The 115,343-nt window shown below is 42.0% G+C and carries 115 protein-coding genes and 1 pseudogene (2 of these 116 only partly in view); 3 read left to right on the top strand and 113 right to left on the bottom strand.

From position 1 onward, the window contains the following. The 38 genes from N0M92_RS02315 to flgB form a co-directional block, all read right to left on the bottom strand. Positions 1 to 696, bottom strand: the 5' portion of a protein-coding gene (locus tag N0M92_RS02315) for an isoprenyl transferase (protein ID WP_260284274.1). It extends 78 nt beyond the left edge of the window; 696 of the gene's 774 nt are visible here — the first part of the coding sequence; the start codon lies at positions 694 to 696; its stop codon lies off the left edge, out of view. Between the two features lie 400 nt (positions 697 to 1,096). Then, the gene (gene frr, locus N0M92_RS02310) at positions 1,097 to 1,654 is read right to left on the bottom strand and encodes a ribosome recycling factor (RefSeq protein ID WP_053534379.1); all 558 of its coding nucleotides are present in this window, start codon (positions 1,652 to 1,654) and stop codon (positions 1,097 to 1,099) included. 3 nt (positions 1,655 to 1,657) lie between these two features. Further along, positions 1,658 to 2,380: a UMP kinase gene (gene pyrH / locus N0M92_RS02305; protein ID WP_034313639.1), complete on the bottom strand. Its 723-nt coding sequence runs from the start codon at positions 2,378 to 2,380 to the stop codon at positions 1,658 to 1,660. Between the two features lie 125 nt (positions 2,381 to 2,505). Continuing rightward, positions 2,506 to 3,390, bottom strand: a complete 885-nt coding sequence (gene tsf / locus N0M92_RS02300; protein ID WP_260284273.1) for a translation elongation factor Ts — start codon at positions 3,388 to 3,390, stop codon at positions 2,506 to 2,508. Between the two features lie 309 nt (positions 3,391 to 3,699). After that, entirely contained in the window at positions 3,700 to 4,413 is a 714-nt protein-coding gene (gene rpsB, locus N0M92_RS02295; RefSeq protein ID WP_034313644.1) for a 30S ribosomal protein S2, read from the bottom strand. A gap of 153 nt (positions 4,414 to 4,566) precedes the next feature. Next, positions 4,567 to 5,199: a hypothetical protein gene (locus N0M92_RS02290; protein ID WP_260284272.1), complete on the bottom strand. Its 633-nt coding sequence runs from the start codon at positions 5,197 to 5,199 to the stop codon at positions 4,567 to 4,569. A gap of 226 nt (positions 5,200 to 5,425) precedes the next feature. Then, a complete protein-coding gene (locus tag N0M92_RS02285) occupies positions 5,426 to 6,190 on the bottom strand; it encodes a FliA/WhiG family RNA polymerase sigma factor (protein ID WP_260284271.1) in 765 nt (254 codons plus the stop codon). A gap of 126 nt (positions 6,191 to 6,316) precedes the next feature. Then, a complete protein-coding gene (locus N0M92_RS02280; RefSeq protein ID WP_260284270.1) occupies positions 6,317 to 6,820 on the bottom strand; it encodes a chemotaxis protein CheD in 504 nt (167 codons plus the stop codon). Beyond that, complete coding sequence (locus tag N0M92_RS02275) at positions 6,813 to 7,451, bottom strand: chemotaxis protein CheC (RefSeq protein ID WP_260284269.1); 639 nt, start codon at positions 7,449 to 7,451, stop codon at positions 6,813 to 6,815. Before N0M92_RS02275 ends, N0M92_RS02280 begins: the two co-directional genes overlap by 8 nt. 4 nt (positions 7,452 to 7,455) lie before the next feature. Beyond that, positions 7,456 to 7,911: a chemotaxis protein CheW gene (locus tag N0M92_RS02270; protein ID WP_260284268.1), complete on the bottom strand. Its 456-nt coding sequence runs from the start codon at positions 7,909 to 7,911 to the stop codon at positions 7,456 to 7,458. Between the two features lie 102 nt (positions 7,912 to 8,013). Next, positions 8,014 to 10,056 (bottom strand): chemotaxis protein CheA, encoded by a 2,043-nt coding sequence (locus tag N0M92_RS02265; protein WP_260284267.1) that lies wholly within the window; start codon positions 10,054 to 10,056, stop codon positions 8,014 to 8,016. A 21-nt stretch (positions 10,057 to 10,077) separates the two neighbouring features. Beyond that, positions 10,078 to 11,175 carry a protein-glutamate methylesterase/protein-glutamine glutaminase gene (locus N0M92_RS02260; RefSeq protein WP_260284266.1) on the bottom strand — a complete coding sequence of 366 codons (1,098 nt, stop codon included), beginning with the start codon at positions 11,173 to 11,175 and terminating at the stop codon, positions 10,078 to 10,080. 10 nt (positions 11,176 to 11,185) lie between these two features. Next, the gene (locus tag N0M92_RS02255; protein ID WP_260284265.1) at positions 11,186 to 12,052 is read right to left on the bottom strand and encodes a MinD/ParA family protein; all 867 of its coding nucleotides are present in this window, start codon (positions 12,050 to 12,052) and stop codon (positions 11,186 to 11,188) included. Beyond that, positions 12,036 to 13,193: a flagellar biosynthesis protein FlhF gene (gene flhF, locus N0M92_RS02250; RefSeq protein WP_260284264.1), complete on the bottom strand. Its 1,158-nt coding sequence runs from the start codon at positions 13,191 to 13,193 to the stop codon at positions 12,036 to 12,038. Before flhF ends, N0M92_RS02255 begins: the two co-directional genes overlap by 17 nt. Further along, positions 13,190 to 15,226 (bottom strand): flagellar biosynthesis protein FlhA, encoded by a 2,037-nt coding sequence (gene flhA, locus N0M92_RS02245; RefSeq protein ID WP_260284263.1) that lies wholly within the window; start codon positions 15,224 to 15,226, stop codon positions 13,190 to 13,192. Before flhA ends, flhF begins: the two co-directional genes overlap by 4 nt. Before the next feature lie 39 nt (positions 15,227 to 15,265). Beyond that, a complete protein-coding gene (flhB, locus tag N0M92_RS02240) occupies positions 15,266 to 16,348 on the bottom strand; it encodes a flagellar biosynthesis protein FlhB (RefSeq protein WP_260284262.1) in 1,083 nt (360 codons plus the stop codon). Position 16,349: 1 nt separating this feature from the next. Continuing rightward, positions 16,350 to 17,126, bottom strand: a complete 777-nt coding sequence (fliR, locus tag N0M92_RS02235; protein WP_260284261.1) for a flagellar biosynthetic protein FliR — start codon at positions 17,124 to 17,126, stop codon at positions 16,350 to 16,352. A 3-nt stretch (positions 17,127 to 17,129) separates the two neighbouring features. Beyond that, positions 17,130 to 17,399: a flagellar biosynthesis protein FliQ gene (fliQ, locus tag N0M92_RS02230; RefSeq protein ID WP_101224658.1), complete on the bottom strand. Its 270-nt coding sequence runs from the start codon at positions 17,397 to 17,399 to the stop codon at positions 17,130 to 17,132. Between the two features lie 14 nt (positions 17,400 to 17,413). Beyond that, the gene (gene fliP, locus N0M92_RS02225; RefSeq protein WP_260284260.1) at positions 17,414 to 18,079 is read right to left on the bottom strand and encodes a flagellar type III secretion system pore protein FliP; all 666 of its coding nucleotides are present in this window, start codon (positions 18,077 to 18,079) and stop codon (positions 17,414 to 17,416) included. After that, a complete protein-coding gene (locus tag N0M92_RS02220) occupies positions 18,072 to 18,731 on the bottom strand; it encodes a flagellar biosynthetic protein FliO (RefSeq protein WP_260284259.1) in 660 nt (219 codons plus the stop codon). The genes fliP and N0M92_RS02220 overlap by 8 nt, the downstream gene beginning before the upstream one ends. A gap of 15 nt (positions 18,732 to 18,746) precedes the next feature. Continuing rightward, entirely contained in the window at positions 18,747 to 19,109 is a 363-nt protein-coding gene (locus tag N0M92_RS02215) for a response regulator (protein WP_063231856.1), read from the bottom strand. 17 nt (positions 19,110 to 19,126) lie between these two features. Next, the gene (gene fliY / locus N0M92_RS02210; protein WP_260284258.1) at positions 19,127 to 20,344 is read right to left on the bottom strand and encodes a flagellar motor switch phosphatase FliY; all 1,218 of its coding nucleotides are present in this window, start codon (positions 20,342 to 20,344) and stop codon (positions 19,127 to 19,129) included. Beyond that, entirely contained in the window at positions 20,334 to 21,332 is a 999-nt protein-coding gene (gene fliM / locus N0M92_RS02205; RefSeq protein WP_260284257.1) for a flagellar motor switch protein FliM, read from the bottom strand. Before fliM ends, fliY begins: the two co-directional genes overlap by 11 nt. 52 nt (positions 21,333 to 21,384) lie before the next feature. After that, a complete protein-coding gene (gene fliL / locus N0M92_RS02200; protein WP_260284256.1) occupies positions 21,385 to 21,813 on the bottom strand; it encodes a flagellar basal body-associated protein FliL in 429 nt (142 codons plus the stop codon). Further along, a complete protein-coding gene (locus N0M92_RS02195; RefSeq protein WP_076367895.1) occupies positions 21,810 to 22,025 on the bottom strand; it encodes a flagellar FlbD family protein in 216 nt (71 codons plus the stop codon). The genes fliL and N0M92_RS02195 overlap by 4 nt, the downstream gene beginning before the upstream one ends. Before the next feature lie 48 nt (positions 22,026 to 22,073). Beyond that, positions 22,074 to 23,339: a flagellar hook protein FlgE gene (locus N0M92_RS02190; protein WP_260284255.1), complete on the bottom strand. Its 1,266-nt coding sequence runs from the start codon at positions 23,337 to 23,339 to the stop codon at positions 22,074 to 22,076. A gap of 72 nt (positions 23,340 to 23,411) precedes the next feature. Beyond that, on the bottom strand, positions 23,412 to 23,561 hold the full coding sequence (locus tag N0M92_RS02185; protein WP_260284254.1) for a hypothetical protein: 150 nt from the start codon (positions 23,559 to 23,561) through the stop codon (positions 23,412 to 23,414). A gap of 248 nt (positions 23,562 to 23,809) precedes the next feature. Next, on the bottom strand, positions 23,810 to 24,445 hold the full coding sequence (gene flgD, locus N0M92_RS02180) for a flagellar hook assembly protein FlgD (protein WP_260284253.1): 636 nt from the start codon (positions 24,443 to 24,445) through the stop codon (positions 23,810 to 23,812). A gap of 8 nt (positions 24,446 to 24,453) precedes the next feature. Beyond that, the gene (locus tag N0M92_RS02175; RefSeq protein ID WP_260284252.1) at positions 24,454 to 25,758 is read right to left on the bottom strand and encodes a flagellar hook-length control protein FliK; all 1,305 of its coding nucleotides are present in this window, start codon (positions 25,756 to 25,758) and stop codon (positions 24,454 to 24,456) included. A gap of 26 nt (positions 25,759 to 25,784) precedes the next feature. Then, positions 25,785 to 26,402, bottom strand: coding sequence for a MotE family protein (locus N0M92_RS02170; RefSeq protein ID WP_260284251.1), 618 nt, complete (start codon positions 26,400 to 26,402; stop codon positions 25,785 to 25,787). Positions 26,403 to 26,406: 4 nt separating this feature from the next. After that, positions 26,407 to 26,853, bottom strand: coding sequence for a flagellar export protein FliJ (gene fliJ / locus N0M92_RS02165; RefSeq protein ID WP_260284250.1), 447 nt, complete (start codon positions 26,851 to 26,853; stop codon positions 26,407 to 26,409). 2 nt (positions 26,854 to 26,855) lie between these two features. Continuing rightward, positions 26,856 to 28,175: a flagellar protein export ATPase FliI gene (fliI, locus tag N0M92_RS02160; RefSeq protein WP_260284249.1), complete on the bottom strand. Its 1,320-nt coding sequence runs from the start codon at positions 28,173 to 28,175 to the stop codon at positions 26,856 to 26,858. A gap of 2 nt (positions 28,176 to 28,177) precedes the next feature. Continuing rightward, a complete protein-coding gene (gene fliH / locus N0M92_RS02155) occupies positions 28,178 to 28,942 on the bottom strand; it encodes a flagellar assembly protein FliH (protein WP_260284248.1) in 765 nt (254 codons plus the stop codon). Beyond that, complete coding sequence (gene fliG, locus N0M92_RS02150) at positions 28,935 to 29,954, bottom strand: flagellar motor switch protein FliG (protein WP_260284247.1); 1,020 nt, start codon at positions 29,952 to 29,954, stop codon at positions 28,935 to 28,937. Before fliG ends, fliH begins: the two co-directional genes overlap by 8 nt. A 13-nt stretch (positions 29,955 to 29,967) precedes the next feature. After that, positions 29,968 to 31,566 (bottom strand): flagellar basal-body MS-ring/collar protein FliF, encoded by a 1,599-nt coding sequence (fliF, locus tag N0M92_RS02145; RefSeq protein WP_260284246.1) that lies wholly within the window; start codon positions 31,564 to 31,566, stop codon positions 29,968 to 29,970. A 90-nt stretch (positions 31,567 to 31,656) separates the two neighbouring features. Further along, the gene (gene fliE, locus N0M92_RS02140; protein ID WP_260284342.1) at positions 31,657 to 31,941 is read right to left on the bottom strand and encodes a flagellar hook-basal body complex protein FliE; all 285 of its coding nucleotides are present in this window, start codon (positions 31,939 to 31,941) and stop codon (positions 31,657 to 31,659) included. 47 nt (positions 31,942 to 31,988) lie between these two features. Beyond that, positions 31,989 to 32,447, bottom strand: coding sequence for a flagellar basal body rod protein FlgC (gene flgC, locus N0M92_RS02135; RefSeq protein ID WP_260284245.1), 459 nt, complete (start codon positions 32,445 to 32,447; stop codon positions 31,989 to 31,991). Next, a complete protein-coding gene (gene flgB / locus N0M92_RS02130; protein ID WP_192204018.1) occupies positions 32,447 to 32,842 on the bottom strand; it encodes a flagellar basal body rod protein FlgB in 396 nt (131 codons plus the stop codon). Before flgB ends, flgC begins: the two co-directional genes overlap by 1 nt. Positions 32,843 to 33,868: 1,026 nt before the next feature. On the opposite strand from flgB, the pseudogene N0M92_RS02125 reads away from it, so the two are divergent. Next, positions 33,869 to 34,144, top strand: a pseudogene (locus tag N0M92_RS02125) (transposase); the annotation flags it as partial. Between the two features lie 390 nt (positions 34,145 to 34,534). Here N0M92_RS02125 and codY read toward each other — a convergent pair. The 35 genes from codY to N0M92_RS01950 all read right to left on the bottom strand — a co-directional run bounded on the left by codY (position 34,535) and on the right by N0M92_RS01950 (position 70,913). Beyond that, positions 34,535 to 35,314, bottom strand: coding sequence for a GTP-sensing pleiotropic transcriptional regulator CodY (codY, locus tag N0M92_RS02120; protein ID WP_057278408.1), 780 nt, complete (start codon positions 35,312 to 35,314; stop codon positions 34,535 to 34,537). Between the two features lie 109 nt (positions 35,315 to 35,423). Continuing rightward, positions 35,424 to 36,833: an HslU--HslV peptidase ATPase subunit gene (gene hslU, locus N0M92_RS02115; protein ID WP_260284244.1), complete on the bottom strand. Its 1,410-nt coding sequence runs from the start codon at positions 36,831 to 36,833 to the stop codon at positions 35,424 to 35,426. A 12-nt stretch (positions 36,834 to 36,845) separates the two neighbouring features. After that, the gene (gene hslV, locus N0M92_RS02110) at positions 36,846 to 37,373 is read right to left on the bottom strand and encodes an HslVU peptidase proteolytic subunit (RefSeq protein ID WP_048684874.1); all 528 of its coding nucleotides are present in this window, start codon (positions 37,371 to 37,373) and stop codon (positions 36,846 to 36,848) included. A gap of 20 nt (positions 37,374 to 37,393) precedes the next feature. Next, positions 37,394 to 38,296, bottom strand: a complete 903-nt coding sequence (gene xerC / locus N0M92_RS02105) for a tyrosine recombinase XerC (RefSeq protein WP_260284242.1) — start codon at positions 38,294 to 38,296, stop codon at positions 37,394 to 37,396. Positions 38,297 to 38,355: 59 nt separating this feature from the next. After that, positions 38,356 to 39,663, bottom strand: coding sequence for an FADH(2)-oxidizing methylenetetrahydrofolate--tRNA-(uracil(54)-C(5))-methyltransferase TrmFO (gene trmFO / locus N0M92_RS02100; protein WP_063231875.1), 1,308 nt, complete (start codon positions 39,661 to 39,663; stop codon positions 38,356 to 38,358). 426 nt (positions 39,664 to 40,089) lie between these two features. After that, entirely contained in the window at positions 40,090 to 42,165 is a 2,076-nt protein-coding gene (gene topA, locus N0M92_RS02095) for a type I DNA topoisomerase (RefSeq protein WP_260284241.1), read from the bottom strand. 265 nt (positions 42,166 to 42,430) lie between these two features. After that, positions 42,431 to 43,297, bottom strand: coding sequence for a DNA-processing protein DprA (gene dprA / locus N0M92_RS02090; RefSeq protein ID WP_260284240.1), 867 nt, complete (start codon positions 43,295 to 43,297; stop codon positions 42,431 to 42,433). A 118-nt stretch (positions 43,298 to 43,415) separates the two neighbouring features. Next, positions 43,416 to 44,318 (bottom strand): succinate--CoA ligase subunit alpha, encoded by a 903-nt coding sequence (gene sucD, locus N0M92_RS02085; protein ID WP_260284239.1) that lies wholly within the window; start codon positions 44,316 to 44,318, stop codon positions 43,416 to 43,418. Positions 44,319 to 44,336: 18 nt separating this feature from the next. Further along, complete coding sequence (gene sucC / locus N0M92_RS02080; RefSeq protein WP_076366553.1) at positions 44,337 to 45,497, bottom strand: ADP-forming succinate--CoA ligase subunit beta; 1,161 nt, start codon at positions 45,495 to 45,497, stop codon at positions 44,337 to 44,339. Positions 45,498 to 45,974: 477 nt separating this feature from the next. Next, entirely contained in the window at positions 45,975 to 46,247 is a 273-nt protein-coding gene (locus N0M92_RS02075; protein ID WP_260284238.1) for an EscU/YscU/HrcU family type III secretion system export apparatus switch protein, read from the bottom strand. After that, positions 46,244 to 48,163 carry a hypothetical protein gene (locus N0M92_RS02070; RefSeq protein ID WP_260284237.1) on the bottom strand — a complete coding sequence of 640 codons (1,920 nt, stop codon included), beginning with the start codon at positions 48,161 to 48,163 and terminating at the stop codon, positions 46,244 to 46,246. The genes N0M92_RS02075 and N0M92_RS02070 overlap by 4 nt, the downstream gene beginning before the upstream one ends. 12 nt (positions 48,164 to 48,175) lie before the next feature. After that, positions 48,176 to 48,958, bottom strand: a complete 783-nt coding sequence (locus N0M92_RS02065) for a ribonuclease HII (protein ID WP_260284341.1) — start codon at positions 48,956 to 48,958, stop codon at positions 48,176 to 48,178. A gap of 138 nt (positions 48,959 to 49,096) precedes the next feature. Continuing rightward, entirely contained in the window at positions 49,097 to 49,969 is an 873-nt protein-coding gene (ylqF, locus tag N0M92_RS02060; RefSeq protein ID WP_260284236.1) for a ribosome biogenesis GTPase YlqF, read from the bottom strand. 17 nt (positions 49,970 to 49,986) lie between these two features. Next, a complete protein-coding gene (gene lepB, locus N0M92_RS02055) occupies positions 49,987 to 50,547 on the bottom strand; it encodes a signal peptidase I (RefSeq protein WP_260284235.1) in 561 nt (186 codons plus the stop codon). 218 nt (positions 50,548 to 50,765) lie between these two features. Continuing rightward, entirely contained in the window at positions 50,766 to 51,113 is a 348-nt protein-coding gene (gene rplS / locus N0M92_RS02050; protein WP_034313702.1) for a 50S ribosomal protein L19, read from the bottom strand. A 130-nt stretch (positions 51,114 to 51,243) separates the two neighbouring features. After that, positions 51,244 to 51,978 (bottom strand): tRNA (guanosine(37)-N1)-methyltransferase TrmD, encoded by a 735-nt coding sequence (trmD, locus tag N0M92_RS02045; RefSeq protein WP_192204009.1) that lies wholly within the window; start codon positions 51,976 to 51,978, stop codon positions 51,244 to 51,246. Continuing rightward, complete coding sequence (gene rimM, locus N0M92_RS02040) at positions 51,978 to 52,496, bottom strand: ribosome maturation factor RimM (protein ID WP_214750782.1); 519 nt, start codon at positions 52,494 to 52,496, stop codon at positions 51,978 to 51,980. Before rimM ends, trmD begins: the two co-directional genes overlap by 1 nt. A gap of 10 nt (positions 52,497 to 52,506) precedes the next feature. Beyond that, the gene (locus tag N0M92_RS02035; protein ID WP_034313711.1) at positions 52,507 to 52,893 is read right to left on the bottom strand and encodes a YlqD family protein; all 387 of its coding nucleotides are present in this window, start codon (positions 52,891 to 52,893) and stop codon (positions 52,507 to 52,509) included. Between the two features lie 221 nt (positions 52,894 to 53,114). Further along, positions 53,115 to 53,345 carry a KH domain-containing protein gene (locus tag N0M92_RS02030; RefSeq protein ID WP_048684915.1) on the bottom strand — a complete coding sequence of 77 codons (231 nt, stop codon included), beginning with the start codon at positions 53,343 to 53,345 and terminating at the stop codon, positions 53,115 to 53,117. A gap of 13 nt (positions 53,346 to 53,358) precedes the next feature. Further along, positions 53,359 to 53,631 carry a 30S ribosomal protein S16 gene (gene rpsP / locus N0M92_RS02025; protein ID WP_034313715.1) on the bottom strand — a complete coding sequence of 91 codons (273 nt, stop codon included), beginning with the start codon at positions 53,629 to 53,631 and terminating at the stop codon, positions 53,359 to 53,361. A gap of 153 nt (positions 53,632 to 53,784) precedes the next feature. Next, positions 53,785 to 55,125, bottom strand: a complete 1,341-nt coding sequence (ffh, locus tag N0M92_RS02020) for a signal recognition particle protein (RefSeq protein ID WP_192204007.1) — start codon at positions 55,123 to 55,125, stop codon at positions 53,785 to 53,787. An 11-nt stretch (positions 55,126 to 55,136) separates the two neighbouring features. Further along, positions 55,137 to 55,469: a putative DNA-binding protein gene (locus tag N0M92_RS02015; protein ID WP_192204006.1), complete on the bottom strand. Its 333-nt coding sequence runs from the start codon at positions 55,467 to 55,469 to the stop codon at positions 55,137 to 55,139. Positions 55,470 to 55,689: 220 nt separating this feature from the next. Next, complete coding sequence (ftsY, locus tag N0M92_RS02010) at positions 55,690 to 56,706, bottom strand: signal recognition particle-docking protein FtsY (protein WP_260284234.1); 1,017 nt, start codon at positions 56,704 to 56,706, stop codon at positions 55,690 to 55,692. A 27-nt stretch (positions 56,707 to 56,733) separates the two neighbouring features. Then, positions 56,734 to 60,297, bottom strand: coding sequence for a chromosome segregation protein SMC (gene smc / locus N0M92_RS02005; RefSeq protein WP_260284233.1), 3,564 nt, complete (start codon positions 60,295 to 60,297; stop codon positions 56,734 to 56,736). Between the two features lie 24 nt (positions 60,298 to 60,321). Further along, positions 60,322 to 61,062: a ribonuclease III gene (rnc, locus tag N0M92_RS02000; protein ID WP_192208199.1), complete on the bottom strand. Its 741-nt coding sequence runs from the start codon at positions 61,060 to 61,062 to the stop codon at positions 60,322 to 60,324. A 266-nt stretch (positions 61,063 to 61,328) separates the two neighbouring features. Then, positions 61,329 to 61,562 (bottom strand): acyl carrier protein, encoded by a 234-nt coding sequence (locus N0M92_RS01995; RefSeq protein ID WP_034313729.1) that lies wholly within the window; start codon positions 61,560 to 61,562, stop codon positions 61,329 to 61,331. Positions 61,563 to 61,619: 57 nt separating this feature from the next. After that, complete coding sequence (fabG, locus tag N0M92_RS01990; protein ID WP_260284232.1) at positions 61,620 to 62,363, bottom strand: 3-oxoacyl-[acyl-carrier-protein] reductase; 744 nt, start codon at positions 62,361 to 62,363, stop codon at positions 61,620 to 61,622. After that, positions 62,360 to 63,307 carry an ACP S-malonyltransferase gene (gene fabD / locus N0M92_RS01985; RefSeq protein WP_260284231.1) on the bottom strand — a complete coding sequence of 316 codons (948 nt, stop codon included), beginning with the start codon at positions 63,305 to 63,307 and terminating at the stop codon, positions 62,360 to 62,362. Before fabD ends, fabG begins: the two co-directional genes overlap by 4 nt. Before the next feature lie 27 nt (positions 63,308 to 63,334). Then, positions 63,335 to 64,321, bottom strand: a complete 987-nt coding sequence (gene plsX / locus N0M92_RS01980; RefSeq protein WP_260284230.1) for a phosphate acyltransferase PlsX — start codon at positions 64,319 to 64,321, stop codon at positions 63,335 to 63,337. A 24-nt stretch (positions 64,322 to 64,345) separates the two neighbouring features. After that, the gene (gene fapR, locus N0M92_RS01975; RefSeq protein ID WP_098371041.1) at positions 64,346 to 64,903 is read right to left on the bottom strand and encodes a transcription factor FapR; all 558 of its coding nucleotides are present in this window, start codon (positions 64,901 to 64,903) and stop codon (positions 64,346 to 64,348) included. A gap of 118 nt (positions 64,904 to 65,021) precedes the next feature. Beyond that, the gene (recG, locus tag N0M92_RS01970; RefSeq protein ID WP_260284229.1) at positions 65,022 to 67,073 is read right to left on the bottom strand and encodes an ATP-dependent DNA helicase RecG; all 2,052 of its coding nucleotides are present in this window, start codon (positions 67,071 to 67,073) and stop codon (positions 65,022 to 65,024) included. Beyond that, positions 67,070 to 67,954 (bottom strand): L-serine ammonia-lyase, iron-sulfur-dependent, subunit alpha, encoded by an 885-nt coding sequence (sdaAA, locus tag N0M92_RS01965; RefSeq protein WP_141992193.1) that lies wholly within the window; start codon positions 67,952 to 67,954, stop codon positions 67,070 to 67,072. The genes recG and sdaAA overlap by 4 nt, the downstream gene beginning before the upstream one ends. A 37-nt stretch (positions 67,955 to 67,991) precedes the next feature. Further along, complete coding sequence (gene sdaAB, locus N0M92_RS01960) at positions 67,992 to 68,654, bottom strand: L-serine ammonia-lyase, iron-sulfur-dependent subunit beta (RefSeq protein ID WP_192203998.1); 663 nt, start codon at positions 68,652 to 68,654, stop codon at positions 67,992 to 67,994. 206 nt (positions 68,655 to 68,860) lie between these two features. After that, positions 68,861 to 70,531, bottom strand: a complete 1,671-nt coding sequence (locus N0M92_RS01955; RefSeq protein WP_260284228.1) for a DAK2 domain-containing protein — start codon at positions 70,529 to 70,531, stop codon at positions 68,861 to 68,863. Between the two features lie 19 nt (positions 70,532 to 70,550). Then, complete coding sequence (locus N0M92_RS01950; protein WP_048684651.1) at positions 70,551 to 70,913, bottom strand: Asp23/Gls24 family envelope stress response protein; 363 nt, start codon at positions 70,911 to 70,913, stop codon at positions 70,551 to 70,553. Positions 70,914 to 71,166: 253 nt separating this feature from the next. Between N0M92_RS01950 and rpmB the strand changes: the two genes are divergently transcribed. Next, entirely contained in the window at positions 71,167 to 71,355 is a 189-nt protein-coding gene (gene rpmB, locus N0M92_RS01945) for a 50S ribosomal protein L28 (RefSeq protein WP_034313767.1), read from the top strand. A gap of 185 nt (positions 71,356 to 71,540) precedes the next feature. Here the strand turns inward: rpmB and spoVM are convergent, their stop codons facing one another. The 17 genes from spoVM to N0M92_RS01860 all read right to left on the bottom strand — a co-directional run bounded on the left by spoVM (position 71,541) and on the right by N0M92_RS01860 (position 89,559). Continuing rightward, positions 71,541 to 71,621, bottom strand: a complete 81-nt coding sequence (spoVM, locus tag N0M92_RS01940; RefSeq protein ID WP_034313769.1) for a stage V sporulation protein SpoVM — start codon at positions 71,619 to 71,621, stop codon at positions 71,541 to 71,543. A 122-nt stretch (positions 71,622 to 71,743) separates the two neighbouring features. Next, on the bottom strand, positions 71,744 to 72,397 hold the full coding sequence (locus N0M92_RS01935; RefSeq protein ID WP_260284227.1) for a thiamine diphosphokinase: 654 nt from the start codon (positions 72,395 to 72,397) through the stop codon (positions 71,744 to 71,746). Between the two features lie 102 nt (positions 72,398 to 72,499). Continuing rightward, on the bottom strand, positions 72,500 to 73,147 hold the full coding sequence (gene rpe / locus N0M92_RS01930) for a ribulose-phosphate 3-epimerase (RefSeq protein WP_260284226.1): 648 nt from the start codon (positions 73,145 to 73,147) through the stop codon (positions 72,500 to 72,502). Between the two features lies 1 nt (position 73,148). Next, complete coding sequence (gene rsgA / locus N0M92_RS01925; RefSeq protein ID WP_141992197.1) at positions 73,149 to 74,030, bottom strand: ribosome small subunit-dependent GTPase A; 882 nt, start codon at positions 74,028 to 74,030, stop codon at positions 73,149 to 73,151. 23 nt (positions 74,031 to 74,053) lie between these two features. After that, entirely contained in the window at positions 74,054 to 76,087 is a 2,034-nt protein-coding gene (gene pknB / locus N0M92_RS01920) for a Stk1 family PASTA domain-containing Ser/Thr kinase (protein WP_260284225.1), read from the bottom strand. A gap of 5 nt (positions 76,088 to 76,092) precedes the next feature. Beyond that, positions 76,093 to 76,842, bottom strand: coding sequence for a Stp1/IreP family PP2C-type Ser/Thr phosphatase (locus N0M92_RS01915; RefSeq protein WP_260284223.1), 750 nt, complete (start codon positions 76,840 to 76,842; stop codon positions 76,093 to 76,095). 4 nt (positions 76,843 to 76,846) lie between these two features. Next, positions 76,847 to 77,941 carry a 23S rRNA (adenine(2503)-C(2))-methyltransferase RlmN gene (rlmN, locus tag N0M92_RS01910; protein ID WP_260284222.1) on the bottom strand — a complete coding sequence of 365 codons (1,095 nt, stop codon included), beginning with the start codon at positions 77,939 to 77,941 and terminating at the stop codon, positions 76,847 to 76,849. Continuing rightward, positions 77,941 to 79,293 carry a 16S rRNA (cytosine(967)-C(5))-methyltransferase RsmB gene (gene rsmB, locus N0M92_RS01905; protein WP_260284221.1) on the bottom strand — a complete coding sequence of 451 codons (1,353 nt, stop codon included), beginning with the start codon at positions 79,291 to 79,293 and terminating at the stop codon, positions 77,941 to 77,943. The genes rlmN and rsmB overlap by 1 nt, the downstream gene beginning before the upstream one ends. Continuing rightward, positions 79,280 to 80,239 carry a methionyl-tRNA formyltransferase gene (fmt, locus tag N0M92_RS01900; RefSeq protein WP_260284220.1) on the bottom strand — a complete coding sequence of 320 codons (960 nt, stop codon included), beginning with the start codon at positions 80,237 to 80,239 and terminating at the stop codon, positions 79,280 to 79,282. The genes rsmB and fmt overlap by 14 nt, the downstream gene beginning before the upstream one ends. Continuing rightward, positions 80,236 to 80,721: a peptide deformylase gene (def, locus tag N0M92_RS01895; protein ID WP_260284219.1), complete on the bottom strand. Its 486-nt coding sequence runs from the start codon at positions 80,719 to 80,721 to the stop codon at positions 80,236 to 80,238. Before def ends, fmt begins: the two co-directional genes overlap by 4 nt. Positions 80,722 to 80,814: 93 nt before the next feature. Beyond that, a complete protein-coding gene (gene priA, locus N0M92_RS01890; protein WP_260284218.1) occupies positions 80,815 to 83,226 on the bottom strand; it encodes a primosomal protein N' in 2,412 nt (803 codons plus the stop codon). Positions 83,227 to 83,232: 6 nt separating this feature from the next. Beyond that, complete coding sequence (gene coaBC / locus N0M92_RS01885) at positions 83,233 to 84,441, bottom strand: bifunctional phosphopantothenoylcysteine decarboxylase/phosphopantothenate--cysteine ligase CoaBC (RefSeq protein ID WP_260284217.1); 1,209 nt, start codon at positions 84,439 to 84,441, stop codon at positions 83,233 to 83,235. 259 nt (positions 84,442 to 84,700) lie between these two features. Next, a complete protein-coding gene (gene rpoZ / locus N0M92_RS01880; RefSeq protein WP_260284216.1) occupies positions 84,701 to 84,904 on the bottom strand; it encodes a DNA-directed RNA polymerase subunit omega in 204 nt (67 codons plus the stop codon). 3 nt (positions 84,905 to 84,907) lie between these two features. Further along, on the bottom strand, positions 84,908 to 85,522 hold the full coding sequence (gene gmk / locus N0M92_RS01875) for a guanylate kinase (RefSeq protein WP_034313809.1): 615 nt from the start codon (positions 85,520 to 85,522) through the stop codon (positions 84,908 to 84,910). Positions 85,523 to 85,532: 10 nt separating this feature from the next. Then, on the bottom strand, positions 85,533 to 85,796 hold the full coding sequence (gene remA, locus N0M92_RS01870; protein ID WP_034313813.1) for an extracellular matrix/biofilm regulator RemA: 264 nt from the start codon (positions 85,794 to 85,796) through the stop codon (positions 85,533 to 85,535). A gap of 53 nt (positions 85,797 to 85,849) precedes the next feature. Continuing rightward, positions 85,850 to 86,725: a YicC/YloC family endoribonuclease gene (locus tag N0M92_RS01865; RefSeq protein WP_260284215.1), complete on the bottom strand. Its 876-nt coding sequence runs from the start codon at positions 86,723 to 86,725 to the stop codon at positions 85,850 to 85,852. Positions 86,726 to 86,880: 155 nt separating this feature from the next. Beyond that, positions 86,881 to 89,559 (bottom strand): calcium-translocating P-type ATPase, SERCA-type, encoded by a 2,679-nt coding sequence (locus N0M92_RS01860; RefSeq protein WP_260284340.1) that lies wholly within the window; start codon positions 89,557 to 89,559, stop codon positions 86,881 to 86,883. Between the two features lie 421 nt (positions 89,560 to 89,980). Here N0M92_RS01860 and N0M92_RS01855 point away from each other — a divergent pair, with 421 nt between their 5' ends. Further along, positions 89,981 to 91,702, top strand: a complete 1,722-nt coding sequence (locus N0M92_RS01855; RefSeq protein ID WP_260284214.1) for an Rqc2 family fibronectin-binding protein — start codon at positions 89,981 to 89,983, stop codon at positions 91,700 to 91,702. 53 nt (positions 91,703 to 91,755) lie between these two features. On the opposite strand, the gene pyrE is transcribed toward N0M92_RS01855, so the two are convergent. The 23 genes from pyrE to spoIIGA all read right to left on the bottom strand — a co-directional run. Continuing rightward, on the bottom strand, positions 91,756 to 92,391 hold the full coding sequence (gene pyrE / locus N0M92_RS01850) for an orotate phosphoribosyltransferase (RefSeq protein ID WP_260284213.1): 636 nt from the start codon (positions 92,389 to 92,391) through the stop codon (positions 91,756 to 91,758). Next, positions 92,385 to 93,101 carry an orotidine-5'-phosphate decarboxylase gene (pyrF, locus tag N0M92_RS01845; protein WP_260284212.1) on the bottom strand — a complete coding sequence of 239 codons (717 nt, stop codon included), beginning with the start codon at positions 93,099 to 93,101 and terminating at the stop codon, positions 92,385 to 92,387. The genes pyrE and pyrF overlap by 7 nt, the downstream gene beginning before the upstream one ends. Continuing rightward, entirely contained in the window at positions 93,073 to 94,014 is a 942-nt protein-coding gene (locus N0M92_RS01840) for a dihydroorotate dehydrogenase (RefSeq protein WP_260284211.1), read from the bottom strand. Before N0M92_RS01840 ends, pyrF begins: the two co-directional genes overlap by 29 nt. Then, a complete protein-coding gene (locus N0M92_RS01835) occupies positions 94,011 to 94,790 on the bottom strand; it encodes a dihydroorotate dehydrogenase electron transfer subunit (RefSeq protein ID WP_260284210.1) in 780 nt (259 codons plus the stop codon). Before N0M92_RS01835 ends, N0M92_RS01840 begins: the two co-directional genes overlap by 4 nt. Further along, positions 94,787 to 97,993, bottom strand: coding sequence for a carbamoyl-phosphate synthase large subunit (carB, locus tag N0M92_RS01830; RefSeq protein ID WP_260284209.1), 3,207 nt, complete (start codon positions 97,991 to 97,993; stop codon positions 94,787 to 94,789). Before carB ends, N0M92_RS01835 begins: the two co-directional genes overlap by 4 nt. After that, positions 97,972 to 99,078 (bottom strand): carbamoyl phosphate synthase small subunit, encoded by a 1,107-nt coding sequence (locus N0M92_RS01825; protein WP_192203979.1) that lies wholly within the window; start codon positions 99,076 to 99,078, stop codon positions 97,972 to 97,974. The genes carB and N0M92_RS01825 overlap by 22 nt, the downstream gene beginning before the upstream one ends. Continuing rightward, positions 99,075 to 100,361 carry a dihydroorotase gene (locus N0M92_RS01820; RefSeq protein WP_260284208.1) on the bottom strand — a complete coding sequence of 429 codons (1,287 nt, stop codon included), beginning with the start codon at positions 100,359 to 100,361 and terminating at the stop codon, positions 99,075 to 99,077. The genes N0M92_RS01825 and N0M92_RS01820 overlap by 4 nt, the downstream gene beginning before the upstream one ends. After that, complete coding sequence (locus tag N0M92_RS01815) at positions 100,324 to 101,259, bottom strand: aspartate carbamoyltransferase catalytic subunit (RefSeq protein ID WP_260284207.1); 936 nt, start codon at positions 101,257 to 101,259, stop codon at positions 100,324 to 100,326. The genes N0M92_RS01820 and N0M92_RS01815 overlap by 38 nt, the downstream gene beginning before the upstream one ends. 196 nt (positions 101,260 to 101,455) lie before the next feature. Beyond that, entirely contained in the window at positions 101,456 to 102,745 is a 1,290-nt protein-coding gene (locus N0M92_RS01810) for a solute carrier family 23 protein (protein WP_260284206.1), read from the bottom strand. A gap of 176 nt (positions 102,746 to 102,921) precedes the next feature. After that, positions 102,922 to 103,464: a bifunctional pyr operon transcriptional regulator/uracil phosphoribosyltransferase PyrR gene (gene pyrR / locus N0M92_RS01805; protein WP_192203975.1), complete on the bottom strand. Its 543-nt coding sequence runs from the start codon at positions 103,462 to 103,464 to the stop codon at positions 102,922 to 102,924. A gap of 195 nt (positions 103,465 to 103,659) precedes the next feature. Beyond that, on the bottom strand, positions 103,660 to 104,577 hold the full coding sequence (locus N0M92_RS01800) for an RluA family pseudouridine synthase (protein WP_260284205.1): 918 nt from the start codon (positions 104,575 to 104,577) through the stop codon (positions 103,660 to 103,662). Next, positions 104,570 to 105,040: a signal peptidase II gene (gene lspA, locus N0M92_RS01795; RefSeq protein WP_192203974.1), complete on the bottom strand. Its 471-nt coding sequence runs from the start codon at positions 105,038 to 105,040 to the stop codon at positions 104,570 to 104,572. Before lspA ends, N0M92_RS01800 begins: the two co-directional genes overlap by 8 nt. Before the next feature lie 207 nt (positions 105,041 to 105,247). Next, positions 105,248 to 108,016 carry an isoleucine--tRNA ligase gene (gene ileS, locus N0M92_RS01790; RefSeq protein WP_260284339.1) on the bottom strand — a complete coding sequence of 923 codons (2,769 nt, stop codon included), beginning with the start codon at positions 108,014 to 108,016 and terminating at the stop codon, positions 105,248 to 105,250. Positions 108,017 to 108,409: 393 nt separating this feature from the next. After that, entirely contained in the window at positions 108,410 to 108,925 is a 516-nt protein-coding gene (locus N0M92_RS01785; RefSeq protein ID WP_034313857.1) for a DivIVA domain-containing protein, read from the bottom strand. An 85-nt stretch (positions 108,926 to 109,010) separates the two neighbouring features. Beyond that, a complete protein-coding gene (locus N0M92_RS01780; RefSeq protein WP_192203973.1) occupies positions 109,011 to 109,784 on the bottom strand; it encodes a YlmH family RNA-binding protein in 774 nt (257 codons plus the stop codon). Between the two features lie 132 nt (positions 109,785 to 109,916). Continuing rightward, a complete protein-coding gene (locus tag N0M92_RS01775) occupies positions 109,917 to 110,183 on the bottom strand; it encodes a YggT family protein (protein WP_053345253.1) in 267 nt (88 codons plus the stop codon). A 6-nt stretch (positions 110,184 to 110,189) separates the two neighbouring features. Further along, a complete protein-coding gene (locus N0M92_RS01770) occupies positions 110,190 to 110,654 on the bottom strand; it encodes a cell division protein SepF (RefSeq protein WP_076366647.1) in 465 nt (154 codons plus the stop codon). A 21-nt stretch (positions 110,655 to 110,675) separates the two neighbouring features. Then, on the bottom strand, positions 110,676 to 111,347 hold the full coding sequence (locus N0M92_RS01765) for a YggS family pyridoxal phosphate-dependent enzyme (RefSeq protein WP_260284204.1): 672 nt from the start codon (positions 111,345 to 111,347) through the stop codon (positions 110,676 to 110,678). A 2-nt stretch (positions 111,348 to 111,349) separates the two neighbouring features. After that, positions 111,350 to 112,177, bottom strand: coding sequence for a peptidoglycan editing factor PgeF (gene pgeF / locus N0M92_RS01760; RefSeq protein WP_260284203.1), 828 nt, complete (start codon positions 112,175 to 112,177; stop codon positions 111,350 to 111,352). Positions 112,178 to 112,232: 55 nt separating this feature from the next. Continuing rightward, positions 112,233 to 112,502 carry a YlmC/YmxH family sporulation protein gene (locus N0M92_RS01755; RefSeq protein ID WP_076366653.1) on the bottom strand — a complete coding sequence of 90 codons (270 nt, stop codon included), beginning with the start codon at positions 112,500 to 112,502 and terminating at the stop codon, positions 112,233 to 112,235. 227 nt (positions 112,503 to 112,729) lie between these two features. Beyond that, a complete protein-coding gene (gene sigG, locus N0M92_RS01750) occupies positions 112,730 to 113,509 on the bottom strand; it encodes an RNA polymerase sporulation sigma factor SigG (RefSeq protein WP_034313871.1) in 780 nt (259 codons plus the stop codon). Positions 113,510 to 113,659: 150 nt separating this feature from the next. After that, the gene (gene sigE / locus N0M92_RS01745) at positions 113,660 to 114,379 is read right to left on the bottom strand and encodes an RNA polymerase sporulation sigma factor SigE (RefSeq protein ID WP_034313874.1); all 720 of its coding nucleotides are present in this window, start codon (positions 114,377 to 114,379) and stop codon (positions 113,660 to 113,662) included. A 58-nt stretch (positions 114,380 to 114,437) separates the two neighbouring features. Continuing rightward, on the bottom strand, positions 114,438 to 115,343 hold the 3' portion of the coding sequence (gene spoIIGA / locus N0M92_RS01740) for a sigma-E processing peptidase SpoIIGA (RefSeq protein WP_260284202.1). 21 nt of this gene lie beyond the right edge of the window; only the last 906 of its 927 coding nucleotides appear in the window; its start codon lies off the right edge, out of view; it ends in the stop codon at positions 114,438 to 114,440.

Raw genomic sequence — 115,343 nt, 5'->3', positions numbered from 1 at the left:
CCATAGCACTTCAGTAAACCACATTTCAGTATAAGCCGCCTGCCAAAGCATGAAATTGCTTAAACGGATTTCACCGCTTGTACGAATCAGTAGATCAGGATCCGACAAATGTTTGGTCATCAGATAACTGGATAACATTTCCTCAGTTACAGTTTCCTTTATTATACCATTCTTAGCATCATTCAAGATGCTATTCACTGCAGATACAATCTCCCCGCGGCTTCCATAATTCAGGGCAAAATTCAGAATCATCCCATCATTGCCTTTCGTGTCTTCCATTGCCCGTTTAACGGCACTTTGAGTATGTGACGGAATGAGAGACAAGTCCCCTATCATTTCAACTCTTACATTTTCGGAAATGAGCTCGGGTAAAAATGTCCCAAGAAATTCCTGTGGAAGCTTCATCAAAAAGTCTACTTCACTTTTCGGACGTTTCCAATTTTCAGTTGAAAACGCATAGACTGTCAAAGTTTTGACCCCTAATTTATTGGCAACTTTCGTAATCCTACGAACGGTTTTCATTCCTTCATGATGACCCGCCACACGTGGCAATGCACGCTTTTTGGCCCAACGGCCGTTTCCATCCATAATGATGGCTATATGCTGAGGAACATCAAACTGTTTAATATGCTGAATCCTATTTGTTACATCGGAAGAAGCATCTTTTTTAACGAAACGCTTCCAAAGTGAATACATATGTTAGTCCCCCATCAGGTTGTACTTATCTCTCTACAAAGGCAAAGTTGTCGTGCACTATGTATATCAAGCTTTCTGCCGCTTAAAAAGAATCTATATTATAATATCAAAAAAAAACCGGTTCTCATATTATTATTATGAAAATTATTTCTTCATTAGAAGCTAGAAAGGGAGAAATCATTACTTCTTTTTTTCTAAAACCGGTTTATGAATACCATGAAAAATGCAAAAAAAGGACCACCTCCAACGTTTGCATGCAACATACTAACTCAAGGAGTAATCATAATCGGAGAAACCTTATTATAACAGTTTTCTCCTTTAAGCACACCTATATGTTAGAACCAAGACATGACCCGGTATGGATTCGGCCCTCTTTATTTAATCAATTCTTCATCGGAAATTATACTTCCAAAATTTCTTTTTCTTTATCTTTTGTAATTTCATCGATTTTCGTGATATTGCCATCTGTCATCTTTTGGATGTCATCAGCATAGCCACGTAAATCATCTTCAGTGATTTCACCGCTTTTTTCAAGCTTTTTCAAATCATCATTAGCATCTCGACGCACATTACGGACAGCTATTTTCGCTTCTTCCGCTTCTTTTTTCACAACTTTCACAAGCTCTTTTCTACGCTCTTCAGTTAACGCCGGAATGGCTATCCTAATGACCGATCCATCATTAGAAGGATTTAAGCCTAAGTCTGATTTCAAAATCGCTTTTTCGATTTCACCCAAAACCGTTTTATCATATGGTTGAATGACTAATAATCTAGCTTCCGGGACAGAAATGCCAGCCACTTGATTGACTGGTGTCGGCGAACCATAATAATCAATCGAGATTCTATCAAGCAATGAGGCATTTGCCCTTCCGGCACGGATGCTTGCTAATTCACGTGTGTACGCTCCAATGGCTTTTTCCATTTTCGTTTTCGCATTCGAAATAACTTGTTTCGGCATCTTTTATTTCCCCCTTACGATAGTTCCAAGCGTTTCGCCTAAAACGGCCCGTTTAATATTACCTTTTTCCATGATCGAGAAGACGATCAATGGAATATCATTGTCCATGCATAGTGAGGACGCAGTTGAATCCATTACTTCTAACCCTTCTTTAATCACATCAAGATAGGAAAGTTTATCATACTTCACTGCATTTTTGTCCTTTACCGGATCTGCATTGTATACGCCATCCACATTATTCTTCGCCATCAAGATGACATCAGCTTCAATTTCAGCAGCACGCAGGGCGGCAGTGGTATCCGTTGAGAAGTATGGATTACCTGTACCAGCTGCAAAAATCACCACTCTCTTTTTCTCTAGGTGCCTGATTGCACGGCGTCTAATGTATGGTTCTGCGACTTGTCTCATCTCAATGGAAGTTTGCACGCGCGTTTCAATTCCAAGCTGATCAAGGCTGTCTTGTAATGCCAATGAGTTCATGACTGTAGCCAGCATACCCATATAATCGGCATTAGCACGATCCATGCCCATTTCACTGCCTATTTTTCCGCGCCAAATGTTTCCGCCGCCGACAACAACAGCCACTTCCACATCAAGCTCAGCCACTTCCTTGACTTGTTCAGCAATGGATTTAATTACTGCAGGGTTAATTCCAAATCCTTCTTCACCGGCTAATGCTTCGCCACTTAGTTTTAGAACGACACGTTTATATTTAGCGTTACTCATGAGAACCTCCAACTATGTAATCTTTTCATTCGTTCATCATGTTTTCTTGCAATAATACCAAAAATTCATGACATTTCAAAAAATAGGGAACACAAGAGTGTTCCCTATTATTAATTATCTAACAATTAGTCCTTTTTAACTTGATTCATTACTTCTTCAGCAAAGTTTTCTTGACGTTTTTCAAGACCTTCCCCTACTTCATAACGAACGAATGATTGGATTTTTCCACCTTTAGATTCAACGAATTGTCCCACTTTTTGATCAGGGTTCTTAACGAAAGCTTGTTCGTTAACACAGATTTCTTCGTAGAATTTATTGATACGTCCTTCAACCATTTTTGCAACGATTTTTTCAGGTTTTCCTTCATTAAGTGCTTGCTGAGTAAGAACTTCGCGTTCGCGTTCTAGTTCGCTTGCATCAACTTGGTCACGAGAGATATATTTAGGGTTAATTGCAGCGATATGCATTGAAACGCCTTTAGCTGCCTCTTCATCAGTTGTACCTTCAAGAACTGATAGTACGCTGATGCGTCCACCCATGTGAAGGTATGCACCAAACGCGTCGTTATCTGTTTTAGAAACGACTTGGAAACGACGAAGAGTTAATTTTTCCCCGATTTTTGCAACAGCAGCATTGATATGATCTGCAACTTTTGCTCCATTTTCCATTGTTTGCTCAAGAGCTGCTTCAACGCTTGCAGGTTTGTTAGCAAGAAGGAATGAAGCCAATTCTTTAACAAGAATTTGGAAGCCTTCATTTTTAGCAACGAAATCAGTTTCTGAGTTCACTTCAAGAATAACCGCTTGGTTTCCTTCCACAACGATTGAAGTTAAACCTTCAGCAGCAATACGGTCGCCTTTATTAGCAGCTTTTGCAATCCCTTTTTCACGTAGGAAATCGATTGCCTTTTCCATATCGCCTTCTGTTTGTACAAGTGCCTTTTTACAGTCCATCATGCCGGCACCAGTTTTTTCACGCAATTCTTTAACTAATTGTGCAGTGATTGCCATAATATATATCCTCCTCAAATTAAATGCAGTTTATTCAATCTTTACCCATTATTGCCAAAAAATACTTGTTATCATCAAAGAAAATAACGAGCCTTGACAATTTTCCTGAAAAAACATCAACTTTTCCAGCCAATTTGACGGAGCTAAACTTGTTGATGATTTTCATCCCTCAAAAATCGCCCATACCTTTAAAAAAAGACATTCCGTACAGTGATTTTATGTAAGTTCATTTAGTGCAAAAAAAAGGGATAAAAGGCATTATCCTCTTATCACCTTTTTTCTTACTGAATAAGCAACCTTTTTTACTTATTAAGCAGTAGTTGTTTCAGTTGCTGTTTCTTCGCCTTGTTTAGCTTCTAAGATAGCATCTGCCATTTTACCTGTTAATAATTTAACAGCACGGATTGCATCGTCATTCGCAGGAATAACTACATCGATTTCATCCGGATCACAGTTTGTATCAACGATACCAACAAGTGGAATGTGTAATTTGTGTGCTTCCGCAACAGCAATACGCTCTTTGCGAGGGTCGATAACGAAGATCGCATCTGGAAGAGTCTTCATATCTTTAATACCGCCTAAGAATTTTTCTAAGCGATCCCATTCTTTTTTAAGTTGGATAACTTCTTTTTTAGGAAGGACTTCGAAAGTTCCGTTTTCTTCCATTTTTTCGATATCTTTAAGACGAGCGATACGTTTTTGGATTGTTTCAAAGTTTGTTAAAGTTCCACCTAACCAACGTTGGTTTACATAGTACATACCAGAACGGATAGCTTCTTCTTTAACAGATTCTTGAGCTTGCTTTTTAGTTCCGACGAAAAGAACAGTACCACCGTTAGCAGCTAGTTCTTTCACGAAGTTATAAGCTTCTTCAACCTTTTTAACTGTTTTTTGAAGGTCGATGATGTAGATGCCGTTACGCTCAGTGAAGATATATTTCTTCATTTTCGGGTTCCAGCGACGTGTTTGGTGTCCGAAATGCACACCAGCTTCAAGCAATTGTTTCATAGAAATGACTGACATTTTAGTTCCTCCTAAATGGTTTTGTTTTTCCTCCGCACCGATCATTTTCATACAGAAACTGTCGTAACAGCACCATCTGCAAGAATCACGGGGCGTGTGTATTAACACCATTTCATAATATATCATAATGACTCTGTACAATCAAGAGATAACTTATCTATTCTCGCGAAACTTTAGTAATAGCTCTATCTCCGTTTGACCGCAACCTAACTTTTTGGCGATTTCCTCTACTGAATTCCCTTGATCTGCTAACATATCCACTTTTTCATTCAATGACCATTCATTTAACGAAGCCTGCAGCATGCCCGAAAATTCCATGCCAGCCGGCTTCCCCTCGTTTTGAGGGGAAGTGGCTGCCGATGAAAGCTCCAATTTGTCCTCGACTTTTACGGGTAGAGCATTGGCGTCATTTTCTTCAGGCACTATTTTATAAGCGTTAATCGCCTTCATTTTAGCTGCGGCACGATTTCCCTCTTCATACTTACTGTTTTGTTCTTGTTTTTCATCTTTATCTTCCTTTGTTTCCTTGTTTGAACCATGTTCTTTTTCTTTGTGTCCATGATCGTGATTCATAGCCACCGAATTGGTGAATGCCTTTACCAATGTCTCGTTGTCCTCTTTCATCTCCATTAAATAACCTGACAAAAGTTGTTCCATTTCTCCAATGATGGTTTTTTGGTCTTTTTCCAACTTACTTAAACGATTTTGGCGAAGATATAAAACGATGATGGCAAAAATGGTGAATATGTTTAATACAAACAACAGAAATATAAAAAACGCTGACATGTTGCCTCCTATTAACCGGAATAGTCAATCCTGTTTACCTTAATACGGATGGGGATCTTTTTTCACTGTTGTTTTTCCTTGATTACTTTCTCTATGCTTGAAAAAGTACAGTTCGAACATTCTGTGATTTCGAGACATTTATTGATCGGGTACCCGTAAGAATTTTTTTAAGTTGACATATAGGGGCTTTCTTCGTTCTCCAAAGCCCTCTTCAAAAAAATCATGATTAAATCTTTTGATCTTGCATCGTGTTTCTTAATTTATATATCGCTTTCGAGTGAATTTGGGATATCCGGGAAGTAGATAAGCTCATCACTTGTCCGATTTCGGTTAATGTTAGTTCTTCCTTATAAAAAAGCTGTAAAACCAACTGTTCTTTTTCATTAAGCGTTTCTATGACTTTGGCTAATTCCACATACAGTTCTTCCCTTAACACATGTTCCTCAGGTAAATCCGCCTTTTCATCTTTAATATGAAAATTCGCGCTTTCTTTATCGTCCTCTTGGGGATTTTCATCAATTGATAGTACATTGGCAAAGAAATTCTCATTTAATGCAGCATATACTTCATCTTCCGGGATATTCAATTCAGCGGCAATCTCATTTGGCGAAAGGTTCCTCATGTATTGCTGCTCCAGCCTTTCTATTGCAGATTCAATTTTCTTGGCTTTATCTCTTGCACTCCGTGGAAGCCAATCCTCTTTCCTTAATCCATCTAAAATAGCACCACGGATTCTAAAAGATGCATATGTGTCAAACTTCAGGTCGCGCTTCGTATCAAAGCGCTCCAGGGCATCGAATAACCCCATCATCCCTAAACTCCTTATATCATCCCGGCTCACATTTTTAGGAAGACTTACCGAAATACGTTGAACATGATACGATACGAGAGGTATGTATTTCTTTACCAAAATGTCCCCGGCCAGCGGATCTCTGCAATCCACCCAATTTTTCCAACATAACTGCTCTTCTTCGATAGTCAGATGAGACATTGGACATCCTCCTAACATTGTTATATGATTTGTGATCAAAACGGCCCCTAGAGCCATAAATGCATTAATGGTTCAGTAGCAAGTGCACCTGTCATATTTTTGGCTTTTCAAAAGCCAATTCCGATCCTATATGTTTTTAGTTCCTTTAGTAACGGTCCGAATTTTTAGCAAACAATCATTTAAATTGAATTCGATCGTTCTTCCGCTATTCCCGCCAACATCTTCGGCAACGACTCTAATCCGCAAGTCAGATAACTCTTTCCGGACAGCTTCCACATTCCGGGGTCCTATCCTCATTAAAGCCCCTCCTGAGGCAAATTGAAACATTTGCGCTCCGCCAGCCAACTTCGCTTTTAGGAAAGGCATTCTTGCGCCTTCTTTTACTAAGATCTGCACTAATTCCTTAATGGCCGTATCTGCAAATTTGGCAATGTTGATCTGTCCCGATTTACTGAGTGAAGAGTCAGGCAGCATGATATGGGCCAAACCTGCAATTTCTTTTTTTTCATCATAAATCACGACACCAACACACGACCCCAACCCGGAAGTACGAATCGTATCGGGAGGTTTTATTATATTCATATCCGCTATTCCAACCTTAACAACCTGGTCCTTTAACAATTCAGTCATTAGGTGACACTCCTAAAGCGGAAAAAATGATATCAAGAAATTCGGGATCAGGTAATAGAAAGAAATGACCATTAATGGAGTCATCAAAAAGTTGGTCTTTTTCAAGTACTGTATCAATGACGATGGCTGCGTCACTTACTTGAGATAATTCCAATAATCCATAACTGATCGTTGCCCCTACCATATCGATGCTCAAGGAAGGAACGGATGGATGGATATTCAATCGGGTGAAATCAGAAAGGGAAGAGAGATAGGATCCCGCTAAAATATTCCCTAACTCCTGAAGGCAAGAGAGTGCCAATTCATTATAGGGTGCTGAATCTATTAAAAAGGTCACATCATCAGTCATCTTACGAATCAAGTATTCAGCTACGGGAAGCGAAAGGATAAAAAACATACTCCCTGAAGCATCACCTTCCATTCTAAGGAAAACGCTGGCAACGACGTGATCGGCCCCGCCAGCCATTTCCATCATTTCATCAAAGGAAACGATTCGGACATTAGGAACATTCATAGCAATTTTCCTATTAAGGATGGCAGAAAGCGCGGTTGCTGCGTTCCCTGCACCTATATTACCGATTTCCTTCAAAATATCGAGTTGAAGAGGGTTGATTTTCTCAATGAATGACATATGATTATCCTTCTCTTAACATATTTTCAGTCATTTCTAGACTTAAGGCCTTCTCCAAATTAATTAGGACGAGCAGTCGCTTCTCAATTTTAGCCACTCCGCTAATATATTCTGAAGCTGAATGTCCCACAATTTCAGGCTGAGGTTCGATACTTTCCACGGGAATATCCAAAACATCATTGGCAGAGTCCACTATTAGCCCCACTTCCATATCATCCAGAATGACGACGATAATCCTTGTTGACTCATCGTATTCCACCTCTTCGAAACCAAAACGAACCCGTAAATCAATAATTGGAGTGATTACACCCCTTAAATTTATGACTCCCTTAACAAATTTTACAGCCTTTGGAACTCTGGTAATATGCAGAAGCTTTTCGATACCACTGACCTTATCCACTGGAATTGCATATTCTTTATCCATAATTTGAAATACAATTACTTTCATATCCTCCGACATCTATTCCCCTCCTTTTAAAAAAACACATGATGATTGTAAAGCTTTTACACGAATCGGCACGGTCGAACCAACGCCCCATTCCCCTGCCCATTCATCTATCATTCAATGAATCAATGTGTTGCAATCTATGATTAAAGCAACTTGCCCATCACCAAGTATCGTTGCCCCGGAAATTGCAAATGCACTAGTTAAATAATTACCTAGTGACTTCAGGACGATTTCCAGCTGCCCGATAAATGAATCAACGACTAATCCTGCTAATTTATCACCTTTTCTTACAATGACCACAGAGAGGGACTCTTCTTCTTCCTGACTGATAGGAACTTCGAATATATCTTTCAAGAACAGAAGCGGAAGAACCTTCCCCCTGTAGTCAATAACTTGTTGATTATGGGCATTCATGATATCTGCTTTTTTTATTATTGCTGTTTCAATAATGGAAGAAAGCGGTATGGCATATTTTTCGTTTTGGATTGCAACCAGCATGACAGAAATAATGGACAATGTAAGCGGAAGTTGAATAAGGAAGATGGATCCTTCATTCTCTTTGGAATCGATCGTGACAGATCCACCGAGGGACTCAATAGTATTTTTAACCACATCGAGCCCCACACCCCGTCCCGATACATCTGAAATGGTTTCCGCTGTTGAAAAACCAGAAGCGAATATCAATTCATAGATTTGCTTATCCGTTAGGGTGGCCGCAGTTTCCTTAGTTAATATCCCATTGGATAGGGCCTTGTTCAAGACTCGATCTTTATTGATGCCTGCGCCGTCATCCTCGATTTCAATGAAAACATGATTACCGCTGTGATATGCTTTTAAGAGGATTTTACCTTCTTCATTCTTTCCTTTAGCCAAACGTTCTTCAGTTGTTTCAATTCCATGATCCATGGCGTTTCTTATTAAATGGACGAGTGGATCACCGATTTCATCAATGACTGTACGATCAAGTTCCGTTTCGGCACCGTTGATTTCCAAATTGACTTTCTTGTTTAAATCCCTTGCCAATTGACGAACCATTTTAGGAAAACGATTGAATACAGTTTCCACGGGCACCATCCGCATGTTCAATACGATTGTTTGTAAATCACTTGTTATACGGGACATTCTTTCTACCGTTTCATGCAATTCTTGATTATCCAAATCACTGGAAATTTGATCAAGTCTGCCTCTATCGATTACTAGTTCCTCGAATAAATTCATTAATATATCAAGCCGCTCAATGTTCACCCGAATGGTCTTGCTTGATGCCGGCTTGACGGGAGCCTGTTTTTTCTTATCATCGTTATCAGTTGGAAGCAAGGCATCATTTGACTCTTGTTTTAGAATTTCAGTAACATTATCCTCGTTAGATTTAGCTTCATGCCGCATGCATTCTAGATCAATTGCATTTACAACAACTTGATCCACTTCGGTAACCTTCATGATTTTTTTCTTTATCTCTTCACCCGATTCTGTTGTTACCATCGTGACCGTAAATTGCTGATCGAATTGCTCTTCTTCCAAAAGTTCGACGGGTGGGTGGGACTTGATTACTTCACCTGACTTTTCAAGCACTTCGAAAACCATAAACACACGGGCAGCTTTTAAAAGACAGTCCTCACGCAACCCTATCGAAATTTCGAAGCTGTTGAAGCCTTGATCCTTTGACTGTTGAAGTACTGTCCATTCAAATTCATCGTACTCTCCCGCAATCATTTCCTGCTTTTCCAGGACGGCAGAAGCTGCTGCAATCTCTGCATTGGTGGAAGAAAAGGGCGACTCCCCTTTTTCAATCATTTCCAGCTGATGGACAACATCCTTCACATTTCTTTTTCCATCTCCACCTTCAGCAATGGACATGACCATTGCTTCTAAATCATCAACCGCTAAAAATATCACATCAAACAATTCAGGCGAAAGGGCGATTTGGCTGTTTCGAATTGCATCCAGCACATTCTCCATTTTATGAGTTAAGTTGGCTAGATCCTCATACCCCATAGTTGCCGACATCCCTTTTAAGGTATGGGCGGAACGAAAGATTTCGTTTACGATCGAGAGGTCTTCCGGGTTCTTTTCGAGTACCAGCAACTGTTCGCTGCACGTTTGAAGATGTTCTTTACTTTCCTCTATAAATACCTCTAAATATTGATTCATATCCATACAATCTCACACCTCCACGTGTTAACAATAGCTTATTATCGCTTTAGCTATTTCTTCTACATCCTCTACGCTATCTATTAACTTGGTATTGATTGCCGCTTTAGGCATACCAAAAACGATTGATGTCTCCTGTGATTCGGCTATCGCTTTTAAAGGACCCTTTTGTTTAAGGTTCGTAAGCCCTCTCGACCCGTCCTTTCCCATCCCGGTCATGATAATGGCTATTTTCGCAGAATCATTCATTTCACTTACCGATTCAAATAGCACATCAACCGACGGGCGATGTCCATGACGCACTTCGGATTGATCCAAAAGGATTGCCCAGCTCATCCCGACCTTCTTCACTTTCAAGTGAAAACCTCCAGGTGCGATGTAGGCGATACCTTTTTGTATCAGTTCTCCCTCTTCAGCTTCCTTCACTTTAATCTTGCATAATGAATTCAGGCGTGTTGCCAAGGATTTTGTGAATCCAGGGGGCATATGCTGGACAATGAGTATAGGCGCATCAATTTCTTCTGGGAGTCCTGTCAAGACTGTCTGCAGAGCTCTCGGGCCTCCTGTTGATGTGCCGATAACGATTATCTTCTTATATCCATAGGACCATTTTTTTATATTTTTTTCACTTTTAATCATTTCCGTTGAATCTATTTTGCTATGTTTTCCCCAAACGGATGGCCCTCTTTCAATATTTTTCGCATTTTTTTCTAGTTTGTGAACATTTGCCCTGCTGGCAGCCATAACTTTTTCATGGAGTTCTTTCTTGATTTTATGTAAATCCAATGAAATGGCTCCCGAAGGCTTAGCCACAAAGTCAAAGGCTCCACTGTTCATGGCGGCAAATGTATTTTCCGTTCCTTTTTTCGTGGTGCTTGATAACATGACTACAGCGGTCGGACATTCATTCATAATCCGATTTAATGCTTCCAATCCGTCCATAATCGGCATTTCCACATCCAAAGTAACGACATCGGGTTTTAAAGCCTTTATTTTGTCAATGGCATCTCTTCCATTCCTGGCAGTCCCGATGACTTCCACCCTGCTATCTTCTGCTAAAAACTCTGAAATTAACTTTCTCATAAACGCAGAATCGTCCACTATCAGCACTTTTACTTTACCCATATAAGGAGACCTACTTTCCAAAAAAATATCTCTTCATATTTTGGAGGAAATGACTTTTTTGCAAAGTCAATTCTTCCCCAAATGAATGATTTGCATATCTTGAAGCAATGTCCAAAATGGCTTTGGATACATCGGCTTCAGAATCGAAAAGGAGAAAGGGCATTTGTTTGGTAACAGATTTGGGTACGGTTCTATCATCTGGCAAGTACCCTAGAGCTACAGTTTCCAGTCCCAAAAATTTCACTAGTGCATTTTGGAGCCGCTTAATCGTTTCCTTGCCGTCCTTACTCGTGAAAACCCGATTGCAAACTAGGAACAATGGAATCTCTTTATTTACTGAATGGATATATTTCATTGCGGAGTATGCATCCATGATAGAAGTTGGTTCAGGCGTCGTGATAACGACTAATTCATCCACACATAACAGGAATTTCATGGAATCCTTAGTGATGCCTGCTCCCATATCAAATAATATATAATCGTAATTTGCCAACAATAAACTGAATTCTTCATTAAAATGGGTATACTGATCTTCATCAAGTGAAAAGAGATCCGTCAACCCTGTTCCACCTGTAATGATTGAAATATTTCCCGGTCCTGACATGATGATATCCTTCAAACTACAATCTTTTTCAAAAAAATCAATAATACTGCAGGGAGAGTGTTCACCTATCAAAATATCAATATTCCCCATACCGATATCCATATCGAACAAAAGAACCTTTTTGCCTCTTTGGGATAAGGCAATGGAAAAATTCAAAGTAAAGTTTGATTTTCCCACTCCACCTTTACCGCTTAAAACGGCAATCGTTTTGGCCATTGATTTATTTTGGCGGGCTTCCAATCTTTTTCGTAAATTCTCAGCTTGATCTTTCATATTTTTTAGCCCCGATAGCCATTTTCAATAGCTGTGATGATGTAGCTATTTCAATATCGTCTGGCACATTCTGTCCATCTGTTATATAGGCCGCTCCCAATTTATGAGTGTGTATAAAATTAAATATCGGTCCGAAAGTGGAGGTTTCGTCCGCTTTTGTAAAAATCACCTGTTTAATCGGTATGCTAGCAAACTGTCGGTAAATATCTTCCATATCCTTTTGTTTGGAAGTCAATGACAACACTAAATAGGTTTCCATCTCATCAGTAAAATGGATGATTTCATTGAGATCCTTAACATATTGCGGGTTACGGAAATTCCTTCCTGCCGTATCAATAAAAACATTATCGTAATGGGAGAAGCGTTCAGCCGCTCTTTTGAAGTCTTCCAGGTTATAAGCGACTTCAATGGGAACGTTTAGAATCTTGGCATATGTCTTAAGTTGATCTATTGCAGCGATCCTGTACGTATCCGTCGTAATGAAAGCCACCTTTTTATCATGCTTCAACATGGTTTCCGCAGCTATTTTTGCCAGGGTCGTTGTCTTTCCCACACCTGTTGGACCAACAATATTAATATACTTTTTTCGCAGCCTATTTTTTCCATTTTCGACCTTTTCCAGAATCGCGAACATGGCTTCTTCCAACCAAGCTTGAACCTCTTCATCAGTGGATTGCTGTTTAAAAACGAACCATTTTTCAAGCAGTTCATCCATGATTTGGCACCGAAGTGATATATCCACTTCCTGCTCGGTTAGGTATTCATGGATTTTCTGCAGTTTCCCCGGATATTTCCTATCAAGTGAATAGGTTTGCAAACTCTTTATCATATCTTTCAAACCTTCGATTTCTTTTACTAGGTCAGCACTTTCCCTATTGCCTTCATTAGGCTCAAGGGCATGACTTGCCACTTCCAGCTTTGATGGCAACTTCTTCGACTTTTGTTTGGTTACGGTTTGGACAGGCTGTGGCACTGGGTCTATGGCTGCAATGACTTCAATATTCCTCTTTTTGAATAATCCTAAGAAACCACCAGTATATACAGCCTTTGAACTTAAGATTACCGCATCACTGCCTAGTTCCTCCCTTATTCGCTTCATTGCCTCGTTCATTGATGGTGCCAAATATTTCTTTACCTTCAATCGAAATTCACCACCCCTACACTTTGTACTTCTACATTCGATTCAAGTTCATTGTATGAAAGAATCGGTACATTAGGAAAATATCGTTCAGTTAATTGCCGGGCATACATCCTTACTGCTGGAGAACAGAGTAAGATCGGTTGGTGATCCATTAGGGTCAGCTCTTCCAATTTCGCTGCAATTGCCTCCAATATGGATTGCGATATAGTTGGATCCAATGATAAAAAATTACCATGTTCGGTTTGCTGTACACTATCCGCGATGGTCTTTTCCACTTTCCCCGATAATGTTATGACTTTAATTCTATTTTCATCCGAAAGAAAAGAATTCGTGATTTGCCTGGCTAAATTCTGCCTTACATATTCAGTAAGCAAATCTGTATCAGTCGATAACTTGCCATAATCAGCAAGTGTTTCAAAAATGATCGGTAAGTTCCTTATTGAAACTTTTTCCTTCAATAATTTTGCCAATACCTTTTGTACATCTCCTATGGACAAGGGGTTCGGAGTGACTTCCTCAACTAGTATAGGTGCCGATTCGTGGAGATGATCGATCAATTGTTTCGTTTCTTGCCTGCCCAATAATTCATGCGCATTGGCCTTTATCACTTCCGTCAAGTGAGTGGATACAACACTTGGCGGGTCCACAACTGTATAACCCAACATCTCGGCATGTTCTTTCATATCATCCGTGATCCACTTGGCCGGTAAACCGAAAGACGGTTCTATCGTATCGATTCCTTCTATTGAATCATCCTCCATCCCTGGACTCATGGCCAAGAAATGATTTAGGAGCAATTCCCCCTTGGCCATGACGCTTCCTTTAATCTTCAGCCGATATTCATTGGGATTCAACTGAATGTTGTCACGTATTCTGACGACAGGGATCACGAGTCCCAATTCAATTGCAAGCTGCCTGCGGATCATGACGACCCTGTCCAGCAGGTCTCCCCCTTGATTGGCATCCGCAAGCGGAATCAATCCATATCCAAACTCAAATTCGATCGGGTCGACACTTAAAAGGTTAACAACGCTTTCTGGACTTTTCATTTCATCGGTTTCCAACACTTCTTCCATTTCTTGTATTTCACTTTCGTCCTGCTTTGGTATCCTTGAAATTGTATACCCTCCAACGACTAATAAAGCAGCGATCGGAATCGTGAATAGGTCGGAAATGGGAGTGAATAAACCTAAAAGGAAAATGGTTGCAGCTGTCAGGTAAAGCATTTTGGGAAATTGGAATAACTGTTCAACAATATCCGCTCCGAGGTTTCCATTCGAGGCTGCCCGGGTTACGACAATACCCGTAGCTGTAGAAATCAATAAAGCAGGTACCTGACTCACGATACCGTCACCAACCGATAACATGGAAAAGTGGACGGCTGCTTCTCCAAAGCTCATGTCCAATTGCATGACGCCTATAATCATACCGAAAATCAAGTTTATGATGACAATGATGATGCCCGCTATGGCATCCCCTTTAACAAACTTACTCGCTCCATCCATGGATCCATAAAAGTCTGCTTCGTTACTGATTTTTTCCCTTCTGCCACGTGCTTCGTTTTCGGAGATCATCCCAGCATTCAAATCTGCATCTATGGCCATCTGTTTCCCTGGCATCGCATCCAGCGTAAACCTTGCCGCTACCTCCGAGACCCGTTCGGAGCCTTTGGTGATGACGATGAAATTGATGATGACCAAAATGATGAATACAACTAATCCTACAAGCACGTTACCGCCGACTACAAACGACCCAAAGGTTTCTACAACTCCTCCAGCATCACCATAGGTCAAAATGGCACGAGTCGTCGAAACATTCAACCCCAGCCTGAACAATGTCAGTAAAAGGAGCAAGGAAGGAAAGATTGAAAATTCGAGAGGTTCTTTCATATTCATCGTAGTCAATAGAACCAGCAACGCAAGAGAGATATTTAAAAGGAGTAAAATACTTAACAACCATGTTGGCAATGGAATGACCAACATGGTAACGATCATGATGACGCTTGATATAACAACTAAATCTCTTGCTCGCATGTTTTTCTCTCCTAACTAGCGGGTTACCCTATTACTTCTTTACAGTTTACCTTTGGTTTTATATACAAAGGCCAGTATTTCAGCGACCGCCTTAAAGAACTCTTCAGGTATCGCCTGGCCTAACTCAGCCTGATCATATAATGACCTGGCCAAAGGCCGATTTTCCACCATGGCCACATCGTTTTCTTTAGCAATGAATTTAATTTTCTGAGCAACAAAATCAACGCCTTTTGCCACTACGTACGGAGCCTCAGCTTTTTCTTCATCATATTTTAAAGCAATAGCAAAATGTGTCGGGTTAGTGATGACGACATCCGCATTGGGAATTTCCTGCATCATTCTTTGCGCAGCCATCTGCCTTTGCTTTTGCTTTATCTTGGATTTGATGAGCGGGTCCCCTTCGGAATTTTTATACTCATCCTTAATATCCTGTTTGGACATCCGGATGTTTTTTTCAAAGTCATATTTTTGGTACAAATAGTCTAATAGAGCAATGAACAATAAAGCCACGGCAGCATAAAACCCTACTTTAATCGTAATATCCGCCAATGTTGCCATCGCTTCTTCCACAGAAATCTGTGATAAAATCATAATCTCGTCCATGCGCTGCCATAGTACATAAAAGGCAACAAAACCAACAAATGATATTTTAAGAATGGATTTCAATAATTCAACGATGGCCCTCATTGAAAAAATACGTTTGAATCCTTTAATGGGATCCAATTTATCCAGTTTGAACTGAATGGATTCAGTCGAAAACAAAAAACCGATTTGCATGACATTAGCCAATATCCCAGCCACTATCGCTGCTGCGAAAACGGGTCCCAGGATAAGGCCCATCTCCTTTAAAACCTCAATCATGATAATTTGCATATTCTCCTCACTGAATCCAGTCAAGGTAAAATGTTGCAGATATTCTTTCATGAGACCGAGCAGATGATGATACATGTATGGTCCCATAAGCAATAGTACAGAAAACACTGCAATTAAATTCACTGAGGTATTTACATCCTGACTCTTTGCCACCTGACCTTTTTTCTTCGAATCCTGACGTTTTTTGGGAGTCGCCTTTTCGGTCTTCTCTCCAGCGAAAAACTGTAAATCCAGCTGAAACCTCTCCATATCAAACGCCTCCAATCAACTGCATTAGTTGACGCATGGTCAAAAGCAAGAAATTGAAGAGTTGTGTTACAACTGTCATCATCATCCCCATTACCAGTATGACAACCGCTAAGCCGGCAATGATTTTCACTGGGATCCCGACCACGAACACATTTAATTGAGGGACCGTCCTGGCAAGGATCCCTAACGTGACATCCACTAAGAAAATACTTCCCACTACAGGTATGGACATTTGAAAAGCAATCATGAAAGCTTTGCTGAAAGCTTTGGCCAAATATTCTATCAGTGAATGATCTCCGAATGGTACAAATAATTGGTCAATCGGGATGAACTGGTAACTATAAAAAATTCCATCCAAAAGCAAATGGTGGCCGTTCGTACTCAATAGGAATAATAAAGCGATTGTATAAAGGTATTGTCCCATCAGCGGGCTTTGTGCCCCCGTTTGGGGATCGATGACATTCGCAATTGAAAAACCCATTTGAAAATCAATCAATCCTCCAGCGATTTGCACGGCCGATAAAATCATATAAGCGGCAAACCCGATGAAAAGCCCAACCAGCGCTTCCTTCATGATCAATAAATAAAATGTGACATCCAATACCAGAACCGGGGCATCAATGGTATAGTACATGATCCAGGCAAGGAAGATTCCAAGCCCTACCCGATGTTGTACCGGTATTGAACGGTAAGAAAAAATCGGCATGGCCACGAAAAACGTAGTGACCCGTACCACAATTAATAAAAAGGCGGGAAAGTGCGGAAATAGTTCCTCCATGTCCTACCCTACAAATCGATTCAGATTACCGAATATTTCATTTGCGTATGATAATAGGTGGCTCAGCATCCATGGAGCCAATAAAATGAGTCCCAATAAGACTGCCACGATTTTTGGTACAAATGCCAAGGTTTGTTCCTGAATCTGTGTAGTCGCCTGAAAGATGCTTACTAGTAGTCCTACTATAAGAGCGATGACCATCAATGGGCCAGCGATAATCAATACCATATAAATTCCTTTTTCTGCTATATCAATAACAAAATCTGCACTCATTTTTTCTCACCTGCTTAAAAACTCTGTAATAAAGACTTCACTACTAAATACCATCCGTCAACAAGAATGAAAAGGAGGATTTTAAATGGCAGGGAAATCATGACTGGCGGCAGCATCATCATCCCCATCGACATCAGGACACTGGCAACGACCATATCGATAACCAAGAATGGTATGAAAATCATAAAACCTATTTGAAAAGCCGTTTTGATTTCACTGATAGCAAAAGCTGGTACAAAGGCAGTCAAGGGTATGTCCTGTATCGTTTCCGGCTTTTCCACCTTGGCATACTCCAAGAATAACGCCAGATCCTTTTGCCTTGTATGGGCACTCATGAATTCCTTAAATGGTATCGAGGCCTGAACATACGCCTCTTCTAAATCTATCTCTTCATTAAATAACGGGGTTAAAGCCTTTTCATTCACTTCCTGAAAAGTCGGTGCCATTATGAAGAATGTCATGAAAAGTGCCAGGCCGACCAGTACCTGGTTCGGCGGCATCTGCTGGGTAGCTAGCGATGTTCTCACAAAGCTCAGGACAATGATGATTCTTGTAAAACAGGTCATCAAGATCAATATGCTTGGTGCCAGCGATAAGACAGTCATTAGGAGAACAAGTTTTACGGAAGTAGAGACATTAGTGGGATCACTGTTATTAAAAAACTCCATGAATTCATTCATTGTCTCTTCCTTTCCTACCAAGCTCCTTTAACAGACTTTTCCTGCTATCGGACATTTGATCAAGTTGATTTTTGAACTCTGCAGAGAAACTGGCAGTTCCGGATTCGCTTTTCTTCAACCACTTATTTTTCAACTTCATGGCAAATTCCCCAGGCTGGATCATTTGATCGATCTTATCGTTGTGATCTTTCAAAAGCTGTTCATATTCCTCGGGATCATCTATTTCTTTCAAGAGCTGAATGTTTTCGCCAACCCCGATCACCAATATTCGCCCGCCTACTTTAACAAGCTGGACTGAACGATTTGCCCCAAGGCCCGTACCGCCTAAATTCTCCACTGAATTTGCCTTTTGATACGATTTATTTTTTTTATTGATGAATTTCAATAGGATATATAGAAGGGCCACAACAAAAATAGTAGCAAATATCATCCTCAGAAACTCCCAAACGGTTATCCCCACTTTATCAGGATTAGAAGCCTGTCCGGTAGATTTCGAGTCTATTGATTCATCTTTATCCACCTTTAAATCACCTGGCTGCTCATAAACATCCTTCACTGTTTTACCAGGGTCTTCCGCATGGGCCTGTATGGCCCCAGAGAAGAATACTGCTATCAACAGTGAGACCTGAAGCCATTTTTTTATTAAAAACAATATGAAGACACCCTCTTAACTTAATGCTTTATTTATGGCTTCCAATACCCGGTCTGCCTGGAATGGCTTCACGATGAAGTCTTTTGCCCCCGCCTGGATCGCATCAATGACCATGGCTTGCTGCCCCATCGCAGAACACATAATGACCTTGGCTTGAGGGTTTACCTTTTTAATTTCCTTTAACGCCGTAATCCCGTCCATTTCAGGCATGGTAATATCCATCGTTACAAGATCCGGATGGGTTTCTTTATATTTTTCCACTGCTTGGGCGCCATCTGCTGCTTCCCCAACTATTTCAAAACCATTTTTAGAAAGGATATCCTTTATCATCATTCTCATAAATGCTGCATCGTCCACAATTAAAATTCTATTAGCCATTATTCTCGTCCCCCAAATTATCTTATATTATTTAATCGTTCACTTTGACTCATGATATCCGTAACACGTACCCCAAAGTTTTCATCAATCACCACTACCTCACCTTTTGCTATCAAGCGGCTGTTTACCAGGATATCCACTGGCTCTCCTGCTAATTTATCCAATTCAATGATCGATCCGGAGGACAGCTCCAAAATATCCTTTACGGAGCGTTTCGTTCTTCCAAGCTCCACAGTTACTTGCAAAGGGATATCCATCAGCATGCTGAGGTTTTTCGTTTCAGACTCCTGAAGCTGATAAGGCTGAAAACTAGTGAAACTGGCAGGCTGAACATTTACCGGCTGTCCTGTTGGTACGGATGAAACTCCAAAATGTTGCGGAACATTCGGCATTTGGTTCGCAGGTTGGGTTCGGTGACCGCCTTGTCCATAAATTTCGTTTGCCGATCGATCTGGCCTGGTGTCCTGGAAGGATGCAGGCTCCTGATTTGGAATGTTTATTACTGGATCACTTAGTACTTGTTGCGTTTTAATATCGGTAGGCTGGCTTTCACTCGTCCCATTTAATAATTCAGAAACTAACCCTTTAGCAAACTCTAACGGCAACAATTGCATAATACTGGAATCAATTAAGTTTCCGACACGGAGGCGGAATGAGATTTTTGCAAATAAATCCTCGTCAGGTATCGCATTTTCACCTACACCATTTAAAAAATTAAGTAAGTCTATGCTAGGTGGAGAAATATCCACTTTTTTACTGAAAATGGTCGACATGGATGTCGCAGCAGAACCCATCATTTGGTTCATTGCTTCCTGAACAGCGCTCAATTGAATTTCCCCAAGCAGGTCAGAAGGATTCTCCCCATCTCCTCCAAGCATCAAATCAGCAATGATAGCAGCATCGCTCTGCTTGATGACCAGCATATTTATACCTGAAAAACCTTCTGTATATTGCACTTGAATCGCTACATACGGATGCGGGAATTCTTCCGCGATCTGTCCCCTTTCAATTAAAGAAACCGTCGGGGTGGTGATATCCACTTTCTGATTCAATAAAGTGGATAGGGCAGTGGCCGAACTTCCGAAGGAGATATTACCAATTTCACCGAGGGCGTCGAGTTCCATCATTGATAAATAATCGTCAATCGAGAGAGGGAACACCTCATCCTCTATATCACTTGTACCTTTTAAAAGGGCATCTATCTCGTCTTGTGAAAGCATTCCATCACTTACCATCTTCGTCTCCCCCTTTCAAAATATCAAGAATCTGGATAGCATGTTTTTTTCCTACTTTTCCTGGCTGCCCACTGAATTTTGGAATCCCCCCAATTGTAATCGTCAAAGGTTCATCGATTGCCTTATTCAAATCGATGACATCGCCAACATCAAGCAGCAAAAAGTCCTGAATGGTGATATCCGTAGAACCAAGTTCGGAAATAATGGGAAGATCTGCGTTTCGGATACGCTTTTCCAAAATCATGATTTCCTCTGGGATTTTTTCCTTTTGGGAATTTTCCATCCAATAATGAGCGGATAACTTTGGTATGATCGGTTCCAATACGACGTGAGGGATGCAAACATTAATCATTCCGCTCGTTTCGCCGATTTGTGTATTCAAGGAAATGACCACAACAGTATCGTTGGGTGAAACCAGTTGCAGAAATTGCGGATTCACCTCGAACTCTGTCATTACCGGTTCGATTTCAACAATCGTTCCCCAAGCCTCCTGTAAATTTTCAAAAGCCTTCTCGAATAAATTCGACATGATTTTCGTTTCTATTTCGGTTAAACTATCTACCTTATTCACGCTTATGCCCCGCCCGCCCAAAACACGATCCATCATGGAATAGGCGATATTCGGGTTGACCTCAATAATGATTCGGCCATCCAAGGGCGGTACCTCAAAAACATTCATGATAGTCATTTTTGGAACTGATCGGATAAACTCTTCGTATGGTATTTGATCTGCCGAAGCAACGGATATTTGGACATATGTTCTAAGTTGAGCAGAAAAGTATGTGGTCAGCAGCCTCGCAAAGTTCTCGTGTATTCTGGTCAAACTGCGGATTTGGTCCTTTGAAAACCGAAGCGCCCTTTTAAAGTCGTAAACTTTCACTCTTTTTTCTACTTCTTCTTTTTTTAAATCATCTGCATCCATTTCACCTGTGGAAATGGCCGATAACAGAGCATCTATTTCATTTTGCGATAATATTTCCCCGGACATTAACACTCACCTCCAAAGCTTCCCCTTCTTATTTAATGAAGCAAGGATGTTCTTATTGCAGAATCGAGGAAGTAATATAAACCTTTTCAACTTTTCCTTCTTCCATTAATTCATTCATTCTGGTCTTCAAAGTTTCTTGAAGCTTTTCCTTGCCTTTTTTACCGGTTAACTCTTCCGCTTTCATTTCGGATAGTTCGGTTATAATTATATTTTTCACTTGAAAATTTCTTTTTTCCAACTCTTCTTTCGCTTTTTTGCTTTCTGTTTGGACCATAAAAGAGATTTTGATATAATCATTGCCGGCAAGATTCGTAGTGATTTCAGGAATCTCAACTGATGATTTGACAATTTCGTCAATGCTAGGTTTACCTTCGGCAGATGTGGGATCAGATAACTTTGTCACAACCACGACCGCTATGACACCTACAAGCGTTATAGCCACGAGTATAATCAACATAATAGTCATTAGTTTTTTTTTCATGAACTTTCCTCCACATCTTTACGAAAACCGAGAATATTGACGGTACGGTAAAATTGTATAATAGCTCCAACCAGTTCCTCTTCCTTCTCTAGCACAACGATTTTCTTACCATTTGTAAAAGTAATGGTCGTATCTGGCAATGACTCGACTGTGTCTATGTACAATGCATTGATATGAAAGCATTTTCCATTGAGCCTTGTGACTTTGATAATGATATTTAGGAGCCAGAGCAAAAGCACCTGGCTCCTCCCTCCCTTAACTTATCGTTTTAAGTTAACTAATTCCTGTAAAATTTCATCCGACGTCGTGATGATTCTGGAATTCGACTGGAAACCACGTTGTGCAACGATCATTTCAGTAAACTCTTCGGATAAATCCACATTGGACATTTCCAATGAACCTGATGCAATCACACCACGCCCCTCACCTGCGATATTGATGTTTGCCGTACCTGAATTGATTGATTCCTGAAAAGTGTTACCACCCGTTTTCGTCAAGCCTGATGCATTGGAGAACTTGGCGACGGCCAGTTGGCCTAAGGTTGTTATCAGACCGTTGGAGTAAACGCCATTTATTTCCCCTGATGCGCCAATATTGAAGCTTTCCAGTTTTCCTTCTTTATTACCATCTGGATTGACAAGAGCTGTAGTGGAGCCTTTAACTTGAGTAAGGTTCGAAAAATCAAAATCCAACTTAACTTTTTGTACGCTTTCATCAACTGTTGTATCCGGGTCATCCTCATTGCCGCTTGAAATGTTAATGGTTTGACCTGCCTGGGTTTTATCGGCTGCCACTATCTGACCATTTGCATCGAATTTCACCGAAGTGAACGGTTTTGGTTTAGTTGTTGATGTCCCCCCCAAAGCAGAAGGTTCTTCATCAAAAAGCTCCCATTTATCATCACCGCTTTTTTGAAAATAGATAGTAGCCGTTTGTTCTTTTCCGTTTTCATCCACAACTTTCATTTGCTGGCTAAATACGGTACCGTCAATTGCGTCAGCAGCTAGATTTCCACTTACTGAAATTTTAGTAGTGGCAATGGCAGGTAAAATCGCATTGACGTTAACGGCAACGTCGCCAATCGTTTTTGATCGTTTACCGGTTTCATCAACCTTGTAAGCCTGTACTTTCAACCCATTCGCGTTGACAAGTGTACCGTTATCATCCAGATAAAAGTTTCCTGCACGTGTATATGAGAGAGAATCGCCTTGCTTGACGACAAAATAGCCATCACCAGATATTCCTAAATCAAGATCGCGGCCGGTGGTTTGCAGGCTTGACTGTGTATGGATCGTATCGATTGTAGCTATCGTGGAGCCCAATCCAATTTGTTTAGAATTGGTTCCGCCTTTATTGGCTGTTGCTGCACTTGCACCAGATACTGTTTGGTTCATCGCATCGCTGAATGTCACACGGCTTTTTTTGAAACCATATGTATTGACATTGGCGACGTTATTACCGATTACATCCAATTTTGTTTGTAAGTTTTTTAATCCGCTTATTCCCGAATACATTGAACGAAGCATGTGAAAGCTCCCCTTTCATTTATCGACTGCTTCCGTCATTCCACAGTCCAGGCTTCCTATTCCAGGTCGAGCCTATTTATCTAAAATTATGGTTCCATTGATGTTCGTGAAGATTTGTGATGTGGCTACATCCCTGTCCATGACCGTAATGACCTTGTTGTTTTTCGTGCTTACTATGAGTGCCTCATTCTCAATAATGATAAGAAATTCAGTTACACCCATCTTTTTGGCCTAATTGGCTTTATCAGCCATTTTGTTCCAGCTTTTTGGTGTTAATTCTAAATTCCGTTGACTCATCCGCAATTGAGCATGATTACTAATGCTCAATTTTTCATTTGTGGGGACAGCAATTTGAAAATGCTGTCGTAAGTCGCTTTGGACCATCCGCCTTTGCCTTAACGGTAATTTTGTTTGTGGCAAAAGCTGAGGGGAATTTGCTTGAAAACCAAGTTCATTGATATTTCCATCCCTTAAGCTTTAGCGATCTTCATCAATTGCTCTGATGTTAACTTGGTGTTGTTTTCATCATCCACTTCAATTTCCAGCTTGCCATTACTCATGGATACCGAAATTACGACAGCAGACGACTCACCATTTTTATCGTCCATCCAGGAAACACGCTTGCCTATTAATTCACTTGCCGACGTCAAACTATTCGACGTGGAACTTGGTTGTTTCATTGCTGAAATATTTGCGGGTTCAAGCTTTGTGCCATCTTCTAAAAGAAAATAAACGCCATCACCCTTATATTGGATCGATTTAACGATGCCTGTCCCTTCTTCTATCGCAAGCTTATCATCGCCTTCATCCAATTTGTGCCAAGTGACTTCCTTACCGACAAAAGAGTTATAGTTCATTAAACTATTTTGTTGATTGATCCCGATTATTTCTTCCATTTGGGCTCCCATATTCATCATCTGTTCCAGGGAAGAAAAAGTGGCCATTTGGGCGATGAATTCCGTATTGTCCATCGGACTTGACGGATCTTGATTTTGAAGCTGGGTAAGCAACAATTTCAAGAAATCATCCTTTCCCAATGCATCCCCGGTTTTTCTGTTTTCAGTTTGAGAATTTGATAATAATAGTGACGTATCGATGGTCGTCATTTTTTCACCTACACTTCAAGATTTAACAGAGCATCGGCAAGGGATCCCGTAAACTCGCTTTCCGTTTCCTCATTGCTTTCTTCCTTACTCTCCTGTTGTTCATTATGTTCATCCGCATCTTTATGGCTGAATTTCTCAGAGTTAAAAGCATTGAAGGCCTGTGATATTTCAATTCTTTCAATTTGAATGTTTTGTCCGCTAAAGGCTTGTTTTAAGCCATGAATCTGATTCTCCAGCATATCTTTGGCCTGAGCAGTAGAAGCCATAATCTTGGCTGACAGCATACCATCCTTTTGAATCAACTCGATTCTTAAGGACCCTAAATGTTCAGGAGTCAATCTGATTAAAAGTTTATTTACACCGTTGGTTCCGTTAAAGTTCGCCTTACTCAAAATATTTTCAAATTGTTTAATAAACTCCTCTTGACTGACAGTTTGCTCACCCTTGGGAGCTGCCAAGACGAATTGCTCTAGTTTTGTCATGAGAAAAGGCATACCAGTCCCTTGATGTTTACCACTATCCGAACTTTGCAAAGACACACCGCTGCTGACTGTCCCATCTTTATTTACCTTGTCGCTCCCGGATAATTGCGAGAATGCACTTTTCAATGTTTCTATTGTATGAGTTTGCCCTTTCCCCAAAGCGTTGGATTGATCAGGTTCTGCTTTTGACTGATTGGACAGCCATCTCTCCAACTTTCCCGTCACCCCTTCAAGCAGGTGTTTCAATTGTTTCTGGATGGCCGCTTCATCTTGGGTCATATCCTTATTTTCCGAGAGAAGATCATGAGTTTTCACCAGTTTCAAAAGATTCACCACACCGGATGATGAGGGGTCATGCCATTTTTCTTCGCTTAAAACAGTAATTTTTTTCAGTATGGTATACAGATCCATGACATCGGCTGATAACAAACTTTGTGGAGTCAGGCTGAAGTCGTCGTCCACTTCTTGTTCTAAATCGAGATCCTCGATGCTCCCAAGGAAATCATCAAGAGCACCCTCATCATTTCCGGCTACATTTTTTAGGACCTGTAAAATAAGGTCGTTGTCTTGTTGGTTTACAGAAGGGGCTTCGGCAACTCTCTCTTCCCCTGTTTCACTTAGCCTTTCAAGTTTCAAAAAACCAAGTAAATCCTTTATTGCAGACATTCGTCCTTCAGTATTGGCGCCTATATCCGATGGAATGGGAGGTTCTGTCCCAATGGCTGATTGTAGGACTGAACCAAACCCTGAATCCGTTTGCTGATTTGGCTTAACTGGTACCTTTAGACCTAATGATAACAAGGGAAGTAAAGAATTAATTGCTGAATTCATATATTCACCCTCCTCACTCTTTCCACTTAAGAACTTTGTTCCGTTAATTTCTTCGTTAACCTTGCAGCATCAGCCGTTGTCATTTGCTCCAAAACCTTAGCTAAAGTGGCAGCTTTCATACTTGAGAGAATCTCCACTGCATCTTCATCATTCATTTCCATAATGATAGGTGCAGCCTTCTTGGGAGCCATCGTTTCATAAGTGCGGATTATATCTTTAAACGCTTGTTTACTATTATTCTGACTATCCCTAAGTTGATTCTTTTCTGTTTGAAGCTGCTGTTTTTCCGCTTCTGCCTTTGCAATGGCCTTGTCACGTGAATCAATGATGCCCTCAAGCTTTTCTATCTCTTTTTCCTTGTTTTCAATCTCGGTTTCTAATTTTTCGAGTTTCATGGAAACTTTCTCATCATTCTTGGCAGGTTTCCCCTTCTCTTCATCCTTTTGATGCGATTCAATGAAGGGTATTTTCGAAGTCATTTCCTTTGCCTTTTCCACTACATTCACCCCTGCAACTGTAAAAACGATCAACGCTACAGTTACCGCAAAGATTAATGGAATGAAGATGACAAGAAACCATTGAAACTTACTTATCTTTCTTTCTTCCAATTCTTCCGATCCATTAGATTCACTTTTTTTACGCATTCCATCACCTTACGCCTTTGCTTAAGAATTGCCGGATAGATATTTCATCCATTTGTTTGTTCTCAGCTTCTTTAATGACATCGAGGAATTTAAGAAAACCATTTTCTTTCATTTTTTCGTACTTTTTAACCTCGATATTTCTTTCCATTAATATATCCCGTTGATTATTCATCTTGTATCGCGATTCAATGACTTCCTGTTGACAGTGACCTAAGAGTTTTTCCAAGTTGTCCATAAATAACTGATGATGACGAATTTCCTGAACGGACAATCCATTTCGCAGCTTTTCCTGTTGAAACTCAATCAACTCTTCTTTTTTCTTTAAAAGCTTATATAACTTTTCTGCCACTTCTTCAAATTTTTTTAAAGCAGCATTATATTTAGCTAGTGCATCGGACTTTTCTTTTTCTTTGATGGTCAGGATCTTCTCGAATTTATATTGATAAATCATTATTAATCACCTTTCTCCATCAATTCGACGAGGGCGTTGATACTATTATCTTTGGAAGCTTTTTCATGGGTTCCTTGTTTCAAAAATGAAATGATTTCCGGATAGCGTGTAATCGAGTTATCAATTTGTTTGGAAGAACCCTTCTTATAAGCTCCTATATTAATCAAATCTTCCGACTCCATATAGGTTGATAAACTTGCCCGCAATTTTTCTGCAGCGTTTTTATGCTTGTCACCAACAATATTGTTCATGACACGACTAATGCTCTTTAATACATTGAGCGCTGGAAACTGTCCTTTATTGGCCAAGTTACGGTCTAGTATGAAGTGACCATCCAAAATTCCCCTGACTGCATCAGCAATCGGTTCATTCATATCATCACCGTCGACTAGTACCGTATAAAAAGCTGTTATGGTCCCCAACTGATTTGTTCCCGTTCTTTCGAGTAACCTTGGAAGGATGGCAAAAACGGATGGCGTATATCCTTTGGTCGTCGGCGGTTCCCCGATAGCAAGCCCAATTTCCCTCTGGGCCATCGCAACCCTTGTGACCGAATCCATCATCAGCATCACATTCAATCCCTTATCACGAAAATATTCCGCAATGGCAGTTGCCGTCAAAGCCCCCTTTATCCTCATCAACGCTGGCTGGTCAGATGTGGCCACTACAACGATTGATCGTGCCAGCCCTTCTGGTCCAAGATCTTTCTCAATGAATTCCCGAACTTCACGGCCACGTTCACCAATAAGACCGATTACGTTTAAGTCAGCCGTCGTATTCCTTGCCACCATACCAAGCAACGTGCTTTTCCCGACGCCGCTGCCTGCAAAGATACCAACACGCTGTCCTTTTCCAACTGTTAATAAACTATCAATCACCCTAACTCCTACATCTATCGGATCATTAATCGGGGGGCGTTTCATCGGATTCGGCGGATCTTGATCCACAGAAATTGTCGCGAGACCTTTTGGAAGTATTGAGTCATCAATAGGATGCCCCAATGGATCGACCACTTTGCCAATTAGCCCGCTTCCAACCTTTATCTCAAGGCTCCTTCCTCTCCCTTCCACGATACAACCCGGTGCAATATCACTAACTGCTGTAAATGGCATTAAAATAACCATTTCATCACGGAAACCGACAACTTCAGCTAAGATTCGATTTTTCTTTTTTTGTATACCCGTATAGATATAACAAACATCACCTACAGAGCTTTCAGGGCCTTGAGATTCTATCATTAACCCCACGACACGTTTGACCCGTCCATAGTGTTTGAATGGATCAACTTCATCAACTAAGGGCAATAGGTCTCTAGTTTTCATCTTTACTCCCCTTCCAGCAATTCAGTTAGTTTCACTTTTATTTCCTGCAGCTGGCTGTCGACACTGGCGTCCATCCTTCCGTTTTCGGATTCGATGATACAGCTGCCTACTTCAAGCTCATCATCCGGAAAGATATACAACTCAGTATCTTTCGGAAAGATTGCCATCAACTCATCTTTGTGAGAAAGAATCGATTGATATTGGATCGGATGGATATGCAATTGCACTTCACGGTAATCCCTTACTTCTTTGATGGCTCTTTTGACGATGGATAAAAAAGACTCTTCATCTTTTTCAAGCTGTTGCCCGATAATTTTCTCTGCCACCTTCAGGGCAAGATTCATAATAACGGTTTCAGATGATTCGATATTGTGCCGATAATCTTTTTTAGAGGACTCCACCACTTCTTTTGCGAAGGCTATTTCCGCTGCAATCTCGTTATAACCCTTTTGGATCCCATCTTCGACTCCCTGCTGATACCCTTCTTTTTGAGCTTGTTCAATAAACATTGATTTTTCTTGATTCTCCCATTGTTCTCTGTCTTGCTGGATTTCAGCAGCAATTGCTTGGGCTTTTTGTTTAGCTTCGCGCAATAACGTTTCCGCTTCCTGTTTAGCATCATTGAGCAATTCATCAGATTGAATATAATGAAGTTTTTTCCGCTCATCTGCATCATCATTTTGAAGAAAGTCGAAAGGGCGAACTTTTATTACGATCTTTTTGCTTTTCTCCTGGTTAGCCTGCTGGGATTTGATAATCCTAGACAATGATATCATCCCCTCCGCCGCGGGCAATCACGATATCCCCAGTTTCCTCCAGACGTCTAATGACGGCAACAATTCTTGATTGTGCTTCTTCTACATCACGCAATCGAACTGGCCCCATATATTCCATTTCTTCCTGGAAGGTTTCAACCATGCGATTTGACATATTTCGGAAAACGATTTCCTTCACTTCATCACTAGCCACTTTAAGAGAAAGTTTAAGATCTTCGTTATCAGATTCCCTGACTACTCGCTGAATCGCTCTGCCATCAAGGGTCACGATATCTTCAAAAACAAACATTCGTTTCTTGATTTCCTCTGCAAGCTCCGGATCTTGGATCTCAAGTGCATCCAAAATCGTTCTTTCCGTTGAGCGGTCAACACCATTCAACACATCTACAACAGCTTCCACTCCACCTGTCTGTGTATAATCTTGGGTTACAGTCGCAGAAAGTTTCCTTTCGAGTATTTGCTCCACTTCATTGATGATTTCCGGAGAAGTGCTATCCATTAAAGCAATCCTTCTTGCAATATCTGCCTGCACCTCTTGCGGAAGTTCAGACAATATTTGTCCAGCCTGTGTGGGATCAAGATATGACAGGATCAATGCAATGGTCTGCGGATGCTCGTTCTGGATGAAGTTCAGGATCTGTCCAGGGTCTGCCTTTCGTGCAAAGTCGAATGGCCGAACCTGTAAGGATGATGTTAAACGGTTAATGATGGCGGTTGCCTGATCAGTACCTAATGCCTTTTCAAGTACCTGCTTCGCATAACCTATCCCGCCCTGCGAAATGTAATCCTGTGCTAAAGCAATATTATGGAATTCTTCCAGAATTTCTTCTTTATCATGGGAGTCCACTTTTCTCACTCCCGAAATTTCAAGGGTCAATCTCTCAATTTCCTCTTCAGAAAGATGCTTATATACGGATGCAGAAACATCCGGGCCTAAGGAAATAAGGAGGATGGCAGCTTTCTGTTTGCCAGTCAATCCGGCCTTTTTTTTTCTATCTGTCACTTTCAAAAGCCTCCTAGTCTTCCGCTATCCAGCTTCTTAATAATTTTGCAAATTCATCCGGCTTTTCTTTTGCAAGCTTTTCCAGTTGTTTTCTTTTTAAAGATGCTTCCGTTTCCTTCTCTTCGTTCAAATCCGGAACATCGAATACGACTTCTTCCTCTTCAACCACGTACTCCTCTTCCATTTCAGCTTGCTTTCGGGATCTGAGGAACAAGATTAAGAGAATGATAATGGCAAGTATTAGCACTCCCCCTACGATGTATGCCCATATTGGTAACGAAGGATTCGTTTCACCTTTTTGCAACGTCATTTTTCCGTTAAACGGCTGAACGGAAATCGCAATTTTATTATTAAGCTCCTCGTCCGTCAGTTCTTCACCTTCAGCTTTTTTCTCGATTGTCGTGCGTATTATCGTACCAAGGATTTGTGTAATATCCTCCACACTCTGTTGAGATAAAGAATTCGGGTCATCAGCGGTGGGCGGTTCGACCATGACCTGAATACCTAAATCTTTAACCTTATATGGGCTTTCGACTATCTCCTTCTTGATTCGGTTCACTTCACTATTTATCGTTTCATCCACTTTTTCATAATCACCGGATCCGTTTGTACCTTCAGCGTATTTTGATCCCAATGAATCTGAGGAATCCTCACTTTGCGGCACGCCTCCTGCACCTGCTGCATCCCCACTATACGATTCATTGATCCTTTGCGCAGAAATCTCAATTCCAGCCATATTTTCTTCATCGACCGGTTCAACTAAATTCTCTTCCCGGTTTTCTTGAGTGAAATCAATGTCTGTCGTGACTGAAACAACCACTTTGTCTCTCCCCATTAACGTTCCAAGCATATTTTGCACCTGTCTTTGAATATCACGTTCTATTTCCTTTTTTATTTCATTTTGGGTGGCAAATGCCGACGCGAAAGAAGTATTTTCATTTTCAAGATCGAAATACTCAAACTCTTGGTTCATTATGACGATATTATCTGTAGGGAGATTCGGAACACTTTTTGAAACCAAATGATAAAGGGAATTGATTTGACTTTCTTCAAATTTATAACCTGGCTTCGTATTCAATACGATGGATGCTGACGCTTCCCCAGCTGAATCACTGACAAAAACTCCTTTATCAGGAAGAGTGATCATTACACTGGCATCTTCTACTCCATCAATCTTTTTTATTAAACTAGCCAATTCCGTTTGCATCGAGTCCAGTTTAATGACATTGAATTCATTTTCAGTCATTCCAATACCAGCACTTTGACTAAAAAAGGAATAGTCGATATTGCCTGATTCCGGAATTCCTTCAGCTGCCAGTTCCACTTTAAGTGAATCAAGTCTTTCTTCAGGAACTTTTATGGTCGTACCATTTTCAGAAACTTCATTTGTAATCCCTTGACTGTCTAAATTCTCTTTAATGCTTCCCGTTTCCGATGGAGTTAAGTTGGAATATAAGGGCACCAGCGTCGTACGCGTGGTTAAAATTGAAACTGCCGTAATGATGATGATAATTAATGCTGCTGAACCAATCATCATGAATTTTTGTTTTTTACTGCGGCCCGTCCAATAAGCAGTTATTTTGTTTTTAAAATTCACTAGTACTTCATTCATTTAAATCCCCCGGTCAGTCTATGAATTTATGATTGGGGGATTTTTCCCCCTGGTCATTTTTCTCTATATAATGAGGTTAAAAAATGAATGCTATATACTCATTCTCATCATTTCCTGGTAGGCTTCCACAACCTTATTCCGAACCTCTAATGTAGCCTGCATGGTAATGCTGGCTTTTTGTGAAGCTATCATCACCGAGTGAAGCTCAACATCCTCTCCATTAACCAATTTGGTTGTAAGGTCATCAGATGCCACTTGTGTTTCGTTAACTTTATTCATTGATTCTTTTAATACCGACGCAAAATTTTGCTGTGCTTCGTATGGTGTATTAGTCTTACTTTGATCTTTTTTCTGCACATTGCTTGCATTGTTCATTGCAGAAAGAGAAATCCCCTCCATATCAACAATCCCCTTTCAAACTTTTATTTTCCAATTTCCAAAGCTTTCATCATCATTCCCTTTGATGCATTTAAAACTGTCACATTTGCTTCGTATGAACGTGTGACACTCATTAAATCAACCATTTCCCGAAGCGGGTCGACATTTGGCATTTCAACATAACCATCTTCATTGGCATCAGGATGATCTGGATTATAATCCAGTTCAAAAGGTGTTTTATCTTTAACTATTCCAGTCACCTTCACACCATTCCCTATCTCGCTCGTTTTTTGGGATGCAGCGTTCAAGAAACTTGAAAAACCGTTTTCCTTACTTTGCAACACAACCGATTTTCTTGTGTACGGCTTCCATTTTTTAGATTCGGCGTCATATTCCGCCCTGGTCGTATCGGCATTAGCCATATTAGCAGAGATTACATCCATCCTTAGCCTTTGACTCGTCAGGCTGGATCCGGTCATGTTTATACTTTGGAAGATTCCCATCACTTACCTCCTCTAATTACATTCTGCAATGATTGAAACTTACCTGAAAGCCTGTCGGTTACTGCATTATAATAAATCTGATTGGCAGCAAGCTCCGTCATTTCCTTATCAACGTCCACGCTATTTCCATTATTGTTATATCGGACATTTTTCTGCGTCACGATCTGAGAAGCATGACTCCCCTCTGATTTGAAGGGGAAATGCCGTTCATCGGTACGATATGAATCCAGGGAAGATTCCAGCTCTGTCTTAAAGGATTGTGTTTTGTCGACCTCTTTAGCTTTATAATTAGGCGTATCCGAATTGGCTATGTTCTGTGAAATGACTTTTTGTTTTACATTAGAATAATTAAGGGCATTTTCTAGTGATTGAAAAGTATTTGAAAATAACTCCACATCAATTACCTCTTTCTATAACTAACATTTAATTACAATATCAATAAATTAATCCAGTGCATTTACGTTTTAATTTTAAAGAAACATTATAACTATGTCCATAAACAATACATGGACTTTAGACCTATTATCGTCGAAAATTGTCACAAATTGCTCAAATTTGTCGTGCTTTTTAGTATGATTACATGATTAATATTACGTAATATTACATTTTAATATGATTTTCTACATATTAACCAAATTTTCCTTCCATTAGCTTTTATATCATATCGAAAAACAAATCTATATACCTGATACTTTAGAACTAATTTTCACATTTACTTTCAATTAATTATTTCAATTTAGTTGATTTCACCCTTTAAAATAAAGGATTCATAAGAAAACAAAGGATTACTGCCTTTTTTCTTTTTTGAAAAAAAAAAACGTTTTTTCAAAGCGCTGATCCATTCGACAAAATCCCCTAATGGTTGAAAACCGCAATCCATAGGGTTTTAAAAATCAAAAAAAGTTACAACAACGTTCTTTTTCACTATTACAACAGTTATAATAATATAATTACCCTTTTAAAGAAAAATTTAACTATTTTTTCAATTCTAATAGAAAACAAGCCTATATTCACATTTCCGTTTAATTCGAATGACCTCTTTTTCCTATCTCTCCCCTGACGTTCACCTCCTTTTGCTGATTAGTCCCAGAAAGCAACAGTTCCAAATACCACAAAAAAAAGCAGCCTTTTTATAGGACTGCCCAGACTGTAGACAAACTCGATGAAAACCTAGTTTGTCTACAGTTTCTTTTAGGGTTTGTGCAATTTGAACGTTGATTGGATCGAAGGGCACTCGCTTTTCGCGGGCGGTCGATGAGCCTCTTCGGCGCCTTTGCGCCTGTGGGGTCTCCCCTGGACTCGCTTTTCTAAGCAGGAGTCTCGTATCTTCCGTTCCAATCAACTTTGTTATAGATAGAACCCTTTTTCCTAAAGTCTTTATTGTTTTAAAAATAGAATTAATAAAACTTGAGGTGAAGAGGATGCTTTCTAAATATGATTCTATTCAACGTGATCAACTTGAAATGCTTCTTTAGATCAACTAGTGCCTGCGAACCATTTGGTTCGTAAAATTGAGGCTGCCATTGACTTCACTTTCATTTATGAGTTAGTGAAAGATATGTACTCCAGAGATAGGACGCCCAAGTATTGATCCAGTTATATTAGTCGAATTAACTTTCATTCAATATACCTTCGGTTTTCGTTCAATGCGTAAAACAATTGAAGAAGTTGAAACAAATATGGCTTACCATTGGTTCTAAGGCTATGGTTTCCATGATAAAGTGTCACATGCTCATTTTATTCACGGTGTACAGAAAGCAAAGACTATCCAAAACGACACGGCTTTCTAGCAAAAAATGTGGAAGAAGAAGATCACCTGCGTCATCATCAAGATGTAAAACCTATATATGCGAAACGTAAAGAAACGATTGGGCGTGTATTCGCAGATGCTAAAGAAAAAAGCATGGTATACGTTGGACTACTTTAGACATAAAAAATTGTCTATGCAGGCAGGCGATGCTTACTTTCGCTGCCATAAATTTGAAGAAGATGGCCAATTGGAAATGGCAAGGTCCAAATAACTTTAGGAGAAAAATCAAAAGGAATTTCAAAAGGCAGCCCTTTTTAAAGGACTGCCTTTTTTTATGTTAATTATTTTTAAGCTTTTCTAATTCAAGAAGGAATTTATCGTTCAATACTTTGATATAAGTACCTTTCATTCCTAGTGAGCGGGATTCAATGACTCCGGCACTTTCCAGTTTCCGTAGGGCATTTACGATAACGGAACGGGTGATGCCGACACGGTCTGCAATTTTGGATGCTACAAGCAGACCTTCATTACCTTTAAGCTCCTCAAAAATGTGCTCAATCGCTTCCAATTCGCTGTAAGATAACGAGGAAATTGCCATTTGAACGACTGCTTTACTACGAGCTTCTTCTTCTATCTCTTCTGATTTTTCACGTAGGATTTCCATACCGACTACAGTCGCACCATATTCAGCCAAAATTAAATCATCATCATGAAATTTTTCTTGTAATCGCGCAAGGACCAATGTTCCTAAACGTTCTCCCCCGCCCATAATCGGTACGATCGTTGTTAATCCAGTTGCGAAAAGCTCTTTGTTTTCGACTGGGAAAGCAGTATATTCGCTTTCGATATCAAGATTCGAAGAGGTTTCAGGAATATTGAAGAGGTTTTTTGTGTACTCTTCAGGGAATTGTTTATCTTCCAACATTTTGTACATGCGTTCGTTTTCAATTTGCTGACTTACCGCGATGCCAAGTAATTTCCCGCGGCGGCTGACGACGAATACATTCGCTTCGATAACTTCACTTAAACTTTCAGCCATTTCCTTGAAGTTAACTGCTTTACCTGCTGCTTTTTGTAGCATTGCATTGATTTTTCTTGTTTTTGCTAATAAGTTCATTTGATTTGTTCCTCCTAAAAATACCATGGTTCACAATAACTATGAAGTTGTATTTCCGTAATTTTATGTTTATTGCGTAGGCAAATCATTGCCAAGATTGTTTCTTAAATTAAAGGATAAACTGGCTTAAATCTTTGTTCCGGGCGATAGAACCAAGCTTACCTTCGACATATTGGGGCGTAATTGTAATCTTCTCCATCGTTATTTCCGGAGCTTCAAAAGATAAGTCTTCAAGCAACCGTTCCAAAATGGTATGAAGTCTTCTTGCACCAATATTGTCTGTGTTTTGATTTACTTCGAAGGCCACTTCAGCTATCTTACGAACAGCATCGTCAGAAAATTCAATTTCTATACCTTCAGTTTCTAATAAAGCAACATATTGTTTTAACAAGGCATTATCCGGTTCATGAAGAATCCGTACAAAGTCGTCTACAGTCAGTTTGTTCAATTCTACACGAATTGGGAATCTACCTTGTAGTTCAGGGATAAGGTCGGATGGCTTAGCCATGTGAAAGGCCCCGGCAGCAATGAATAAGACATGATCCGTTTTAACTGAACCATATTTAGTCACTACTGTCGAACCTTCAACGATTGGCAGGATATCCCTTTGGACACCCTCTCTTGAGACATCCGCTGATGAACTTCCTGATTGCTTACTGGCAATTTTGTCTATTTCATCGATGAAAATAATCCCATTTTGCTCAGCCCCGTATAATGCATCGGAAGTGACTTCATCCATATCAATCAATTTAGCCGCTTCTTCATTTGTTAAAACGGTTCTTGCTTCACTTACTTTCAATTTTCGCTTCTTGCTTTTTTTAGGCATCAAGCTTCCTAAAGCGTCCTGCATATTCATCCCCATTTGTTCCATTCCCGAACCTTGGAGCATATCAAACATCGAAGCAGTCTGTTCTTCCACTTCGACCGTTATCATTTCACTTTCTAACTCACCATTAGCCAGCTTTTCAGCGACGATTTTTCTTTTTTCCTGCAAACTTAAATCTTCGGAATTTTCTTCCGGATCCTGTTCGTCTTGATTGTTATTGCCTCCAAAAAAGACTTCAAGAGGATTCTTGAAATTACTCTGTTTTTTTGTTGATGGCACTAAAAGTTCTATTAAGCGGCGATTTGCATTTTCTTCTGCCCGCTCCTTTACGCTGACCATCTTTTCTTCCTTCACGAGGCGGACGGAAGTCTCCACCAAATCACGAACCATCGACTCAACATCCCGGCCGACATACCCGACTTCCGTAAATTTCGTTGCTTCAACTTTTACAAAAGGAGCACCTACCAATTTAGCCATTCTCCGAGCTATTTCTGTTTTCCCAACGCCTGTCGGTCCAATCATTAATATATTCTTCGGAACGACTTCATCACGAAGTTGATCCGAGAGAAGGGAACGTCGGTAGCGATTCCGAAGAGCCACTGCCACTGCCCGTTTTGCCTCACGCTGCCCTACGATATACTGATCCAGTTTTTCAACGATTTGCCTCGGTGTTAAATTAGCTTTTTTTGACATTTGCGCTCCTCCTTACAACTCTTCCACGATTATATTCGTATTCGTAAATACACAAATTTCCGCTGCAATTTGTAAAGATGATTGAGCGATTTCCTTTGCCGATAAATGGTCACTGGAAAACCGCATTAATGCCCTGCCGGCAGCTAGGGCATAATTCCCACCCGATCCAATGGCGAGAATCCCGTCATCCGGTTCAATTACTTCCCCGGTGCCAGAAACGAGCAGTAAATGATTCTTATCCATCACGACCAGCATGGCTTCCAGTTTTCTCAATACATTGTCACTTCTCCATTGCTTTGCCATTTCGACGGCAGCGCGCTGAAGATTGCCATTATACTCTTCAAGTTTAGCTTCGAACATCTCAAATAAGGTGAATGCATCTGCAACAGAACCTGCAAAACCTGCAAGGACATTACCATTAAAGATTTTCCTTACTTTCCTCGCCGTATGCTTCATCACTACTGAATTTCCTAAAGTAACCTGCCCATCACCGGACATGGCACATTCACCTTTATGATGCACTGCAAATATTGTTGTCATAAAGTGTCCCCTTTCAACATTTAAGGCCGCGGATGTGATGCATTGTAGACTTTTTTCAATTGGTCTTTTGTAACATGCGTATACACTTGCGTTGATGAAATTTTAGAATGACCAAGCAATTCCTGAACTGTGCGAATGTCCGCCCCATTATTCAATAGGTGTGTAGCAAACGAATGCCTTAGCATATGGGGATGAAGACTTCCATCTGCGGCTGACTTTTTAATCAATTCATTCAATATATAGCGAACTCCCCTAGGTGTCAGAGGGTCTCCACGAAAATTAACAAATAAATAAACATGCGCCTTGGCGTCAGACGAAGTCAATTCCATCCTGGCTGTACGTATGTATAAATCTATCGCTTCCTGTGCATAACTGCCAACCGGAACATAGCGATCCTTTTTTCCTTTTCCATGGATCAGTACCGTTCCTAAGGAAAGGTCGATATCCTGCAGTTTAATCTCACAACATTCACTTACACGAATTCCTGTAGCATACAATAATTCCAGTAAGGCATTGTTCCTTATTCCTATCGGTGAATCTTTCTTTAAAGTAGAAAACAACTGATTCATTTCCTTCTCATAAAGAAAACGTGGCAGTCTTTGATCCTTTTTAGGTAAAGAAGCCAAAGAAAAAGGGTTATCCTTCACATCACCTTCACGTAGTAAAAATCTATAAAGGCTCCGCAAGCAAGAAGTTTTTCTTGCTACAGTGCTCTTAGAAAGGTTTTTCTCATATAAATTCGTCAAATATAACCGGACATCCAAATATTCAACGGACGTGATATCCTCAATGCCCTGTTCATTAAGGAACAGAAAAAATTCGTGAATATCACGTTTATAATTTTCAATGGTGTATTGTGAACTGTTTTTTTCAATCTGTAAATATTCGATGAAGGATGATAATGCCTTTTTTTGATTAATCATGGAAACACCTCGCAAAGGCTAATAAATAGTATCATACTTTAAAACAGCAGGCAAATATTTTACAAATTTTTCACAAAGTTCTGAATTGTGTCTAAAGCGCGTTTAGCATGCGTTTCGTTCCGCTCTTTTTTTGATTTGATTCTCACTTCTAGGTCTGGAAGCAATCCAAAGTTGGCATTCATTGGTTGGAAGCTCTTACCATTCGTCGAAGTTATGTACCTTGCCATGCTTCCCATCGTCGTCTCCGCAGGGAATATGATAGGCTCCAATCCTTGGACGATCCTTGCAGCATTGATACCTGCAACAAGTCCTGATGCAGCAGATTCTACATACCCTTCGACACCAGTCATTTGACCGGCAAAGAATAAATCATCCCGATTCTTGAATTGATACGTAGGTTTCAATACATTAGGTGAGTTTATGAATGTGTTTCGATGCATGACTCCATAACGCACAATTTCCGCATTTTCCAATCCAGGTATGAGCTGCAATACTTCTTTTTGCGGCCCCCATTTCAAATGTGTCTGAAAACCAACAATATTGTAAAGTGTTCCTGCCGCATCATCTTGACGCAATTGAACGACAGCAAAAGGACGTTTTCCCGTTTTTGGATCTTCTAAGCCAACTGGCTTCAATGGACCAAATAACATCGTTTTCTTCCCACGTGATGCCATCACTTCAATTGGCATGCAGCCTTCAAAAAAGATTTCCTTTTCGAATTCTTTAAGTGGTACTGTTTCTGCAGCGATCAATGCTTCATAAAAGCGGTCAAACTCTTCTTCCGTCATCGGACAATTCAAATAAGCTGCTTCCCCTTTGTCATAACGGGATTTCAAATATACTTTATCCATGTTTATGCTGTCTTTTTCAAGAATTGGTGCGGCGGCATCATAGAAGTACAAGTATTCTTCATCCATGATTTGCTTCAAGCTGTCAGATAGTGACTGACTTGTAAGCGGACCGGTAGCAATCACGGTAGGACCTTCCGGAATTTCCGTCACTTCTTCATTAATGACCGTCACATTTGGATGATTTTTAACCCTTTCCGTAACAAGACCGGCAAATTCATGTCGATCAACAGCTAAAGCACCGCCAGCCGGAACAGCACAAGCATCTGCTGCCGACATGATGACCGAATCCAGAATACGCATTTCTTCTTTTAAAACACCAACTGCATTTGTTAAAGTATTTGCCCGAAGTGAATTGGAACAAACAAGTTCAGCGAATTTATCGGTATGATGGGCTGGCGTTTGTTTTACAGGGCGCATTTCATATAGATCGACTTTAATTCCTCTTTTAGCTAACTGCCACGCCGCTTCACTTCCAGCAAGCCCAGCACCGATTACACTTACTTTTGTTTCTTTCATTTTTCGAACCTCCATGTATAGATATGATAAGACAGGAGCATTTATCATTAAAACTGCTTTTATTAACGTTTCATTTTTAACGATATCTATGTATTTATACCCGAAATACTCATTCCTGCTAACGATAATTTTAAAGCATATGCCTCAGGCCGGCATTCTTTCTGCAATCCATCTTTTCTAAAAAGGGTAACGGACACAAATAGGAATTATATCTTTAAAAGAATGTACTTGTCCACTGAATTTTACATCACATGGCCTAAATAAAAAAGTTTCAAGCTTTATCCATTTTCTTCTTGGAACCGAATTCACATATTATCATGATATCATACTTTCCTGAACATAAAGAAACCCGGCAGATGCCGAGTCAATTTATATCTAGGTTTTTTCGATAGTTCACAGGGAAAGTAAACGATTTCACGGTCTTTTCTATGCTTGGGGCATTTCCTTGAAATCACAATCCATGCACTGGACCTGGACGCCTTTTTTGAGTTTCTTTTCAACAAGTGTACCTTCACATTTTGGACAACTCCGCGGAAGCGGTTTATCCCATGATATGAAGTCACATCCAGGGTAGGTATCACACCCGTAAAATATGCGGCGTTTTTTACTTTTCCTTTCAATGATGTTTCCTTCTTTACATTTTGGGCATTTGACACCGATTTCTTTAACGATTGGCTTTGTGTTACGGCAATCCGGGAAATTACTGCATGCCATGAACTTTCCATAACGCCCCATCTTATAGACCATCCCATGTCCGCATTCCACGCAATCTTCACCAGCAGGTTCATCTTTAATTTCAATTTTCTCCATCTCGACCTCAGCTTTGGCCAGATGAATTGCAAACTCTTTATAAAATTCATCAATGACCTTTATCCATTCGATACTGCCTTCCTCGACGCTGTCGAATTCCTGTTCCATTTTGGCAGTGAACTCTGCATCAAGAATATCCGGGAAGAATTCGCGTATCAATTCAAGAACGATCTCACCTAGCTCTGTTGGGATGAACCGTTTATTATCCAAGGTAACATAGCCCCGTTTTTGAATCGTATCCAAGGTAGGAGCATATGTAGAAGGACGGCCTATTCCCAGTTCCTCTAGGGTTTTGACAAGACGTGCTTCAGTATATCGGGGCGGAGGCTGTGTGAAATGCTGCTTCGGCTCGATATCTTTTGAAAAGAATTGATCTCCTTTTTTTACATCCGGAAGTGCATTTTCCTTTTCTTCCACCGAGTCATCGGACCCTTCAACATATACCTTCATAAAACCCGGAAATTTTATTTTTGAACCATTAGCCCTGAAGATGACATCCCCGTTATGCAGGTCTATGCTCATCGTATCCATGACTGCCGAAGACATTTGACTAGAAACGAATCGTTCCCATATCAATTTATAAAGACGGAATTGATCTCTGGATAAGAACTCCTTGACTACACCCGGTTCACGTAATGTGCTTGTTGGCCTGACTGCTTCATGGGCGTCCTGGGCATTAGTTTGTTTTTTCTCCTTGCGCTGTTCAGCCTGAACATAATCTTTACCATAATTATTTTGGATGAAGGTATGGACTTCCCCTTTCGCAACATCGGAAATCCGGGTTGAATCGGTTCTCATATAAGTTATTAACCCGACTGTACCTTCCTTGCCAAGCTCGATTCCTTCATAAAGCTGCTGAGCAAGCATCATGGTTTTCTTTGCACGGAAATTCAATTTACGTGCCGCTTCCTGTTGCAGGGAAGAAGTTGTAAAAGGGGCAGCTGGATTGCGCCTTCTTTCCTTTTTAGCCACGGCTCCTATCGTAAATTCGCCGCCATTTAAAGAAGCGAGCACTTTTTTGACGTCCTCTTCGGTATTTAATTCCTTCTTCTCGCCGCCAAGGCTGAAGAAGGAACCTTCAAACTGTTCTTTTCCTTTTACAAAATCAGCCTTGATTGTCCAATACTCTTCCGGGATGAAATCTTTGATTTCCTTCTCCCGGTCAATGATCATCCGTACAGCAACCGATTGGACCCGTCCAGCACTTAAGCCTTTTTTCACCTTTTTCCACAAAAGCGGGCTTATATTGTATCCGACTAAACGATCCAAAACCCTTCTTGCCTGCTGGGCATCAACCAATTTCATATTTATTGGTCTCGGCGATTTAAATGATTCTTTGATGGCCTCTTTCGTGATCTCGTTGAATACCACACGGCAATCAGAGTTAACATCAACATCAAGACTGTGAGCCAAATGCCATGCAATGGCTTCCCCTTCCCTGTCGGGGTCAGCCGCGAGATAGATTTTTTTCGCTTTTTTCGCAGCGGTTTTCAATTCTTTTAAAACCGGGCCTTTGCCGCGGATAGTTATATATTTAGGCTCATATTCATGTTCAACATCGACACCCATTTGACTTTTAGGCAAATCTCGAACATGCCCCATGGAAGCCTTTACTTTATATTTTTTTCCCAAGTAACGTTCTATTGTTTTCGCCTTTGCGGGCGATTCCACAATCACTAAGTATTCTGACATCCAATAAATCCTCCTCAAAGAGGTAATATAAATCTTCACTATTATTAATCATTCAAAAATCATTTGTCAACACCTCTTTACTTTTCAAAGCATGCTGATTCATTTATTAATAGGTATTTTGACAAGAGGTGCCATTTGCAAAACTTATAACAGTTTTACAATATTTTCAACCTTTTTGTCTAATAATTCAACCCATCCTTCTAAAAAAGCACCTTTTTTTCTATTTTCCTGGATGATTCTCCGTCTATCTTCTATATTATATTGTTCAAAACTCTTCCTCGATCTGCCTGGAACTCAAAACAAGTTTGGCACCATCGGAAATCAATTGATTGGTCCCCAGTGATTCAAGGCTTGTAACATTTCCAGGAAGTGCAAACACCTCCCTGCCATGTTCCAAAGCAGCTTGTGCCGTAATAAGGGAACCGCTCCTTTCTTTTGCCTCGACCACGAATACTCCCTGTGATAATCCACTGATGATTCGATTCCTAAGCGGAAACATCCAAGGTTCCGCCTTCACTTCCGGTGGAGTCTCAGATATAAGAAGGCCTTTATTGACGATTTCTTCAGCAAGGGTAACATTGGATTTCGGATATATTTGCATAAGCCCTCCTCCTAAAACCCCAATCGTATCTCCGCCTTCCCTTAATGTGATCTTATGTGACTCTGCATCGATTCCAGCCGCCACCCCGCTTATGATCACGAACTTTTTTTTTACTAGCGGTAATAGAATCGATTTTAAGGCCTCCAGACCATACGAGGTTGGCTTACGTGTTCCAACAACACCTAGCGTATTCTTCCTTGTTAAAAGCTTCTTATCACCTTTATAATAAAGAACCCACGGAGGATCGAATATTTGCTTCAGCAAAAAAGGATATTCATCATCGAAGATCGTCAAACAATGGATTTGGCTATCTTTGTAATTTTTAAGTTTATCGATGGTATTGAGTGAATGTAAATCTTTGAGAAAGAGGTTGAGCTTATTTGAAGGGATAGGGAGCATTTTTGCCCATTCAACGTAATCCGTCGTGAATAGGGAAGATAATGACGGGTCTTTTGACATGATTGTTTGGATTGATTTCCATCCTGCCCCGCGGCAATGATGAAGATGGATTAACTTTTCTTTTTTATTCAATTTGAAACGCCCCTAACCGGATATTTTTAAAGGTAGGTTGATGGTGATGTACTCGGTATCTCCCGAGGAAAATGGAGGAAAATAAGACCGACCCAAAAAAAGGTCGGCCCAGCTTAAATTAATGTGTTTTACAAGGTTCGTAAATCTCTTTTTCTTTCAAGACGGAAATCAATGTTTCACCCATTACGGATGGAGTTTCGGCAACTTTAATTCCACATTCGTTCATAACGCGGATTTTCTCGTCAGCAGTTCCTTTTCCTCCTGAGATAATGGCTCCGGCATGTCCCATACGTTTACCAGCAGGAGCCGTACGGCCACCAATGAAACCAACAACTGGCTTAGTCATATTTTCCTTCACCCAGATTGCTGCTTCTTCTTCTGCCGTTCCGCCGATTTCCCCGATCATGATCACAGCATGTGTTTCCGGATCTTCATTGAATGCCTTCAATACGTCAATGAAATCCGTTCCATTAACTGGATCCCCACCGATACCGACAGCAGAAGATTGACCGATGCCTGCTTGCGATAATTGGTGAACGGCTTCGTACGTTAAAGTTCCAGAACGTGAAACTACACCTACATGGCCTTTTTTGTGGATATATCCTGGCATGATACCAATCTTACACTCTTCAGGAGTAATGACACCTGGGCAGTTCGGTCCGATCAAACGAGTTTTTTTGCCTTCCATGTACCGCTTAACCTTGACCATATCCAGGACAGGAATATGTTCCGTGATACAAATGACAAGGTCAAGATCTGCGTCTACAGCTTCCAGAATTGCATCGGCAGCAAATGGCGCCGGTACATAGATAACGGAAGCATTCGCACCGGTTTCAGTGACAGCTTCGGAAACTGTATTGAATACAGGTACCCCTTCCGCTTCTGTTCCACCTTTACCCGGAGTGACTCCTCCAACGATTTTCGTGCCGTATTCCAACATTTGTTTTGTATGAAATAATGCTGTTGCACCAGTGATTCCCTGAACGATCACTTTCGTATCTTTATTAATATAAACGCTCATTATGTTCCCCCCTGCCTATTATCCTACAAGTGATACTATTTTTTGTGCTCCATCAGCCATTGATTCAGCAGCCGTAATATTTAAACCTGACTCTTTTAGAATCTTTTTGCCAAGGTCCACATTCGTTCCTTCAAGACGAACAACAAGAGGGACATCCAAGCCAAGCTCTTTAGCAGCAGCCACAACTCCTGTTGCGATGATGTCACATTTCATGATTCCTCCGAAGATATTAACGAAGATGCCTTTAACATTTTTATCTGAAAGGATGATTTTGAAAGCCTCTTTCACTTTTTCCTCAGTGGCGCCGCCACCAACGTCAAGGAAGTTAGCCGGATCTCCCATATAATGTTTAATGATGTCCATCGTAGCCATAGCAAGCCCGGCACCATTAACCATGCATCCGATATTTCCGTCAAGCGATATGTAACTAAGGCCATGTTTTGATGCTTCAATCTCTTTTGCATCCTCTTCATCCAAATCACGGAATTCCGCGATGTCCTTTTGGCGGTAAATCGCATTATCATCAAAATTCAATTTAGCATCAAGTGCCATTACATTTCCGTCGCCCGTAACCACTAATGGATTGATTTCTGCGATTGAGCAATCTTTTTCAACGAAAGCAGTATATAAGTTAACCATCAGCTTGGAAGCTTTATTTATAAGTGAGGCCGGAATATTGATATTGAATGCAATCCTCCGTGCCTGGAAGCCAGTCAGGCCGACAACCGGATCGATTACTTCTTTGAAAATTTTCTCTGGCGTCTTTTCGGCCACTTCCTCAATTTCCGTTCCGCCTTCTTCAGAAGCCATCAACACGACACTATTCGTAGCACGGTCAAGGACCAGCCCGATATAATACTCTTTCGTTATGTCGCAGCCCTCTTCTATAAGTAAACGCTTAACTTCCTTGCCTGCAGGTCCTGTTTGATGGGTCACCAACGTTTTGCCAAGAATCTCTTCTGCATATGTACGAGCTTCATCAAGATTCTTCGCTACCTTGACTCCGCCGGCTTTCCCGCGGCCGCCCGCATGAATTTGAGCTTTTACGACAACAACTTCCGTACCTAACTCCTTCGCTGCTTCCACTGCTTCATCAACAGTAAATGCAACCCGGCCATTTGGAACGGATACCCCGTATTGTCGCAATATCTCTTTCCCCTGATACTCATGGATATTCATTTCCCATCCTCCTTATCTACTAAAAAACAACTTCGAAATTTAATGCGTGTTTTCTCTACCATATTACAACAAAATTCTCCTTCGTGCATAATTTTCTTTCTCGAAATTTTTAAAATATTATTATAATATACTTCTATTCCCCTGTGTAAAATGGAAAAAACCTTCTTTTCCGTAGATTTTTTTCTTGTTAAAATCATTTATTTTTGCTCTGAAATTCTATTGTCGTTACAGTTAAAATCTAGAGAAAATGCTACCATGAAAGCCTTTTCAACATATTGACTCAGAGTTCTTTTCATGAGAATCCACGGTTATCCCTTGTCTAACCCTAAATAAAAGCAAAAGGACAAAGCCATTGCCTTGTCCTTTTGTAAATAGTTTAGTATTTTTTTAATATAATGAAAATACGATAGTGATTTCCCTAATATTCTACATAAACCAACATAACTCCATTTGGTGAAATCACAGATAACTAGGATCCTACCGATTCATGTCCTTGTCAACTTTATAAATGAATGCAAATACCTCTGCAACTGCTCCATATAATTCTTCCGGAATCGTTTGATTTATATCCAATTGACCTAAAAGTGCAGCAAGCGATTCGTCCCTCTGGACCGGTATATTCAGTTTCATGGCCGTTTTCAGAATATTTTCAGCCGTTTTACCTTTCCCCTTCGCCAATATGACGGGCGCTTTGGACGTTCTTTGATCATACTTTAAGGCAATGGCTTCTTTTCGTTGATCATTTATCATACTCGAATATCCAATCCGCTATATGAACCGGCTTCCGAAAAAGGAATCGGTTTCACCTCTAGGTCCCGCTCTTTTTCATTCACGGGTTTTACAAATGAAACCCCTGATAATCTGTAATCCATTTTTCCGAGATTCTCTCTTAGGATGTCAAGATATTGAACGGCTGCCTCTTCAAGGACCGCACCATGCCCATTGATGACCGTCACTTTTATGATACGATTTTGAACCTGCATGTCGATGACCGTTTCTTTAAGACGTTCCAATTCTAAATAAAATAGGACTCTGCAGTAATCCGGGTCTATTTTGCCATCTTTTGTTTTCCTTCCGCTCCATTGTAAAGTTAGGTCCGTTTGAATCGATCCCAAATTGAGTGGAAGTGTCAGGAGCAAATTCTGGATCGGCCCATTTTCCTGTGAAAGGATCTGTTGCGCAGTAATCCGATTCAGGATTTGTTCTGCCATCTCCTTGATAGATGCCGGAATTTGCTCATTCAGCAATTTAAGCAGCAGCGGTTTAAGTGTCTCTAAATCATTCGGGATCTCCTTCGTCTCATTTCCAGAAAGATTAAGGAGTGCATGTTCCAGCTGAAGGCCAAGGACCTTGGTCATTTCTTTTAGTTGGTTTGCAACGGAAGGCCCGCTGGTGAAATCGATTGTTTGAAACTCAGCTTCCAGTACATGTGAAAGGACAAGCCTCTCATTATTCCTAACGTATTGGGCCTCAGAAAGCTTATTAAGCGACTGAAACAGTAATTCAGCCACCTTACCCTTCGACTCCTCTATTTGCTCTGTATCCGTATTCAAGTAGCCTATAAGGTCATTCACTTCTATTTTTCCGCCTATTGCCTTTTTAGCTGTTGCTTCGGTAAAAGCACTCTGGAGTAAATGAAAGACAAGAGGGGAAAGTTTTTCTGCAGAAATGTTTTTTCTCTGGATCGAGTGAAGATCGGCTGGCAGGTTTGCCCCCTTATGATCATGACCGGTAAATATGCGATCAATGGTCGTTTCGGCCTCTTCAACTTTAGCAAATGCACCGCTTTTTGTCCCGGAAAGCAACTGTAATCCTTGGTGTAATTTATCAATCACTGAATTCTTGGTCATACCGGACCTTGCCTCAGTTCCATCCATTAAGTTTTCCAGAAAGACAGCTTCTGTAATTCCCTTTGGAATTAAACCCGTCTTTTGAAGCAGGGAAAATGCACCAGATTTCATTTCTGGCGTTGAATCTGGATTCAGCCAAGTGGTCACTAGGTTTTGCAAACCATTTAGTTGAAGCTGGTTCTGTTTAACAACATGTAAAGAGTCCAATACATCCATAAGCTTGACGGCAGTCCTCGTTACTGCCCCGAGATCTTGCAGCTGTTGCTTGAAGGCACTGAGTAGTTTGTGGAAAGGTTCACCTTTGGACTGCGTAAATAATGCATCAAATACATCTTTTACAAATGGCAGTTGCTGAATGTACATCGATTTTATTACAGGCAGACCAGCTTCTGCAGCATCAGCAGCTTTTAACCATTGTAAAGCGGACTGAAAGGTTTCCTTTGTTATCGGAAGCCTATTTGCCAAGAGGTATTCGGCAAGCTTCGAAGCGGCCGGTTCAGGCGTCATGCCAAGATGAGCGATCAATTGTGCAGCCGTTCCCTTTAAGCCGGAAACACTCATATCGGGGGAATCTAAAGCTTTTAACACGATCCTCCCTTCTATTGGGTGCTTCACTTGAAACCAGTACCTTTCTCCTGCCCGTAGCGGGATTTCGAGATTGGCAATCATTTTTTGATGGCCAATCTGTACTTCGGCCGTTTGGTCAGGAAAAACCTTATTCACCTTCCCGATAAGGATTTGTCCATTTTTCAAACTCACAGATCCTTTTACTTCAATGGGTGAAGAAACGGGTTGCCCGCTTGTTATGGATTGCACCCTCATCCCCCCTTAGCTCTTCGTTCTTGCAGCGATTTCCTTAACTGGTGCAAAACTTCGTCTATGCCAAGGTGTAAGCCCGTGCGTGCGGAGTGCTTCTAAATGTTGGCTCGTCCCGTACCCCATGTGCTTTTCGAAACCATATTCCGGATATTTTTCACCATATTCCTTCATCATCCTATCACGGGTCACTTTCGCTATTATGGAGGCCGCAGAGATGCTAACGCTTCGTGCGTCCCCCTTTATGAGTGAAAGCTGCGGAATCGGCACATCCAGTTCCATCGCATCGATCAACAAATGATCAGGAAGTTCTGACAAATCGTTCACTGCGGCCACCATTGCCTTTTTCGTGGCTTGATATATATTGATTTCATCAATAACTTCGCTATGTACAACACCCACACCTATGGATAGTGCTTCCTTAAAAATCATCTCATAAAACCGTTCCCTTTTTGACTCTGGAATCTTTTTAGAATCATTAAGACCTGGCAAATAAAAAGATTCAGGCAAGATGACTGCACTCGTCACAACTGGTCCTGCAAGCGGTCCTCTTCCTACTTCATCGATACCAGCCAAAATGGAAAACCCCTGTTTTCGCAATTGCCGTTCAAACTCTGTCATTTCCGTGAAAGCATCCCTTACCTTTTGTTCTTTTTCATAGGTTCTTTGCCATTTGCCTATTAAGTCGGTTACTCCCTTTCTTCCATCCTCCCGGCATTCTTGTAAAAAAGGATCTTCGGGTTCTCTTATTGTCATTAATTTTGAGGAGATTTCCTTAATGCTCATTGCAGTTATCATCTTTTATCACCCATCATATTAATTATCGGCAGTCTTGCTTCCTTTCTTCAGTTCAGACAAAAATACGGAGCGGAAAAGAGACATCAAAAAGAAATACCTTTTCGACATCCAGCTCCAGCTCCGTATCACTTCAAGTTAATCGGGAATATCAACCTCTTCATAATCCAATGGGACCTCGAACGTAAGCGGGCCCATCTTTTCTGAACGGATTTCACGTACGACCAACTCCGCGGTTTTATCATAATCGATGAAGCCCCCAGATGCCAAACAGCCCCTGAACTTTCCGACCGCATCGAACAATTCGAGCGTTTCCTGCGGAATTGCATCCAGGTTATAACGGGATTTCATTCGATCGGGATATTCTTTTTCCAAAAAGCGAAGACCGTATAAAGAGACTTCGTGCAAGTTTAAAATCGTATCCTTGATCGCACCTGTCAATGCAAGCTTCAAACCAACTTCTTGATCCTCGAACTTCGGCCAGAGAATCCCCGGCGTATCCAGCAATTCCAGTTCCTTACCAACTTTTATCCATTGCTGCGCTTTCGTGACGCCAGGAGTATTCCCTGTTTTGGCAATGTTCTTTTTGGCAAGTCGATTGATTAGTGTCGATTTCCCAACGTTCGGAATGCCGACTATCATCGCACGGATCGCTCTCGGCTTTATTCCTCTAGATTCCATCCGCTCATACTTCTCTTTTAAAAGTTTTTTGGCAGCAGCCGTAATCTGGTTTAAACCGTTTCCTGCCTGCGAATTAATGGCAATCGCCGTTTTCCCCTGCGATTTATAATGCTCAAGCCACATATTGGTTTTTACCGGATCGGCCATATCCGCTTTATTCAAAAGGATAACCCGCGGTTTATGCTGAATGATTTCATCGATCATCGGATTTCGTGAAGATGCCGGAATCCGGGCATCCACAAGTTCAAAGATGATGTCGATCAGTTTTAATTTCTCTGTTACTTCCCGTCTTGCTTTGGCCATATGGCCAGGGAACCACTGTATTGTCAATGGAATCCACCTTCCTACTATTCCGCCAATCGAAAGTCTTCAATCGGCCAATAAACTAATTTAGTTTTTCCTAACACTTTATCGTAAGGAACGACACCTACGCCAATATGGCGACTATCCTTACTAAAACGGCGATTATCCCCTAGGACAAAAAGGGTGTCTTCAGGTACCGTTCCTTGTTCTATGACATCACTTAATGTAAAAGATTCCGTCAAATCCCCGCCATCAATCAATTGTTCTTTATATTCATCCAAGTATGGCTCATCATATGCTTTTCCATTCACGTATAGAGTATCATCTCTATATTCCACTTTTTCCCCTGGCAATCCGATGACCCGCTTTATGTAATCTTTGCCTTCTGGAGCTTCGAAAACGATAATGTCGAATCTTTTCGGTTCGCCGATCGAATAGGAGATTTTATTAACGATCATGCGGTCCGTATCCTTTAATGTCGGCATCATGGAATTACCGTCCACAACAATAGGTGCCAGGAGGAAATAACGAATCAGCGTCGCCGCTATAACTGCGATTATGACCGCCTTCGTCCATTCCCACAATTCATTTTTCTTTTTCGCCATCCTTACCCACCCTTTTTGAAGCATATCAACAATTATTTTAACATGTTGCGGACGCTATAGCGAGCAGGATTCTCTATAGTTTTCACCGTATGTGTATTCATCGTTTCTTAAAGTGCAAAAAGGGAGCCTGATAAACAAGCTCCCTTTTTTTGCATGATACTGTTTGGTTATTCACCTTATGTGGATCATGGTAAACCCGCATGAAGATATTCGAAGGATTAACGACGAATTTCTTTAATACGTGCTTTTTTACCACGAAGTTCGCGTAGGTAATAAAGTTTCGCACGACGTACTTTACCGTGACGGATAACTTCTAGTTTCGCAATTTTTGGTGTGTGAACAGGGAAAGCACGTTCTACTCCAACGCCGTAAGAAATCTTACGTACTGTGAAAGTTTCACTAACTCCGCCGCCACGACGTTTGATTACAACGCCTTCAAACAACTGGATACGTTCGCGAGTTCCTTCAATAACCTTTACGTGTACACGTACTGTGTCACCAGGTCTGAATGATGGAAGATCTGAGCGAAGTTGTTCTTTTGTGATTTCGTTAATAAGATTTTGCATCGATTTCAACTCCTCCTGGACGCTCTTGCAAATACATATTGTTTGCAGCGGAACATCGTTATAAGACTGAGCATTTTGCCCAAGTCACAAGTTATATCCTATCATACTCTAAACGTCGATGCAATAGACATCAGTCTTCTTTTTTAATCTCGGATAATAATTTTTTTTCAACTTCCGATAGTTCATAACTATCGAGCAAATCCGGACGTCGAATCCAAGTTCTGCGCAGAGATTCCTTCATCCGCCATTCATCGATTTTTTTATGATTCCCGGATATTAACGGATCGGGAACCTTCATCCCCCGGAAATCTGCAGGTCTAGTATAATGGGGATGCTCTAACAAACCAGAAGAATAGGAATCAAGAATCGGGGAGTCAACATTTCCCAGAACGCCAGGCAGCAAGCGCACAACACTGTCAATAATGACCATCGCACCCAATTCCCCGCCTGTAAGCACAAAGTCTCCAATCGATATTTCATCAGTGACGACATGCTCCCGGATGCGCTCATCATATCCTTCATAATGCCCGCAAATGAAAATGAGATGTTCCTCTCCGGCAAGCTCTTCGGCTTTTTTCTGCGTGTAACGCTCTCCCTGGGGACAAAGCAGGACTACCCTTGGGGTTAGCTCACCTTGCCCTTTTAGAGCTTCCACAGCATCAAAGATCGGCTGTGCCTTCAATACCATTCCGGCACCGCCGCCATACGGATAATCGTCTACCGTCGAATGTTTATTATCTGCATAATCTCGAAAATTGGTCACCTTATAGCTGACAGCCTGCTTTTCCGCGGCCTTTTTTAAAATTGACGAACCAAATACCCCTTCGAACATTTCTGGAAAAAGCGAAAGCACATCGATTTTCATCAGTCCAAAAGTCCTTCCATCGGTGTAATGATGACCTTTTTAGCGGAAATATCCACTTCTTTTACAATTTGTTCAATATACGGGATCAGGATGTCCTTACTGCCAGCTTTCTTAATGACCCAAACATCATTGGCACCAGGCGTAAGAACCTCAATGATTTCCCCAACTTCCATGCCTTCATCCGTAAATACCGAACAGCCGATGATTTCATGGAAGTAGAACTCACCTTCGTCCAATTTGCCAAGCTGTGCTTCCTTGACTTTCAGGACCCCGTTTTTAAAAGCCTCGACCTGCCCGACGTTATAATAATTCTCGAACGTCAACAGGTTAAAGTTTTTATGGGTGCGATGCGACCTGATGACAAGCGGCAAAGGTTTTTTCTCCGTGTCCCTAAACAAATACAGAGTATTTCCCACTTTGTACCGTTTTTCTGGAAAGTCTGTTGAAGAAATAACACGGACTTCTCCTAAAAGACCATGTGTGTTGACAATTTTACCTACATTAAACCATTTTTCCATTCTTTCACCTCTAACGAATTTCCGAGACGATTCCATCTTTAATGACAATGGTCTTCGTTGCCATAATTTCGTCCCAATCTGCCCCAATTTCCACATCAATGATACTTTGAACTTCCCGTTCCTTCAATTCACTTCCTGCGGGAAGGATCTCCAACTGCTCCATTTGAAATTCAAGCAGTTTAATTTTTTCTTGCCTCTGGTTTATTTCTTTTTCAAAATGAGCACGGAGACTAGCAGGTTGGAGAGTTCTTGTTTTTTCAAGTTTTTTCAGTTCAAAGCGAAGCTGTTCACTCTCTTTTTGAAGCTGAAGGCGTTTTGACTTGTATTTCTCGAGGAGCTGATTCTTGCTGGATTCCGTTAATACTTGGTTAACGATTACATTTTGGAGAATTTTCATTCCAGCACCTCCTATTATCTATGATTTCTTATTTCCTTCAAAAAATATGTATGATGGGGTAATCTTTTTGAAATGGGGGTCATTCTCTTAAGTATAACGTAAATCGGTAAAAGATGCGTCTTTAAAAGGCGTAAAGTTTAAAGTCCTGGTCCATTCAATTAGGATCCAAGTCGGAATTTCACTTTCTTGAAGTACAAAAAAAGGAGGGGTATTAACCCTCCTTATTCGGAAATCTCCAAATAGATTTTCTTCTGCTGTGAAGATCCTGCTGCATATACCACAGTCCGAATCGCCTTAGCAACACGCCCTTGTTTACCGATCACCTTGCCCATGTCCTCTTTATGAACGGAGAGGATATAAACAATACGGTCGGATTCTTCCTTGGAGGTCACGATGACCTCTTCCGGATAATCCACAAGTGCTGAAACAATCGTTTCAATCAGTGCTTTCATCAACTACCGTCGATTACTTGCTGTTTTTTGCAACATGGAATTTTTCCATGATGCCTTGTGTAGAGAATAAGTTACGAACTGTATCAGATGGTTTAGCTCCATCTTGTAACCATTTAAGAGCAAGCTCTTCGTTGATTTCAACTTTAGCTGGTTGAGTCACCGGGTTATAAGTTCCTACTACTTCAATGTAACGTCCGTCACGTGGTGAACGGGAATCTGCAACTACAATACGATAGAAAGGAGATTTTTTAGCTCCCATACGTTTTAAGCGAATTTTTACTGCCATTTTAAATAAGCACCTCCGAATAGTTTCACACAAGATAGTATAATATCAAATGTCTTGCATGTTTGTAAAGGTTTTTTTCTTAACAGGTAAAAAAAGTGTTGAAATACATGGTTTCGACCCGTATTTCACTTCAGTTTCGACCTGTAATAAACCTTACATGAACGGGAATTTGAATCCCTTTTTCTTTCCTTTTTGCATGTTCGTAACCTGTTTCATCATCTTTTTCATTTCTTCGAATTGTTTCAGTAGACGGTTCACTTCTTGAATCGATCTGCCGCTTCCCTTGGCAATCCGTTTCTTGCGGGATGCATTCATGGATTCCGGATGTTCCTTCTCATGCGTAGTCATTGAACGGATGATAGCTTCCACATGACCGATCTGTTTCTCATCGATTTGAAGGTTGTCCATCCCTTTCATTTTATTCGCACCGGGAATCATTTTCAGAATATCATCAAGCGGTCCCATATTCCGCACCTGACCAAGCTGATCAAGGAAATCATCAAAGGTAAAAGTGGCTGTACGCATCTTTTTCTCTAATTCTTTCGCTTTTTCTTCATCTACATTGGCCTGTGCTTTTTCGATAAGGGTCAATACATCACCCATGCCGAGAATCCTTGACGCCATCCGTTCTGGATGGAAAGCTTCAAGTGCATCCAACTTTTCCCCCATACCGACGAATTTAATCGGCGTGTCGGTGACTGAACGAATGGAAAGCGCCGCACCGCCACGTGTATCCCCATCAAGTTTCGTTAAGACGACTCCTGTCAGGCCTAGCTGTTCATTGAAGCTTTGGGCTACATTGACCGCATCCTGACCTGTCATCGCATCGACAACCAGGAAGATTTCATCAGGTTTTGTCAACTCTTTGATATCCTTCAGTTCACCCATCAAGTTTTCATCAACATGTAGGCGGCCTGCGGTATCAATCAACACATAATCATGATGTTCTTCCTTTGCTTTTTCAATTGCCTGTTTGGCAATTTCAACAGGGCTGACCTGGTCCCCAAGGGAGAAAACAGGCATGCTTAATTGTTTGCCAAGTGTTTCAAGCTGCTTAATCGCCGCCGGACGGTAAATATCAGCCGCAACGAGCAATGGCTTGCGGTTGTATTTTTTTCTAAGAAGATTGGCAAGCTTTCCGGTGGTCGTCGTTTTACCAGCACCCTGAAGCCCTACCATCATAATGACAGTCGGTGGTTTCGAGGCAACGGCAATCTTGCTTTGTTCGCCGCCCATCAGCTCCGTCAATTCTTCCTTAACTACTTTAATTACCTGTTGACCGGGGGTTAAGCTTTTCAGCACTTCCTGACCTACCGAACGTTCACTGACACGTTTTACAAAATCCTTCACGACTTTAAAGTTAACATCCGCTTCAAGCAGGGCCAATCGAACTTCACGCATCATTTCTTTTACGTCCGCTTCGTTGACCTTCCCTTTTCCGCGGATTTTTTGCATCGTGCTCTGCAGTCGGTCGGCCAATCCTTCAAATGCCATATTGCCGCCTCCTAATCCAACTTCTCAAGCGTTGTGATTGCTTCAAGCAGCTCCTCTTTTGAAAAGGAATCCTTTTCTATGAGTCCCTTCATATTCGCAATCCACTGGTTACGCTCTTGAAATTTTTGAAATAACAAAAGCTTTGCTTCATATTCCTCAAGCATCGCTTCCGTTCTTTTTATATTATCATAGACTGCCTGCCTACTGACTTCGTATTCTTCGGCAATCTCGCCAAGAGAGTAATCATCCAGATAGTAGAGGGACATGTAGCTCTGCTGCTTCTCTGTTAACAACGATTGGTAAAAGTCATACAAATAATTAATCCGCGTTGTCTTTTCAAGCATCTTAGCAAGCCTCCCTGCTGTTAAGTGAAAACCCTTTACAAGTTTATATTGTAAAGCCTTGTTTATTTGATGTCAAGTTAAACTCCTTACCACATGTTTGCAAAGCTTTATTTTTTTCTTTTTTCATCCTCTTTTTTGGACCTTTCTGCAATTGTTCCTCCAAATAACCACTGTGAACAAAAAACCAGAAGAGAATTATCTCTTCCGGCTTGCATTTTTTCTAAACCTCTTCTTTATCGATGATATCAGCAAAAAGGCCGTAAACATATTTCTCAGCATCGAATTCCTGTAAATCATCCATTTTTTCACCTAGCCCGACAAATTTAACGGGAATGGCCAATTCATTGCGAATTGCCAAAACAATCCCACCTTTTGCAGTGCCATCAAGCTTTGTTAAAACAATACCGGAAACATTGGTCGCTTCCTTGAATGTCTTGGCCTGAATAAGGGCATTTTGCCCAGTTGTAGCATCAAGGGCAAGCAACACCTCATGTGGTGCACCTGGTACTTCACGTTCGATTACACGTTTCACCTTTTCCAATTCCTTCATTAAATTCACTTTATTCTGTAAGCGGCCGGCCGTGTCGCAGATCAGTATATCCGCTTTTCGTGCCTTAGCGGCCTGAATGGCGTCGAACATGACCGCTGCAGGGTCAGAGCCTTCACCCTGTTTGATTACACTGACACCGACACGCTCTCCCCAAACCTCAAGCTGTTCGATCGCACCGGCACGGAAGGTATCACCGGCAGCCAATACGACAGATTTACCTTCTGTTTTGAATTTATGGGCAAGTTTACCAATGGTCGTCGTTTTACCTACCCCATTAACCCCTACAAACAAAATGACCGTCAAACCTTCTTCTTGTATATTCAGGCTTGAAGTCGCTTCACCATCACCTTGGTAGATTTCAACAAGCTTTTCGGAAATAACGGACTGCACTTCCCTCGTATCAGAGATATTGCGAAGCTTGACTTCCATTTTTAATTGATCAATCAGTTCCATCACAGTATCAAAGCCTACATCAGCCTGTATCAGGATTTCTTCAAGTTCTTCAAAAAAGTCCTCATCCACTTTCCGGTAACGGGCAACAAGTTCATTAACCCTTCCCGTAAAGGAATTCCTCGTCTTTGTCAAACCTTGTTTGAATTTTTCCCCTATGGATATTTCTGCTTCAACTGATTTTTCTTTCTCTTCCTGGGTCGTAAATTTCTCTTTTAGCTTTTTGAAAAAACTCATTGTCCCACTTCCTCTAATTCATGAATTTTAAACTTCAATAAAGTTTTCTGATTCTTCCATCCGGACGGAAACAAGTTTGGAGACACCTGACTCCTGCATCGTAATGCCATATAGGACATCCGCCTCTTCCATCGTGCCTTTGCGGTGAGTGATCACGATGAACTGCGTTTCCCTGCTGAACTTCCTTAAAAATTGACTGAACCGGACGACATTCGCCTCATCAAGCGCTGCCTCGACCTCATCAAGGATACAGAAAGGCACAGGACGCACTTTTAGAATGGAGAATAAAAGGGCTATGGCTGTCAATGCTCGTTCTCCCCCGGATAAGAGGCTCAAATTTTGCAGTTTTTTCCCAGGAGGCTGTGCAATGATATCTACTCCTGTATTTAGTAAATCATCCGGATTTGTCAGCTTCAGCTCCGCTCTTCCTCCGCCGAATAAGGCTTTGAAGACTTGTTCGAACTCTTCACGGATTGAATAGAAGGTATCCGCAAAGCGCCGCTTCATTTCATCATCCATTTCATCGATGACTTGGAATAATGTATCTTTCGCCTGTTGAAGGTCTTCCTTTTGACTAAGAAGGAATTCATAGCGTTCAGCTACTCGTGCGTATTCATCAATTGCACCTAGATTCACCGTCCCCAGTTCCTCGATTGCAAGCTTGATCAGCTTCACACTTTTTTGAGCTTCTTCTGCAGGCATCATCAATGGATACTGTTCTTTAGCACCCTCAAAGGAAAGGGTATATTCTTCTCTCAAGTGGGCGAGGCGATTTTCCAGTTCGACATCCAGACGAGTTAATTTCACTTCTTCATCCTTTATCACTTCGACAATGCCTCTATAAAGCCTATTTTCCTCTTTCAAGGACAATTCAAGAGTTTCAACTTGCGTTAGAAGCTCGTCTTTTTCCTGTTTTTTCATGGCGATTTCTTCAATTGCACCATTTTTATCGAGCAATTTCTGCTGAGCCATATCTTCCAGGGACTCTTCCCCGCTTGAACTGTCTGTCATTTCATTGGTCAGAAGCCCTAAATCATCTTTGTTTTCTGCAAGCCTGCTTGATTCCTTTGAAAGATCCGATTCAATGCGTTCCATCTTCTCTTTTTGGTTTTGCAGCTGGCCGCGCTTAGAGGCAAGCATTACCCTCAGTTCATTCGTTTCTTCAGCAAGGCTCTCTTTTGAGGATTGTTGAGATTGCTTTTGTTCGGTCATTTCTGAAATCAACCGGTCCAGCCCTTCAATCTCAGTTTTACACGATCCCAAAAGTTCTTCCAGCTCTTCAAGTCTTGCAGTTTTTTGCTGCTGTTCTTCCAAATATGAATTTTTATCCAAATCATAAAGATGCAGCCGTTCATTCACATTTCTTTCCTGCAGCTCCACTTCACGGAGTTCGCCCTTAAGGGTTTGTTCTTGTAATCGAAGTCTCTCTCCTGTTTTTCTGGTTTGTTCAAGCGTTTGCTCTTGAACACCCAGATCCACTTTGAGCTGTTTGACTTGCTTTTCTAGCTGATTTGTTTTAGCTTCCATTGCAGCAAGTTTTTGATGGAGCTCCTCCAATTCCGTTTTCCTTGAAAGCAGGGAGGTCGTTTTTTGCTTTAAGGCCCCACCAGTCATTGAACCGCCTGGATTGACGATATCTCCTTCAAGTGTTACGAAGCGGAAACGGTGCTGCATCATTTTGGCCAGGTCATTTGCACCTTTTAAATCGGTGGTGATCATCACGGTTCCTAATAGGTTTTCAGCAATCGCTGCATGCCTATCATCATATTGGATCAATGAGGAACCCGTCCCCACAAAAGCTGGATGACTCTTCAGCATCGATAGTTGGTTAGCTGATATCTCTCTTGCCTTTATGACTGATAATGGCAAGAACGTCGCACGCCCATACCTATTTTTCTTCAAGAAGGAAATGGCTTCCCGTGCATGCTCTTCGCGTTCCACGACAACATGCTGCATCGCTCCGCCCAAAGCCGTTTCGATAGCCGTTTCATATTCCTTTGGAACCTTTATCAATTCCGCAACTGCCCCTTCAATGCCTCGAAGGGTTTCTTTCGCTTTCAAAACCTCTTTTACCCCTTGAAAAAAGCCTGCATAATCATCTTCCATTTCTTCAAGAAGTTCCTTACGAGATTTTGCCTGTTGAAGGAATTGATAGGCCTTATAAAGGGTGGTTTCTTGTTTTTGATACGTATCTTTTGCAGCATTCAATTTATTCTGCTGATTTCGGAAATAAGTGACATGCTCTTCAAGCTGCTTGGTCATATTTTCCATCAGCTGTGAATATTCCATTTTTTTAGCAGCAATTTCCATTCTTTCGGTTAAGAACTTTTCATTTTCCATATCCAGTTTAGCATTTTTATGTTCCTGCTGCGTTAATTGCTGGAGCAGGTATTGTTTTTCGTTTTTAGCCGAAGCCTGCTTGTTCAACCACTCGATATAGTCACTCTTTTTCGCTTCGATCATCGCTTCAATATCACTATTGAATAGGCCTAGGCTTTTTTGTTTTTCATGTAAGGTTTCAGAAATCCCTTTCACTTCCATGTTCAGTGCATTCAGGATTTCCGTTTCTCTTTCCTTTTGCAAAGACAACCGCTCGACGGCAGCCTCACCTTCCACAATCGCTTTTTCTAGCTGTGACTTGTTTTGGGCAGCATTTTTTTTCCGTTCTTTCAAAACCTCTTTACGGCCTTCAAGCTTTTCAAGTTCTTCGCTGGCATTCAGGAGAATTTCCTGAAGTCCATTGATCGATGTCTCAAGCGCAGCAAGACTATCCCTTAGTTTTTTGAGATGCACTTCCCTGTCATGAAGCTGTCCTGCCATTTGCTGTTCCATTTCATTATGTTTTTCAAGTTCTTGAGAAAGTTGTTTCCATTTCTCATAAAGCTCTTCTATTTCAAAAACGGTTAAAGCCACTTCTATTTGCTCAAGCTCTTCTTTCTTCGCCAAAAATTCCTTGGCGAGGGAAGACTGAATTTTTAACGGCTCCACCTGTCCCTCCAATTCATGGAGGATATCATGGACACGGTTTAAGTTATCCTGTGTTTCCGTCAGCTTCGATTCCGCTTTTCGTTTTCTAGTTTTATACTTAAGGACACCGGCTGCCTCTTCAAAGATCACTCGTCTTTCTTCAGCCTTACTGCTTAGGATTTCTTCCACTTTCCCTTGGCTGATGATGGAAAAGGCTTCTCGCCCAAGACCAGAATCCATGAAAAGGTCTATGATGTCTTTCAGACGGCAACCTTGATTATTAATGAAAAATTCACTTTCTCCCGATCGATATACACGTCTTGTCACACTGACTTCATGAAAGTCGATCGGTAGGGAATTGGTCTCGTTATCAAGGGTCAATGATACTTCCGCAAAATTCAACGCTTTCCTCGTGTCACTTCCCGAAAAGATGATATCTTCCATTTTTGCTCCACGCAGTGATTTCGCAGACTGCTCTCCAAGTACCCAACGGACTGCATCGGTCACATTACTTTTACCGCTTCCGTTTGGTCCAACCACTGCCGTGACACCAGGTACAAAATCAATCGAAATTTTCTCTGCGAAAGATTTAAATCCTACAACGTCCAAACGTTTGAGGAACATGACCTTTCCCCCTCTACTGTTCAACTATCTTGTTGATTTTTTATCTTTTAAAACGATCAATGCATGCTCGGCAGCATGCTGCTCCGCTTCTTTTTTGGACTTTCCTATTCCAGTGCCCAGCTCTTCCCCATTAAGGGAGACGGTCGAAACAAACTCCCGATTATGAGCCGGTCCTTTTTCCTGCAAAATTTTATATTGCAGGACACCGATGGCATCCCGCTGGATCAGCTCCTGAAGCTGGCTCTTATAATCCATCACATGAGAAAAAGCACCCTCGTCTATCTTCGGAAACACGACATTCGTCAAAAACTGCACAACCGGCTCTAATCCTTGATCAAGGTACAAAGCACCAATGTAGGCTTCGAATACATCCGCAAGCATGGCAGGACGTTCTCTTCCACCTGTCATTTCTTCACCTTTTCCGAGTAATACATATTCCCCGTAAGAAAGGCTGTTGGCAAAAGCAACTAGTGAAGGCTCACAAACAATGGCTGCCCTTAGTTTGGTAAGTTCACCTTCGCTCATCATCGGATATTTTTGATATAAGTATTTAGAGATGGTCAATTCAAGTACAGCGTCCCCTAAGAATTCAAGCCTTTCATTATCTTCATAAGGCTTACGGCGATGCTCATTCACATAAGATGAATGCGTAAAAGCTTGTTTTAATAGATTTTCATCTTTAAAATGAAAACCCAGATTTTCTTGCAACTGTTTAAAATTATTATCCTTGATTGATGGTTTACGATTGTTTCCGTTCCTACGCATCACACAAAACCCTCCACAACGGTTCAAAAAGCATATTTTTCCAATATATATAAAAAGAAACCTGGCAGGAATTCCTGTCAAGCTTTCCTATGTACCATCATACATTATTATCCCCTTAAAGAAAACTAATGGCAAAAGGCCCCTGCCATGCAGGCGGAACTTACCGTGTACATGCTCATTTCCTTATCTGCCGATGCAACAAACTTCTTTAAGCAATAAGAGAAAGCCCCGTTAAAAAACGGAGCTTTTAGTCAAATGACAATTCATTACATAGTGCTTTGTATGTAATTCACAGCATCACCTACTGTGGCGATTTTTTCAGCGTCATCGTCCGAAATTTCCATATCAAACTCGTCTTCGAATTCCATGACTAGTTCAACTACATCAAGGGAATCGGCACCAAGATCTTCTTTGAAAGAAGCTTCAAGTTTTACCTCTGATTCTTCTACGTTCAAACGATCCACAACGATTTTAGTTACTCTTTCTAATACATCTGCCAATGTGTTCACCTCCCCTCAAAACATTATAAATTAATTTCGAAAAAAATCAAAGAAAACTTACATGACCATGCCGCCATCTACATGAAGAGTTTGCCCAGTCATATATTTGCTGGCATCAGAAGCGAGGAAAGACGCCACTGCAGCAATATCTTTGGGGTCACCGAACCGCGCAAGCGGAATTTGGTCCAGCATGGCTTTTTGGACGTCTTCAGGCAATTCACCCGTCATATCCGTTGAGATGAAACCTGGGGCAATAGCATTGACCGTAATGCCTCTTGAAGCAAGTTCCTTTGCCGTGGTTTTAGTCAGACCGATCACACCAGCTTTAGCCGCTACATAATTAGCCTGCCCTGCATTTCCGCTGACGCCGACGATCGATGCCATATTGATGATCCTGCCGCTACGCTGTTTCATCATTTGCCTTGTAACCGCTTTGGTGCATAGGAACACGCCTTTAAGATTCGTATTGATCACTGAATCCCATTCATCTTCTTTCATACGCATCAATAGGTTATCACGTGTGATGCCAGCATTATTGACCAGGATATCCACTCTGCCAAACTGTTCGACGACCTCTTTGATCATACTTGTCACCGATTCACTATTTGCAACATCGCATTGTATGGCGAATGCATTACGCCCCAATGCCTTGATTTCTTCAACCACTTCATTCGCTTTAGCTTCACTGCCAGAATAGTTGATGGCAACATCTGCTCCCTGACGGGCAAGTTCCAATGCAACTTCCTTGCCTATACCTCGTGAGGCTCCCGTTACAAGTGCCTTTTTTCCTTCGAGGATCATGATTGTACCCCCTTCAATGTTTCAATTGTTTTAGTTAGAGTATCTAAATCGGATACCGAATGAATTTGAACGGAACGATCAATTTTCTTTATCAATCCGCCCAATACTTTCCCAGGGCCCACCTCGATGAACGTATCCACGCCCAATTCAAGTAGATTTTTCACACTGTCCTCCCAAAGGACCGGTGAATACAGTTGTTCGATTAATTTTTCTTTTATTTCGGCAGGCGCTGTAATGGGCTTAGCCGTTACGTTTGAAATAACAGGAATTTCTGCCTGTTTGATGCTTACTTCATCGAGGACACCCTGTAATTTATCTGCTGCCGGTTTCATCAATTCCGAATGGAACGGTCCGCTAACCTCAAGAGGAAGAGCCCGTTTAGCGCCATTTTCCTTGGCTTTTGCACTCGCAAGTTTAACCCCTTCCGAGGTGCCTGAAATGACGATTTGCCCTGGACAGTTAATATTGGCCAATTGAACGGATTCCCCTGTGGCCGTAATTTCAGAAGTGACTTCAGATAGGGCTTCCCGGTCCATTCCCAAAATCGCAGCCATTGAGCCTTGACCATTCGGTACCGCAGCTTCCATGAATTCACCACGCTTACGCACTGTATATACAGCATCCTCAAAAGAAATTGCACCAGATGCCACTAATGCCGAATATTCACCTAAACTGTGCCCGGCTGTATAATCGGGTTTGATTCCCGCTTCTTCCAACTCCTTGACGAAAGCATAACTAGTGGTCAATAAAGCAGGCTGTGCATTATAAGTCACCGTTAATTCTTGTTGTGTGCCATTAAAGATCAATTCGGAAAGTGGAAAATCAAGTTTTTCATCAGCTGTTCGAAAAATTTTCTGAGCACGCTCGTTTTCCTGAAATAAGCCATGCCCCATTCCTATTGATTGTGAACCTTGTCCTGGAAAGACAAAAGCAATTTTACCCATCTGTTACTCCCCTGCCTCTATGATTTATTATTGTTTTTCTATCGTCTCCGCAATTGTCGATATGACGTCATTTCCAACCATATTGCGAGTCTGGCGTATTGCATTATAGACCGCATTCGCATCTGAAGAACCATGAGCCTTAATGACAGGGGCCTTCAAACCGAATAGGCCCGCACCGCCATACTCCGAATAATCCATTTTATTTTTAATGCCTTTTAGTTCAGGTTTTACCATTGCTGCGGCCAACTTACTCTTTAGATTGCTCATCAAGGCCGTTTTCACCATTTTGAATACGCCCATAGCAGTACCTTCAAGCGTCTTTAATACCATATTTCCCGTGAAGCCGTCCGTAACGACAACATCTGCCGGCCCGTTCAGGAGGTCCCTTGCCTCTACGTTACCTATAAAGGATATCTCCGGTGATTGCTGCAGTAATGTAAAGGCATGCTTTGTCAGATCATTCCCCTTTTTTTCTTCTGTGCCAATATTAAGTAATCCGACACGGGGCTTTTCGATTCCCCGCACTTTTTGGGCATAAACAGACCCCATTATGGCGAATTGAAGGAGATGCTCCGGTTTCGCATCGGAGTTCGCACCTACATCCAGTAGCACAAAACCTTTACCATCGATTGTCGGAAGGGTGGGAGCCAATGCCGGACGTTCAATTCCTTCTATCCTTCCGACCACAAACAAGCCCGCAGCCATTAGCGCCCCGGTATTGCCTGAGGAAATGCATGCATCTGCTTCTCCGTCAGCCACGTGCTGTGCAGCCAACACCATCGAGGCGCTTTTCTTGCGCCGGACCGCACGAACCGGTTCGTCGGTACTCAGTATTTTTTCATCAGTATGTATAACCCTTATACGGTCATGTTTCGCTAAGTATTGGTTTATTTCAGCTTGATTGCCTATCAAGGTGATTTCCACATCGGAAAAATTCTCGACAGCTTTCATCGCCCCCAAAACCTGCGCCTCGGGAGCATTATCGCCACCCATGGCATCTATCGTAATCTTCATTTTCTTTCATCCTTTACTAGAAAGTTAAGAGCGATACATTTCGAACTCGCCTTTAAAAACCAGTTCATTACCCACGTAGCTTCTGACTTCCACCACGGAACGATCGTTGGTGTGATCCACGCTTTTAACCCTCGCTTTAGCTACCACTCTTTCATTTTCCTTTACAGAACGAGTAAATAAAATGGATGCTTTTGCAGTCAATGCCAGTTCATCATTTATGACTGCTACAGCCAATGAATTCGCTTGGGCAAAAAGGTGATGCCCCCTTGCAATTCCATTCCGCTTAAAGACATGCTCTTTATTTATATCCAAAATCGAAATTGCATTATCATCTAAATTAAGGTCAATTACTTCCCCGATGATTTCATCCAGAGGCAATGCCCTGATCTCGTCACTGAATTTTTTCTCGGCCACGCTTTTAATACGCTCACGCAGTTCCGGTATCGATAATTCAAGACGGTCAAGCCTAATGGTCTGGACGCTCACCGAATATTTTTCAGCCAGCTCCTCATCCGTTACAAAAGGATTCTGTTTAATCGTTTCGATTAATAATTGCTGGCGTTCCTTCTTATTTCTTCGCATTTGAAGGTCACCATCCGTAGTATTATGACTAGGTACTAATAGTAGTATATATATTTTAAAAACAGATTGCAAGATATTGCGTGAAATCTCACAATCTGCTATTGGTTTTTCATTCAGTTCAGTCCAGCTTTTCGCCCGTGAATACACCCGTCCCCTCTAGATAGTTCCGAAGCGGAGCATACTCCGGGGAATGCCAAAAGCTTTGGGAGGCAATCAATTTTGATGCATCCATCCTTGCCACTTCCAGGGTCCTGTAATCATGGACCATGTCTGCTACCTTGAACTCGGGAAGGCCGCTCTGTTTTTTACCGAAGAAGTCCCCGGGGCCACGAAGTTCCAAATCTTTTTCGGAAAGGGCAAATCCATCGTTTGTCTCGGTCATGATTTTCATCCGTTCTTTCCCGACTTCCGTTTTCGGATCAGCCAGCAGTATGCAGAAGGACTGATCACTCCCCCGTCCGACCCTTCCGCGTAACTGATGCAACTGTGAAAGCCCAAAGCGCTCCGCATCATAAATGACCATTACCGTTGCATTTGGAACATTCACCCCAACCTCGACAACCGTCGTGGAAACAAGGATTTGTGCTTCATTGGCACTAAACTGCTGCATCACTTCGTCTTTTTCATCCGCGGGCAGCCTTCCATGCATAAGACCCACTTTGTACCTGTTCGCAAAGTATTGTGTCAGCATTGCATGAACATCGAGAACATTCTGTAATGAATCGAGTTTCTCCGACTCTTCAATCAATGGACAGATGACGTATGCCTGTCTCCCTTTCTTTAGCTCCTTTTCGACAAAGGCTAAGATCCGATCAAGCATCTGGTGTTTCGCCCAATAGGTTTCTATCGCTTTTCGCCCGGCAGGCATTTCATCGATCGTGGAGACGTCCATTTCCCCGAACACTGTAATTGCAAGCGTTCGCGGAATCGGTGTAGCCGTCATGAAAAGGACATCTGGATTCGTACCTTTTTCACGGAGGATGCGGCGCTGTTCCACTCCGAAACGATGCTGTTCATCCGTTATGACTAGACCTAGGTTTTGAAAATTCACTTCATCCTGTATCAACGCATGAGTTCCTATCAAAAGATCTAACTCCCCGGATTCCAGCATTTGCAATAGTTCCTTGCGTTTTTTGCCTTTTACCGAACTTGTCAACAATGCAACCTTTACTCCACTCGGTTCCAACATTGCCTTCAGGGATTGTGCATGCTGCTCAGCCAAGATTTCCGTCGGGACCATAAGTGCACCTTGGAAACCTGCTGTAATCGTCGCCTTCAGGCATATGGCGGCAACCACCGTTTTTCCAGACCCGACATCCCCTTGAAGTAGACGATTCATCCGGTAAGGTGATTTCATGTCGTTCATTATTTCCTCGACGACCCTATTTTGAGCGTTCGTCAAAGGAAAAGGGAGAGTTCCAATGAAGGCTTCCAGCTGCTTCATATCAAACTCCTGCCCTATCCCTTTTGACTGCTCCCTCTGTACTTTACGAAGTGCCTGCATTTTAAGTTGAAACAATAAAAACTCTTCATACACAAAACGGCGTCGAGCCTTTTTCACCTCATTGGCCGATAGAGGGAAATGCATGGTACGAAGAGCATCGTTACGAGGCATCAGTTTGTATGCCGCCAGTAATTGCGGGGGGAGATTCTCTTCTATCATTGCCCCATATTCAGAAAATGCATTGGAGATAAAGCGGCGGAGACCCTTGACAGTAATGCTGCCTTTCACTGAGTACACCGGTTCGAATTCTTTCTCCCTGCTGCGATCACCAACGTGGCATTCCGACCCTGTAATGGTTTGGCGATGACGATCCCACTTCCCTGTAACCGTTACGGTTTCACCTATAGCAAGCTTTGGCTTCAGGTATGGCTGGTTAAAAAAAATGACATTTATTAAATATCTCCCAGTCAATACTTTAATCGTAAGCCTGGATTTTTTCTTTCCGAAGTATCCTAAAGTGGGCACCGTATGAACCTTGCCCTCCACGGTAACCCGCTCATCGTGCTCGACCGTTTCCAAATCCCTCAACCGGTAATCTTCATAGCGATATGGGAGATGCTCAAGGAGATCCGCGACGGTATGGATCCCCATTTCCCCCAATGCTGCCGCCGTTTCGGCCCCAATTCCTTTTACTGCTGTTATGGGTTCCTGTAAAATTGCTTTCACTTCTTATTCAGCGGCAAGCCAAAGATTTTCGCTTCCAACTCCCGCCCAGTCGGTGTAGCCGCTAAACCTCCTTGTGCAGTTTCCCTAAGTGCCGATGGCATCGTTTGCCCGATTTTATACATCGCATCAATTACTTCATCACACGGTATCCGGCTTGTGATCCCCGCTAACGCCATATCTGCGGCAACCATTGCATTGGCTGCACCCATGGCATTCCGCTTCACACAAGGCACTTCCACAAGCCCAGCAACAGGGTCACATACAAGACCAAGCATATTCTTCAATGTGATTGCCATCGCCTCTGCACTTTGTGCTGGTGTCCCTCCTGCCATTTCAACGATGGCTGCCGCTGCCATGCCCGAGGCAGAACCGACCTCCGCCTGACAGCCCCCTGCGGCTCCAGAGATCGAAGCATTATTCGCTACAACAAAACCAAAAGCCCCTGCTGTAAAAAGGAACTCGATTTTTTGTTCCCGAGTCGGTTTTAATTTATTTTGCAAAGCAAAAAGCGTTCCAGGCACAACACCAGCAGATCCGGCAGTCGGTGTCGCGCAAATCGTTCCCATGGCTGCGTTCACTTCGTTTGTTGCCACGGCTTTGCTTACCGCATCCAACAGCAGCTCACCGGATAAGGAGTTTCCGGATTTAATGTAATTCTGAAGAAGAACTGCATCCCCACCCGTCAGGCCGGAAACGGACCGTACACCTTGAAGTCCTTTTTCAACTGCCTGTTCCATTACATCCAGGTTGACTCCCATCTGGCGGATGATTTCTTCACGGCTTTTTCCCGTTACTTCCATTTCCTGCTCTATCATCAGCGTTGAAATTCTTTTCTGCTTTGATTCAGCTAATTCTACTAATTCCGCTACATTTCGAAACATGATTCATTCTCCTTCCTAAGTGGAAACGATTGCCCTGTCAATCCACAATCCTTGCTACTTGAGTGATGTTGGGGAGTGCCGTAATTTCAGCGATGACTTGATCCTCCAGGTTATGGTCCACTTCAATCGTCATCAAGGCCATCTTCCCTTTCTCTTTTCGGGAGACTTCCATCTGGCCAATATTGATTTGATGCTTGGCTAATATGTTTGAAACATTGGCAATGGCACCATATCGATCATCATGAACGACGAGTATGGCAGGATTGTGCCCGGAGAGCCTCAATTTAAATCCATTCAGTTCGACGATTTCGATCTTTCCTCCGCCAATCGATATTCCGACAAGTTCCAGTTCACCATCATCATCACCAACGGTTACTTTTGCCGTATTGGGATGTTCCGGTACTGCTTCTTCTTCCCGAAAAGTAATTTTCATTTTCTTTTTGCGGGCTAGTTCCAGCGATTCTTTGATTCTCTCATCAAATGTATCAAAATCAAGTAAGCCTCCTACAATGGCTACATCCGTTCCATGGCCTTTATAGGTTTTGGCAAATGATCCGTAAAAAGAAATATGGGCCCATTTCGGTTCCCGGTCGAATAAACTCCTGGCAACCCTACCGATCCTTGCAGCTCCTGCTGTATGGGAACTAGAGGGACCGATCATAACAGGACCAATTATATCGAATACACTTCTAAATTTCATGATTTGCTCCTCCTTCTTCACACTTGGAGTAGTTAAATAATAAAGCCTGATATATTGTAATTACAATCACGCTGTCCGTAATCCTTCTTTTCAAAAAAATAAAACTGCATAGCCTAATGACATATGCAGTTTATTGCCTTTTATTTTTTTCAGGATCCTACCAAAATCATGACGAATAAGTTTCCCATATCTTCCTGATCCTCTACTTATTCAATTGAAAAAATAAAAGAATATAATGGTTGTTTCCCATTATGGACTTCAACTTCAACGTCTTCAAAATTCTCATTACAAAACGCAACAAGACTTTCGACATCTTCAGCAGTGGCATCTTCTCCATATAAAATGGTAAGGATTTCCGAATCTTCGTCAATCATATCTGTTAGAAGATCTTTTGCCGCCTGAGCCATGTCTTTATCCTTCACTTTGATGGTGCCTTCAGCAATTCCCATGAAGTCCCCGGTCTCGATTGCTAGACCGTCAATGTTTGTATCCCGGACAGCATAAGTGATCTGTCCCGTTTTCACATGCGAAAAGGCTTCGATCATCGCTTCTTTATTCGCTACAGCATCAAGTGAAGGGTTGAACGCCAACAATGCAGCCATTCCCTGCGGCACTGTTTTCGTTGGAATGACAGTCACATGATCCCCAAGCACATCTGCAGCCTGATTGGCCGCCATGATGATATTTTTATTATTAGGCAAGATGATGACATGATCTGCATATGCCTCTTCGACAGCCTTAACGATATCTTCCGTGCTAGGATTCATCGTTTGTCCGCCTTCGATGATGGACTTAGCTCCGATGCTTTTGAATAATTCGCTGATGCCAGCACCCATCGCCACTGACACTATAGCGTACTTCTCTTTGGTGGACGGTTTAGTTTGAAGCGGTGTATTCGTCTCACCGACAATCGCAGTATGCTGTTCACGCATATTATCGATTTTCATTTTAATTAAACTGCCAAATTGCTGTCCATAATTCAGGCACGTGCCAGGCTGTTCAGAGTGAATATGTACTTTGACGACTTCATCATCTGAGATGACCAATAAAGAATCTCCGTATTCACTTAAATCATTTCTGAATTTTTCTTCATCAAATGGTTTATTGGCAAGTTTTTCACTTTCCAATCGGACCATGAATTCCGTACAGTAGCCATACACGATATCTTCCGTATTCATATGCCCTTGTACATTCATGTGATGTTCGGCACTGATCATGTCGTCCATGCTTGGACCATTTGAAGATCGGACTGGTAGGGCTTCACCTTTCAGCTCAGCAAGGAAGCCTTCATAAACGAACACCAACCCTTGCCCACCGCTATCAACGACTCCGACTTCTTTTAAGACTGGAAGAAGATCAGGTGTGCGTTTTAATGATGCATTGGCCTCCGTAACGATTTCTTCCATTACTTGAATAAGGTCTGGGTGCATTGCTGCTGATGAAACCGCTTGCTTGGCCGCATCTTTTGCAACCGTTAAGATGGTTCCTTCAACAGGTTTCATTACTGCTTTATAAGCTGTCTGTACCCCTGCTTCAAAAGCTTGGGCAAACTCTTCACTATTGATTTCCGATTTATTTTCAATCGCTTTAGCAAAACCGCGGAACAGTTGCGATAGAATTACTCCTGAATTGCCACGTGCGCCCATTAGCAGACCTCTTGAAAGGGACGTACCTACTTTCCCGATGTGTTCCTGGACGTTATTTTGCACTTCCTTCGCTCCCGAAGTCATCGATAAATTCATATTCGTTCCTGTATCTCCATCTGGAACAGGGAAAACATTCAACGCATCAACCATTTGGGCATTAGCCGCTAAATGGTTGGCACCTTGAATGATCATTTCTGCAAAGCGCTTTCCGTTTAAACTTGTAATTGACACAAAACTTTCCTCCTAATATTTAAGGGTTCGTTACACGAACTCCCTGTACAAAAATGTTGACCGAATCAACAGCTAATCCTACAGTTTTGTCCAGAGTATACTTTACCTTTGATTGCACATTATGTGCAACTTCCGAGATTTTCGTTCCATAACTTACGATAATATACATATCGATATGAACTTCTTCCTCTTCTTGACGGACTATTACACCCTTAGTAAAGTTTTCTTTTCTTAAAATTTCGGCAATGCCGTCTTTAAATTGTTTTTTGGAAGCCATTCCTATAATTCCGTAGCAATCCACGGCTGCTCCGCCTGCTACAGTAGCGATAACATCATTAGAGATGTCAATTTGTCCATACTTCGTTTGTAATTCGATAGACATTTTCTTTTCCCTCCCAAAAAATCAAATCAACTAAAGACATTTTACTATAATGTCTATGGTTTTAAAAGTAAATGTCATACGGTAGTATATATAATTCAATTTTGAAGGATGTATGTCAAGGTTTTTTTCTTGAAAGTAATTAACTGAAGTATTGCATTCTAACGGTAGGTATGATAAATTATTAAAGTATTTTACAAAGACTTAAGACGACTGCGAAAAACTTAAGCTTGTTGTAGTTAGGAGGGAATTTAACATGGCACGTAAATGTGTAATCACTGGAAGAAGAACTCGTTCTGGTAACAGCCGCTCTCACGCAATGAACGCTAGCAAGCGTACATGGGGCGCTAACCTTCAAAAAGTACGTATTTTAGTTGACGGTAAACCTAAACGTGTATACGTTTCTGCAAGAGCTCTTAAATCGGGCAAAGTAGAACGCGTATAATGTTACGGCATCCTCTTAGGATGCCTTTTTACTTGTAATGGCCGATATTAATGGGGATGGTTTCAATTCGGTGATCAAGGCTGGTCTGCATCAAGGAAGAAAGCCTTCACCCATTAATGGATGGCCGCCCCTTTTTACCAAAAATAACACCTCCCTGTATTTGAGAGGTGTCATGGAGATAAGTATCAGCCTTTTTTAAACGCTCCGAGCATAGCCCTTACCAAACTGCCCAGAACTTTTGGCAATTTAATCGTATAAAATTTCATCATGCCCCTCCTCTTTGCATCCCACAATTAAAGATGAAGTGGAATTTTTCTATTACAACATAAGCTTTTAAGCGGATATAGGATGATCGTAATTATATCCGAATCTGCTCAAAGCATGAATTTTAATCACTGCTTCTTATCACCATTAATATGCCTTTCCCAAATGAAACATTCCCAGATTCGGAAATTAGTTCATTGCTGATGCAAAGCGTCGAACCTATTTCCACACTTGCATCATTCAGTGGGTATTTAAAGCCCGAAAGTGTAATGCCGGTGACTTCCGCCGTTACAGGAAGCAATGACAAGTATTTCTTATCTTTCAAAGCAGTGACCTCATATGAACCCGCTGTCTTTACTGTGAATATATTTTGCCGATCGACTATGTATATTTCTATATCGCCATGATAAGGGAGGACACTTTCTTTTTGCAGCAGCTGGATATTTCCAAGAAAATGGTCCATTCTTCCCCCTGTAGCGCCCAGGATATGAATTTCACTTGGCTTTTGCGCTATTGCCCAATTAAATGCGATCTCTAAATCCGTTTCATCCTTTTCCGAAGAATATAGATTGATTTGTTCCAGCCTTTGCTCAATCTTCTTGTATTCGCCTTCCGAAACTGAATCAAAATCCCCAAAGCCGTACTTAGGTTCGATACCTTTTTCAAGCAAGGACCATACTCCCCTATCAACCCCAACCCAAAGATCAGTCTTCTCCTCATACCATTCCAGATCCGGCCAAAAACATTCCGGACCTCCAGCCATTATACTAATAATCATTGAAATCATCCTTTTCTATATCTAATCATATCCAAGGTGCCTTTGTTTAATTGATAAAAAAAGCCGACCACCATCATACGAATATGATAGTGTCGGCTTATATCACTTTCCCCGGATCTTTTGAATCGCTGCGTGTCGATCTTCTTGATTATATATTGCCGAGCCGGCCACCAGGACTGTCGCCCCTTGTTCAATACATAGTTTAGCCGTTTCTTCATTCACTCCGCCATCAATCTCTATTTCGAGGTTTTGATTATACATTTCTGCCATCGCCTTCACTTCGGCAATTTTCGGCAGAATGGATTTAATGAACTTTTGCCCGCCAAAACCCGGATTGACCGTCATCAACAATACCATGTCAATATCTTCGATTATAGGTTGGATCATGGAAGCCGGAGTGGCTGGATTAAGCACCACGCCTGCCTTTACACCAAAAGATTTAATCAATTGTATCGTCCGATGCAAATGAGTGCATGCCTCTACATGTACAGTTATATAATCGGCCCCCGCTTTCGCAAAGGCCTCGATATAACGATCAGGTTGTTCGATCATTAAATGAACATCAAGCGGAAGTTTTGTCACCGGGCGGATAGCATCAACAATTAGTGAGCCTATCGTTATATTCGGCACGAAATGCCCATCCATGACATCCACATGGATTAAATCCGCTCCGCCCCTTTCGACATCAAGAATTTCTTCTCCCAATTTTGCAAAGTCAGCTGATAAAATGGATGGTGCGATTTTAACCATTTTAATACCTCGGCTTTCTATCTCTGATTTCTTCTAAGAATTGCATATAATGCTCATATCGATAGCGTGGAATTTCCCCGGCATCAACCGCTTCTTTCACTGCACACTTCGGTTCTTTATCGTGCAGGCAGGCACGGAATTTACAGTCTTCCCCATACTTATGCATTTCCGGGAAGCAATAAGATAACCGTTCAGCTTCCATTTCCATGAATTCAAGGGAACTGAACCCAGGAGTATCTGCGACAAGTCCAGAGCCAATATGAATCAATTCAACGTGGCGGGTGGTATGCTTCCCACGTCCCAGATGTGATGAAATATCATCCGTCTTTAAAGCCAAGTCAGGATTGATTGCATTCAGTAAAGACGATTTCCCAACGCCTGACTGACCGGCAAATACACTGGTTTTTCCTTCTAAATACGGCACTAGTCCTTCAATTCCTCCAGCAGTAACTGAAGATGTTTCCAGTACAGTATAGCCAAGTTTCTGATAGTCCTTGATATACTGAGACAATTTCTTTTGGTTTTCAGCCGTAACCAAGTCAAGTTTCGTCACGACGATAATGGGTTCGATTTCGTTATCTTCAATCAGTACGAGGAATCGATCAAGCAAAGCCGGACTGAAATCAGGCTCTACTGCTGAAAAGACAAGGATTGCCTGGTCTACATTCGAGATTTGCGGACGAATCAATTCATTCTTTCGTGGTTTTATTTCGGTCACGGTCCCGTCCGTTTTATTTTCCGCTTCAAAAACCACATAATCACCCACAAGCGGCGTCACCTTATTCTTCCTGAACACGCCCCGTCCGCGGCATTGATACACCTCTTCACCATCAAGGACATAATAAAATCCACTTAATGCTTTGATAATTTTTCCCTCGGGCATAACCACACTCCTAATTATTAAATTTATTCTGGATATGAGACGGATTCGTCAATGATGACCTGATTGTCCCGCATGACTTTATATCCTGCTTTCTTATCCGGGGAAACCATTAATTCGATCGTTCTTTTGGCATCATCCAAGATAAAGAACGTTTCTTGAGGCTCCGTCATGCTATTGTTGATATCCTCGATGAAAATTTGTATTTTTTGCGTTTTGCCTGGCTCAACCGGATCATACTCGATTTTGATTTCCTCCGTTACACTCTTGGGAGGAATCTCTTCTTTCCCTTTTGAAATGACCACTTTCACAGTACTGCCCTTTTCCACCTTCGTAGCAGGTTCGGGTGACTGGGAAATGACAAGCCCCTCTGCTACGGAATCATCATAGATTTCTTCTTCGACATCGATCTTTATTCCACTCTCATTGGAATAATCATTAAGGCCTGCTTCATTGAACCCTGTTAAGTTCTTCAAGCTCAGCAGATCTGCCCCTTTGCTGACCGTTAGCTCAAGCTCCGTTTCGGATGGTACGACCTCAGTGGCACCCGAAGGCGATTGTTCTATGATCGTGCCGGCAGCACTGTCATCATATTTTTCGGTCACGCTTATGTTTTTGAATCCCATTTTTTCAAGCAGGGATTTAACATCAGAATAATCTCGACCTTCATAATTGGACAATGAAATCGTCTCTTTACCAATGCTTTGATAAATATCGATCACTGCACCTTCCTTGACAGTCTTCCCTTCTTTAGGGTTGGTTTTGATTACAAGACCAGCTTCAACCTCTTCATCTTCAATATCGATCGTTTCTCCAATTTTCAAATCCAATTCAAGCAATTCAGTAATGGCATCATCCAATTCTTCCCCTTTGAGGTCCGGGATCGTCACTTCCTTCGAAACAAGGAGGGGAGGTAAAACAGTGACAGATAAAACAGCAAGCAGTGCGAGAACTAAAAAGGTGGTCACCAAGATCGCAGGGATGTTCTTTCGTTTTTTACCTTTATGTTCCGACTTGATTTTTTGTTTTTTCTGTTTCTTTTGTTTTTTCGGTTTCTTTTTCGATTTACTCTCTGCTTCTGATTCACTTTCTTCATCGTCCGCATAGACCAATGTATTTTTTTCCGGACCCCTTATGATTGTCTCATCGACGCTTGAAATCTGATCATCCGTTATGACGGGAATGGCTTTTGTTGCATCATGATCTTCAGGAATGGCAAAAGGCAGTTCATTTGAACGCTCAGGATTAAGAGAAGTCCGCATGTCATCTTCCATTGAGTCCACGCTATCATAGCGGTAATATGAATCTTTGGCTGTCGCTTTCAGGATAATATTTTCTACACTCTGAGGTATTTCAGAGTTCCAGCGTTTTGGCGAAGGAGTTTCCGATTGTAAGTGTTTAAGTGCTATCGAAACGGCTGATTCACCCGAAAAAGGCAATCTCCCCGTCAACAATTCAAACATGACGATACCCAGTGAATAAATGTCCGATTTCTTATTGGCCATACCGCCTCTGGCCTGTTCCGGGGATAAGTAATGAACCGAGCCCAAGACTGCGTTGGTCTGCGTTATGTTTGTTGCACTTAGTGCCAATGCAATGCCGAAGTCCGTAATCTTGACGGTTCCTTCTTTATCAATCAAAATGTTCTGTGGCTTGATGTCACGATGGATGATCCCATTATGATGGGCATGGGAAATCGCTGCCGTGATTTGCTTCATGATATCCAGGGCTTCATCAACTGGAATTGGATAATATTTTTGTATGTATTGCTTTAATGTAAAACCGTCCACATATTCCATTACAATATAATAGATTGAATCTTCTTCACCAACATCATAAATACTTACGATATTGGGATGGGCCAAACTGGTTGCCGATTGGGCTTCCCGATTGAAGCGCTTGATGAACTCTTCGTCATTATTAAAATCCATGCGAAGGATTTTCAATGCAACGTCCCTATCCAAGATCATATCCCTTGCAAGGTAAACATTTGCCATACCGCCGCCACCGACCATCTCGATCAGTTTATAACGGCCGTTGATTCTTCTACCAATCAACATTCAATTCACCTGCTTTCACTTTCTTCAGTAAATTGAACAAGCACAAGGGTGATATTATCTTCCCCACCGTAGTGATTGGCCTTATCTATTAATGAAATCGCCTTTTCTTCAAGTGACTGTCCATTGGTTATGGTTTCTTCCAGTTCCTGTTCACTCACTTTGTTCGTCAATCCATCAGAACAAAGCAATAGTAAATCATTTTCTTCGAAAATGACAGTCATAACGTCCATTTCCACTTGCATTTCTGTCCCCAGGGCTCGTAATAAAACATTTTTCCGTGGGTGGTTTTCGGCATCTTCCTTTGAAATCTGCCCGGAACGGACCAATTCATTAACAAGTGAATGATCTTCCGTGACCTGCTTAAAGCCGCTCTCATTATACAAATAACATCGGCTGTCCCCGATGTTGGCAATGGTAGCAAACTTGTCGGTGCAAATGGCTGCGACAATGGTGGTCCCCATGCCCTTACATTCCGTATTCGCTTCAGCATGTTCAAAAAGCAACTGATTGACCAAGACGATTTGCTGCTTCAGCCAATCCTCGGCATCATTTGCCGTTTCGATACCTGTAGATGCTTCCCAGCCCTTTTTCAGAAGGTCTATCGTCATTGCACTGGCTACATCCCCGGCACGGTGGCCGCCCATGCCATCTGCAACGATGGCAAGGCGAACGCCTTCCGAGTTCTTAAAGATTCCGCCATTATCTTCATTATGCTGGCGGACTTTTCCACGGTCTGTCTTAAATATTGCCCTCATAGGGTCACCTCGTCTCTTCTTTGCGCTCCTTGGCCCGAAGCTGGCCGCAGGCTGCGTCAATATCACTGCCTTGTTCCCTTCGGATCGTTACATTAATGCCGCGCTTCTTCAATGTTTTTTCAAACTCAAAAATTTGGTCCCGAGGTGTACGTACATAGTTGCGTTCAGGTACATAGTTAACCGGTATTAAGTTAACATGGCATTTTATCCCTTTTATTAAACTTGCTAATTCTTCTGCGTGCTCCACTGTATCATTTTCGCCACCGAATAGACCATATTCAAAACTTACACGGCGACCTGTTTTTTCTGTATAGTATTTGATGGCTTCAATCAAGTCTGGAAGTTTGTAGGCCTTATTGATCGGCATCAATTTACTTCTCAATTCCGTATTCGGTGCATGAAGGGAAACAGCAAAGTTTATTTGCATGCTTTCTTCGGCAAACTTATAGATTTTAGGAATGATTCCACTTGTGGAAACGGTAATATGACGGGCCCCGATGTTCAAGCCTTTTTCATGGTTTATATTCTTCAAGAATGACATCATATTATCGTAGTTATCAAACGGTTCACCGATACCCATGATAACGACAGAACTAACGCGTTCTTCCAATTCGTCTAGTGCTTGCTGTACTTTAACGACCTGGGCAACAATTTCCCCTGATTCAAGATTACGCTTTAAACCGCCTAATGTCGATGCACAGAATGTACAGCCAATTCTACATCCTACCTGCGTTGTCACGCAAATGGAGTTTCCGTATTCATGGCGCATCAGCACCGTTTCAATCGAATATCCATCATGGAGTTCAAATAAAAACTTCATCGTTCCGTCATTGGACGTTTGCTGAATCAAAGTCTTCAATGTCGTGAAGGTGAATTGTGATTCAAGCTTATCCCGTAATGTTTTCGAAAGGTTGGACATATCTTCAAAACTGGAGACACGCTTTTTATAAAGCCAATCATATACTTGATCGGCCCGGAATGCCTTCTCTCCATTTTGAACAAGCCATTCTTTAATTTGGTGAAGCTCTAATGAGTAGATCGATGGTTTTTCTGGTGTCGTGTCTTTTCTTACTCTAGATGATTTAGTGATTTCTGCCATTACAGCACCTTCTTTCTAAAACTCGCAATAAAGAATCCGTCACTGCTAAAATATTGCGGAAAAACTTGCAGCGTATGACCTTCGATAAATGGCTGAACGCTTTCAGGCATTCTTGTGGACAAGGATGCATCGCTTTCAAAATCCGGATGGCTTTCCAAAAATGCTGCAGCGACTTTGTCATTTTCTTCTTTATCCACCGTACAGGTACTATATACTAACCGTCCGCCTTGCTTAACAAGCGGGGCAGCCGATTCCAATAATTGTATTTGTATACTTGAGAGTTTCATTATATCATCTTTTGTTTTAGTGTACTTTACATCAGGCTTCCGGCGCATGACTCCCAACCCGGAACATGGTGCATCGATCAGCACCCTGTCAAACCCTTCCTTATTAAAGTGTTCTTGCACTTTCCTGCTATCAAGGGCCATTGTCTTAATATTGTTTCTGAGTTTTAGGCGCTCAGCCTGCTCTTTAATGAGCTTGACCTTATGCTCATGAAGGTCGAGCGCATATACTTGTCCAGTGGTCAAGCCTTCTGCGATATGTGTCGTTTTCCCTCCAGGTGCAGCACAGCAATCAAGTACAGCATCATTTTCATTCGCACCTAATGCATGGGCTACAAGCATTGAACTCTCGTCCTGAATCGATAAATACCCTAATTTGTAGCTTTCTGAATGAGCAAGATTCCCTTTATAGCTGACGATTGCTTCGGGAACGACTTCACTTGCCTCAACATCATATCCTTCTTCCGTTAATATGCTGATCAGTTCACGGCGTGAAATCTTCTTTAAATTAACCCGTCCCGTCTGTAAAGGCGCAGTTAAGTTGATTTCACACATTTCTTTGGTTTTTTCATAACCAAATTGCTCTACCCAACGCTTAACCAACCAAATTGGGTGACTCACTTCTATGGAAAGCCGTTCCAGATCATCTTTAATATCACCTAAAGAAGGAACACCATTTCTTTGAATATTACGAAGCACACCATTTACCATCGAAGATGTGCCTTTATGCCCGCGCTTTTTGGAAATTTCGACGGCCTCGAAAATGATTGCATGATCAGGCACTTTATCTAAATAGACCATTTGATAAACGGAAAGTCTAAGTAAATTGATGACCCAGCTTTGCGTTTTTTTCGGTTGTTTGATATATGGGTTCAAATAATAATCCAAAGTCATCTTCCGCTGTATGGTACCGTAGCTTATTTCTGTAAGCAGTCCGCTATCCACGGCGGATAACTGGTGCTTTTTAATCAAATTGTTCAATAATAGGTTACTGTAGGATTGGTTTTTCTCTACAGATTCCAGGATATCGAGAGCGATTTCACGTACTCCCTTTTTAGTTTGCTTCATTCTGTTCTCCTAACTTCATGCCTGCTTTAATGAACGATCCGGCTCCACGCAAATAATCTTTCGCCGGCATTTTTTTCTTCCCTGAAGGCTGCAGTTCTGTAACTAGTATTGCCGTCTCATTACCTGTCGAAACGATGAAACCATCACTTTGTACATCAATGACCGTGCCCGGCACTGCCTGATTGCCATCTTCAAGTTTCTTCACCTGCCAAATTTTCAAAATGGCCCCGTCTAAGGTTGTATAAGCAACAGGCCAAGGATTCAGGCCACGTACATGGTTATAGATGTCTTCCCCTGATTTCGACCAGTCGATTTTTTCCTCAGACCGTTTTATGTTAGGCGCAAAAGACGCTTTTGCCTCATCCTGCTTGATTGCCTGCAGCTCCTGATTTATAAGTTTCGGAAGCGTCTTTGCAAGTAAATCCGACCCTATCTTGCTTAATTTATCATGCAGTGAACCTACATTGTCTTCTTCCTCTATAATCACTTCCGCCTGGGTCAATATATCACCGGCATCCAATTTTTCCGCCATATACATGATGGTTATTCCCGTCTTTTCTTTCCCTTGTAAGATGGAATAATGAATTGGCGCCCCTCCACGCAGTTCAGGAAGCAGGGAGGCATGTACATTAATACATCCGTACTTAGGGGCATCCAGCAATTCATTCGGAAGGATTTGACCGAAAGCCGCCGTCACCACTAAGTCAGGATTCAACGCAATGATTTTTTCAAGTTCTTCTTTTTCTCGGATTTTTTCGGGCTGATAAACGGGGATCCCCTGCTTTTCGGCTTCGACCTTAACTGGCGGCGGCGTCAGCACCTTTTTGCGTCCTACTGGACGATCGGGCTGCGTGACCACAGCGATCACATCATACCCTTCATCAATGATTCTTCTCAATACCGGCACTGAAAAGTCCGGCGTACCCATAAATATAATTTTTGTCATTCTTCCCCAAACCTTTCTAACTCTTCTTCCGAAATATACCGGGAGACCTTACTTGTAAATAAAACGCCTTGCAGATGATCAATTTCATGCTGAAGGGCCCTCGCGAGGAAATCCTCCGCTTCTATCTCGAAAAAAGATCCTTTTCGGTCTTGTGCCCGGACTTTGACACGGTATGGACGCGATACTTCACCATATAAACTCGGGAAGCTCAAGCATCCTTCAACACCTGTCTGTTCACCTTCCACTTCCAGCACTTCCGGATTAATCAGTTCGATAGCACCTGATCCTTCCTCTATTTCAACGACGGCCACTTGCTTTTTCACGCCAACCTGAGGTGCTGCAAGTCCAACGCCATCCGCCTCCACCATCGTTTCATACATATTATTTAACAGCTTTGCCAACTTTTTATCAAAACTTGTTACTTTATCGCATTTTTGTTGTAAAATTTTTTCAGGAAACAAGACAATCGGTAAAATAGCCAAAATTAAAGGTACCCTCCTAGATATGAAAAACAACACTTCATTATAAAAACGCAAGCTGTAACAGCTCGCGGTAATCATCCATCTCTCAAACAATTACATCATGATCTGTGGATTTAAATCTATTGAAATCTGCAGATGATTTTGAGCGGTTTCTTTTTGGTAATGCTCCAAAAGTGTGCGTAGATGCTGATTAAGGTCCGGCTCTCGTTTGTATTTTATCAGACATTGATAGCGATATCTATTGTTGATTCGACTAATGGGCGAAGCAACCGGACCCAGTACGATAGAATCCCGATTCAATCGTGAGCCTAAATAATTGGTAATTTTTTCAGTAACACTGACCGTCTTCATTAGGTCTTCATGTGAAACGGTTATAAGGACAACATAATAATAGGGAGGGTAATGACTTTGCCTCCTTAGATGCATCTCCCGTTCATAAAAAGCATCAAAATCCTGTAAGGCAGAAAGCTCTATGCTGTAATGCTCAGGCGTATAGGTTTGGATGACCACTTCTCCCGGAAGCTGATGACGTCCCGCCCTTCCGCTTACCTGTGTCAGAAGCTGGAATGTCTTTTCAGAAGAACGGAAATCAGGCAGATGCAGCATCGTATCAGCTGATAGGACTCCAACAAGAGTGATATTAGGAAAATCAAGGCCCTTGGCTATCATTTGGGTGCCTAACAATATATCGGCCTTCCCTTCACCAAAGGCATTCAGCAACCGCTCATGTGAACCTTTCTTGCTCGTCGTGTCAACATCCATTCGTATGACCCGTGCTTCAGGGAGGATTTTTGCCAGCTCTTCTTCAACCTTTTGAGTGCCTGTACCGAAGAACCTTATATGTTCACTTTCACATTCAGGGCAAACGGAAGGCATTCCCTCTTCAAACCCACAATAATGGCATTTCATTATATCATTAAAGCGATGATAAGTAAGTGAAATGTCACAATTAGGGCAGTTGATGACCAATCCGCAGCTTCGGCACATCACAAAGGAAGAATGTCCCCTTTTATTTAGCATCAGGACTGTTTGCTCTCCCTTCTCAAGCCGGTCTTTCAGCTTGGTAAAGAGCAGCTCCGAAAACATGGAACGATTTCCCGTTCTTAGTTCTTCCCTCATATCTACAATATCCACTGCTGGCAACGCATTTTTATTCATCCTCTGGCTAAGGGTCAATAATTTATAGACGTTTTTCTTGGCACGCGCAAAAGATTCAAGTGTAGGTGTGGCGCTGCCAAGAATTACTGGACACTTATATGATTTTGCTCTTTCAATGGCAACATCCCTGGCGTGGTACCTTGGGGTTTCTTCTTGCTTATAACTGGATTCATGTTCTTCATCAATGATGATCAGCCCCAGGTTTTCAAAAGGAGCAAACACGGCTGAACGCGCGCCCACCACCACTTTAACTTCCTTACGGTGAATTTTCCGCCATTCATCATATTTTTCACCTACGGATAAACCGCTATGCATGACAGCTACCTGCTCACCAAATCGTTCCTTAAACCGCTTCACCGTCTGTGGCGTTAAGGAGATTTCAGGTACAAGCATGATGGCTTCCTTCCCTTTTTCAATGACAGAGGCAATTGCCTGTAGATACACTTCCGTCTTCCCGCTGCCTGTTACACCATATAAAAGAAAGACATCATGTTCATCATGATGTATTTTTTCGTTGATGGGCTTCAAGGCAGCTGTTTGTTCAGCTGTTAGTGTAAAGGGTGTGGATTTTTCGAACACACGGTTTTCATACGGATCACGATATATTTCTTGATCCATTTCCGCCAAAGCCCCTTTTGACACTAGGGATTTGACGGTACCGCTTGATGTGTTTAACAATTCAAGCAATTCCTTTAACGGAATGGGTTCTTGATGTTCAATAAAGTATTGAAGGAGTTCCTGTTGTTTTTTTGCATGGCTGGACATAGCTGATGCCATTTCTTTCAGTTCCTTAGGGGAAAGCAAAGATTTAATGACACGGACCGTCTTCTTATTTAGTCGGTTTTTCACATTATATACAAGCTCAAGATTGCCATTTTGCATTTCCTTTTGGAAGAGGGAGGCGTTCTCCCCTTCAATCACATCTTTCCATGATATTGAATCATTTTTTCCGAAAAGGTTTTGGATGAAGAGAGGCAGCTGATCCATTTTTTCTTCAACGACTTTAATAACTTTTTCATACTTTGCTTTCATCGCTGCCGGAAGCATGGCCTGCAGCGCTGAAATCTTAAAACACATCGCCTCTTTGGTCAACCAGTCACCAAGCTGCAGCAATTCATCATTAAGGATGGGCTCCAAATCCATTGGTTCCTTTATATTGCGTAATTTCGCAAAGTCGCTTTTGGCTTTTAAGCCTGTAACGAATCCCTGCACCATTCTTGGTCCGAACGGCACGATGACTCGCATTCCGGGCTTGATGACTTGGTTCCACTTTTGAGGTATGCGATAGTCGAATTCTCGATCCGTTTGTTTAGCAGGTACATCCACGATTACGGATGCTATATCCATAAGACATCATTCCTTTTGCATGCGGGATACTTCTGACAGAATGCTTTTAGCTATATCCGCTTTACTCATTTTTGGAAGTTCGGTCGCACTTCCATCTTTACCGTAAATGGTCACGATGTTCGTATCCGTTCCAAACCCTGCCCCTGCGATGGTAACATTATTGGCAACAATCATATCTGCATTCTTTTTGACTAACTTTCCTCTTGCATATTCTTCAACGTTGTTCGTTTCAGCCGCAAAACCTACCAAGATTTGATGAGTTTTATTTTCACCGAGTTCCTTAAGGATATCCTTTGTCCGTTCAAATTCAATCACATTTTCCCCTGGCTGCTTTTTCATCTTTTGAGCATGATAAATCTTTGGTTTATAGTCCGCCACTGCTGCCGTCATGATTACGACGTCGCTGGAATCGAACTGTTCGAATGCCGCATCATACATTTCCGCTGCAGATTCCACTGGTATTACTCTAGCCTTGATAGGTGGCGTCAAGTTCACGGGGCCAGTAATCAATGTCACTTCAGCACCCATTTCAATTGCCTCTTCTGCTAGGGCATAGCCCATTTTTCCGCTGGAATGATTCGTCACGTAACGCACCGGATCAATCGCTTCACGAGTCGGTCCTGCCGTTATCAAATATTTCTTTCCTTTAAGAGGCTTTTTCTGTGATTTGTGTTCACCGAAATATCGGTTAAGATGTTCCACGATTGTTTCCGGTTCCTCCAATCGCCCTTTTCCTACATAACCGCAGGCCAAATACCCTTCGCCCGGTTCAATGAATTGATATCCAAACGACCGAAGTGTCTCCATATTTTTCTGAACCGCTGGATGGACGTACATGTGCACGTTCATTGCCGGCGCAACCCAAACAGGTGCATCCGTTGCCAGTAGCGTAGTCGTGATCATATCATCCGCGATTCCATTGGCCACCTTGCCAATGACATTGGCTGTAGCTGGGGCCAAAAGGATGATATCAGCCCAATCAGCCAAGTCGATGTGGGCAATGACTGAAGAATCCTTCTCATCAAAAGTATCTGTATAAACATCATTTCTCGAAAGCGCCTGAAAGGTGAGCGGCGTCACGAACTTACGTGCCGATTCACTCATGATCACTTTTACATGCGCACCTTCCTGAGTTAATTTACTTGTCAGGGCAGCAGCCTTAAATACAGCAATCCCGCCGGTGACACAAAGAAGTACTTTTTTATCGATAAGCATGCAAATTTCCCCTAACTATACATTCTATTTTTTCTAATTATGACGGAAAACCAAAGAAATTACATTTGAAATGCGCAATAACATATGGATCCTCCCAGAAATTCCATATATCACCTGACTCCACCAGTGATTTTGGTTACTTATAAAAATCAAAACAAACAGGCCTGACACCTTGGCCGCAGGAAGGAAGCACTTTCCAAATGTAACGCTCCTGTTTGCTTTAGGGTGTCAGGCCCGATAGGTCAAGCTATGTGTTCTCTTAGTTTTCCTCGTAAGAATTATCATAAGTCAATTTACCGGAATGAATTTCTTCAAGGGCACGACCTACCGATTTATGGGAAACCGGTTTTACGAGGCAGTTATCTTTAATTTGCATTTCCCTGGCGCGTTTAGCCGCCACTGATACAAGTGAGTATTTAGAATCGATTTTAAGTAATAGAGAATCAATTGATGGATATAACATAATTTATTCCGCCTCCAACATTTTTTTATATAAAACAGCAACTCTTTCCCGACGGCAATGCTCGGCAATTACAATTGCATTAATTCGCGCACATGCGGCATCCACATGATCATTTTCAACAACATAATCGTACAGATCCATAAGTTCTATTTCTTCCTTAGCCACCTTCATACGTCCTTTTATCGCTTCCTCCGTCTCGGTTCCGCGAGTAACGATGCGGCTTTCGAGTTCAGTCAAACTCGGAGGAGCAAGGAAAATGAAAAGTCCTTCAGGGAATTTCTCCCGGACCTGTTTAGCTCCTTGAACTTCTATTTCCAGAAATACATCTTTTCCGGAATCGATTGTTTCACGGACATAATCCACGGGTGTTCCATAATAATTACCGACGAACTCAGCATATTCCAGTAATTTTCCTTCTTCGATAAGTGCTTCGAATTCCTCGCGTTTTTTGAAGAAATAGTCCACGCCGTCCACTTCACCATGGCGAGGCAGCCGTGTCGTCATCGAAATTGAATATTCGAATGCCGTCCCTGGCTGAGAAAAAATCGCCTTCCTTACAGTTCCTTTACCAACACCGGATGGACCGGACAAAACGATTAATAAACCTTTTTCTCTCATATTGTTTCAGTTACCCCTCTTCTACGCTGTCATCTCTATCTTGGAGCCGTGCAGCAACCGTTTCCGGTTGAACGGCAGATAAGATAACATGGTCGCTGTCTGTAATTATTACGGCCCTGGTTCTTCTACCATATGTAGCATCTATTAAGGATCCGCGGTCCCGGGCGTCCTGGATGATCCTTTTGATCGGAGCCGATTCCGGGCTCACGATCGATACGATCCGGTTTGCGGAAACGATATTCCCAAAACCAATATTAATGAGCTTTATTGACATTTTTGTCCCCCATTCATATCTATTGTCACCTTGTTAGGTTCATCATAAACCGACTACTCGATATTTTGAACCTGTTCCTTTAATTTTTCAAGAAGACTTTTCATTTCCACCACTTCTTTGGTAATGGCGGAATCATTCGCCTTTGATCCAATCGTATTGACTTCCCTGTTCATTTCCTGGACAAGGAAGTCAAGTTTTCTTCCATTTGGTTCACTATGGGTAAGCGTTCTTGAAAATTGCTGTATATGGCTATCGAGTCTGGTCAGTTCTTCATTTATATCACATTTATCAGCAAAAATGGCCGCTTCTGTAATAATGCGGCTATCTTCGATCAATCCTTCAGTCAACTCAGCCAGCTTGATTTCCAACCTGGCTTTATATTTCTCGACGACTGAAGGTGCATGCATTTTGACCCCTGCTACAATCTCACCGAACCTTTTCAGCTGGTGTTTCATGTCCAAGGCCAGTTCCTGACCTTCCAGATTCCGCATTTTTTTCAGATTTTCCAATGCCCCCGTGACAGCCTTCAATAACAGGGATTCCAAATCGGCAGGAACCGCAGGTACTTCTTCCGTCATGAAAATCGATTCAAGTTGCAGCATATCCTGTAATGTAATGGAACTTTCCAGATTGTACTTTCGCTTGACTTCATCCATCAAACCCACATACTGATCCGCAAGGTTCCAATCGATCTTCACCTTTTTGGAAACCAGGCTCTCACCTTCCACTGTAATGAAGATTTCCACCCGTCCCCTTCTTATGTATTGATTCGCCTTCTTCTTCACCTTTTCTTCCAAAACCAAAAGCTGGCGCGGCATCCGAATCGTATATTCACAAAAACGATGGTTCACGGTCTTAATTTCGGCAAAAACCTTGACCTGTTCGTTTTCCGCTTCTTCTCTTCCATAGCCCGTCATACTGGTAACCATGGTTCCACATCCTATCAAACATAATGTAGTAATTTGGCCTTTAACTTTCATTATATATTAGTTACAGCATGAAAACTTTAGCTCACAAATAAAATACTACAAAAATAAAAAGGCAATAGAGCATGACTCTACCACCTTAAAGATTATATCATATATTATTGTGCTTTTCTTGCTAAAAAGGTTCCAGCCAGTAAAAAAGTTGGAATGGATGCCATCCCTATAACTAATAGCCAATCCCTTCCCGAAATTGGTACTGTATGAAAGATTGTTTGTAAAGGCTGGACATACATGACGGCTACCAACAATAATAGGGATGATAGTACCGCCCCCACTAGATAAAGGTTACCGAATGGATTTCTCGAGAAGATCGAATGTTCGCTTCGGCAATCGAATACATGTATTAGCTGAGCTAGGACCAAGGTAGCAAACGCAATCGTTTGTGCATATGCAAGATTATCCGGATTTGCACGGTATACTACATAAAATGCGATCAATGTTGAAATCCCGATCAGAAACCCACGAGAGATGATCTTCCAGCCAAGCCCTCTTCCAAAAACTCCTTCATTAGCATTTCTTGGTTTTCTTTTCATTACATCTTCTTCTGGGGAATCCAATCCCAATGCCATCGCAGGCAGTCCGTCGGTAATAAGGTTCACGAATAAGATCTGGATTGGTATCAAAGGTAACGGCAAGGCAAACAGCATCGCAAAAAACATGACCAAAATCTCCCCAACATTGGAAGCAAGCAGATAACGGATGAACTTCCTGATGTTTTCGTAAATATTCCTGCCTTCATTGATGGCCGATTTAATTGTGGCAAAATTGTCGTCAACCAATATCAAGGAAGAAGCTTCCTTAGCGACATCAGTACCCGTGATACCCATGGATATACCAATATCCGCTGATTTTATCGCAGGGGCATCATTGACACCATCCCCTGTCATTGCAACAACATGTCCTTTACTTTGCAAGGCTTTTACGATTTTCAACTTATGTTCAGGGGAAACGCGGGCAAATACCGAAACACTTTCAACAACTTCCTCAAGATCCCCGACTTCCATGTCGGCCAATTGCCGTCCTTCCAGTACACGGTCTTTTCCTTTTAAAATACCAAGTTCTTTAGCTATTGCCTTTGCGGTTATTATATGGTCGCCAGTAATCATGACAGTTTTGATCCCCGCATCCCTGCATTCCTTAACTGCCTGCTTCACTTCCGGACGTGGGGGATCGATCATGCCCTGCAGCCCCATGAAGGTCAAATTGCGCTCAGCTTCGGTTTCATGAAGCAAAATCGTTCCTTTTGAAAGGGGTTTATAACCAACAGCAATCATTCGAAGTGCCTGCGAGGCAAGCCCATTCATGTCCTGTTGCACCCTTTCCTTACTCTTCTGATTCAATATTTCCGACTTTCCTTCCCAAAGAATCGTGTCGGACTGGGCGATTAATACATCAGGTGCGCCTTTTACAATGACGAAATGTTTATCTTTATCATCCTTCACTATGACACTCATCATTTTGCGGATCGAGTCAAATGGAAACTCCTTGACTATCGTAAATCTCTTAGACAAGTGTTCCCTCGTCAAGCCCGCTTTCATTGCCGCGACCAACATCGCCCCTTCTGTCGGATCACCGTCCAAAATATATCGTTTACCATCCTCCTTTAGCTCGGCATTATTACAGAGCATGCCGAATGTAATTATTTGAAGCAAGGCATTATGGTTTTTCGGGGCAACTGAAACTCCTTCTAAAGAAAACTCTCCGACCGGATTATAACCAGTACCGCCGACATCCCAAGTTTTCCCTCCACTCCAAACCTTCGTCACCGTCATTTTGTTTTGTGTAAGTGTTCCTGTCTTATCTGAGCAAATCACCGTTGCGCAGCCAAGCGTTTCTACGGCAGGAAGCTTGCGTACTATCGCTTTTTGTTTGATCATACGCTGAACGCCCAAAGACAATGCTACAGTCACAATGGCTGGCAAGCCCTCGGGTATCGCCGCAACAGCCAAAGATACCCCGGCCAAAAACATCGTATAGAGGTCATGCCCTTGAATGACACCAGTCAGGACCACTATTACAGTTAATATTAAAGCCGTGACGATCAAAATTTTTCCTAGCTGCTCCAACCTCCGTTGAAGTGGAGTTTCTTTTGTTTCAGCAGTCTGCAGGAGATCTGCAATCTTGCCCATCGCCGTATTCATTCCAGTAGCGATTACGATTCCGACCCCATTTCCCCTTGTTACCATCGTTCCCATAAACGCCATATTTTCCTGATCACCGATACCTTCAACCTCATTCATCAATGGATCAGAACATTTAACTGCCGGGAGTGACTCACCGGTAAGTGCAGACTCTTCTATTTCAAGGCTTGAATGCTCGATGATCCGTAAATCGGCACCAATTCGGTCACCACTTGAAAACTTCAGGATATCTCCTACTACGACTTCTCTCGATGGGACTTTCAGCCACTGGCCATCCCGAAGTACGTTAACTTGCGGTGCAGCCATTTCCTTTAGGGCATCCAGGGATTTCTCTGCCTTCCGTTCTTGAAAAAACCCAAGTAATCCATTCAAAAAAACAATCGCCATGATGGCAATCGCATCGATATATTCACCCAATATCCCGGAGACTAAGGTCGCGGCAAGTAAAACTATGACCATGAAATCTTTGAATTGGGCGAAAAATAAAAGAATGGCTGATTGTTTTTCTCCTTCCTTCAATTCGTTAAAACCATGCTTTCGCAGCCTGTCCTTTACTTCATCATCGTCCAAACCGTGTGTAACGTTTGTTTGAAGCGCTTTCTCCATTTCTTGATTATTCATTTCCTTGAACTCCATCAAGTATCACACATCCCTTTGAATAGAATGAAATAGGCTCCTGTATACATCTCAACAGGCGCCTTTTGCTTTACTCATCCAACACCTGCCTGCTTACCGATACATAAAACAACCTGCTCTTCTTCCATGATTATTCAGACTCGTCCAAAATAATGCTATAATTAAACAGAATTGCGGAAAGAAGAACGATCCGGATAATTTATGAATGAACGACCGCTAATCATGATGAATGGACTAAATTTGCATTTAATCTCAGAAACAAAAAAATCAGCCATTCAATTTATCTGAACTAACAACCCCAGCTTTTCACCCAGTTCTCTAAAAAATTGGGATTAGCTAAAATGGGCAGCCCCTGATGCTTTGATAACGCCCGGCAAAAATGAGTTCTTAGAAAATCTTATGTAAAGGAAGTAAAAATAGAATGTCATTTGATGGATTATTCACGAAAGCGATGACGGAAGAAATCGCTTCTATATTAAAAGGTGGACGAATCAATAAGGTACACCAGCCTTATAAAAATGAAGTTATACTGGTTGTTCGTGCTGGAGGTAAGAACCATAAGCTCTTACTATCAGCCCACCCAAGTTATTCGAGGGTGCAAATGACCGAAGAAAGTTATGAAAATCCCAAAGAGGCACCCATGTTCTGTATGCTTCTTAGGAAGCACCTCGAAGGCTATACGATAGAAAATATTTATCAATATGAACTTGATAGGATGATCATTTTAGAAGTGAAGGGCCGCAATGAGCTTGGTGATGTCTCTCAAAAGCAGTTAATCATCGAAATCATGGGGCGTCACAGCAACATTGTTTTAGTCGATAAAGAACGAAATATGATTTTGGACAGCATTAAGCATGTTTCACATGCTGTTAACAGTTATCGTGCAATATTGCCCGGCCAGGAATATTTGGCCCCGCCCGCACAAGAAAAGAAGAATCCCTTCGAGGCCACAGAGGACGATATAAGAAAGAATATCGACTTCAATGCAGGAAAGCTGGATCGACAGCTTGTTGCCCATTTTTCTGGAGTTTCACCATTAGTTGCAAAGGAAGCCGTTTACCGGGCTGGACTTGCCAACAGCACGACCCTTCCATCAGCTTTTTTAAAGATTATCCAAGAAATCTCGGAGCAAAACTATACCGCGATGATCAAACAAGATGGAAATAAAGAAGTTTTTTATATGCTTTCACTCGATCATCTGACTGGGAATCAACGTACATTTCCTTCATTGAGCGAGATGCTCGACCGCTATTACTTCGGAAAGGCAGAAAGAGATCGAGTTAAGCAAAAGAGCCAGGATGTAGAACGTTTCATTACTAATGAAATAGAAAAGAACTCAAAAAAAATCGGGAAGCTCGAACGTACATTAAAAGATACGGAACGCGGAGAACAGTATCAGTTGTTCGGTGAGCTGCTTACAGCTAATCTATATCAAATGAAAAAAGGCATGAAGGAAATAGAAGTCGTCAATTATTATGATGAAGAACAAAGTATGGTCACCATCCCGCTTGACCCGTTAAAAAATCCATCAGATAATGCACAGAAGTACTTCTCCAGATACCAAAAGTCCAAAAATGCAGTCGGAGTCGTCCAAGAACAAATCGAAAAAACAAAATTGGAATTGTCCTACTTTGAAGCCTTGCATCAGCAGCTCCAATCAGCTTCACCCAGAGATATTGAGGAGATTCGCGAAGAACTACAGGAAGAAGGATACATTAGGCAAAAAAAGAAAAAAGGCATGAAAAAGCCTGCAAATGCAAAACCGCAGCTTGAAACATATTATGCTACAGATGGAGATCTCATTTTTGTCGGGAAAAATAATAAACAAAATGATTATCTAACGAATAAGTTTGCACGCCGTGATGAAATATGGCTTCATACCAAAGATATACCTGGCTCACATGTTGTGATTCGAAATGAATCGCCAAGTGAAAAAACGATAAAAGAGGCAGCCGTATTAGCAGCTTTCTTCAGTAAAGCACAGCAATCAAGCTCAGTGCCCGTTGACTTCACACAAGTTCGCCATGTTAAGAAACCGAATGGTTCCAAACCCGGGTTCGTGATCTACGACCAGCAGCAGACCGTATATATTACACCTGATGCCGATACTGTCATACGCTTAAAGGAAGCGGTAAAGGATTGAAAGGTAAAAAAATAGAGGTGACCCAATCCTTCGTGATTGGGTCACCTCTATTTTCATGCAGAAATCCAAGCCGTATCAGCCGGATTCTCACGCCATTTTTTTAGCTTTTCCAATTCTTCTGCTGTGATGTACCCTTTTTCATTAGCGATTTTTATCAATGTCGAGTAGTCACTCAATGAATGGTTAATAATGCCCTCAGCATCGAATTTTTCTTTTCCTTTTTCCAATTCGTAAGTGAAGATCGAAACGACTCCTAGAACATCACAGCCAGCTTCTTTCAGCGCGTTAACAGCAGTAATCACACTTCCGCCGGTTGAAATCAAGTCTTCCACAACCACCACTTTTTGTCCTGGAACAGCACGGCCTTCAATTTGATTGCCCTTTCCGTGCTCCTTGGCTTTGGATCGAACATAGCACATCGGTGCATTTAATTTTTCACTCACCCAAGCTGCATGCGGAATGCCGGCAGTTGCTGTGCCTGCAATCAGTTCAGCCTCAGGGAAATTCTGTTCAATCAAACCTTTCAATCCTTCCGCTATTTCATTGCGAACCTCTGGGTATGAAAGGGTTAAGCGGTTGTCACAATAAATGGGTGATTGAATTCCAGATGCCCAAGTAAAGGGGTCATTCGGCTGCAGGTACACTGCTTTTATTTCCAATAGATGTTCAGCTATCTTATTATTTAACATGATATTCCCTCCCAAGCTGCTTTCATATCCAAATACGCCTTTAATGGATCTGCAGCCCCCGTTATGGCTCTCCCTACAACGATGGCATCCGCTCCAAAATCCCTAGCCTGTTCAGGCGTTGCAATTCTCTTTTGATCATGCGCCTGTCCACCTGCACTTCGAATTCCAGGTGTGACCGTTAAGAATTCATGACTGATGCGTTCATGTATGTTCTTTACTTCATGGGTGGAACAGACGACGCCATCCAATCCTGCCTGTCTAGTAAGTTTTGCATAATGGAGGACCGAATCCTCCAGAGATCCGGCAATGTTTTGCTCAACATTCATTTGTTCCTGTGATGTGCTCGTCAGTTGGGTAACCCCTATGCATAATGGACGTTTTTTACCAGCGGACGTTCCCTTATCCAAACCTTCCATGGCTGCTTCCATCATCTTTTGTCCACCCGCCGCATGGACATTGACCATGTCAGCCCCTAAAGTTGCCAATCCTGTCATGGCCATTTTGACCGTATTCGGAATATCATGAAGCTTCAAGTCCAAAAACACATCGTGGCCTTGCTCTTTTACGAAAGAAATTATTGATGGTCCATTCTGATAAAATAATTCCATCCCCACTTTTACTGCCAATTTTTCCGAATGGAACTGTTTTAGGAATTCTTCTGTTTGAATGAGGTCAGGAAAATCAAGAGCGATAATTAGTGACTGTTTCATTCTGCTTCCAGCTCCTTCCGGTACATTGTGAAATATGATCAAATCCGAGCTCATCCAACAATTTCGGTAATTCTTCGATGATGGTCGGGCATACAAAGGGATCCACGAAGTTAGCGGTTCCCACCGCAACAGCACTTGCACCCGCATAGAAAAATTCAATGACGTCTTGCGCTGAAGTGATGCCGCCCATTCCGATGATCGGAATAGACACTTGCTGGCTTACCTCATAAATCATCCGGAGCGCAACAGGTTTTATTGCAGGACCAGATAACCCACCCGTCCTGTTAGAAAGGATCGGTCTGCCAGTTTTTAAATCTAATCGCATGCCGACTAATGTATTAATCATTGTCAAACCGTCGGCACCGCCCTCTTCTACGGCTTTGGCCATTTCCACAATATTACTGACATTCGGTGAAAGCTTCACATACACAGGGACGGAAGACACTTCCTTGACCGCCTTGGTCACCTCTTTGGCAACTTCCGGCACCGTACCAAAAGCAATGCCACCTTCTTTAACATTCGGACAAGAGATATTCAATTCAAGTGCTTTTACATTCCTCACCTTACTTATATCACTGGCAACCTTTACATAGTCATCTATTTGCGAACCGGCAACGTTGGCGATGATGGGAACATCATACCCGCCTAGCCAGGCCAATTCTTCACTGATGACCTTTTCTAAACCTGGATTCTGCAGACCGATGGCGTTCAGCATTCCCGATGAGGTTTCCGCAACACGCGGAGTAGGGTTACCGAATCTCGGTTCAGGAGTGGTCGCTTTGATCATGATCGCCCCAAGAATATCCAAGTCGAAAAATTGACTGTATTCACGGCCGAATCCAAAGCATCCAGATGCTGGCATGACTGGGTTTTTCAAGTTTAATCCTGGTAATTCCACTGAAAGCCTGCTCATAATACCACCTCTCCTGCCCGGAATACGGGTCCATCACTGCATACCTTTTTATAACTGAAACCAGTTGGATCATCCCCTGTATGACACACGCAGGCAAAGCATGCACCGATGCCGCATCCCATCCTTTCCTCAAGGGACAGGTATAGCTTTTTCTCACGATAGCCCGCTTCCAACGCTCTTAACATTGGTGTAGGCCCGCATGAAAAGATCGTTGCAAACTCTTGCTCGAGGTTGTCTATTACAGTCGTAACAAATCCTTTTGTCCCATAAGAACCATCAACAGTGGCAATATAGGTATCACCTAATTCACTGAATTCTTTTTCGTAAAAGATGGCTGACTTGGTCTGGAAGCCCAATACATGGATTACCTTAACACCTTTTGCAACCAACATCCGTGATAATTGATACAGGGGCGGGACCCCAATCCCGCCACCAACCAATAATGCCGTTTCGCCCTTTTTGGCCTCATGAACGGGAAATCCGTTGCCAAGGGGTCCAAGGATATCGACCGCTTCCGCCTCTTTACGCTGTGATAACAGCGCCGTTCCTTTACCTTCAGCCCGGTATATCATCGTGAACTGCTTTTCTCTGTTGTCGTAAGAAGAAATTGAAATCGGGCGTCTTAGCAATGGCTCAGTGCCATCTGTTGTCTTGACTTGGACAAACTGGCCTGGTTGATTCATCTCTGAAACCAATTCACCTTGCAGAGTAAGTTCAAAAATGGATGGGGCCAGTTCCTTATGATTTAACACCTTCATTCTTTCCTTCTTGATCATATATAGCTCACCTCACGACTTATTTCCGTTTTTCCCATTGCTTCTGCCGAGAAAGTCATCGATTCTATCACTCTTAAAATAGCTTCTGCCGTATCAAGTGATGTTAGGCATGTCACTCCATTTTCAACCGATTCACGTCGGATTCTAAAACCATCTCGGGCAGGCTGCTTACCTTTTGTCAAAGTATTTATGACAAATTGTGCTTCCCCGTTCCGAATAACATCCAGCAGGTTTGTACCTTCTTCGCCAATTTTACCGACAATCGCAGTCGGGATGCCGGATTGCTTCAATAAGGCAGCAGTTCCGCTGGTGGCTATCAGCTTGAAACCGATATTATGGAAACGTTTTGCTAAAAGTAGCGCTTCTTGCTTATCTTTATCAGATATCGTCAATAACACCGAACCATGCCCCTTAATTTTGAAACCGGAAGCGACCAGCCCTTTGTATAAAGCCTTTTCAAGGGTGCTATCTTTCCCCATTACTTCACCAGTCGATTTCATTTCAGGTCCGAGTGAGATGTCCACACCTCTTAATTTTGCAAAAGAGAAGACCGGCACTTTCACATAGACCCCAGTTTGTTCTGGCACTAACCCCGATTTGTAACCTTGGCTTTCAAGTGTGTGGCCCAAAATGACCTTCGTGGCTAAGTTGGCCATCGGCACGTTCGTAATTTTACTTAAGAATGGAACGGTCCGGCTTGAACGTGGATTTACTTCAATCACATACACTTCTTCATTGCTGATGACATATTGAATGTTCAAGAGACCAATTATATTCAAACCTTTTGCCAACCGGGTCGTATAATCGATGATTACTTCTTTTTGTTTTTCCGTTAAATTTTGAGGCGGATAGACTGCAATCGAATCACCTGAATGGACGCCGGCACGTTCGATATGCTCCATGATTCCAGGGATAACGACGGTTTCGCCATCGGAAATTCCATCAACTTCAATTTCCTTACCCGTTAAGTAGCGGTCGATCAGGACAGGATGATCCGGATTTATTTTCACGGCATTTTTCATGTAATGCAGCAATTCCTCTTGTTTATAGACGATTTCCATCGCTCTTCCTCCGAGAACATACGATGGCCTTACTAAAACCGGATAACCAATATCTTCAGCGATGACGATTGCTTCATCAACCGATGTTGCGGTTTTACCCTTTGGCTGCGGAATGCCTAAATCCTTAAGTGCTCTTTCGAATTTATTGCGATTTTCCGCCCTATCCAGGTCTTCAAGTGAAGTACCAAGGATCTTCACTCCTCTTTCAACAAGACCATCTGCAAGGTTGATTGCTGTCTGTCCACCAAACTGGACGATGACCCCTTCCGGTTTTTCCAAATCGATGACATGCATGACATCTTCAATAGTCAATGGTTCGAAATAAAGTTTGTCGGAGATACTGAAATCCGTCGAAACTGTTTCTGGATTGTTGTTGATGATGATCGCTTCGTATCCCGCTTCTTTAATGGCCCATACCGAATGTACGGTCGCATAATCAAACTCTACTCCTTGCCCGATCCTAATTGGGCCTGACCCCAGAACAATGACACTTTTCTTGTCAGTAACGATGGATTCATTCTCATCTTCGTATGTCCCATAAAAATACGGTGTTTCCGATTCGAATTCCGCAGCACATGTATCAACCATTTTATAAACAGGGATGATTCCTTGCTGTTTCCGGTACTCATAGACGTCAATTTCGGGAACTCCCCATATTTCTGCAATCGTTTTGTCAGAAAACCCTAGTTCTTTAGCCTTTTGCAATACTTCACAATCGAAAGATTGTTCTTTAAGCTGCTTTTCAAAGTCGATTATTTTTTTCAACTTATGCAAGAAGAATAAATCGATCTGACTCCAATCGTGTATTGTTTCGATCGTTATTCCCCTTCTTAACGCTTCACCGATATAGAATAACCGTTCATCTCCCGCTTTCCTGATCCGTTTCTCTATTTTTCCATCTTCAAACTCGTCATTCAAATTAAGATGGTATATACCCGCTTCAAGGGAACGGACAGCTTTTAGGATTGATTCCTCGAATGTACGGCCGATTGCCATGACTTCTCCGGTCGCCTTCATTTGGGTCCCGAGTCTACGGTTGGCGCTTTCGAACTTATCGAAAGGCCAGCGCGGAATTTTCGTAACGACATAGTCCAGTGACGGTTCGAAGCTGGCATAGGTTTTGCCAGTGACAGGGTTCATCATTTCATCGAGCGTCAAACCAACGGCTATCTTTGCTGCAAGCTTTGCAATTGGATATCCTGTTGCTTTTGAGGCAAGTGCCGACGAACGGCTGACCCTTGGGTTCACTTCGATGACATAATATTGATAGCTGTTTGGATCTAGCGCCAGCTGAACATTACATCCACCTTCAATCTTCAAGGCACGGATAATCTTCAAGGACGTATTTCGAAGCATTTGGTACTCTCTGTCACTTAATGTTTGGCTTGGTGCGGCAACAATTGAATCGCCTGTATGCACACCGACAGGATCGAAGTTTTCCATATTACAAACGACTATCGCATTATCATTCGAATCACGCATCACTTCATATTCAACTTCTTTGAAACCGGCAATGCTCTTCTCAAGCAGACATTGGTGTACCGGGCTGCTTTTCAGGCCACCCTCAACAATCTCGATCAGCTGCTCTTCGTTATCACAAATCCCACCGCCTGTTCCGCCAAGCGTGAAGGCAGGACGAACAATGACTGGGTACCCGACCCGTTCAACGAATGTATATGCCTCTTCCAAGTTATGAATAATGTCGCTATCAGGTACCGGTTCCCCTAGATCGTTCATCAGCGTACGGAAAAGGTCACGGTCTTCCGCTTGTTGGATAGCTGAAAGTTTGGTCCCAAGAATCTGTACATTGCATTCTTCCAGGATTCCTGCTTCAGCAAGCTCGACTGCCATATTCAAGCCGGTCTGTCCGCCCAAGGTGGGTAACAGTGCATCCGGGCGCTCTTTACGGATGATTTTGCTGACAAATTCCAATGTGATCGGTTCGATATAAACCGCGTCAGCCATTTCACTGTCTGTCATGATTGTAGCAGGGTTAGAGTTAATCAGGATCACTCGATAACCTTCTTCTTTTAAGGCTATACACGCTTGAGTTCCTGCATAATCGAACTCGGCGGCCTGTCCGATGACGATCGGACCGGAACCAATTACTAGGATGCTTTTTATATCAGTGCGTTTTGGCATGTTTTTTCCCCCTTGTTGGTTGCAGCTTCAATCATTTGTAAGAATTCATTGAATAAGTAGTTGGCATCTTCCGGCCCTGGTGATGCTTCCGGGTGATATTGTACGGTGAAAGCCGGATACTTTTTATGGCGCAGGCCTTCAATCGTATCATCATTCAATGCTGTATGTGTCACAATAAGATCTGTATTTTCAATGGAAAGCTCTTCTACTGTATATCCATGATTTTGAGATGTGATGGATACCTTTCCGGTTCGAAGGTCCCTAACCGGATGATTAGATCCTCGATGGCCGAATTTTAATTTTTCCGTATCCGCCCCGTTTGCAAGTGCGAATAATTGATGACCTAAACAGATTCCGAATAATGGCACTTGCGTTTGGATTGTACGGATCATTTCAAGCGTCTCATGAACACTTTTCGGATCTCCAGGACCGTTTGAAAGCATCACGCCATCCGGATGATATTGCATCACTTCTTCGGCCGTGACGTTATAAGGCACAACCACGACATCACAGCCGCGCTTCGTCAACTCACGTAAAATCCCATGCTTCATGCCATAGTCTACAAGAACTACCCGCGGGCCTCTGCCCGGGCTGGAATATGGTGCTTTTGTTGAAACCTGTTTCACTTGATTAGAAGGAATCACCGTTGCTTTCAACTGGGAAACCACTTCTTTTGCATCCTTATTGATATTGCAGAGCGCCCCTTTAAGTGCACCTGATTTCCTGATGATCCTTGTCAGCTTTCTCGTATCGATTCCGCTTATTCCAGGTATGTTCTTCATTTTCAGATATTCATCAAGTGATAATTGGTTTCTCCAGTTGGAAGGAAGTTCTGCTGTTTCCTTAACGACGAATCCCGATATAGCTGGATTGATGGATTCAAAGTCATCCCGGTTTATTCCGTAGTTCCCGATTAATGGATACGTAAGTGTAACGATCTGACCGCAATAGGATGGATCGGATAGAATCTCCTGGTACCCTGTCATTCCTGTGTTAAAAACGACTTCACCTATTTTTTCTACTTCCCCTCCGAATGCTTCCCCAAGGAATACTGTCCCGTCTTCTAAAATTAGCTGTCTTTTCATCCTTGAACACGTCCTTTTTCCCAAGCTATTTTTCCTTCCGCAATCGTCATGACTGGCCAGCCATAACATTTCTTTTCATTAAAAGGTGTATTTTTTCCTTTTGAAGCAAACTCTTCAGCATTAATTTCTTTTTCTGTTTCCAAATCGATGAGCACGATATCCGCAATAGCACCTTCCTTTAGCTCTCCATAAGGAAGGGAGAAACTTTCAGAGGGTTTAATTGTCATGAAATCGATCAATTGCTTTAATGTAATGACGCCCTTTTTAACCAATTCGGTGTAAAGCAGCGGGAAGGCCGTTTCCAATCCCACTATTCCGAAAGGAGCCAGCTGCATTCCCTGCGCTTTTTCCTCTGCCGCATGCGGGGCATGGTCTGTTGCTATAAAATCGATGGTTCCGTCAAGCAGTCCTTCTATCAATGCATCCCGATCTTCACGGCCCCTTAATGGCGGGTTCATTTTATAATTCGTATCAAGTCCCGGTATATCATCTTCACACAATAATAAGTGATGCGGTGTAACTTCAGCTGTGACGCGAATACCGGCGCGTTTGGCATCCCTTACCGTCCTTACCGATTCCTTCGTGGATATATGGCATACGTGATAATGGCAATCCGCAGCTTCAGCAAGGAGGATATCCCGGGCAATATGTACAGCCTCACATACGGACGGAATTCCATTGATTCCCTGTTCTTTTGAGAACCTTCCTTCATGGACGGAGCCTTTATTGATTAAGCTATTGTCTTCACAATGAGCAACTATGGCCACATCTTGAGCGGCTGCCCGTTTCATCGCTTCCAGCATCATCCCAGCTTCTTGAATTCCCACGCCATCGTCCGTAAAGGCGAAAGCACCCGTTTGTTTTAATGAAGAAAAGTCGGTCAACTCCTTGCCGGCTTCCCTAATTGTAATGGATGCATATGGGAGTACCCTTACATGAGCCGTTTCTTCAATTTTCCTGTTTAGCGCTTCAAGGTTTTCCACTGTATCGGGAACTGGCCTTGTATTGGGCATTGCCGCTACCGTAGTGAAACCGCCTCTTGCCGCTGCCTGCGTTCCACTAGCGATTGTTTCTTTATGTTCACCGCCCGGTTCGCGTAAATGGACATGCAGATCAACGAATCCTGATGTAATAAGTAACCCTTCAGCGTCAACTACTTTACAATTTTCCGTTGCCAAGTTCTCGCCGATTTTTGTGATGACCTTGCCTTCCATTTCAATGTCCGCTTTTTTGAATGAGTTTTGATTATCTAGCAATACTCCATTTTTGATTACTGTTTTCATGAATGTTTCCCCCTCCGGATTGTTCAAGCACATTTTTTAATACGGCCATTCTAATGAACACGCCATTTTCCATTTGTTTAAATATTCTTGAGCGGCTGCATTCGACTAAATCACTGTCTATTTCAACACCGCGGTTTATTGGTGCAGGATGCATGATGATCGCACCCGGTTTCATATTTTTTTCACGTTGTTTGGTCAGGCCGAAACTTTCCAGATAATCTCCATTTGCCTGATCGTATTTTTCAATATGCCTTTCATGCTGTATTCTGAGCAGCATGACCACATCCGAGGTAGCTACCGCATGGTCGATGTCTTCATACCTTCCCAAACTGTTTGTTCTGTCAAACCATTCAGGCGGACCCGAAAATACGACATTCGCTCCTAAACGGGTTAATGCTTCTGCATTCGATTTCGCAACCCGACTATGCCTTACATCACCGATTATGGCAATCTTCAGACCTTTGAAACTTTTAAACTCTTGTTTTATCGTCAATAAGTCCAGTAATGATTGGGTTGGATGATTTCCGCAGCCATCCCCTGCGTTGATTATTGGAATCCCGATCTTCTCATTCAATTCATCAAAATAATTATCCTGTTCATGACGGATGATCAAGGCATTCACACCTATTGCTTCTAACGTTTTAACAGTGTCATATAAGGTTTCACCTTTTAACACGGATGATGTACCCGCATCAAAAGGAATGACCTCAAGCCCCAATTTTCTTTCAGCCATTTCAAAGCTTGATTTTGTACGTGTACTAGGTTCAAAGAAGAGATTGGCAACTGTGGTCTGCTGCTTTGGATTCCAGCTAGATCCCTTGGCAAAACCCTCTGCCTCATGTAAAATCCTTTCAATATCAGTTAAAGCCAATTCATTCATGGTCAATAATTTTTTCATCGATCCTGCTCCTTTCACATTTGTGATACGGGGCATAAAAAATACCCCGTCATTAAGGACAGGGTGTAGGTCATAAAGAGTGTGCGGACACGGAATGGTTTACACTTTATCCCGTTCTCATTCTCTTTACAGCAACACCCTTTTAAGCCTCTCTGGACTTCTTTTAAAAGGTGATTTATTGTTTTGATGCAATATCTTATTTTTCAAATATATCTCCGGATATTTTTTCACGGTCCGGAAGAATCAAGTTAAGAAGGATTCCGACGATGGCTGAAAGTGCCATTCCGGAAAGCGATACCGTTTCCGATAGTTGTACGAACGCCCCTCCTATTCCTAACACCAGGATGACTGAAGCTATCATCAGGTTCCTTTTCTTGTCAAAATCAACCTTATTATCAATCAGCATCCTCAATCCACTGGATGCGATGATTCCGAAGAGCAAGATGGAAATACCGCCCATCACAGCTGTAGGTATCGAGCTGATGACTGCTGAAATCTTACCGTTAAAGCCAAAGATGATTGCAGTCAATGCTGCCCCACCGATGATATACACACTGTACGCCTTTGTCATAGTCAGGACCCCAATATTCTCGCCATATGAAGTCAGCGGCGGCCCACCGATTAAGGAACCGATCATGATTCCTGCTCCATCTCCTAAAATCGAGCGATGCAAACCAGGATTTTCTAAAAAATTCCTGCCGACTACTTTGCTCAGTACCATCTGGTGTCCGATATGTTCTGATAAAGTTACGATGGCAACCGGTACCATGATGGCAATGACTTCCCATGAGAAGGACGGTGTATAGGTTACATATGGAAACATGAATTCAGGCATTTCCCACCATTGTGCTGACTTGATCGGTTCATAATCTATTATTCCTGCAACAGCCGAACAGCCGTAGCCGACTATGATTCCCATTAATATGGGGATCAAGTTAATGAATCCCTTAAAGAACACGTTACAGATGATGGTTACCGCTAAGGTGATCAGCGCTATCACTATATATGTGACGCTGTATTTATCTTGTGGATCATACATTGCCATGTCCACGGCCGTTCCGGCAAGGCTTAATCCGATTACGATAATCACCGGACCCACCACAACCGGAGGAAGTATATTCATTAACCAGCGCAATCCGACTTTTTGAATAATCAAAGCTACTATCCCATATATGAACCCTGCTGCAAAACAGCCGATCATTGCCGCTTCCGGACCTCCTAGAGCCTTAGCTGCTATGATTGGCGTAATGAAAGCGAAAGATGAACCGAGATAAGCTGGTATCTTACCTTTGGTTATCAATAAGTATGAAAGTGTACCCAATCCGCTTGAAACCAATGCTACCGCCGGGCTTAATCCTACCAAGAATGGCACCAGCACCGTTGCACCGAACATGGCGAACAAATGCTGGATGCTTAACGTTATCCACTGGCCAGCCTTTGGCACGTCTTCGACATCCAGTACGATGTCCCTTTTAGTTTCTTCCATTTCCGTATCCCCCTCATGAAAATCCCATCAAAACTGCAAAAACCCTCTTTGCAATATACAAAGAGGGTTTCTCAGAAGGCAAATGTCCATGCGTAGACACAGCTCTCCCGATTGACTCCCCTTTGCCAGCCTCTCTGGACTGTCTTTAAAAGGGTAATATGAAATTTTCATGTTGTTTAGTTTTCTAATATAGTAACTTGATCTACTTCATCTACTTCTGTTAAAGTAACCGTAATTTTTTCAGATTGGGAAGTCGGAACGTTTTTACCGACAAAATCCGCGCGAATCGGCAATTCCCTATGCCCCCTGTCTACTAATACGGCGAGCTGGATTTGCGAAGGTCTTCCCAAATCCACCAGAGCATCCATTGCCGCTCTAACGGTTCTGCCTGTGAAAAGAACATCATCCACTAAAATCACTTTCTTGTCAGTGATGTTGACCGGAATGTCCGAGCCTTTTACGATGGGTTCCCCATCATTGGTCTTTTTCGAAAGATCATCACGATAAAGTGTAATATCCAGTTCACCAAGTTCTATTTCCTTGCCTTCTATTTGATTGATGCGCTTTGCAAGTCGGTCAGCGAGGAAAATCCCGCGAGTACGTATCCCGATTAAGACGCAATCCTCAATACCCTTATTTTTCTCAATAATTTCATGGGCAATTCTCGTCAAGGCTCTGCTAATGGCCTGCTCATCAAGTACTATGGCTTTCTCATTCAACACGTCGGCCACCCCGATTCCTTTTTTCTGATAGTCAATTTCAACAAAAAATCCTCATGCCAAGAAGGCATGAGGATTTACTCGCCATGGGCATGGTTATCCCACTTTGCGTATCCGTTTCCTTCTCAGTCTCTCTGAACTGTGTTAAAGGTTCTTATTAAGTTGTTATTATAATATATCAAAAAAAAGAATTTGTCAATCCTTACTTCTACGTAATTGATTAATTAGATTTTCAAACTCTTCCGGAATCGGAGCTTCGAATTCCATATACTCATTTGTACGTGGATGGATGAAACCTAGAAGACCCGCGTGCAACGCTTGTCCATCTAATTTCAGTGTCTTTTTCGGACCATATTTCGGATCTCCCGCCAGCGGGAAGCTAATGTATTTCATGTGAACACGGATTTGATGTGTTCTTCCTGTTTCAAGCTGGCATTCCACCAAAGTGAAAGCTTTGAAGCGTTCGATGACACGGAAATGCGTGACAGCATTTTTGGAATTCGAATCTGTGACAGTCATGCTTTGGCGATCCTTTTTATCGCGGCCAATCGGTGCATCGATCGTTCCGAAGTCATGAGGGATCACACCATGAACTACAGCTTGATACTTACGGGTAACCGTTTTGTCAACAAGCTGCTGTACCAGTTTCTCATGTGCCATATCATTTTTGGCAACCATCAATAAACCTGATGTATCTTTGTCGATCCGATGGACGATTCCAGGCCGCATGACTCCATTAATTCCAGAAAGGTCCTTGCAGTGAGCCATCAATCCATTTACAAGCGTGCCAGATACATGTCCCGGTGCCGGATGGACGACCATGCCGCTCGGTTTATTAACAACCAGTACATCTTTATCTTCATAATAGATATCCAAATCCATTTCCTCTGCTACCGCATCCAATTCCTCAAGTTCAGGAATCGTCACTTCGATTGTATCGCCAGGAATAGCTTTGTAATTCGTCTTTATCGCCGTGCCATTTACCAAAACATGATCATCCTTAATCCATTGCTGGACCTGAGTACGTGACCATTCCTCATTCAAAGTGGAAAGGGCCTTATCAATCCTAACTCCTTTTAGTGTTTCATCGATGCTGTATAACCTTTTATCCATTATCTTTCTCCTTAGCGTTTTTTTCTTCTAAAAACATATGAATCACGAGCAGTCCGACACCAATTGAAAGCGCAGCATCAGCAACATTAAATACCGGGAAACTGTAGCTGAAAATATAGGCATGAACGAAATCCACTACTTCCTGACGAGCAACACGATCGATGAAATTACCAATCGCACCGCCTAGCATGAGAGCAAGTGCAACTCCAAGCAAAATGCTTCCCTTCGCCATTTTCTGAATATAATAGACAAGTCCAATAATGACAGCGATGGTGATGATGTAGAAAAACCACATTTGACCTTGTAGAATTCCCCATGCTGCCCCACGATTACGATGCGAGGTGATATATAGAAGGTTTTCAATAATTTCAATGCTTTCTCCGTACTCCATTTTTTTCACAATCATCCATTTTGTCAGCTGATCGAGAGCTATGACCAAAAGGGCAATCAAATAATAAAACACATTTTTTCCCCCAAACTAATCAAATCTTCACTTTTGAATTGTAGCATAAACTAGAAATAATGACTAATCCGAAAAGCATTAGTCTGCTAACTGTACCTGAAGGATATCGGGAAGATTGGATAAAGGTAAAATTCCCTATTGCGGTTTTAGTTTCATTCCCACAAAAAAAGCCGGCCCTTTATAAAAGGACCGGTTTTTTTGCGGGTATTATTGATTCACGTAATGCTCTTTCACGACTGTAGCACAACGCGGGCAAAGTGTTGGATGTTCTTCCACTTGACCTACTTCCTTCGAAACATTCCAGCAACGTTCACACGTTTCACCTTCTGCTTTTGTAACAAGGATCGCTATATCCTCAAGTTTAACCGCCTCTGCTGGGGCATTTGCCACATCGCCAGCGATTTCGAATTCGGATACGATGAATAGCTGTTCAAAGCTTTCCTTGATGCCATCAAGCAGATTCTTCGTTTCTTCATTCACATATACCATCACTTTAGCGTTCAGTGATTTTCCGATGACCTTCTTGTTACGGGCTTCTTCTAATGCTTTCAGAACATTATCACGGACATCCATGAACGCTGTCCATTTTTCTTCAGTGACTTCAGCATCATCAACTGGAATTTCTTCAGGCATCAATGTCAACTGTACACTTTCTTCCGTTACACCCGGAATGAACGCCCATACTTCATCAGCTGTATGAGAGAGGATCGGTGACACCAATTTGGTTAAGCTGACCAATGATTCGTAAAGGACCGTTTGAATGGCCAAACGCTCTTTACCATTCGGAGCCTCACAATAAAGAATGTCTTTTGCATAATCAAGGTAGAACGAACTTAAATCCTGTGTACAGAAATTATTGACCATATTATAAATTGTAGCAAACTCATAATTTTCATAACTTAGCTTCGACTGTTTGATCAGTTTATTCAATTTAACAAGCATGTATCGATCGACTTCAGGCAATTCTTGGACTGCCACTTTATCGGTTTTTGGATTGAATCCATCCAAGTTCCCTAACAGGAAGCGGAATGTATTACGGATTTTTCGGTAAACTTCCGAAACTTGTTTTAAAATAGGATCGGAAACCCTGACATCCGATTGGTAATCCACCGAAGCTACCCAAAGGCGTAAGATATCAGCACCAAGTTGGTTCATGACCTTGGATGGCAGTACAACGTTCCCGATCGACTTACTCATTTTACGGCCTTCGCCATCCAATGCAAAACCGTGGCTAAGTACACCTTTATATGGTGCTTTGCCTGTAACTGCAACACTTGTTGAAAGCGATGAGTTAAACCAGCCGCGATATTGATCGGACCCTTCTAAATAAAGGTCAGCAGGCCGTTGCAAGTCGTCTCTCTCTTCAAGTACCGCTTGATGAGAAGAACCGGAATCGAACCAAACGTCCATGATATCCGTTTCTTTCGTGAAGATACCATTCGGGCTGCCTTCATGTATATAGCCATCAGGCAGAAGATCTTTCGCATCACGCTCAAACCAGATATTTGAACCGTGTTCGCGGAATAGCTTTGAAATATGGTTGATTGTTTCATCCGTAATGATCGGCTCGCCATTTTCTGCATAAAACACTGGAATTGGCACTCCCCAAGCGCGTTGGCGGGAAATGCACCAATCCCCGCGGTCACGGACCATATTGAATAGGCGCGTTTCGCCCCAAGCCGGTACCCATTTGGTTTCTTCAATTGCTTCCAGTAGTTCATTGCGGAAGTCTTTGATTGACGCAAACCATTGTGCTGTTGCACGGAAGATCGTTGGCTTCTTCGTCCGCCAGTCATGTGGGTAAGAGTGTGTAATGAACGTCAAGTTCAATAACGCGCCTACTTCAGTTAATTTTTCAGTAATAGGTTTATTCGCTTGATCATAAAATAATCCGGCAAATTCCCCTGCCTCTTCCGTCATGACTCCTTTTTCATCTACAGGACAAAGTACGTCCAAGCCATATTTTTGCCCAACGATAAAGTCATCTTCACCATGGCCAGGCGCAGTATGAACACAACCCGTTCCAGCTTCAGTCGTTACGTGTTCACCTAACATCACTAAAGATTCACGGTCATAAAGTGGATGTTTGGCAACAGCACGGTCCAACTCGCTTCCTTTTACTGTATTCAGGATAGACGGGTTTTCCCAGCCTAATGTTTCCGTAACCGACTCAAGCAGTGCCTCAGCAAGTAAGAATTTTTCATTTTCGACAGCCACTACTACGTAATTTAATTGCGGATGCAATGAAATACCAAGATTAGCAGGAATCGTCCATGGAGTTGTCGTCCAGATGATGATTTTGACGCCCTCTTCGATTACACCTTTGCCATCTGTGACTTCAAAAGCAACATAGATGGATGCAGAACGTTTGTCTTGATATTCAATTTCTGCTTCGGCAAGAGCTGATTCACTTGACGGGGACCAATAAACAGGTTTTTTCCCTTTATAAATATAGCCTTTTTTCGCCATTTCACCGAATACCTTGATTTGCTGCGCTTCATATTCAGGCTTTAATGTGATATAAGGATTATCCCAATCACCACGGACCCCTATTCTCTTAAACTGCTCACGTTGATTGTTAATCTGACCATAAGCATACTCTTCACAAAGCTTTCTGAATTCGGCAACGCTCATTTCTTTCCGTTTCACGCCTTTTTTTGTCAATGCCGTTTCGATCGGAAGCCCATGCGTATCCCAGCCAGGTACATACGGTGCTTGAAAACCGCTCATTGATTTAAATCGGACAATGAAATCCTTTAAAACCTTGTTCATTGCATGGCCCATATGGATATCGCCGTTTGCATACGGAGGTCCATCATGCAAAATGAATAAAGGACGCCCTTCCGTTTGTTCTTGCACTTTTTTATAGATGTTCATTTCATTCCATTTTTCTTGGATTTCCGGTTCACGTTTCGGCAAATTCCCCCGCATTGGAAATTCAGTTTTAGGCATCAATAAGGTATCTTTGTATTCCATCATAAAATCCTCCATCCGTCTTTACATAAATTCATTCGAACCGATGACTTGATATCCGGCCAAAATAAAAAGCCCTCTCATCCCTAAAAAAGGGACGAGAAAGCTTAGCTTCCCGCGGTACCACCCTGGCTAGAAAGATTCACAAAGTGAATCCAACCTCTCGAGCATTCGTAACGTGAATGAAACGCTTCATTTACTTACTGCAAAAGCAGGTTCAACTCAGAACTCAAGGGTGATCTTCAATATCTTCGCTTATTCCGGGCTTTCACCATCCCCGGTTCGCTAAAAATAAGTGTGTGAAGAATTTACTTTCCCTGTCATCGTCTAATTTCATAATGAATAGTATTGTTAAAAAATTATATGCGAAAAAAGTGTTCAAAGTCAAGGAATCGTTTAAATTTCCTCTTCCACTCTCTCATTTAATTCTATTTCAGTCGCATCAACTTCATAATCCAGAAGATGATCCCAATCGTCATTGTCCAGCAAATCGAGCTGTGCACCGACAAGCATTTTGAAACGCGTCCGGAATACTTTGGATTGCTTTTTCAAATCCTCAATATCCATCGCTATTTTCCTTGCTTTCACGAGTGACTCATTGACGATCCTGTCCGCGTTTTTCTCTGCTTCCTTTATGATCAGTTTCGCTTCTTTTTGGGCATTGCGCCTTAATTCTTCGGCTGCTTCCTGAGCGACAATAATCGACTTGTTAAGTGTACCCTCAATTGTCGTAAAATGTCCCAAACGATCAAAAGTCTCGTTCAGTTTATCTTCAAGTTCTTTCTTCTCCCTCAAAATCAGTTCATAATCCTTAATGACCTGGTCGAGAAATTCATTAACTTCATCTTCATCATACCCACGAAATACTTTGTTAAATTCCTTGTTATGTATATCTATCGGGGTTAAGGGCATTACGGCACCTCCAGAACGGTTTCTACTCTAGTATGTTAAAACTCTATATTCGACAATAAATTTATAAATCCTGCTTTTTATTGAATTATTTTTGTCTGCCTAACGAGATTCTCCACTTATCCTTCTTGGTTTTTCCATCGATTGAAGCTATTTTACATCTGCCAAAACCTCTGATGGAAAGTGTATCACCTTCACGGCATTCTTCCGAGACGTTTTCCGTTTGCTTGAAATTCACCTTTACTTTACCTGACGCTATCAAGGCCTGCGTTTTTTGACGGGACATGTTCAGGACGGACGAAAGTACACTGTCAATCCTAAGAGAACTGACGGTGGTTACTTGCTCTTCCCATTTTTCTTTAATTTGGACGATATCCTCGATTGGAAGCCGTCTGATGGAAACAGAAGCATTGCCTATCTTCTCCAGATTCCCTGTGAGATACGAATCCATCTCCTCGGCAGCTATAAACTGAGTGTGCTCCTCCGTCACTATTATATCACCAAATTTTTCACGTTTTACCCCAAGTGACATTAAGGTTCCAAGTATTTGCCTATGTTCAAGCGTAACAAACTTTTTTGGATAGGAGATATCGTATAAGGAGATATTGAAATCCGATGGTTCAGGAGAATAATAATCAGGGTAAATGAGCGCACGTTTTCGCTCTACGAAATCGCCCCCGCCATTGAATTGCAGTTTCGCATCCGGATCATTCCCCAATAAGGAAGTAAGGATTTCCTGCTGACGCGGATCAAGAAAATCAGATAGTTTCGGAGCGTAGGAATTTTTAACCTGATCGATCCAATTCATAGCCTGGTCAATAAAATCTTTTTCCTCCGGCCTGAAATGCTGATAAATACTCATGATTGAATAAATGCTCCTTAGTTATCAAATTAATGAACGATCATAAGAAATTGATTAAACGCCTCTGCGTTGCTACTACACAGCGGAGAATCTTCCGACTGTGTAGTAAGATCATGTCAGGTTAGTTGTTGATCATCCTATTAAAGTCTGTAAGTAATAGATTCCATAACCGCTGGCAAAATTAAGTACCAGCAAAGCCACAAGAGGTGAAAGATCGATCATGCCAAGTGGCGGGATGAACTTTCTGAACGGTTCTAAATACGGTTCGCAAATCTTTTCCAGAAATTGACCGATCGATGTCTCCCTTGCATTAGGGAACCATGACATCAATATGTAACCGATTAATGCCATTGAATAAATTTCAATTAAATAATATAAACCCTGAAGCACTAAACCCATTAACCATTACCACCTCGCTTCTTCGTACTCCTCTTCGGCGGCGAAGCCGGTAATATTACCGGAAACATCGACGTTGTCCGGGGTACATAAGAATATATCTGTTCCGATTTTTTGGATATCCCCGCTGATTGCATAAACAGTCCCACTTAGAAAATCAATGATTCGCTTTCCTTGGTCATGCTGGATCCGTTGAAGGTTCACGACTACAGCACGCCTGTTTTTTAAATGGTCGGCTACCTCCTGGGCTTCTGCATAAGCTCGGGGCTCCAATAATACTACTTTAGAAGATTTCTGTACGCTTTGCAAACTTACGATATTCTGATTGGCATGATTCCCTGCAGAAGCGGACTGATGCTGTTTAGCTGACTTCACGACTTTTGGTTCAGCCTCCTCTTCTTCCATCACTTCATCCTTGTACTCATACTCATCATCCAGCGCGAAATAAGATTTAAATTTTGATACGAACGACATCTATAGGGTACCTCCTTAAAATTATTCGCCTACAAGTGCTGTACCAATCCTGATCATTGTAGCGCCTTCTTCAATGGCAATCATGAAGTCATTGGACATCCCCATGGACAATTCAGTACAGGGGGCATGCTTCAACTCTAAATTTTGTATTTCAACCTGGATGCCTTTCAGTTTTCGGAAGCATTCCCGCAAAACCTGTTCATCATCGGTCAGTGGAGCCATTGTCATCAATCCTGCAACATTCACCTTATCAAACTTGGATAATCCTTTGATGAAATCCATCGTCTCCTCAGGACCCAGGCCATGTTTTGATTCCTCACCAGAAACATTCACCTGCACTAAACAGTTTATCGGCTCATCTGCACGTTTTTGAATTTCTTCTGCCAAAGAAATGCGATCCAATGAATGGATATACGAAATTTTATCGATGACATTCTTTACTTTGCGTGTTTGCATGGAACCGATATAATGCCAGTTTGGCTTGTCCTTCAGCACTTCATATTTAGTCAAAAGCCCTTCGTCACGGTTTTCACCTAAATCAAGTATTCCCGCTTCCAATGCTTCATTCGCTCTCTCGACCGAAACATATTTCGTCACCGCGATCAACTTTATCGCTTCACGGTCCCTTCCGCTATTCTCACATGCTCTATTTATCTTTTCTTCGATGTTTTTTAAATTGTCCACTACTTTCACTGTTACTCTAAATCCTCCTTCCAACCGATAAAACTCATCAACCTGCCTGTCTTCCCGTTATCACGGCGATGTGAAAAAAACAATTCATGATCACAGCTGGTACAGTATGATGTAACGTCGATCTGACTTTTTGGAATTCCTGATTTTTGAAGAATCAATGCATTAAGTTGCTTAAGGTCTAACTGATATTGTCCTTCACTGATTAAATTATAGGGCTTTTCGTCAATATCTACCAGCATATTCTGCACTAAATCCATGACATAATCATCAACTACATAGCACTTCGAACAAATCGACGGTCCAATAACAGCAAATATCTCACTAGCTTTTATACCCTCACTCAGCCATGCCTCAACCATTTTTCGTGCAATTCCATTAACCGTACCCTTCCAGCCGGCATGTGCCACCCCAATCATACCATGTGCCGGAGCAAGAAAGTATAAGGGCACGCAGTCTGCATAGCAAAGGGTCAATAGAGCGTTTTGGTCCTTCGTATAGAATCCGTCAGTCGCTTTAAAGGCTGAATCATAATCCGTAGCACCTCTCCCGCCATCGCGGCTGGTAACTTGATGGATTTTCGTTTCATGTGTCTGCTCGGCACCTATCCATTCATTAAGCGGAAACGTCAGCTTATCAGCTATAATCCTGCGGTTTCCCTGGACATCTTCAAGTTTATCACCGACATGAAAACCGGTATTCAATGATTGAAAATCACCTGTACTGACTCCCCCATTTTTTGTGGTGAAGCCCGCTACGAGCTGGAGATTTTTTTGTCTCCAGCTGTCAATGAGCATATATTGATCTTTGATTAAAACAAATGGCTCTTTCATGCTATAAACCTCTTTATTTTTAGTCTAGTGTATCATATATTTGGACCACGCACCTTTAAAACCGTTCATCTTTCACTTCTGCTTGAAAAACAGTCTGATGCTCAACAAGGATGACATCTGCACCGATTTTTTTTATTTTACGCCATGGGATCACAATATCCTGTTCCCTGCCAAAAAAACCCATCAATCTAGTTCCATTAGAAACGATGATGGCCTCTATTTTCCCCGTGGCCGTATTGATTTCAAGATCTGACATATTACCTAATTTCTTGCCATCCGCTATATTGACGATATCCTTAATTTGAAATTCGGAAATCCTGGTCACATCACTCAGCTCCTCAAAATTTCATCATAGATGAAGGTCCTATTCCTATGTATATGACATGATGCGCTCAAGGATGAAGAATACGATAAATAAACGTCCATTCGATCATGATCCCTTCCGGAAGAGATTTTCAACAAAATAAAAAAGCCGCTATGGATAAGTAGCGTTAAGCGGGTATTGACATTTTTGCCCTACCCGCTTCAGCTAACTTTTCTCATGCTCAGCTTCTACTGTTGGATATTTTTATTCATTTGTTTGATTGCCGCTTTTTCCAATCGGGAGACCTGTGCTTGTGAAATGCCGATTTCCTCGGCTACCTCCATTTGCGTCTTCCCTTGGAAAAACCGTTTGCGAAGGATCATTTTTTCCCGGTCATTCAACCGTCTCATGCCTTCATTTATAGCTATTTCATCAATCCAGGTACTATCTTTATTTTTTTCATCACTCAGTTGGTCGAGTACATAAATCGGATCCCCGCCATCATTATAAATCGGTTCAAAAAGTGAAACTGGATCTTGTATAGCATCTAGTGCAAAAACAATTTCTTCATGAGGCACTTCCAACACCTTGGCGATTTCTTCAGCTGTCGGCTCACGAAGGGTCTGGCTTATGAGCTTTTCTTTTACCTGCAAAGCTTTGTAAGCGATGTCTCTTAAAGAACGGGATACCCGAATCGGATTATTGTCACGAAGATATCTTCTGATTTCTCCAATAATCATCGGAACAGCATACGTTGAAAACTTAACATTTTGACCTAGGTCAAAGTTATCTATCGACTTCATCAACCCTATACAGCCTACCTGAAATAGATCATCTACATACTCTCCCCGATTGTTGAAGCGTTGAATGACGCTTAGAACGAGTCGAAGATTCCCGTTTACCAGTTTCTCTCTTGCTGAAATATCGCCATCTTGCAGTTCTTTAAAGAGTTTTCTCATTTCTTCATTCTTTAAAACCGGTAATTTTGATGTATCCACACCGCAGATTTCAACCTTATTACGAGACAAAATTATTCCCTCCTCACAGGAGCGCTGTACAAAAAACAGTATTTCCGCGGGAGGAAAAAATATGCACATGGCTAGAACAGAAAATCCCCATTATTTTTCAATATAGGTATCAAAGTATTGATTTGATTGACATTTAAGCACTTTATTTTTTTACACCATTTTATTAAATTCTTTACGAAGCCTCTTAATAATCCTTTTTTCCAAACGTGAAATGTAAGATTGGGAAATCCCCAGCATGTCGGCAACATCCTTTTGGGTTTTTTCTTCTCCGCCTGCAAGCCCAAAACGGAGTTCCATTATCTGTTTTTCACGTTCGGATAACTGTGTAAGTGCTTTTGTCAGCAGCTTACGGTCAACATTTGCCTCAAGGTCTTTCGTGATAATGTCATCGTCCGTTCCAAGTACATCGGATAACAGAAGTTCATTTCCATCCCAATCAATATTCAGGGGTTCATCAAAAGAAACTTCAGAACGGATTTTGTTATTTCTGCGTAAATACATTAATATTTCATTCTCGATGCATCTCGAAGCATATGTAGCGAGTTTTATTTTCTTCTCAGGATTGAATGTATTCACAGCTTTGATCAAACCTATGGTTCCAATGCTGATTAAATCCTCAATATTGATGCCAGTATTTTCGAATTTCCTGGCAATATAAACCACCAGCCTTAAATTACGTTCAATCAAGATCGAACGTGCAGCTTCATCGCCATTGGGTAATTTATTGATCAGTATTGCCTCTTCTTCCTTCGAAAGGGGCGGGGGCAGTGCCTCACTCCCTCCTATATAAAATATTTCGTCCGTTTTCAATCCGAGCTTGAACAATAGTTTGTACCAAAAATAAGTGAGCCGAAGAATGAATTTCTTCAAAATAATTCTCCCTTCTAATAAACGGATTATGGGTCAAATTAAAGAGTGAATTGATGGTTCAGGAGGCATTTTGCACCGGTATCCCGGTTAACATTTTCGGGTGAACGATAGATTGATAGCTATTGTCGGGAGAGAGTTGCTGAAAGGTAAACGAAACGAGACCCTGCTTGACATGAAATTCTTTTTCTCCTTTAATGATTTTAATGTAATCCGGTTTGATTGCGGTTAACAGCTGATGTTCATGGCCCACGACTTTATAAGGGATGACACGCATTCTTCCTGTCCATGAATATTCTGGCTGCGTTTCCTGACTTATCAGGTTATCAGGATTTTTAAAGAGCTCTAGCATATCGTCCGGAATTCCTGCTTCCCCTCCTGAAAGAGAGATGATCATGACCGGGGAGCGTGTAATCGGATCATATAGTTGATTGCCGCTATCCACCAATCCATGAAATTTTCCTTCAAAGTCAGAGATTTTAACCGAGACCGAAACCATTTGCTCATGAGTAAGCTTGGTCATCTCCATCCCTTCTAGTGTTCGCTTGGAAAATTGCCATGCGAGCGGGAACCCGATCATTACGAATATCCAGCTGACAGGGTCGCCAAAACGGTTGATTCCTGCATATTGACCAGGGTCCTTGGACACGATTTGGAATTCAAATAAGTAGTGAAGTCCCAGAAGGATACCTCCCGATAAAAACGTCACGAAATATAAAGTGGCCACCGATTTCATGAAAAGCTTCAACCTATTAAACCCAAAGGTTGCCAGCACCATGACAAGGGATACTAAAATCTTCATGTACACTCGGTCGGCAATTGCATAAAAAGGAGTGAATGCCAATACGATAATGAAGGAACCAATCAATCCGCCGATGCATACCCGCCAAAGAGCTACCCTTCGTTTAAGAATGATTGCGGTCCAATATAAAAGGAGGCAGTCAAATAACCAATTCAACAACCAGAT

Source organism: Peribacillus aracenensis (assembly GCF_025175645.1).
GTDB lineage: Bacteria > Bacillota > Bacilli > Bacillales > DSM-1321 > Peribacillus > Peribacillus aracenensis.
This window is presented reverse-complemented; position numbering and strand designations above follow the sequence as displayed.

Excerpts from the sequence above, each read along its gene's own strand:
- N0M92_RS01825 (WP_192203979.1), bottom strand. The coding sequence starts at position 99,078 with ATGAAAAGACAGCTAATTTTAGAAGACGGGACAGTATTCCTTGGGGAA.
- N0M92_RS02030 (WP_048684915.1), bottom strand. The coding sequence starts at position 53,345 with ATGAAAGCACTGATTGAAACGATTGTTTCAGCACTTGTGGATTATCCG.
- sucC (WP_076366553.1), bottom strand. The coding sequence starts at position 45,497 with ATGAATATCCATGAGTATCAGGGGAAAGAGATATTGCGACAATACGGG.
- N0M92_RS02170 (WP_260284251.1), bottom strand. The coding sequence starts at position 26,402 with ATGCGTAAAAAAAGTGAATCTAATGGATCGGAAGAATTGGAAGAAAGA.
- fliQ (WP_101224658.1), bottom strand. The coding sequence starts at position 17,399 with ATGAGTGCAGATTTTGTTATTGATATAGCAGAAAAAGGAATTTATATG.
- pyrE (WP_260284213.1), bottom strand. The coding sequence starts at position 92,391 with ATGTTAAATAATAAGATAGCTGAACATCTATTGGAAATAAAAGCAGTG.
- N0M92_RS02265 (WP_260284267.1), bottom strand. The coding sequence starts at position 10,056 with ATGGATATGAATCAATATTTAGAGGTATTTATAGAGGAAAGTAAAGAA.
- N0M92_RS02270 (WP_260284268.1), bottom strand. The coding sequence starts at position 7,911 with ATGTCGGAGGATATGAAAGTAATTGTATTTCAAATTATGGATAAAGAA.
- rnc (WP_192208199.1), bottom strand. The coding sequence starts at position 61,062 with ATGCGTAGGAACGGAAACAATCGTAAACCATCAATCAAGGATAATAAT.
- flhB (WP_260284262.1), bottom strand. The coding sequence starts at position 16,348 with ATGGAGAGGTTTCAGCTGGATTTACAGTTTTTCGCTGGAGAGAAGACC.
- N0M92_RS01780 (WP_192203973.1), bottom strand. The coding sequence starts at position 109,784 with ATGAGTATTTATCAGCATTTCAGGCCGGAGGAAAAAGATTTTATTGAC.
- trmFO (WP_063231875.1), bottom strand. The coding sequence starts at position 39,663 with ATGAAAGAAACAAAAGTAAGTGTAATCGGTGCTGGGCTTGCTGGAAGT.
- xerC (WP_260284242.1), bottom strand. The coding sequence starts at position 38,296 with ATGATTAATCAAAAAAAGGCATTATCATCCTTCATCGAATATTTACAG.
- hslV (WP_048684874.1), bottom strand. The coding sequence starts at position 37,373 with ATGACAACAATATTTGCAGTGCATCATAAAGGTGAATGTGCCATGTCC.
- rsgA (WP_141992197.1), bottom strand. The coding sequence starts at position 74,030 with ATGCCCGAGGGAAAAATTATCAAAGCATTAAGTGGATTTTATTATGTC.
- N0M92_RS02185 (WP_260284254.1), bottom strand. The coding sequence starts at position 23,561 with ATGGGTGTAACTGAATTTCTTATCATTATTGAGAATGAGGCACTCATA.
- trmD (WP_192204009.1), bottom strand. The coding sequence starts at position 51,978 with ATGAAAATCGATGTGCTTTCGCTTTTTCCAGAAATGTTCGAAGGGGTA.
- N0M92_RS01935 (WP_260284227.1), bottom strand. The coding sequence starts at position 72,397 with ATGATTATTAGTATAATGGCTGGAGGTCCGGAATGTTTTTGGCCGGAT.
- N0M92_RS02215 (WP_063231856.1), bottom strand. The coding sequence starts at position 19,109 with ATGGCTAATAGAATTTTAATTGTGGACGATGCAGCATTTATGAGAATG.
- carB (WP_260284209.1), bottom strand. The coding sequence starts at position 97,993 with ATGCCAAAACGCACTGATATAAAAAGCATCCTAGTAATTGGTTCCGGT.
- N0M92_RS01775 (WP_053345253.1), bottom strand. The coding sequence starts at position 110,183 with ATGGGTTTAGTGCTTCAGGGTTTATATTATTTAATTGAAATTTATTCA.
- N0M92_RS02285 (WP_260284271.1), bottom strand. The coding sequence starts at position 6,190 with ATGTCTCATCTGACTATCGAAGAAGAGCAGTTATGTTGGAAAAATTGG.
- fmt (WP_260284220.1), bottom strand. The coding sequence starts at position 80,239 with ATGACAAAAATTATATTTATGGGTACGCCGGACTTTTCAGTGCCGGTA.
- flgD (WP_260284253.1), bottom strand. The coding sequence starts at position 24,445 with ATGACGACCATCGATACGTCACTATTATTATCAAATTCTCAAACTGAA.
- N0M92_RS01785 (WP_034313857.1), bottom strand. The coding sequence starts at position 108,925 with ATGCCCTTAACCCCGATAGATATACATAACAAGGAATTTAACAAAGTA.
- fliY (WP_260284258.1), bottom strand. The coding sequence starts at position 20,344 with ATGGTAAGTGATGGAATGCTTTCACAAGACGAGATAGATGCCCTTTTA.
- ffh (WP_192204007.1), bottom strand. The coding sequence starts at position 55,125 with ATGGCATTTGAAGGATTGGCCGACCGACTGCAGAGCACGATGCAAAAA.
- rlmN (WP_260284222.1), bottom strand. The coding sequence starts at position 77,941 with ATGGCAGAAATCACTAAATCATCTAGAGTAAGAAAAGACACGACACCA.
- sdaAA (WP_141992193.1), bottom strand. The coding sequence starts at position 67,954 with ATGTTTCGAAATGTAGCGGAATTAGTAGAATTAGCTGAATCAAAGCAG.
- codY (WP_057278408.1), bottom strand. The coding sequence starts at position 35,314 with ATGAACTTATTAGCAAAAACAAGAAAAATCAATGCAATGCTACAAAAA.
- fabG (WP_260284232.1), bottom strand. The coding sequence starts at position 62,363 with ATGATCCTCGAAGGAAAAAAGGCACTTGTAACGGGAGCCTCACGAGGT.
- N0M92_RS01800 (WP_260284205.1), bottom strand. The coding sequence starts at position 104,577 with ATGGATAAAAGGTTATACAGCATCGATGAAACACTAAAAGGAGTTAGG.
- N0M92_RS01865 (WP_260284215.1), bottom strand. The coding sequence starts at position 86,725 with ATGGTTACCAGTATGACGGGCTATGGAAGAGAAGAAGCGGAAAACGAA.
- N0M92_RS01770 (WP_076366647.1), bottom strand. The coding sequence starts at position 110,654 with ATGTCGTTCGTATCAAAATTTAAATCTTATTTCGCGCTGGATGATGAG.
- fliE (WP_260284342.1), bottom strand. The coding sequence starts at position 31,941 with ATGAACAATGCAAGCAATGTGCAGAAAAAAGATCAAAGTAAGACTAAT.
- hslU (WP_260284244.1), bottom strand. The coding sequence starts at position 36,833 with ATGTCAAAAAAAGCTAATTTAACACCGAGGCAAATCGTTGAAAAACTG.
- fliR (WP_260284261.1), bottom strand. The coding sequence starts at position 17,126 with ATGGAGGAACTATTTCCGCACTTTCCCGCCTTTTTATTAATTGTGGTA.
- rpsB (WP_034313644.1), bottom strand. The coding sequence starts at position 4,413 with ATGTCAGTCATTTCTATGAAACAATTGCTTGAAGCTGGTGTGCATTTC.
- rpoZ (WP_260284216.1), bottom strand. The coding sequence starts at position 84,904 with ATGTTATATCCATCAATTGATTCTCTATTACTTAAAATCGATTCTAAA.
- N0M92_RS02290 (WP_260284272.1), bottom strand. The coding sequence starts at position 5,199 with ATGTCAGCGTTTTTTATATTTCTGTTGTTTGTATTAAACATATTCACC.
- topA (WP_260284241.1), bottom strand. The coding sequence starts at position 42,165 with ATGTCAGAATACTTAGTGATTGTGGAATCGCCCGCAAAGGCGAAAACA.
- N0M92_RS02255 (WP_260284265.1), bottom strand. The coding sequence starts at position 12,052 with ATGAAAGATCAAGCTGAGAATTTACGAAAAAGATTGGAAGCCCGCCAA.
- N0M92_RS02075 (WP_260284238.1), bottom strand. The coding sequence starts at position 46,247 with ATGATAAATGATCAACGAAAAGAAGCCATTGCCTTAAAGTATGATCAA.
- gmk (WP_034313809.1), bottom strand. The coding sequence starts at position 85,522 with ATGAGAGAAAAAGGTTTATTAATCGTTTTGTCCGGTCCATCCGGTGTT.
- N0M92_RS01810 (WP_260284206.1), bottom strand. The coding sequence starts at position 102,745 with ATGGAAGAAACTAAAAGGGACATCGTACTGGATGTCGAAGACGTGCCA.
- fliJ (WP_260284250.1), bottom strand. The coding sequence starts at position 26,853 with ATGATTTATCAATATAAATTCGAGAAGATCCTGACCATCAAAGAAAAA.
- rpmB (WP_034313767.1), top strand. The coding sequence starts at position 71,167 with ATGGCACGTAAATGTGTAATCACTGGAAGAAGAACTCGTTCTGGTAAC.
- N0M92_RS02035 (WP_034313711.1), bottom strand. The coding sequence starts at position 52,893 with ATGAAAATTCTCCAAAATGTAATCGTTAACCAAGTATTAACGGAATCC.
- ileS (WP_260284339.1), bottom strand. The coding sequence starts at position 108,016 with ATGGAATACAAAGATACCTTATTGATGCCTAAAACTGAATTTCCAATG.
- sdaAB (WP_192203998.1), bottom strand. The coding sequence starts at position 68,654 with ATGAAATTTAGAAGTGTATTCGATATAATTGGTCCTGTTATGATCGGT.
- priA (WP_260284218.1), bottom strand. The coding sequence starts at position 83,226 with ATGGATATAGCATCCGTAATCGTGGATGTACCTGCTAAACAAACGGAT.
- ftsY (WP_260284234.1), bottom strand. The coding sequence starts at position 56,706 with ATGAGTTTTTTCAAAAAGCTAAAAGAGAAATTTACGACCCAGGAAGAG.
- rimM (WP_214750782.1), bottom strand. The coding sequence starts at position 52,496 with ATGGAAAAATGGTTTAATGTAGGTAAAATTGTCAACACACATGGTCTT.
- spoVM (WP_034313769.1), bottom strand. The coding sequence starts at position 71,621 with ATGAAATTTTATACGATTAAATTGCCAAAAGTTCTGGGCAGTTTGGTA.
- N0M92_RS02275 (WP_260284269.1), bottom strand. The coding sequence starts at position 7,451 with ATGTCATTCATTGAGAAAATCAACCCTCTTCAACTCGATATTTTGAAG.
- N0M92_RS02260 (WP_260284266.1), bottom strand. The coding sequence starts at position 11,175 with ATGGGTAAAGTAAAAGTGCTGATAGTGGACGATTCTGCGTTTATGAGA.
- plsX (WP_260284230.1), bottom strand. The coding sequence starts at position 64,321 with ATGAAGATTACGATAGATGCCATGGGTGGCGATAATGCTCCCGAGGCG.
- rpe (WP_260284226.1), bottom strand. The coding sequence starts at position 73,147 with ATGGTTAAAATCGCACCATCCATTTTATCAGCTGACTTTGCAAAATTG.
- fliM (WP_260284257.1), bottom strand. The coding sequence starts at position 21,332 with ATGTCCGGGGAAATATTATCGCAAAATGAAATAGATGCTCTGTTATCG.
- rplS (WP_034313702.1), bottom strand. The coding sequence starts at position 51,113 with ATGCAAAATCTTATTAACGAAATCACAAAAGAACAACTTCGCTCAGAT.
- fliL (WP_260284256.1), bottom strand. The coding sequence starts at position 21,813 with ATGAAAAAAAAACTAATGACTATTATGTTGATTATACTCGTGGCTATA.
- smc (WP_260284233.1), bottom strand. The coding sequence starts at position 60,297 with ATGTTCCTCAAACGTTTGGACGTTGTAGGATTTAAATCTTTCGCAGAG.
- flhA (WP_260284263.1), bottom strand. The coding sequence starts at position 15,226 with ATGCGAGCAAGAGATTTAGTTGTTATATCAAGCGTCATCATGATCGTT.
- N0M92_RS02175 (WP_260284252.1), bottom strand. The coding sequence starts at position 25,758 with ATGAATTCAGCAATTAATTCTTTACTTCCCTTGTTATCATTAGGTCTA.
- sucD (WP_260284239.1), bottom strand. The coding sequence starts at position 44,318 with ATGAGCGTTTATATTAATAAAGATACGAAAGTGATCGTTCAGGGAATC.
- pknB (WP_260284225.1), bottom strand. The coding sequence starts at position 76,087 with ATGTTGATTGGTAGAAGAATCAACGGCCGTTATAAACTGATCGAGATG.
- N0M92_RS02015 (WP_192204006.1), bottom strand. The coding sequence starts at position 55,469 with ATGCTTGAAAAGACAACGCGGATTAATTATTTGTATGACTTTTACCAA.
- N0M92_RS01950 (WP_048684651.1), bottom strand. The coding sequence starts at position 70,913 with ATGTCTATCGAATTACAAACGAAGTATGGACAAATTGACATCTCTAAT.
- fliF (WP_260284246.1), bottom strand. The coding sequence starts at position 31,566 with ATGAATGAAGTACTAGTGAATTTTAAAAACAAAATAACTGCTTATTGG.
- N0M92_RS01835 (WP_260284210.1), bottom strand. The coding sequence starts at position 94,790 with ATGATCAAGAAGGAAAGAATGAAGGTGTTAAATCATAAGGAACTGGCC.
- fapR (WP_098371041.1), bottom strand. The coding sequence starts at position 64,903 with ATGCGAAGAAATAAGAAGGAACGCCAGCAATTATTAATCGAAACGATT.
- fliP (WP_260284260.1), bottom strand. The coding sequence starts at position 18,079 with ATGAATGAATTCATGGAGTTTTTTAATAACAGTGATCCCACTAATGTC.
- pyrF (WP_260284212.1), bottom strand. The coding sequence starts at position 93,101 with ATGAAACAGTCACTAATTATCGCTCTTGATTTTCCTGACCTCATTCAA.
- N0M92_RS01915 (WP_260284223.1), bottom strand. The coding sequence starts at position 76,842 with ATGAGGGCAATATTTAAGACAGACCGTGGAAAAGTCCGCCAGCATAAT.
- fabD (WP_260284231.1), bottom strand. The coding sequence starts at position 63,307 with ATGGGTAAAATTGCTTTTGTCTTTCCAGGACAAGGTTCACAATCAATA.
- N0M92_RS02280 (WP_260284270.1), bottom strand. The coding sequence starts at position 6,820 with ATGACTGAATTGTTAAAGGACCAGGTTGTTAAGGTTGGAATAGCGGAT.
- flgC (WP_260284245.1), bottom strand. The coding sequence starts at position 32,447 with ATGGGAATCTTCCAAAGTATAAACATGACCGGATCCAGCCTGACGAGT.
- pyrH (WP_034313639.1), bottom strand. The coding sequence starts at position 2,380 with ATGAGTAACGCTAAATATAAACGTGTCGTTCTAAAACTAAGTGGCGAA.
- N0M92_RS01820 (WP_260284208.1), bottom strand. The coding sequence starts at position 100,361 with ATGAAAACAGTAATCAAAAATGGAGTATTGCTAGATAATCAAAACTCA.
- coaBC (WP_260284217.1), bottom strand. The coding sequence starts at position 84,441 with ATGCTTATCGATAAAAAAGTACTTCTTTGTGTCACCGGCGGGATTGCT.
- rpsP (WP_034313715.1), bottom strand. The coding sequence starts at position 53,631 with ATGGCAGTAAAAATTCGCTTAAAACGTATGGGAGCTAAAAAATCTCCT.
- N0M92_RS01860 (WP_260284340.1), bottom strand. The coding sequence starts at position 89,559 with ATGGAGTTCAAGGAAATGAATAATCAAGAAATGGAGAAAGCGCTTCAA.
- frr (WP_053534379.1), bottom strand. The coding sequence starts at position 1,654 with ATGCCGAAACAAGTTATTTCGAATGCGAAAACGAAAATGGAAAAAGCC.
- rsmB (WP_260284221.1), bottom strand. The coding sequence starts at position 79,293 with ATGAAGCAAACTAAAAAGGGAGTACGTGAAATCGCTCTCGATATCCTG.
- lepB (WP_260284235.1), bottom strand. The coding sequence starts at position 50,547 with ATGGCGAAAAAGAAAAATGAATTGTGGGAATGGACGAAGGCGGTCATA.
- N0M92_RS02190 (WP_260284255.1), bottom strand. The coding sequence starts at position 23,339 with ATGCTTCGTTCAATGTATTCGGGAATAAGCGGATTAAAAAACTTACAA.
- N0M92_RS01815 (WP_260284207.1), bottom strand. The coding sequence starts at position 101,259 with ATGAAAAAATTATTGACCATGAATGAATTGGCTTTAACTGATATTGAA.
- tsf (WP_260284273.1), bottom strand. The coding sequence starts at position 3,390 with ATGGCAATCACTGCACAATTAGTTAAAGAATTGCGTGAAAAAACTGGT.
- remA (WP_034313813.1), bottom strand. The coding sequence starts at position 85,796 with ATGTCAATAAAGCTCATTAATATTGGTTTTGGGAATATCGTTTCCGCA.
- pgeF (WP_260284203.1), bottom strand. The coding sequence starts at position 112,177 with ATGAAAGAGCCATTTGTTTTAATCAAAGATCAATATATGCTCATTGAC.
- N0M92_RS01840 (WP_260284211.1), bottom strand. The coding sequence starts at position 94,014 with ATGAGCAGGCTTTCAGTGGAATTACCAGGATTAAACTTGAAAAACCCA.
- fliI (WP_260284249.1), bottom strand. The coding sequence starts at position 28,175 with ATGAAAACTAGAGACCTATTGCCCTTAGTTGATGAAGTTGATCCATTC.
- N0M92_RS01855 (WP_260284214.1), top strand. The coding sequence starts at position 89,981 with ATGTCATTTGATGGATTATTCACGAAAGCGATGACGGAAGAAATCGCT.